The organism is Micromonospora sp. NPDC050795, from assembly GCF_044456785.1.
Classification (GTDB): Bacteria; Actinomycetota; Actinomycetes; order Mycobacteriales; family Micromonosporaceae; genus Micromonospora.
In genome coordinates, this window is the sequence record NZ_JBITGE010000011.1 from 1 (window position 1) to 113,421 (window position 113,421).

107 protein-coding genes, 3 tRNA genes and 2 pseudogenes (1 of these 112 only partly in view) are annotated in these 113,421 nt (G+C 71.8%); 38 read left to right on the forward strand and 74 right to left on the reverse strand.

Translation table 11 applies throughout. From position 1 onward, the window contains the following. Positions 1-176 precede the first annotated feature (176 nt). Positions 177-971 (reverse strand): annotated as a pseudogene (gene istB, locus ACIBEF_RS11935) (IS21-like element helper ATPase IstB). Then, positions 972-1,514: a Mu transposase domain-containing protein gene (locus tag ACIBEF_RS11940; protein ID WP_396793406.1), complete on the reverse strand. Its 543-nt coding sequence runs from the start codon at positions 1,512-1,514 to the stop codon at positions 972-974. Positions 1,515-1,856: 342 nt separating this feature from the next. Between ACIBEF_RS11940 and ACIBEF_RS11945 the strand changes: the two genes are divergently transcribed. Further along, positions 1,857-2,678, forward strand: a complete 822-nt coding sequence (locus ACIBEF_RS11945; protein ID WP_396793407.1) for a hypothetical protein — start codon at positions 1,857-1,859, stop codon at positions 2,676-2,678. 114 nt (positions 2,679-2,792) lie between these two features. Here the strand turns inward: ACIBEF_RS11945 and ACIBEF_RS11950 are convergent, their stop codons facing one another. Next, positions 2,793-2,969, reverse strand: a complete 177-nt coding sequence (locus tag ACIBEF_RS11950) for a hypothetical protein (RefSeq protein WP_396793408.1) — start codon at positions 2,967-2,969, stop codon at positions 2,793-2,795. An 18-nt stretch (positions 2,970-2,987) separates the two neighbouring features. Next, positions 2,988-3,293 carry a hypothetical protein gene (locus ACIBEF_RS11955; RefSeq protein WP_396793409.1) on the reverse strand — a complete coding sequence of 102 codons (306 nt, stop codon included), beginning with the start codon at positions 3,291-3,293 and terminating at the stop codon, positions 2,988-2,990. A 467-nt stretch (positions 3,294-3,760) separates the two neighbouring features. Here ACIBEF_RS11955 and ACIBEF_RS11960 point away from each other — a divergent pair, with 467 nt between their 5' ends. Then, on the forward strand, positions 3,761-4,747 hold the full coding sequence (locus ACIBEF_RS11960; protein ID WP_396793410.1) for a tyrosine recombinase XerC: 987 nt from the start codon (positions 3,761-3,763) through the stop codon (positions 4,745-4,747). 75 nt (positions 4,748-4,822) lie between these two features. After that, positions 4,823-6,004, forward strand: a complete 1,182-nt coding sequence (locus ACIBEF_RS11965; protein WP_396793411.1) for an aminotransferase class V-fold PLP-dependent enzyme — start codon at positions 4,823-4,825, stop codon at positions 6,002-6,004. On the opposite strand, the gene ACIBEF_RS11970 is transcribed toward ACIBEF_RS11965, so the two are convergent. Next, the gene (locus tag ACIBEF_RS11970) at positions 5,925-6,626 is read right to left on the reverse strand and encodes a murein hydrolase activator EnvC family protein (protein ID WP_396793412.1); all 702 of its coding nucleotides are present in this window, start codon (positions 6,624-6,626) and stop codon (positions 5,925-5,927) included. The two genes, ACIBEF_RS11965 and ACIBEF_RS11970, sit on opposite strands and share 80 nt — an antisense overlap. A gap of 244 nt (positions 6,627-6,870) precedes the next feature. On the opposite strand from ACIBEF_RS11970, the gene ACIBEF_RS11975 reads away from it, so the two are divergent. Continuing rightward, positions 6,871-8,013, forward strand: a complete 1,143-nt coding sequence (locus ACIBEF_RS11975) for a sulfite oxidase (protein WP_396793414.1) — start codon at positions 6,871-6,873, stop codon at positions 8,011-8,013. A gap of 63 nt (positions 8,014-8,076) precedes the next feature. On the opposite strand, the gene ACIBEF_RS11980 is transcribed toward ACIBEF_RS11975, so the two are convergent. The 12 genes from ACIBEF_RS11980 to proS form a co-directional block, all read right to left on the reverse strand. After that, a complete protein-coding gene (locus ACIBEF_RS11980; RefSeq protein ID WP_007075222.1) occupies positions 8,077-8,400 on the reverse strand; it encodes a DUF2469 domain-containing protein in 324 nt (107 codons plus the stop codon). Beyond that, positions 8,397-9,209 (reverse strand): ribonuclease HII, encoded by an 813-nt coding sequence (locus tag ACIBEF_RS11985; protein ID WP_357205579.1) that lies wholly within the window; start codon positions 9,207-9,209, stop codon positions 8,397-8,399. Before ACIBEF_RS11985 ends, ACIBEF_RS11980 begins: the two co-directional genes overlap by 4 nt. Then, entirely contained in the window at positions 9,203-9,688 is a 486-nt protein-coding gene (locus ACIBEF_RS11990; RefSeq protein WP_396793416.1) for an NUDIX hydrolase, read from the reverse strand. Before ACIBEF_RS11990 ends, ACIBEF_RS11985 begins: the two co-directional genes overlap by 7 nt. 47 nt (positions 9,689-9,735) lie before the next feature. Beyond that, a complete protein-coding gene (gene lepB / locus ACIBEF_RS11995) occupies positions 9,736-10,371 on the reverse strand; it encodes a signal peptidase I (RefSeq protein WP_366608254.1) in 636 nt (211 codons plus the stop codon). A 10-nt stretch (positions 10,372-10,381) separates the two neighbouring features. Continuing rightward, entirely contained in the window at positions 10,382-11,251 is an 870-nt protein-coding gene (gene lepB / locus ACIBEF_RS12000; RefSeq protein WP_396793419.1) for a signal peptidase I, read from the reverse strand. Between the two features lie 183 nt (positions 11,252-11,434). Next, entirely contained in the window at positions 11,435-11,791 is a 357-nt protein-coding gene (gene rplS / locus ACIBEF_RS12005; RefSeq protein WP_030335223.1) for a 50S ribosomal protein L19, read from the reverse strand. Between the two features lie 143 nt (positions 11,792-11,934). Further along, entirely contained in the window at positions 11,935-12,708 is a 774-nt protein-coding gene (gene trmD, locus ACIBEF_RS12010) for a tRNA (guanosine(37)-N1)-methyltransferase TrmD (protein ID WP_396793421.1), read from the reverse strand. Between the two features lie 11 nt (positions 12,709-12,719). Further along, a complete protein-coding gene (gene rimM / locus ACIBEF_RS12015) occupies positions 12,720-13,388 on the reverse strand; it encodes a ribosome maturation factor RimM (RefSeq protein WP_396793423.1) in 669 nt (222 codons plus the stop codon). Then, positions 13,388-13,648 (reverse strand): RNA-binding protein, encoded by a 261-nt coding sequence (locus ACIBEF_RS12020; RefSeq protein ID WP_186718042.1) that lies wholly within the window; start codon positions 13,646-13,648, stop codon positions 13,388-13,390. The genes rimM and ACIBEF_RS12020 overlap by 1 nt, the downstream gene beginning before the upstream one ends. Then, positions 13,623-14,135, reverse strand: coding sequence for a 30S ribosomal protein S16 (gene rpsP, locus ACIBEF_RS12025; protein WP_396793425.1), 513 nt, complete (start codon positions 14,133-14,135; stop codon positions 13,623-13,625). The genes ACIBEF_RS12020 and rpsP overlap by 26 nt, the downstream gene beginning before the upstream one ends. 228 nt (positions 14,136-14,363) lie before the next feature. Further along, positions 14,364-14,984: a DUF402 domain-containing protein gene (locus ACIBEF_RS12030; protein WP_396793427.1), complete on the reverse strand. Its 621-nt coding sequence runs from the start codon at positions 14,982-14,984 to the stop codon at positions 14,364-14,366. Between the two features lie 49 nt (positions 14,985-15,033). After that, a complete protein-coding gene (gene proS / locus ACIBEF_RS12035) occupies positions 15,034-16,440 on the reverse strand; it encodes a proline--tRNA ligase (RefSeq protein WP_355005246.1) in 1,407 nt (468 codons plus the stop codon). A gap of 243 nt (positions 16,441-16,683) precedes the next feature. Between proS and ACIBEF_RS12040 the strand changes: the two genes are divergently transcribed. Beyond that, the gene (locus ACIBEF_RS12040; RefSeq protein ID WP_396793429.1) at positions 16,684-17,280 is read left to right on the forward strand and encodes a TetR family transcriptional regulator; all 597 of its coding nucleotides are present in this window, start codon (positions 16,684-16,686) and stop codon (positions 17,278-17,280) included. Between the two features lie 361 nt (positions 17,281-17,641). Here ACIBEF_RS12040 and ACIBEF_RS12045 read toward each other — a convergent pair whose 3' ends face one another. From ACIBEF_RS12045 to ftsY, 9 genes are all read right to left on the reverse strand, one after another. Next, positions 17,642-18,721 carry an amidohydrolase family protein gene (locus ACIBEF_RS12045; RefSeq protein WP_357261456.1) on the reverse strand — a complete coding sequence of 360 codons (1,080 nt, stop codon included), beginning with the start codon at positions 18,719-18,721 and terminating at the stop codon, positions 17,642-17,644. 153 nt (positions 18,722-18,874) lie between these two features. Next, positions 18,875-20,434 carry a signal recognition particle protein gene (gene ffh / locus ACIBEF_RS12050; RefSeq protein ID WP_393372927.1) on the reverse strand — a complete coding sequence of 520 codons (1,560 nt, stop codon included), beginning with the start codon at positions 20,432-20,434 and terminating at the stop codon, positions 18,875-18,877. A gap of 114 nt (positions 20,435-20,548) precedes the next feature. Beyond that, positions 20,549-21,205 carry a response regulator gene (locus ACIBEF_RS12055; RefSeq protein WP_396793432.1) on the reverse strand — a complete coding sequence of 219 codons (657 nt, stop codon included), beginning with the start codon at positions 21,203-21,205 and terminating at the stop codon, positions 20,549-20,551. Next, on the reverse strand, positions 21,202-22,365 hold the full coding sequence (locus ACIBEF_RS12060) for a sensor histidine kinase (protein WP_396793434.1): 1,164 nt from the start codon (positions 22,363-22,365) through the stop codon (positions 21,202-21,204). The genes ACIBEF_RS12055 and ACIBEF_RS12060 overlap by 4 nt, the downstream gene beginning before the upstream one ends. A 308-nt stretch (positions 22,366-22,673) precedes the next feature. Continuing rightward, positions 22,674-25,004, reverse strand: a complete 2,331-nt coding sequence (locus tag ACIBEF_RS12065) for a [protein-PII] uridylyltransferase (protein ID WP_396793435.1) — start codon at positions 25,002-25,004, stop codon at positions 22,674-22,676. Between the two features lie 16 nt (positions 25,005-25,020). Further along, a complete protein-coding gene (locus ACIBEF_RS12070; RefSeq protein WP_172862163.1) occupies positions 25,021-25,359 on the reverse strand; it encodes a P-II family nitrogen regulator in 339 nt (112 codons plus the stop codon). Between the two features lie 25 nt (positions 25,360-25,384). Next, complete coding sequence (locus ACIBEF_RS12075) at positions 25,385-26,797, reverse strand: ammonium transporter (RefSeq protein WP_396793437.1); 1,413 nt, start codon at positions 26,795-26,797, stop codon at positions 25,385-25,387. A gap of 274 nt (positions 26,798-27,071) precedes the next feature. Beyond that, positions 27,072-27,935, reverse strand: coding sequence for a phosphotransferase (locus tag ACIBEF_RS12080; RefSeq protein WP_396793439.1), 864 nt, complete (start codon positions 27,933-27,935; stop codon positions 27,072-27,074). A gap of 6 nt (positions 27,936-27,941) precedes the next feature. Next, positions 27,942-29,123 carry a signal recognition particle-docking protein FtsY gene (gene ftsY / locus ACIBEF_RS12085; RefSeq protein ID WP_396793440.1) on the reverse strand — a complete coding sequence of 394 codons (1,182 nt, stop codon included), beginning with the start codon at positions 29,121-29,123 and terminating at the stop codon, positions 27,942-27,944. 149 nt (positions 29,124-29,272) lie between these two features. Between ftsY and ACIBEF_RS12090 the strand changes: the two genes are divergently transcribed. From ACIBEF_RS12090 to ACIBEF_RS12110, 5 genes are all read left to right on the forward strand, one after another. After that, the gene (locus tag ACIBEF_RS12090) at positions 29,273-31,000 is read left to right on the forward strand and encodes an alkaline phosphatase D family protein (RefSeq protein WP_396793442.1); all 1,728 of its coding nucleotides are present in this window, start codon (positions 29,273-29,275) and stop codon (positions 30,998-31,000) included. Positions 31,001-31,010: 10 nt separating this feature from the next. Next, positions 31,011-31,451 (forward strand): MarR family winged helix-turn-helix transcriptional regulator, encoded by a 441-nt coding sequence (locus ACIBEF_RS12095; RefSeq protein WP_396793444.1) that lies wholly within the window; start codon positions 31,011-31,013, stop codon positions 31,449-31,451. Between the two features lie 146 nt (positions 31,452-31,597). Further along, entirely contained in the window at positions 31,598-33,217 is a 1,620-nt protein-coding gene (locus ACIBEF_RS12100) for an MDR family MFS transporter (protein ID WP_396793446.1), read from the forward strand. A gap of 9 nt (positions 33,218-33,226) precedes the next feature. Further along, complete coding sequence (locus tag ACIBEF_RS12105; RefSeq protein ID WP_357232881.1) at positions 33,227-33,721, forward strand: universal stress protein; 495 nt, start codon at positions 33,227-33,229, stop codon at positions 33,719-33,721. A gap of 44 nt (positions 33,722-33,765) precedes the next feature. Further along, positions 33,766-34,287 carry a DinB family protein gene (locus ACIBEF_RS12110; RefSeq protein ID WP_396793448.1) on the forward strand — a complete coding sequence of 174 codons (522 nt, stop codon included), beginning with the start codon at positions 33,766-33,768 and terminating at the stop codon, positions 34,285-34,287. A gap of 7 nt (positions 34,288-34,294) precedes the next feature. On the opposite strand, the gene ACIBEF_RS12115 is transcribed toward ACIBEF_RS12110, so the two are convergent. From ACIBEF_RS12115 to ACIBEF_RS12125, 3 genes are all read right to left on the reverse strand, one after another. Continuing rightward, positions 34,295-34,915 (reverse strand): HAD-IA family hydrolase, encoded by a 621-nt coding sequence (locus ACIBEF_RS12115; protein WP_355005260.1) that lies wholly within the window; start codon positions 34,913-34,915, stop codon positions 34,295-34,297. Continuing rightward, complete coding sequence (gene smc, locus ACIBEF_RS12120; RefSeq protein ID WP_396793450.1) at positions 34,915-38,529, reverse strand: chromosome segregation protein SMC; 3,615 nt, start codon at positions 38,527-38,529, stop codon at positions 34,915-34,917. The genes ACIBEF_RS12115 and smc overlap by 1 nt, the downstream gene beginning before the upstream one ends. A 348-nt stretch (positions 38,530-38,877) precedes the next feature. Beyond that, positions 38,878-39,072 (reverse strand): hypothetical protein, encoded by a 195-nt coding sequence (locus ACIBEF_RS12125; protein ID WP_396793452.1) that lies wholly within the window; start codon positions 39,070-39,072, stop codon positions 38,878-38,880. 371 nt (positions 39,073-39,443) lie between these two features. Between ACIBEF_RS12125 and ACIBEF_RS12130 the strand changes: the two genes are divergently transcribed. Both ACIBEF_RS12130 and ACIBEF_RS12135 read left to right on the forward strand, forming a co-directional pair. Continuing rightward, on the forward strand, positions 39,444-40,607 hold the full coding sequence (locus tag ACIBEF_RS12130; RefSeq protein ID WP_396793454.1) for a CAP domain-containing protein: 1,164 nt from the start codon (positions 39,444-39,446) through the stop codon (positions 40,605-40,607). Positions 40,608-40,723: 116 nt separating this feature from the next. After that, complete coding sequence (locus ACIBEF_RS12135) at positions 40,724-41,566, forward strand: endo alpha-1,4 polygalactosaminidase (protein WP_396793456.1); 843 nt, start codon at positions 40,724-40,726, stop codon at positions 41,564-41,566. A gap of 265 nt (positions 41,567-41,831) precedes the next feature. Here the strand turns inward: ACIBEF_RS12135 and ACIBEF_RS12140 are convergent, their stop codons facing one another. The 9 genes and pseudogenes from ACIBEF_RS12140 to rsmD form a co-directional block, all read right to left on the reverse strand. After that, positions 41,832-44,051 carry an MMPL family transporter gene (locus tag ACIBEF_RS12140; RefSeq protein WP_396793458.1) on the reverse strand — a complete coding sequence of 740 codons (2,220 nt, stop codon included), beginning with the start codon at positions 44,049-44,051 and terminating at the stop codon, positions 41,832-41,834. Between the two features lie 220 nt (positions 44,052-44,271). After that, positions 44,272-45,129 carry a bifunctional DNA-formamidopyrimidine glycosylase/DNA-(apurinic or apyrimidinic site) lyase gene (mutM, locus tag ACIBEF_RS12145; protein WP_112582008.1) on the reverse strand — a complete coding sequence of 286 codons (858 nt, stop codon included), beginning with the start codon at positions 45,127-45,129 and terminating at the stop codon, positions 44,272-44,274. A gap of 202 nt (positions 45,130-45,331) precedes the next feature. Continuing rightward, a pseudogene (gene rnc / locus ACIBEF_RS12150) lies at positions 45,332-46,072 on the reverse strand (ribonuclease III); the annotation flags it as partial. After that, a complete protein-coding gene (locus ACIBEF_RS12155; protein ID WP_357362722.1) occupies positions 46,069-47,052 on the reverse strand; it encodes a phosphate acyltransferase PlsX in 984 nt (327 codons plus the stop codon). The pseudogene rnc and the gene ACIBEF_RS12155, both read right to left, overlap by 4 nt. Before the next feature lie 114 nt (positions 47,053-47,166). Continuing rightward, on the reverse strand, positions 47,167-47,340 hold the full coding sequence (gene rpmF / locus ACIBEF_RS12160) for a 50S ribosomal protein L32 (RefSeq protein ID WP_030335284.1): 174 nt from the start codon (positions 47,338-47,340) through the stop codon (positions 47,167-47,169). Positions 47,341-47,345: 5 nt separating this feature from the next. After that, entirely contained in the window at positions 47,346-47,909 is a 564-nt protein-coding gene (locus ACIBEF_RS12165; protein ID WP_110562455.1) for a DUF177 domain-containing protein, read from the reverse strand. A gap of 109 nt (positions 47,910-48,018) precedes the next feature. Further along, positions 48,019-48,516, reverse strand: a complete 498-nt coding sequence (locus ACIBEF_RS12170; RefSeq protein WP_355005267.1) for a hypothetical protein — start codon at positions 48,514-48,516, stop codon at positions 48,019-48,021. A 251-nt stretch (positions 48,517-48,767) separates the two neighbouring features. Then, entirely contained in the window at positions 48,768-49,250 is a 483-nt protein-coding gene (gene coaD / locus ACIBEF_RS12175; RefSeq protein WP_030335289.1) for a pantetheine-phosphate adenylyltransferase, read from the reverse strand. Beyond that, positions 49,247-49,810 carry a 16S rRNA (guanine(966)-N(2))-methyltransferase RsmD gene (gene rsmD, locus ACIBEF_RS12180; RefSeq protein ID WP_396793461.1) on the reverse strand — a complete coding sequence of 188 codons (564 nt, stop codon included), beginning with the start codon at positions 49,808-49,810 and terminating at the stop codon, positions 49,247-49,249. Before rsmD ends, coaD begins: the two co-directional genes overlap by 4 nt. 397 nt (positions 49,811-50,207) lie before the next feature. Here rsmD and ACIBEF_RS12185 point away from each other — a divergent pair, with 397 nt between their 5' ends. Continuing rightward, on the forward strand, positions 50,208-51,170 hold the full coding sequence (locus tag ACIBEF_RS12185) for an LPXTG cell wall anchor domain-containing protein (RefSeq protein WP_396793463.1): 963 nt from the start codon (positions 50,208-50,210) through the stop codon (positions 51,168-51,170). Positions 51,171-51,246: 76 nt separating this feature from the next. Here the strand turns inward: ACIBEF_RS12185 and recG are convergent, their stop codons facing one another. Both recG and ACIBEF_RS12195 read right to left on the reverse strand, forming a co-directional pair. Beyond that, on the reverse strand, positions 51,247-53,445 hold the full coding sequence (recG, locus tag ACIBEF_RS12190) for an ATP-dependent DNA helicase RecG (RefSeq protein ID WP_396793465.1): 2,199 nt from the start codon (positions 53,443-53,445) through the stop codon (positions 51,247-51,249). Further along, the gene (locus tag ACIBEF_RS12195; protein ID WP_396793467.1) at positions 53,442-55,055 is read right to left on the reverse strand and encodes a DAK2 domain-containing protein; all 1,614 of its coding nucleotides are present in this window, start codon (positions 55,053-55,055) and stop codon (positions 53,442-53,444) included. Before ACIBEF_RS12195 ends, recG begins: the two co-directional genes overlap by 4 nt. A gap of 386 nt (positions 55,056-55,441) precedes the next feature. Between ACIBEF_RS12195 and rpmB the strand changes: the two genes are divergently transcribed. After that, positions 55,442-55,633: a 50S ribosomal protein L28 gene (gene rpmB / locus ACIBEF_RS12200; RefSeq protein WP_011905179.1), complete on the forward strand. Its 192-nt coding sequence runs from the start codon at positions 55,442-55,444 to the stop codon at positions 55,631-55,633. Positions 55,634-55,749: 116 nt separating this feature from the next. On the opposite strand, the gene ACIBEF_RS12205 is transcribed toward rpmB, so the two are convergent. Together ACIBEF_RS12205 and ACIBEF_RS12210 are read right to left on the reverse strand one after the other, a co-directional pair. Continuing rightward, on the reverse strand, positions 55,750-56,211 hold the full coding sequence (locus ACIBEF_RS12205; RefSeq protein WP_396793469.1) for a GNAT family N-acetyltransferase: 462 nt from the start codon (positions 56,209-56,211) through the stop codon (positions 55,750-55,752). Between the two features lie 29 nt (positions 56,212-56,240). Next, on the reverse strand, positions 56,241-57,230 hold the full coding sequence (locus tag ACIBEF_RS12210) for a thiamine-phosphate kinase (RefSeq protein WP_396793471.1): 990 nt from the start codon (positions 57,228-57,230) through the stop codon (positions 56,241-56,243). A 96-nt stretch (positions 57,231-57,326) separates the two neighbouring features. Here ACIBEF_RS12210 and ACIBEF_RS12215 point away from each other — a divergent pair, with 96 nt between their 5' ends. Together ACIBEF_RS12215 and ACIBEF_RS12220 are read left to right on the forward strand one after the other, a co-directional pair. After that, positions 57,327-57,560, forward strand: a complete 234-nt coding sequence (locus tag ACIBEF_RS12215) for an Lrp/AsnC ligand binding domain-containing protein (RefSeq protein WP_396793473.1) — start codon at positions 57,327-57,329, stop codon at positions 57,558-57,560. 9 nt (positions 57,561-57,569) lie between these two features. After that, a complete protein-coding gene (locus tag ACIBEF_RS12220) occupies positions 57,570-58,253 on the forward strand; it encodes a DUF3515 family protein (RefSeq protein ID WP_396793474.1) in 684 nt (227 codons plus the stop codon). Positions 58,254-58,308: 55 nt separating this feature from the next. On the opposite strand, the gene ACIBEF_RS12225 is transcribed toward ACIBEF_RS12220, so the two are convergent. Continuing rightward, on the reverse strand, positions 58,309-59,409 hold the full coding sequence (locus ACIBEF_RS12225; RefSeq protein WP_396793475.1) for a D-alanine--D-alanine ligase family protein: 1,101 nt from the start codon (positions 59,407-59,409) through the stop codon (positions 58,309-58,311). 195 nt (positions 59,410-59,604) lie between these two features. Beyond that, positions 59,605-59,823, reverse strand: a complete 219-nt coding sequence (locus tag ACIBEF_RS12230) for a hypothetical protein (RefSeq protein WP_030335309.1) — start codon at positions 59,821-59,823, stop codon at positions 59,605-59,607. A gap of 279 nt (positions 59,824-60,102) precedes the next feature. Between ACIBEF_RS12230 and ACIBEF_RS12235 the strand changes: the two genes are divergently transcribed. Together ACIBEF_RS12235 and ACIBEF_RS12240 are read left to right on the forward strand one after the other, a co-directional pair. After that, positions 60,103-60,948 (forward strand): helix-turn-helix transcriptional regulator, encoded by an 846-nt coding sequence (locus tag ACIBEF_RS12235; protein ID WP_091393087.1) that lies wholly within the window; start codon positions 60,103-60,105, stop codon positions 60,946-60,948. Between the two features lie 5 nt (positions 60,949-60,953). Next, complete coding sequence (locus tag ACIBEF_RS12240) at positions 60,954-61,154, forward strand: DUF397 domain-containing protein (RefSeq protein ID WP_355005274.1); 201 nt, start codon at positions 60,954-60,956, stop codon at positions 61,152-61,154. Positions 61,155-61,245: 91 nt separating this feature from the next. Here ACIBEF_RS12240 and ACIBEF_RS12245 read toward each other — a convergent pair whose 3' ends face one another. The 5 genes from ACIBEF_RS12245 to ACIBEF_RS12265 form a co-directional block, all read right to left on the reverse strand. Further along, the gene (locus tag ACIBEF_RS12245; protein WP_396793476.1) at positions 61,246-62,295 is read right to left on the reverse strand and encodes an ROK family protein; all 1,050 of its coding nucleotides are present in this window, start codon (positions 62,293-62,295) and stop codon (positions 61,246-61,248) included. Between the two features lie 237 nt (positions 62,296-62,532). Continuing rightward, complete coding sequence (locus ACIBEF_RS12250) at positions 62,533-63,285, reverse strand: putative protein N(5)-glutamine methyltransferase (RefSeq protein ID WP_396793477.1); 753 nt, start codon at positions 63,283-63,285, stop codon at positions 62,533-62,535. Between the two features lie 32 nt (positions 63,286-63,317). After that, complete coding sequence (locus tag ACIBEF_RS12255; protein WP_396793478.1) at positions 63,318-64,436, reverse strand: cystathionine gamma-lyase; 1,119 nt, start codon at positions 64,434-64,436, stop codon at positions 63,318-63,320. Between the two features lie 8 nt (positions 64,437-64,444). After that, positions 64,445-65,452: an NAD(P)H-dependent glycerol-3-phosphate dehydrogenase gene (locus tag ACIBEF_RS12260; RefSeq protein WP_112731871.1), complete on the reverse strand. Its 1,008-nt coding sequence runs from the start codon at positions 65,450-65,452 to the stop codon at positions 64,445-64,447. A 64-nt stretch (positions 65,453-65,516) separates the two neighbouring features. Continuing rightward, positions 65,517-66,254 carry a lysophospholipid acyltransferase family protein gene (locus tag ACIBEF_RS12265; RefSeq protein ID WP_396793479.1) on the reverse strand — a complete coding sequence of 246 codons (738 nt, stop codon included), beginning with the start codon at positions 66,252-66,254 and terminating at the stop codon, positions 65,517-65,519. Between the two features lie 127 nt (positions 66,255-66,381). Here ACIBEF_RS12265 and cofC point away from each other — a divergent pair, with 127 nt between their 5' ends. Genes cofC through ACIBEF_RS12290 form a run of 5 tightly spaced genes read left to right on the forward strand, consistent with a single transcriptional unit; the run spans position 66,382 to position 72,114 of the window. Then, positions 66,382-67,029 carry a 2-phospho-L-lactate guanylyltransferase gene (gene cofC, locus ACIBEF_RS12270; RefSeq protein WP_396793480.1) on the forward strand — a complete coding sequence of 216 codons (648 nt, stop codon included), beginning with the start codon at positions 66,382-66,384 and terminating at the stop codon, positions 67,027-67,029. A 58-nt stretch (positions 67,030-67,087) separates the two neighbouring features. Further along, on the forward strand, positions 67,088-67,285 hold the full coding sequence (locus ACIBEF_RS12275) for a cold-shock protein (protein WP_396793481.1): 198 nt from the start codon (positions 67,088-67,090) through the stop codon (positions 67,283-67,285). Between the two features lie 54 nt (positions 67,286-67,339). Beyond that, a complete protein-coding gene (locus ACIBEF_RS12280) occupies positions 67,340-69,703 on the forward strand; it encodes an RNA degradosome polyphosphate kinase (RefSeq protein ID WP_396793482.1) in 2,364 nt (787 codons plus the stop codon). A gap of 24 nt (positions 69,704-69,727) precedes the next feature. After that, complete coding sequence (locus ACIBEF_RS12285; RefSeq protein ID WP_396793483.1) at positions 69,728-71,248, forward strand: CHAD domain-containing protein; 1,521 nt, start codon at positions 69,728-69,730, stop codon at positions 71,246-71,248. Further along, positions 71,236-72,114, forward strand: coding sequence for an NUDIX domain-containing protein (locus ACIBEF_RS12290; RefSeq protein ID WP_396793484.1), 879 nt, complete (start codon positions 71,236-71,238; stop codon positions 72,112-72,114). The genes ACIBEF_RS12285 and ACIBEF_RS12290 overlap by 13 nt, the downstream gene beginning before the upstream one ends. A gap of 12 nt (positions 72,115-72,126) precedes the next feature. Here ACIBEF_RS12290 and ACIBEF_RS12295 read toward each other — a convergent pair whose 3' ends face one another. The 4 genes from ACIBEF_RS12295 to leuC all read right to left on the reverse strand — a co-directional run bounded on the left by ACIBEF_RS12295 (position 72,127) and on the right by leuC (position 77,146). Then, a complete protein-coding gene (locus ACIBEF_RS12295) occupies positions 72,127-74,079 on the reverse strand; it encodes an endonuclease/exonuclease/phosphatase family protein (protein WP_396793485.1) in 1,953 nt (650 codons plus the stop codon). A 163-nt stretch (positions 74,080-74,242) separates the two neighbouring features. Beyond that, a complete protein-coding gene (locus ACIBEF_RS12300) occupies positions 74,243-74,926 on the reverse strand; it encodes an HU family DNA-binding protein (RefSeq protein ID WP_396793486.1) in 684 nt (227 codons plus the stop codon). Positions 74,927-75,098: 172 nt separating this feature from the next. After that, on the reverse strand, positions 75,099-75,686 hold the full coding sequence (leuD, locus tag ACIBEF_RS12305; protein WP_091393128.1) for a 3-isopropylmalate dehydratase small subunit: 588 nt from the start codon (positions 75,684-75,686) through the stop codon (positions 75,099-75,101). A 14-nt stretch (positions 75,687-75,700) separates the two neighbouring features. After that, entirely contained in the window at positions 75,701-77,146 is a 1,446-nt protein-coding gene (leuC, locus tag ACIBEF_RS12310; protein WP_396793487.1) for a 3-isopropylmalate dehydratase large subunit, read from the reverse strand. Positions 77,147-77,195: 49 nt separating this feature from the next. Here leuC and ACIBEF_RS12315 point away from each other — a divergent pair, with 49 nt between their 5' ends. Next, entirely contained in the window at positions 77,196-77,882 is a 687-nt protein-coding gene (locus tag ACIBEF_RS12315) for an IclR family transcriptional regulator (protein ID WP_007456408.1), read from the forward strand. Positions 77,883-78,049: 167 nt separating this feature from the next. Here ACIBEF_RS12315 and ACIBEF_RS12320 read toward each other — a convergent pair. The 4 genes from ACIBEF_RS12320 to ACIBEF_RS12335 form a co-directional block, all read right to left on the reverse strand. Then, positions 78,050-78,122, reverse strand: a tRNA-Glu gene (locus tag ACIBEF_RS12320). 176 nt (positions 78,123-78,298) lie between these two features. Next, positions 78,299-78,371, reverse strand: a tRNA-Glu gene (locus ACIBEF_RS12325). 134 nt (positions 78,372-78,505) lie between these two features. Continuing rightward, a tRNA-Gln gene (locus tag ACIBEF_RS12330) sits at positions 78,506-78,577 on the reverse strand. A gap of 108 nt (positions 78,578-78,685) precedes the next feature. Next, entirely contained in the window at positions 78,686-79,489 is an 804-nt protein-coding gene (locus ACIBEF_RS12335) for a fumarylacetoacetate hydrolase family protein (RefSeq protein ID WP_396793488.1), read from the reverse strand. Positions 79,490-79,663: 174 nt separating this feature from the next. Here ACIBEF_RS12335 and ACIBEF_RS12340 point away from each other — a divergent pair, with 174 nt between their 5' ends. Together ACIBEF_RS12340 and ACIBEF_RS12345 are read left to right on the forward strand one after the other, a co-directional pair. Then, complete coding sequence (locus tag ACIBEF_RS12340) at positions 79,664-81,121, forward strand: hypothetical protein (RefSeq protein WP_396793489.1); 1,458 nt, start codon at positions 79,664-79,666, stop codon at positions 81,119-81,121. 34 nt (positions 81,122-81,155) lie between these two features. Further along, positions 81,156-82,022 carry a 3-methyladenine DNA glycosylase gene (locus ACIBEF_RS12345; RefSeq protein WP_396793490.1) on the forward strand — a complete coding sequence of 289 codons (867 nt, stop codon included), beginning with the start codon at positions 81,156-81,158 and terminating at the stop codon, positions 82,020-82,022. A gap of 43 nt (positions 82,023-82,065) precedes the next feature. On the opposite strand, the gene arfB is transcribed toward ACIBEF_RS12345, so the two are convergent. From arfB to ACIBEF_RS12380, 7 genes are all read right to left on the reverse strand, one after another. Continuing rightward, positions 82,066-82,491, reverse strand: a complete 426-nt coding sequence (gene arfB / locus ACIBEF_RS12350) for an alternative ribosome rescue aminoacyl-tRNA hydrolase ArfB (RefSeq protein WP_210786405.1) — start codon at positions 82,489-82,491, stop codon at positions 82,066-82,068. 34 nt (positions 82,492-82,525) lie between these two features. Beyond that, complete coding sequence (locus ACIBEF_RS12355; RefSeq protein WP_210786404.1) at positions 82,526-82,822, reverse strand: hypothetical protein; 297 nt, start codon at positions 82,820-82,822, stop codon at positions 82,526-82,528. An 86-nt stretch (positions 82,823-82,908) separates the two neighbouring features. After that, positions 82,909-83,763 (reverse strand): S1C family serine protease, encoded by an 855-nt coding sequence (locus ACIBEF_RS12360; protein ID WP_396793491.1) that lies wholly within the window; start codon positions 83,761-83,763, stop codon positions 82,909-82,911. Positions 83,764-83,801: 38 nt separating this feature from the next. After that, complete coding sequence (locus tag ACIBEF_RS12365) at positions 83,802-84,761, reverse strand: VWA domain-containing protein (protein ID WP_355005293.1); 960 nt, start codon at positions 84,759-84,761, stop codon at positions 83,802-83,804. Beyond that, a complete protein-coding gene (locus tag ACIBEF_RS12370) occupies positions 84,758-85,771 on the reverse strand; it encodes a DUF58 domain-containing protein (protein WP_396793492.1) in 1,014 nt (337 codons plus the stop codon). Before ACIBEF_RS12370 ends, ACIBEF_RS12365 begins: the two co-directional genes overlap by 4 nt. Next, positions 85,768-86,817 (reverse strand): AAA family ATPase, encoded by a 1,050-nt coding sequence (locus ACIBEF_RS12375; RefSeq protein WP_396793493.1) that lies wholly within the window; start codon positions 86,815-86,817, stop codon positions 85,768-85,770. The genes ACIBEF_RS12370 and ACIBEF_RS12375 overlap by 4 nt, the downstream gene beginning before the upstream one ends. A gap of 400 nt (positions 86,818-87,217) precedes the next feature. After that, entirely contained in the window at positions 87,218-87,724 is a 507-nt protein-coding gene (locus ACIBEF_RS12380) for a hypothetical protein (RefSeq protein WP_396793494.1), read from the reverse strand. A gap of 341 nt (positions 87,725-88,065) precedes the next feature. On the opposite strand from ACIBEF_RS12380, the gene ACIBEF_RS12385 reads away from it, so the two are divergent. Continuing rightward, positions 88,066-89,052, forward strand: coding sequence for an endonuclease/exonuclease/phosphatase family protein (locus ACIBEF_RS12385; protein WP_396793567.1), 987 nt, complete (start codon positions 88,066-88,068; stop codon positions 89,050-89,052). Between the two features lie 181 nt (positions 89,053-89,233). On the opposite strand, the gene cimA is transcribed toward ACIBEF_RS12385, so the two are convergent. Then, entirely contained in the window at positions 89,234-90,817 is a 1,584-nt protein-coding gene (gene cimA / locus ACIBEF_RS12390) for a citramalate synthase (RefSeq protein ID WP_396793495.1), read from the reverse strand. 317 nt (positions 90,818-91,134) lie between these two features. On the opposite strand from cimA, the gene ACIBEF_RS12395 reads away from it, so the two are divergent. From ACIBEF_RS12395 to ACIBEF_RS12410, 4 genes are all read left to right on the forward strand, one after another. Then, positions 91,135-91,329, forward strand: coding sequence for a hypothetical protein (locus ACIBEF_RS12395; protein WP_396793496.1), 195 nt, complete (start codon positions 91,135-91,137; stop codon positions 91,327-91,329). A 2-nt stretch (positions 91,330-91,331) separates the two neighbouring features. Next, positions 91,332-91,862: a carboxymuconolactone decarboxylase family protein gene (locus tag ACIBEF_RS12400; RefSeq protein ID WP_396793497.1), complete on the forward strand. Its 531-nt coding sequence runs from the start codon at positions 91,332-91,334 to the stop codon at positions 91,860-91,862. A 182-nt stretch (positions 91,863-92,044) separates the two neighbouring features. Then, on the forward strand, positions 92,045-92,503 hold the full coding sequence (locus ACIBEF_RS12405; protein ID WP_355005300.1) for a PRC-barrel domain containing protein: 459 nt from the start codon (positions 92,045-92,047) through the stop codon (positions 92,501-92,503). A 19-nt stretch (positions 92,504-92,522) separates the two neighbouring features. Then, positions 92,523-93,329 (forward strand): tyrosine-protein phosphatase, encoded by an 807-nt coding sequence (locus tag ACIBEF_RS12410; protein WP_396793498.1) that lies wholly within the window; start codon positions 92,523-92,525, stop codon positions 93,327-93,329. Positions 93,330-93,380: 51 nt separating this feature from the next. Here ACIBEF_RS12410 and ACIBEF_RS12415 read toward each other — a convergent pair whose 3' ends face one another. Together ACIBEF_RS12415 and ACIBEF_RS12420 are read right to left on the reverse strand one after the other, a co-directional pair. Then, positions 93,381-94,478, reverse strand: a complete 1,098-nt coding sequence (locus ACIBEF_RS12415; protein ID WP_355005302.1) for a branched-chain amino acid aminotransferase — start codon at positions 94,476-94,478, stop codon at positions 93,381-93,383. Positions 94,479-94,620: 142 nt separating this feature from the next. Beyond that, a complete protein-coding gene (locus ACIBEF_RS12420; RefSeq protein ID WP_396793499.1) occupies positions 94,621-95,652 on the reverse strand; it encodes a 3-isopropylmalate dehydrogenase in 1,032 nt (343 codons plus the stop codon). Positions 95,653-95,878: 226 nt separating this feature from the next. On the opposite strand from ACIBEF_RS12420, the gene ACIBEF_RS12425 reads away from it, so the two are divergent. Then, complete coding sequence (locus ACIBEF_RS12425; RefSeq protein WP_396793500.1) at positions 95,879-96,721, forward strand: FAD:protein FMN transferase; 843 nt, start codon at positions 95,879-95,881, stop codon at positions 96,719-96,721. 309 nt (positions 96,722-97,030) lie between these two features. Beyond that, complete coding sequence (locus tag ACIBEF_RS12430) at positions 97,031-97,387, forward strand: hypothetical protein (protein ID WP_091393184.1); 357 nt, start codon at positions 97,031-97,033, stop codon at positions 97,385-97,387. 75 nt (positions 97,388-97,462) lie between these two features. On the opposite strand, the gene serA is transcribed toward ACIBEF_RS12430, so the two are convergent. The 5 genes from serA to ACIBEF_RS12455 form a co-directional block, all read right to left on the reverse strand. Further along, positions 97,463-99,061: a phosphoglycerate dehydrogenase gene (gene serA, locus ACIBEF_RS12435; RefSeq protein WP_396793501.1), complete on the reverse strand. Its 1,599-nt coding sequence runs from the start codon at positions 99,059-99,061 to the stop codon at positions 97,463-97,465. 391 nt (positions 99,062-99,452) lie between these two features. Next, positions 99,453-100,466 (reverse strand): ketol-acid reductoisomerase, encoded by a 1,014-nt coding sequence (gene ilvC / locus ACIBEF_RS12440; protein WP_357200833.1) that lies wholly within the window; start codon positions 100,464-100,466, stop codon positions 99,453-99,455. A 95-nt stretch (positions 100,467-100,561) separates the two neighbouring features. Continuing rightward, on the reverse strand, positions 100,562-101,077 hold the full coding sequence (ilvN, locus tag ACIBEF_RS12445) for an acetolactate synthase small subunit (RefSeq protein ID WP_088991111.1): 516 nt from the start codon (positions 101,075-101,077) through the stop codon (positions 100,562-100,564). Between the two features lie 79 nt (positions 101,078-101,156). Next, a complete protein-coding gene (locus ACIBEF_RS12450; protein WP_396793502.1) occupies positions 101,157-103,037 on the reverse strand; it encodes an acetolactate synthase large subunit in 1,881 nt (626 codons plus the stop codon). A gap of 188 nt (positions 103,038-103,225) precedes the next feature. After that, the gene (locus ACIBEF_RS12455) at positions 103,226-105,580 is read right to left on the reverse strand and encodes a putative bifunctional diguanylate cyclase/phosphodiesterase (protein ID WP_396793568.1); all 2,355 of its coding nucleotides are present in this window, start codon (positions 105,578-105,580) and stop codon (positions 103,226-103,228) included. 128 nt (positions 105,581-105,708) lie between these two features. Between ACIBEF_RS12455 and ilvD the strand changes: the two genes are divergently transcribed. Continuing rightward, positions 105,709-107,556, forward strand: coding sequence for a dihydroxy-acid dehydratase (ilvD, locus tag ACIBEF_RS12460; protein WP_396793503.1), 1,848 nt, complete (start codon positions 105,709-105,711; stop codon positions 107,554-107,556). Positions 107,557-107,939: 383 nt separating this feature from the next. Here the strand turns inward: ilvD and ACIBEF_RS12465 are convergent, their stop codons facing one another. Continuing rightward, positions 107,940-108,767: a DUF3152 domain-containing protein gene (locus ACIBEF_RS12465; protein WP_396793504.1), complete on the reverse strand. Its 828-nt coding sequence runs from the start codon at positions 108,765-108,767 to the stop codon at positions 107,940-107,942. A 176-nt stretch (positions 108,768-108,943) separates the two neighbouring features. Continuing rightward, entirely contained in the window at positions 108,944-110,119 is a 1,176-nt protein-coding gene (locus ACIBEF_RS12470) for an ROK family transcriptional regulator (RefSeq protein WP_396793505.1), read from the reverse strand. Positions 110,120-110,282: 163 nt separating this feature from the next. Here ACIBEF_RS12470 and ACIBEF_RS12475 point away from each other — a divergent pair, with 163 nt between their 5' ends. The 4 genes in view from ACIBEF_RS12475 to ACIBEF_RS12490 are tightly spaced (at most 19 nt apart) and all read left to right on the forward strand, a layout consistent with a single transcriptional unit that may run on beyond the window. Then, entirely contained in the window at positions 110,283-111,011 is a 729-nt protein-coding gene (locus tag ACIBEF_RS12475) for an amino acid ABC transporter ATP-binding protein (RefSeq protein ID WP_396793506.1), read from the forward strand. Between the two features lie 19 nt (positions 111,012-111,030). After that, positions 111,031-111,999 carry a glutamate ABC transporter substrate-binding protein gene (locus ACIBEF_RS12480; RefSeq protein WP_396793507.1) on the forward strand — a complete coding sequence of 323 codons (969 nt, stop codon included), beginning with the start codon at positions 111,031-111,033 and terminating at the stop codon, positions 111,997-111,999. 16 nt (positions 112,000-112,015) lie between these two features. Beyond that, positions 112,016-112,660, forward strand: coding sequence for an amino acid ABC transporter permease (locus ACIBEF_RS12485; protein WP_396793508.1), 645 nt, complete (start codon positions 112,016-112,018; stop codon positions 112,658-112,660). After that, positions 112,657-113,421, forward strand: partial view of an amino acid ABC transporter permease gene (locus tag ACIBEF_RS12490; RefSeq protein ID WP_396793509.1) — the 5' portion only. The gene runs 105 nt beyond the window's last position; 765 of the gene's 870 nt are visible here — the first part of the coding sequence; it begins with the start codon at positions 112,657-112,659; its stop codon lies off the right edge, out of view. Before ACIBEF_RS12485 ends, ACIBEF_RS12490 begins: the two co-directional genes overlap by 4 nt.

Below are 113,421 nucleotides of genomic sequence, written 5' to 3' on the forward strand. Positions count from 1 at the left end.
GGACAGGTGCCAGATGAGGCAGGACCGCAACAAGATCAGCCGATCGCACGACGCACCCTACACAGTGGACTTGGTACCCCGAGCCGGGTCAGTCCCGATCACGGAAAGTGGGCCAGATCCCTGAAACTGACCCCGTAGCGACGGATTGGGATTGCCCCCCGAAGGCTCGTTTCGTCCTACTTGTCGCGGTCCTTCGCGAGGAGTTCTCGGCGGGCTTTGGTGCGGTAGGACTCGCCTGCGAGGGTGAGGACCTCGGCGTGGTGCACGAGGCGGTCGATCATCGCGGCGGCGACGACTTCGTCGCCGAAGACCTCGCCCCACCGCCCGAACGGCAGGTTCGAGGTGACGAGGATGGAGCCGGTCTCGTAGCGAGATGCAACGAGTTGGAAGAACAGGTTCGCCGCGTCGGTGTCGAAGGGGATGTAGCCGACTTCGTCGACGATGATGAGCTTGTAGCGGCGAATCTTCTTCAGCTCGGCTTCCAGCGCGCCGGTGTGGTGGGCTCGGGCGAGTCGGTCGATCCAGTTCGTCGCGGTGTCGAACAGGACCGAGTAGCCGGACTGGGTGGCCTTGATCCCGAGCCCGATCGCCAGGTGGGTCTTGCCCAGGCCGGGCGGGCCGAGCAGGATCACGTTCTCCGTCTTCGGGATGAACGTCGCCGTGGCCAGGTGCGCGAGCACGTCCTTCCTGAGGCTCGGCAGGTGGTCGAGGTTGAAGTCTTCCAGGGTCTTGATCGCCGCGAAGTGCGCGGTGCGGATCCGCATCGTCGTGCCGGCGGACTCCCGGTCGGCGACTTGCCGTTCCAACACGGCGGCGAGGTACTCCTCGTGCGATCAGTTCGCCTCCCTGGCCTGGTCGGCCAAGATCTCCCAGGTCCGCCCGATCGTGGGCGTCTTGAGGACTCTGGTGAGGTAGGTGAGCTTTGATCCCAGCCCGTCCGGCGTCGGTCTGCTCTTCGTTGTCGTGGTCATTTACTTCCCTTCGATTGCGTTTTCCTGGACCGCCTCGAGGTCGGGGCGGGGGTCGAAGTCCACGCCGAACAGGGCGTCGTAGTCCGGCAAGGCGCGGATCGCCACGACGTGTCCATCAGCGTGCGAACGAGTCGAGGCCTGCCGCCGGCGGGCGGCCAAGTCCTGGCGCAGCAGCCGGGCGGTGGCCTGATGCTCGGGATCGGTGATCGTGCGGGCGTGGCCCCAGTCGCGGTCGTGATCAGCCACGACCTGTCCGGCGCACGAGGCGACCATCCGGGTCGGGGTGGCGAGCACGTCGACGAACCTGCCGATGCACCGAGGGTCCACGGAGTAGTCGTTGCTGTCGATACGCACGTAGTAGTCCCGCCCGAGCCGCACCCGATGAGTGAGCCCGATCGCCGGCGCCACCGGCGGCAGAGCCACCATCGCTGCCCGGTCCACCGCCCACCTGGCCGTGGGCGTCGCCGAGCCGATCGCGCGCAGGACGCGCGTGTTCGCGCGCTGCACGAGCCAGTCGCCGATCTGGACGTTGAATCGGAACACCCTCGGCCCGATGCAGCCGACGAATCTCAGCCCAGTCTTCCAATGCGATCACCCCTCCAGCCTCGGAGGGGTCAGTCCCAATCCGCCGCTAGAGGGTCAGTCTCAGCGCGTCGTCGACACGCCCTGCAAGATCAGAGAGCAAAGCCCCGGGAACTGTTGAACGCGCGACTGCCTTCGCTCGTTGAGGGGCCAGTACCGAAGGATGAGGAGATCCAGATGGCACCTAGGCATTCCGATCCTGTCTATGCGCAGGCGTTGAACACCCTACCGATGGGCACCCGCCTCGGGCGGGACACCACAGTGACGCTGCCCGGTCATCCCGACCCTGTTCACATTGGCCAAATGATTGACGAATTGTGGCAGAACGTCCGCAGCGCGGGGCGGGCGGGGGCGGCGCCGGATCCGGCGTTGGTCGCCGCGTTGTCCGCGCACGGCCTGCGCCAGCGCCCGACCACGCCCTCCGACCAAAGATGGCGGCTGGACCCCTACAGCGCCGCAAGAGCCTGGCCCGCTCAGGACCTTGCGCAGGCGTTGAACAGCCTGCCGGCAGGCACCCGCATCACGCAAGACACCATAGCGACGCTGCCCGGTAATCCCGTCCCTGTTCCCATCGGCCAAGTGGTGAGGTCATTGCTGGACACCTCAGCCCGCGGGGGGCTGACGGCGGCGCCGGATCCGGCGATCGTCGCCGCGTTGGCCGCGCACGGCCTGCACCACAATCCGACCGCGCCCGACGGCAGATGGCGGGTGCAACCCGCAGCAGCCGTCCCTGCCGGGCCCGTCCCCGCAGGGAACACCGCCACCACCGCCCTGACCGGTCCCACCGCCCTGACCGGCCCCGCCCCCGGCCCCGGGCGTGTACCGAGCATCGCCGAGCTTCTCAACCCTCCAGGGCAGCCCCCACACCTCGCTGAAAACCCGCCATCGCCACGACCGGCGCCCACCACTGTCACCAAGACTGACAGAATCGCCCAGTGGCTCCTCGCCATCCCAACCGTGCCACCGGCGGGCACCCCAACCGTGCCATCGGCGGGCATCGCCGCCGCGGCGCGGCTGTCGACCGCTACTGCCCCAGCACAGCCGAGAGCCGCCAACCGCGAGGACCGCGGCTATTTCCCCACCCCCACCCGTTCCCGGTCAGCCTCCCCGGAGCCGTCTCGCTAACGGCACCGTCAACCCCCGGGTAGCAGAGAGGTCTCCCTGTAGACATCCATAGGTTCGCAGAAAGGGCGCCCCGTCTTGGTGACAGGGCGCCCTTCGAGTTGATGCAAGGGGTTTTCAGCGGCGGTCGCGGCGGTGGTCCCGGATGCTCTCGGCGGTGGTCAGGATCTGCCGGGCGGTCAGGCTGTTGTCGGCCGGGTTGATCTGAGTCGCTGCGGCGAGCACCTGGTCCTCGGCCTCGCGGCGGCTCTGAGCGGACTCTTGCTGGAGCTGCTGGAATCGGGCGCGGCTCATGCTGGTGTTTCCCTTCGGTCAGCTGGTGATGAGGATGGCGGCGACCAGCAACCAGGCGTAGTGCCAGGACTGGTCCAGGGCGTACGCACCGGTGCCCAAGCTCTGGTTGTCGTCGCGGTCGGCGCGCGGGGTGCCGAGCTGCCAGAACCGGCCGGACCCGGTCCGGTCGGCCAGCCAGCGCAGCGGCGCGCGTCGGTCAGCGATGAAGTGCGTGACCAGGTTGACCGCCATGCCGACGGCGAGCCCGGCCGGCGAGATGGTCAGCTCCGTAACCAGCGCGACCAGCGCGAGCACGACCAGCTGGGTCGCGCCGTAGGTGGCCACGTGCTTGGCGCAGTACCAGCGGGACCGCCAGCTCGAGCAGTGCTCGTGTCGACCGCCGCCGTGGTCGGAGTCGCAGCCTTTGTTTTCGGCCTGTGGCTGGGTCCGGATGAACCCTTTACCGCTGGGACACCAGGCCCACCACCCGCCGACTCAAGTGACACCTATTGCCGGTCGCTCTAAGGCCTGTTTCATAAGAACTGGCCGGCCTGCGGCGGGTCCGGACGACGACCGGCGGCGTTGCGGTTGCGTCCGGATACAACACCGGTATCCGGACGCAACCGCGCCTTGCCGGATCGCCGCCCGGACACCGCCTCGGCTCGACCGCCCTGATGAAACAGGCCTAAGGCCTGGACGCCGGCAGCGTCGTGTCCGGTGGTGGCCGCTGACCGGCCGTAGGCTGGTGTCGTGTCAGCCGTCAGTGAGGGTGCCGGGGCCGAGGAACCGGCCGGTACGTCGGCGCGGCCGCGATGAGCCGACCGGACCGGGGCACCCGGGCCATGCACCAGGCACTCCCGCCAGCGTTGCGCGACGCTGTCGACGACTTCGCCGAGCACCTGTCCCGGGTTCGTAACCGCTCGGCGCACACCGTCCGCGCGTACGTCACCGATCTGGTCTCGCTGCTCGACCACGCCGTCCGGATGGGCTGCGTCGACCTCGCCGAGCTGGACCTGTCGGTGCTGCGCAGTTGGCTGGCACGGCAGCGCACCACTGGTGCGGCCCGCACGTCGTTGGCCCGGCGGGCCGCCTCGGCGCGGGCGTTCAGCGCCTGGGCGCACCGGGCCGGCCTGCTCCCCGCCGACGTGGGCGCCGCGCTGGCCAGCCCTCGCGCGCACCGGGAGCTGCCCAGCGTGCTGCGCGCCGATCAGGCCGCCGCTCTGGTCGAGGCGCCGTCCCGGCAGGCACCTCCCCCGAACCCGCCAACGGAGTCGGGCCCGAGCGAAGCCGTCGAGGCGGTTCCGCTCCGGGACCGGGTGCTGTTGGAACTGCTCTACGCCACCGGCGTACGGGTCAGCGAGGCCTGCGGGTTGGACGTCGGGGACGTCGACCACGGCCGACGGGTGATCCGGGTGTTCGGCAAGGGCGGGCGGGAGCGCTCGGTGCCGTACGGGGTGCCCGCCCAGCGGGCGTTGGACGACTGGCTGCGCCGGGGCCGCCCGCTGATGGTGGGCGCCCGCTCCGGCGACGCGCTGCTGCTGGGGGCCCGGGGTGGTCGGCTCAACCCGACGACCGCCCGTCAGGTTGTCGGTGCGTACGCCGAGGCCGCCGGGCTGCCCCGGACCAGCCCGCACGATCTGCGTCACTCCGCGGCCACCCACCTCCTGGAGGGTGGCGCGGACCTGCGCGCCGTGCAGGAGCTGCTCGGCCACTCGTCGCTGGCGAGCACGCAGATCTACACCCACGTCTCGGTCGAGCGGCTGCGTACCGCCTACCGGCAGGCGCACCCGCGCGCCTGATCAAGGGCCGGAGAGCGCGCACGCCCGCCTGATCAAGGGCCGCGGGCGCGCGAGCGTGGCGGTTACGATCATCAGGTGAGCGTCCCGAATCCTCCTGAGCCGATCCCGGGCGCCCGTCTGCTCTTCTCCCTGGACCCGGCGGTCAGCCACCTCAACCATGGCTCGTTCGGCGCGGTGCCGATCACCGTGCAGCGTGCCCAGCAGCGGCTGCGCGACGAGATGGAGGCGAACCCGCTGCGCTTCTTCACCCAGGGGCTGGTGGACCGGATCGCGCACACCCGCCGGCACCTCGCCGGGTTCCTGGGCGCCGACCCGGACGGCAGCGCTCTGGTGGGCAACACCACCACCGGCGTCGCAGTGGTGCTCCAGTCGATTGGTCTCAAGGCCGGCGACGAGGTGCTGAGCACCGACCACGAGTACGGGGCGGTGAGCCTGGCGATCCAGCGCGAGTGCCGCCGCACCGGCGCGGTCAGCCGAGTCCTGCCGATCCCCCTGGCCGCCACCGACGAGCAGATCGTGCAGATCATCCGCGCCGGCCTGCGCCCGGGGCGAACCCGGTTGCTCGTCGTCGACCAGCTCACCTCGGCCACCGCGAAGCTCTTTCCGACCGCCGCGGTCGTCGGGGTGGCCCGCGAACACGGCGTGCCGGTCCTGGTGGACGCCGCGCACGCCCCGGGCATGCTGCCCATTTCGGTGGCCGGCATCGGCGCGGACTTCTGGGTGGGCAACCTGCACAAGTGGGCGTTCGCACCACGTGGGACCGCCCTGCTGGCCGTGGCACCGCAGTGGCGGGACCGGATCGAGCCGCTGGTGGTGTCCTGGGAGCAGGAGTCGGGTTTCCCGGCCCGGCTCGAGTGGCAGGCCACGCTCGACTACACGTCCTGGCTGGCCGCCCCGGCGGGCCTGTTCACGATGCGCAGCCTCGGCGTCGACCGGGTGCGGGCGCACAACGCGGCGCTCGCCGCGTACGGCCAGCGGGTGGTGGGGGACGCCCTGGGGGTGGCCCCCGCCGATCTGCCCGACCCCGGCGGGCCGGGGGTGGCTCTGCGCCTCATCCCGCTGCCGGCCGGCACGGGCACCACGATCGACGCGGCGCGGGCGTTGCAGGCGCGGATCGGTGAGCGGCTCGCCGCCGAGGTGGCGGTGATGAGCTGGAACGGCCGGGGGTGGCTGCGGCTCACCGGCCAGGTCTACAACGCTTCCGACGAGTACGAACGGCTGGCCGCACGGCTGCCGGCACTGCTCGCCCAGCGCTGACCGGGCGGCCGGGAGCGGACACCGCGGCCGGACCGACGGGGAGCAGGCGCACCGGGCCGAGGCCGAGCAGGGCCAGCGGGTCGAGATAGTCCTCGCCCCGGCGCAGGCCCCAGTGCAGGCACGCCTCGGCCGGGCACCCCGGATGCCCGGGCAGCAGCTCGCCCAGCGGCGCGCCGGCGGTGACCGGCTGGCCGGGGCGTACGCCGGGTCGGACCGGCTCGTGGGTGGTCCGCAGCCCGTCGGCGTGCCCCACGGTGACCACCGGTCGACCGGCCACCAGACCGGCGAAGAGCACGGTGCCCGGCCCGGCGCTGCGGACCACCGCTGCGGCGGGAGCGGCCAGGTCGACGCCGCGATGGCCGGGCAGCCACGGTCGCGGCGGCGGGTCGAACCGGCGCACCGGGCGGGGCGGCCCGTCGAGCGGCCACCGGAACCGCCCGGCGGGCGCCGGGTCGACGATCGGCTCCCCCAGGGCCGCGACCGGCACGGTCGGGGTCGGGGGTTGGCCGGGCACCGCCGCCACCAGCACCGCCAGCCCGCAGAGCTGGACGGTCAGCGCGAGCGGGAGCGCGGCGCAGAGCAGCACGGTGCGGCGGATCGAACGGACGGATGGCTGTCGCATGACGGCAGCCTCGGGCCGACGCGGGGCCGTCCGCCAGCCCGGCCGACGAGGCTGTGGACAACCGGAGGCGCTGTGGACGACCACCCGACGCCCTCGATGATCTGCTATGCCCGAGACGGCGGAACGGTGGCCACGGCCCGCCGCGAGAACGCGGCCGCAGCTCCGGTGTCGTTCTCGGGTCGCCACGCAGGGCCTAGGCTGGGCCGCGTACGGCGGGTGCCGCCGTCGGTGCCGGGGAGGCCGCATGACCACTCTCGATGACCGGACGTCGTCCCTCACCGGGCCCACGGTGGCCGACGTGAGCGGCCCGTCCCGGCTCGCGGAGCCGGACGAGACGATCAGCGCCGAGGAGCTGCGACTCGCGGCCCGCAACCACGGCATCCCGTTGGAGGCGCTGCGCTACGACGTCACCCCGGCCGGGTTGCACTACCTGCTGATCCACTACGACATCCCGGAGCTCGACCCGGAGACGCACACACTGACCATCGGCGGCGCGGTCGACAGTCAGGTGACTGTCACCCTCGCCGACCTGCGCGAGCGGCCCCGCGTCACCCGGCAGGTGACCCTGGAGTGCGCCGGCAACGGGCGAGCCCTGCTGCATCCGCGACCGGTCAGCCAGCCCTGGCTGGTCGAGGCGGTCGGCAACGCGGAGTGGACCGGCACCCCCCTCGCTCCGCTGCTGCGGGAGGCGGGCGTCGACCCGGACGCGATGGACGTGGTCTTCACCGGCGCCGATCACGGTGTGGAGCGTGGGATCGAGCAGGACTACCAGCGGGCGCTTCCGGTTGCCGATGCGCTGCGCGAGGAGGTGCTGCTGGCGTACGAGATGAACGGTGCTCCCCTGCTGCCGCAGCATGGCGCGCCGCTGCGGCTGATCGTGCCGGGCTGGTACGGGATGGCCCACGTGAAGTGGCTCCACTCGATCGAGCTGCGGACCGAGCCGTTCGAGGGGTACCAGAACGCGGTGGCCTACCGCGTACGCCGCGACGCGGACGACCCAGGCGTGCCGGTCACCCGGATCGAGCCACGGGCGCTGGTCCGTCCGCCCGGCTTCCCCGACTTCATGTCCCGTCGTCGGGTGCTGCGACCGGGCCCGTGCACCCTGGATGGTCGGGCCTGGTCGGGGCACGCCCCGGTGGTCGCCGTGGAGGTGACCACCGACGGCGGGCGGAGCTGGGCGCCAGCCGAGCTGGACCCGGCGGACGCGGGGGACTTCGCCTGGCGGCGCTGGCGGCACGAGTGGGTCGCCACCCCCGGCCGGTACGTGCTCGGCGCGCGGGCGACCGACGCGTCCGGGCGGACCCAGCCGGTCGAGCAGCAGTGGAACCGTGGCGGCTTCGCCAACAACATGGTGCAGCGGGTCGAGGTCGTGGTGCCGACCGAATGATCGGCGGCGGGTGTCACGCCACGGGTGGGGGCCCCGTGGCACGGCCCGGCGGCTCGGGTGCGCTCAGCCGCCGAAGCCAGAGTCGGCGGGCAGTGAGATGTCGGGCTTCTCCAGCTCCTCGACGTTGACGTCCTTGAAGGTCATCACCCGGACGTTCTTCACGAAGCGGGCAGGACGGTACATGTCCCATACCCAGGCGTCGTGCATCTCGACCTCGAAGTAGACCTCGCCGTCGGAGTTGCGCACGTGCAGGTCGACCTGGTTGGCCAGGTAGAACCGACGCTCCGTCTCCACCACGTAGGAGAATTGGCGGACAATGTCGCGGTACTCCCGGTAGAGCTGCAGCTCCATCTCGGTCTCGTACTTCTCGAGATCTTCCGCGCTCATCGCACTCCGCCTTCCATGGCCACATCTTCCCCCACCGGCGTCTGAGGCCGAGGCTGCTCGCCCAACGCCACGCCGACGGTACCCCCTGACGCCCACGAGCGCTCCATCGGCTCGTCCGGGCCGTGGCCGCCGGGCCGTCGGGCGCGCGGCGGCCGGCCGTCGCGGCCGGAGACCGCGGCGACATTGACGTACGAGAACCGGTGCTCCCGGCACGGCCCGTGCTCCCGCAGCGCCGCCGAGTGCTCCGGGGTGATGTAGCCCTTGTGCTCGGCGAAGCCGTACGCCGGGAACACCCCGTCCAACTCCACCATGAGCCGGTCCCGGGTGACCTTGGCCAGCACACTGGCCGCCGCCACACATGCGGCCACCCGGTCGCCCTTCCACACCGCCAAACCGGGTACGCCCAGGCCGTCCACGCCGAACCCGTCGGTCAGCACGTACTCCGGGCGGGTGGTGAGCGAGGCGAGGGCCCGACGCATCGCGGCCAGGTTGCACACGTGCAGACCCCGGGCGTCGACCTCCTCGGCCGGGATGACCACCACGGCGTACGCGAGCGCGCGGTCCACCACCTCCGCGTACACCCGTTCCCGGCTGGCCGGGGTGAGCAGCTTCGAGTCGGCCAGCCCTTCGATCTCGCCGCGCCTCCCCTCGGGCAGCACCGCCGCGGCGGCGACCAGCGGGCCGGCACACGCTCCCCGGCCCGCCTCGTCGGCGCCGGCGACGTGCCGGAAGCCACGCCGCTGCAACGCCCGCTCCAGGGCGTACAGGCCGGCCTCGCGGCGCACCACGGTGCGCGGCGGGGTCAGCACGACGCTCCGCCCGGGCCGGCGGCGGTCGACTGCCCCAGTCGGGTCAGCAGGGCGGGCAGTTCGGGCGGGTAGAACCGGTCACCGCTGGCCACCAGCTCGTCCGGAACCCACCAGCGGTGGTCGGCGATGCTGCGGCGCTCGATGTCGTTGAAGCCGGTGGTGTCCACCTGCCAGGAGTCCACCCGGAAGAGGAAGAAATCCTGCTCCTGGCGGTACCAGGTGCCGTCGAAGGAGAACTCGGTCGCGTCGGCCCAGACCGGCTCGCCCAACTGGGCCGGGTCGAGCCGCAGGCCGGTCTCCTCGGCCAGCTCCCGGGCCGCGCCCGCCGCCGGCGACTCCAACGGATCGAGCCCGCCGCCGGGAGTGAACCAGTATCGGTGCCCGGGTCGGGCCGGGTCGTAGCCCTCGAACAGCAGGACCCTGCCGGCCGCGTCGACGAGCAGCACGCGAGCCGCGCGTCGAGGGGTGTAGACGGTCACCGCACCAGCCTGCCAGACCGACGGCGGATCGCCCACGCCCCGTCGGCCTACGGCTTGGGAATGCCGTCGAACCCGTCGGGCACTGTCAGCCAGGTGGCCCGGTTGACCGGCCAGAAGACGGTGAACGCCCGCCCGACCACGTCTTCCTCGGGGATGGTGGCCTCGGTGATGTCCTGCTGGGACTGCTGCCAGTGCTCCAGTGAGTCGCCGGAGGCGGAGCGGTGGTCGCCCATCACCCACAGCCGGCCCTTCGGCACGGTGATGTCGAACTCCTGGTCGGCGGCCTTGTCGCGAATCCCGTCCATGGAGAAGATGTACGGCTCGTCCAGCGACTTGCCGTTGATCATCAGCCGTTCCTCGGGGTCGCAGCAGACCACGTGGTCACCGGGGATGCCGATCACCCGCTTGATGAAGTCCTCACCGTCGGGGTTACCGCTCCACGCGGTCGGTGCCTTGAACACGATCACCTCGCCGCGGTGCGGTGACCGGAAGTCGTAGACCAGCTTGTTGACCAGCACCCGGTCATCGATCTTGAGAGTGTTTTCCATGGACGGGGAGGGGATGAAGAAGGTCTGCAGCACGAAGGCGCGGACCAGCACCGCGACCAGGATCGCCACACCCAGCAGGATCGGCAGCTCCTTCCAGAAGGAGCTGCGCGGCTTGTCGGTCTGCTCGTCAATCACGCCAAGGAGCCTACGTTGCCCGGCTGGACGGCACCGTCCGGAACGCGCGGGAACCACGTAGCGCGGCTGCCAACGGAAGCATCAGCAGCACACCGCCCTGCGGAGTCGGTCTCGCCGGAGTCGCACCGGGGGACGCCGTGGCCGGCCCGGAGACGTCCTCGAACGTGGACGGCACCGACAGCGCGCTCCACCGCGACGACGGCCAGACCACCATGAAGGCTCGGCCCACCACGTTGTCGATCGGCACCGGCCCCTGGCAACGCGCGTCCTGGGAGACCTCACGGTGGTCACCCATCACGAAGATCTGACCGGGTGGCACGACGATCTCGTCGAAGCGCCGGGAGCGACATTCCGACGGGTTGGGTGGCAGGTCCAGGGGTGAGTCCCGCAGGACGTACGACTCGTTGAGCGGGACGCCGTTGACGGTCACCCGGCCCTGACTGTCGCAGCACTTGACCCGGTCACCGGGCAGACCGATCACCCGCTTGATGAAGTCCTTCTCACCGGGGCGGCTCACCCCGACCAGATCGCCGACGGTGCGGGCGAGCCGGCCGCCGACGCCGGGCTTCGGCTGCTCGTCGACCTGCGGCGCCCAGCGGTCGGTGCCCCGGAAGACCACCACCTCGCCGCGCAGCGGGTCACGAACGTCGTAGACGACCTTGTTGACCAGCACCCGGTCACCGACGAGGAGGGTGTCCTCCATCGAGCCGGACGGAATGAAGAACGCCTGGAGCAGGAAGGTGCGGATCAGCACCGCGAGGCAGAACGCGACCACCAGCAGCAGCGGCAACTCCTGCCAGAGCGGCATCTGCCGGCGGGTGCGGCGAGCCCGTCGGCGCCACGGATCGACGGTGCCGTCCTCGTCAAGCGTCTGCACCACGCCACTCCCCGGTCCGCAGAAAACACCACCGCCCGGGAGCCTCGTCGAGGCTCCACGGGCGGTAGTGGACAACTACCCGCCACCTGGGCGGGACCGCCGCCTCGCTGCGCCCGTACCGACCAGGGTAGTGCGCTCTGGTCGGTACGGCATACGCGCAGCTCGGGCGGCGTGGCGAGCGGGAAGTCAGCTGGGCTGCTTCTCCCGCTTCTCCTTGATCTTGGCCTTCTTGCCGCGCAGCTCGCGCAGGTAGTAGAGCTTGGCGCGACGCACGTCACCGCGGGTCACGACCTCGATCCGGTCGATGCCCGGGCCGTTGAGCGGGTAGGTCCGCTCGACGCCGACACCGAAGCTGACCTTGCGGACCGAGAAGGTCTCGCGCAGACCGTCACCCTGGCGGCGGATCACGACGCCCTGGAAGATCTGGACACGGGACCGGTTGCCCTCGACGACGCGGGCGTGCACCTTGACGGTGTCACCGGCCCGGAAGTCGGGAAGGTCGGTCCGCTTCGACTGGGCGTCAAGGGCGTCCAGGATGTTCATCGCTGCGTCCTCGTAAGGCTCACGGCGCACCGTCACTCGGTGCGCGGGTGGGTGATTCTGATTCCCGGGTGGTGATCGGCGGACCGACCCCGGTCGGGGATCCTCGCAGCCGACCGCGGGCGCGGACGGATGCGGCAACCCCCCTACTTTGCCACATCCCCCGGTGGAGGTTGAAATCCGGCCTGGTCCAGGGCCGCGATGTCCCGTTTGTCGAGCCGATCGGCCGGCAGCGCGGCCAGCAGATCCGGCCGGCGGGCGGCCGTGCGCAGCAGGCCCTCCTCGCGCCGCCAGCGGGCGATCCTGCCGTGGTCACCGGAGCGGAGCACGTCCGGCACGTCGTGCCCACGCCAACTCGGCGGCTTGGTGTAGATCGGCGCCTCTAGCAGCCCGTGCGCGTGCGACTCCTCGTCCAACGAGCCCGCGTTGCCCAGCACCCCGGGCAGCAGCCGGGTGATTGCTTCCAGCATCACCAGGACCGCGACCTCGCCGCCGAAGAGCACGTAGTCACCGAGCGAGACCTCGGTGACCGGCATCCGGGTGGCGGCGTGTGCCAGGACCCGCTGGTCGATTCCCTCGTAGCGGCCGCAGGCGAAGAGCAGATGGGACTCGGCCGCCAACTCGTACGCCATGGCCTGGGTGAAGGGGGCACCGGCCGGCGACGGCACCAGCAGCCGTGGCGGCGGGGCGTCGAGCGGCGCGAGGGCGTCCAGTGCCTCACCCCACGGCTCGGGGCGCATCACCATTCCCGGCCCGCCACCGTAGGGGGTGTCGTCGACGGTGCGGTGCACGTCGTGGGTCCAGGTCCGCAGGTCGTGCACGGCGAGCTGGAGTACGCCGTTGGCCCGCGCCCGTCCGATCAGCGACAGGTCCAGCGGGGCGAAGTACTCCGGAAAGATCGACACGACGTCGACGCGCATGCGGGCTGGTCCTAAAGGTCGAGCAGTCCGGCTGGCGGGTCGACGATCACACGTCCGCCGGCCAGGTCGACCTCCGGAACGATCGCCCGGACGAACGGGATCAACGCGGTACGCCCCTCGGGGCGCCGCAGCACCAGCAGGTCGGACGAGGGCGCGTGGTCGATGCGGGCGACCTCGCCCAGGCGTTCGCCGGCCGGAGTCACCACGGCCAACCCGACCAACTGGTGGTCGTGGAACTCCTCCGGGTCGTCCGGTGGGGTCACGTCGGCGCTGTCCACCACGAGCAGCGTCCCCCGCAGCGCCTCGGCGGTGTTGCGGTCCAGGATGCCCTCGAAGGCGATCAGCACCCGCCCCTGGTGGAAGCGGGCTTCCTCGATGGTCAGCTCCGCGGGAACCCGGAACGGCACTCCGGGCTCATCGCTGGCCGGCGGGGGTGTCGCCCCCGGCTCAGTGCGCAGCACACCGCTGCTGCGCGGGGACGCAGTCGGGGGCGTCGCCCCCGGCTCAGTGCGCAGCACACCGCTGCTGCGCGGGGACGCAGTCGGGGGCGTCGCCCCCGGCTCAGTGCGCAGCACTGTGCCGGGGGCGAACCGTGCCTCGGGCTCGTCGGTCCGCACCTCCACGGTGACCTCACCGCGGACACCGTGCGGCTTGCCGATCCTGCCGACGACGAGCTGCATCAGTACGAGTCGACGATGTCGACGCGAACCCCGCGCCCGCCGATGGAGCCGATCACCTGGCGCAGCGCCTTGGCGGTCCGGCCGGACCGCCCGATCACAGTGCCGAGGTCCTCGGGGTGCACGCGGACTTCGAGCCGCTTACCCCGACGGGAATCGACCAACCGCACCCGGACGTCGTCCGGGTGGTCGACGATGCCCTTGACCAGGTGCTCCAACGCCGGACGCAGTGGCATGTCAGGCCTGCTCACCGGCGTCGGCAGCGGCCGGCGCCTCGGCCTTCGGCGCCTCGGCGGCCGGAGCCTCAGCCTCGGTCTTCGGCGCCTCGGCAGCCGGAGCCTCGGTCTTCGGGGCCTCGGCAGCCTTGGCGGCCTTCTTGGCCGGCTTGGCCGGGGTCTCCGGGGCGAGCCCGGCGGCGGCCTTCGCCTCAGCCTCGTACGCCGCCTTGCGGTCGGCCCGCTCGGGGGCGACCAGGAGCGGCGGCGGGGCCGGCAGGCCCTTGTACTTCTGCCAGTCACCGGTCAGCTCCAGCAGACGCTGCACCGCCTCGCTCGGCTGAGCGCCGACGGACAGCCAGTACTGGACCCGCTCCGACTTGACCTCGATGATCGAGGGGTCTTCCTTGGGCTGGTAAACCCCGACGAACTCGATCGCCCGACCGTCACGCTTGGTGCGCGAGTCGGCGATGACGATGCGGTACTGCGGGTTGCGGATCTTGCCCATCCGCAGGAGCCGGATCTTTACGGCCACAGTTGTTTCGCTCCTGTTGCGATCTCACCGGCCCAGGCGGGCGGTGTGCATGGGTGAGCGCCGACCGGACCCGTGGGGTTGGGCCGGAGACTACTCGGTGGACTGGCGACGTGCCCGGGTTAGAGGGCGCCGGACGCGCGCCGGATACCAGCGACCTATTCTGCCAGATCCGATGCCGATCTTCCGCATCGGACCCGTACACCGCGTTGCCGGTGACCTCGACACCGCTCAGCGCACCGGCGGACGATCCCATCCCGGTGGCAGTTTGTCCGGTATGCCCCACTGTGGTGGGGGTGTGAAATCACACCAGGTGCCGTCGAACGGGAACTCGCCAGCCTCGGCGACCGCGATCACCCGCTCCCCCTCGGCGCGGACGGCCTTCTCGTCGGTCACCCAGTAGTCGGCGCCGAAGGCGAGCCGCTCGACGAACTCACCCTCGTCCTTCCACTCCCAGCTGCGATCCGGCCACACCACCACGTCCAGGTCCTGGTCCACCACGTCGACGCCGGCCACCGGGCCGTCGTCCCAGCGGACACCGGGCTCCTCAAGGTTGACGTACCAGTGGGCGAACCGGCCCTGGGCGTCGGAGAACCACCAGACGGAGTGCGCCGCCCCCGTGGGCAGGAACTTCAACAGCGGCGGGCCGTTCCAACGCCCCTCCGCCAACCGGTACGTCGACGAGATCCACTCGGCGAACGGCATGGCCCGCATCCCCAGCCCGGCCTCGGTCACCTCGTGGGCCACCGGCGAGTCCCGGGCGATCCAGACCAGCAACCCTCGATCATCGTCGCTGACCACGCGGGCCGGCCGGACCCACCCGATCCGGCCGTGCCGCACGTTCCGATGCATGATCAGCCGACCCGGCTCGAACCGGTCGACGGGGTTGCCCGGCCGCACCTCAGTAGGCGCGGGCGAGGATGGCGACCAGATCCGGCTCGTCCTCCGAGTCCGGTACCGAACCGTCGGCGCGCAGCAGGCAGCGCACCGTGACGCCCTGACCGTTCGCCTCCGCCTCACCAGCCACACCGACTGCCGACCACGGCACCCGCGCCCAGCCGGTCGCGGCGGCCTCGATCGCCTCGGCCAGGGTGGCCACCTCGACGGTGCGCGACTCGCGGTTGGCCAACGCCTGGTCGTGCAGCACCTGCTGGTCGGTCTCCAGGGCGGCCAGCACCGCGGTGACCACGTCCGCCACCGGCGTCGGGGTCTTCGAACCGTCGGTCCGACGCACCACCGTCGCGTTGCCCACGGCCAGGTCACGGGGGCCGACTTCGACGCGTACCGGATAGCCACGCAGCTCGGCGTCGACGGCCCGGCGGCCGAACGGGGTGTCGGTCCGGTCGTCGAGCGCGACCCGGACACCGGCGTCGCGCAGGCCGTCGCGCAGCTTGGCCGCCGCCTCGCCGACGCCGTCGCCATCCTTGACGATCATGACGTACGCCTGGATCGGCGCGAGCCTCGGCGGCACGCGCAGGCCGTTGTCGTCGCCGTGCGCCATGATCAGGCCACCGAGCATCCGGGTGGACGTGCCCCAGGAGGTGGTCCAGGCGTGCTCCCGGCCGCCCTCCTTGGAGGAGTAGCTGATGTCGAACGCCTTGGCGAAGTTCTGGCCCAGCTCGTGGCTGGTGCCCAGCTGCAACGCCTTGCCGTCGCCCATCATGCCTTCGCAGGTGTACGTGGCCGTCGCCCCGGCGAAGCGCTCACGCTTCGTCTTCAGACCGACCACCACCGGAATGCCGATCACGTTGACCATCAGGTCCTCGTACGCCTCGTGCAGGATCCGCCGCGCGTACGCCCGGGCGTCCTCACGGGTGGCGTGCGCGGTGTGCCCCTCCTGCCAGAGGAACTCGCTGGTACGCAGGAAGATCCGCGGACGGAGCTCCCACCGGACCACGTTCGCCCACTGGTTGAGCAACAGCGGCAGGTCCCGGTACGAGTCGATCCACTTGGCCATGAACTCGCCGATGACCGTCTCGCTGGTCGGACGCACCACCACCGGCTCGGCCAGCGGCTTGCCACCACCGTGGGTGACGACCGCCAGCTCGGGCGAGAAGCCCTCGACGTGCTCCGCCTCGCGCTTGAGGTAGCTCTCGGGGATGAACAACGGGAAGTACGCGTTCTCCGCACCCGCCGCCTTGATCCGAGCGTCCATCTCAGCCTGCATACGCTCCCAGATGGCGTAGCCGGCCGGTCGGATGACCATGGTGCCGCGAACCGGGCCGTTGTCGGCCAGCTTCGCCTTGGCGATCAGGTCCTGGTACCAGCGGGGAAAATCCTCCGCACGGGGAGTGAGCACGCGTGCCATGACCGCACATCCTATGCGCCGCTCGTCAGGGCGGTGCGCTCGGGCGCGGCATCGTCGGCCCCCGCCGCCATGCCCTTCCTCCGTCCGCACCCCCGGGCAGCCGCGCCCACCCCCGGGCCCGAGGCCCCCAGATCCGGCACACCTGGCCGCGAACCGGGTGCGCCGACTGGCCCGGCACCGGCAGCTGACCCGGCCCGATCGTCGACCGGTCCGGCCGACACGCCGGCCTACACTTCGACCACCATGATTGAGCAGAGGGACCCCACCCCGGTACGGACCGGCATCGTCGACGCCGCCCGCGCGCTGACCGTCGCGACCGGATGGGACGGCGTCCGGATGGGTGCCGTCGCCAACACCGCAGGGGTGAGCCGACAGACCGTCTACAACGAGTTCGGCAGCAAGGCAGGGCTGGCCGAGGCGCTCGCCCGCGCCGAGGTGGACCGGTTCGTCGGCGCCGTCCGGGCCGCTCTGCTCGCCCACGACACCGACGTACGGGCCGGCGCGTACGCGGCCATCGCGCACACCCTCACCACGGCTGCGGAAAACCCGCTGATCAAGGCGATCCTGACCAGCGCCCGGGGCGGCTCGGATGAACTGCTGCCGTACCTCACCACCCGGGCCGAAGTGGTGCTCACCGAGGCGTCCGGCGCCCTGGTCGACTGGGCCGGCGACCACCTGCCCGGAGCGGACCAGGCCGCGCTGACCTTCGCCGCCGACAGCATCGTCCGCCTGGTGGTCAGCCACATCGTGCTCCCCCGCGAACCGATCGAGCAGACCGCCACGGCCCTCGCCGACCTCGCCGTACACCTCTTCAGCGCCGCCGCCCGCCCACTCCCCTGACCCCCCACCCTCATGCAACCCCCGCCGACCCGCGCCCGGTCACCCGCGCCCCCTTGGCCATGCCCGCTTGCCCACGCCCCGCACCCCCACCGGGTCCGCACCCGCGCCCGCGCAACTTCCTGGATGTTGCGGCCTCAGGTGCGCAGGAGGCAGCAACATCCCCGATGTTGCGGGGATCTTTCTCCTCGGGGCCTGCCTGATCTCGCCACCAGGGTCAAGATCGCGCTCGATCATGGATGTAGTGGCATCCTCCGACGCGGAGGCCACTACATCCTGGTTCGAGCGCGATCTTGCGACGTAGCCGGCAGGACCGGGCCTGGAAGACACGGCACGCTCGGGCGGTGTGGCGCTCGTGGGGGGGTCAGCGGATGACGCGGCCGCGAAGGATCGTGCGGGACGGGGCGCGGACGACGCGCAGGTCACTGCGGGGGTCTTCGGGGTAGACGGTCAGGTCGGCGAGGCCGCCTTCGACCAGGCCGGCGAAGCCGAGCCACGCGCGGGCGCCCCAGGAGGCGGCGGCGAGTACGTCGACGGGTGCCATGCCGGCCCGTTCGTGCAGCAGCAGCATCTCCTCGGCGGCGAGCCCGTGATCGATGCCACCGCCGGCGTCGGTGCCCACGTAGATGGGCACCCCAGCCTCGTACGCGGCACGCACCACCTCGGGGAAGCCGTCGCGCAACGCGAGCATGTGGTCGGCGTACCCGGGAAACTTGCCCCGCGCCTGCTCGGCGATGCCCCCGAAGGTGGCAATGTTGATCATCGTGGGGACCAGGGCGGTGCCCTGGCGGGCCATCTCGTCGATGAGGTCGAGGCTGAGCCCGGTGCCGTGCTCCACCGAGTCCACCCCGGCCCGCACCATGATCTCGACGGCCGACTCGGAGAAGGTGTGCACTGCGGCGCGTACCCCGGCGTCGTGCGCCGCCCGCACGGCGGCGGTGAGGGTGTCCGCGTCCCAGGCCGGCGCCAGGTCACCGACGCCACGGTCGATCCAGTCGCCAACCAGCTTGACCCAGCCGTTGCCGGCCCGTGCCTGCGCGGCAACAGTGGCGGCCACCTCGGTCGCGTCGACCTCCACGCCGATGTCGCGCAGGTAGCGCTTCGGCGGGGCGACATGCTGGCCCGCGCGGGCCAGTCGCGGCAGGTCCGGCTCGTCGTCGAGTTCGGGGTACGGGTACGGCGAGCCGGCGTCCCGGATCGCCAGCACCCCGGCGTCCCGGTCGACGTGGGCCAACGCGCGGGCCTGGTCGAGTGAGGTGATCGGGGCGCCACCTCGGGCGATGCCGATGTGGCAGTGAGCGTCGACCAGCCCCGGCAACACGAAGCCGCCGTCGACGACGGTCTGGGCATCGGGTACGGGGGTGAAGGTCACCCGGTCGCCGACCAGCCAGAGATCCCGCACCTCGTCGTCGGGGAGCAGCACGCCGCGCACATGAAGAGCCATGCGCACAGTCCTACCCGATCACTCCCCGGCGGGGGCAAGCAGGTCGTTCTTCCGAGCGGTCAGGGCGTCCTCCACCGGGACGGGCGACCTTCCGGCGTGCCTGCGGCGGATGACCACCACGTCGGATCAGTCGCCCGCCGTCACCGACACACGTCAGCGCGGGCCCTTGTCGCCGCCCTTGCCGAGCTTGTTGAAGTCGATCTTCGGAAGCTTGAAGCCGGGCGGCAGGCCCTGACCGCCAGCGAGGTCGTTCGGGTCCATCCCCGGCGGGAGCTGCGGCATGCCGCCCGGGAAACCGGCGGGCATCCCGGCACCGGCGCCGGTACGCGGACGACCGCCACCCTTGGTGCCCTTGCGCTTGTTCTTCGGCGACTTGGTCGCCTTGCGGCGGCCACCGCCGGGCAGGCCCATCATGCCGCCCATCTGCTTCATCATCTTCTGCGCGTCGGCAAAGCGGTTGAGCAGCTGGTTGACGTCCATCACGGTGACCCCGGAGCCGTTGGCGATGCGCGCCCGGCGGGAACCGTTGATGATCTTCGGGTTGGTCCGCTCACCCGGGGTCATCGACCGGATGATCGCGGTGACCCGGTCGAAGTGGCTGTCGTCCAGCTCGGCGAGCTGGTCCTTCATCTGCCCCATGCCCGGCATCATGGCCAGCACGTTGGCGATCGGGCCCATCCGCCGCACCGCGATGAGCTGGTCGAGGAAGTCGTCGAGGGTGAACTGCTCACCGCCCATCAGCTTGGCGGTCATCTTCTCCTTCTGATCGGAGTCGAAGGCCTGCTCGGCCTGCTCGATCAGAGTGAGGACGTCGCCCATGCCGAGGATCCGGCTGGCCATCCGGTCGGGGTGGAAGACGTCGAAGTCCTCCAGTTTCTCACCGGTGGAGGCGAACAGGATCGGCTGCCCGGTGACCTCGCGGACCGACAGCGCGGCACCACCACGGGCGTCGCCGTCGAGCTTGGAGAGCACCACACCGGTGATGCCGACGCCGTCGCGGAACGCCTCGGCGGTGCGGACGGCGTCCTGACCCACCATCGCGTCGATGACGAAGATGACCTCGTCCGGCGAGACGGCGTCGCGGATGTCGGCGGCCTGCTGCATCATCTCGGCGTCGATGCCGAGGCGGCCGGCGGTGTCGACGATGACGATGTCGCGGGCGGCGCGCTTCGCGTGCTCGATCGACGCGCGGGCCACCTGCACCGGGTCACCGGTGCCGTTGCCGGGCTCCGGGGCGTACACCTCGACACCGGCCCGGCCACCGAGCACCTGGAGCTGCCCGACGGCGTTGGGGCGCTGGAGGTCGGCGGCGACGAGCAGCGGCTGATGCCCCTGGGCCTTCAGCCAGCGGGCCAGCTTGCCGGCGAGGGTGGTCTTACCGGAGCCCTGGAGACCGGCCAGCATGATCACGGTCGGCGGCTGCTTGGCGAACTGGAGCCGCCGGCCCTCGCCGCCGAGAACGGTGATCAGCTCTTCGTTGACGATCTTGATGATCTGCTGGGCCGGGTTCAGCGCCTGGGAGACCTCGGAGCTGCGGGCCCGCTCCTTGACGGCCGCGATGAAGCCCTTGACCACCGGCAGCGCGACGTCCGCCTCCAGCAGCGCGAGGCGGATCTCGCGCGCGGTGGCGTCGATGTCGGCGTCGGTGAGCCGCCCCTTGCCGCGGAGCTTGGTGAAGATCCCGGACAGGCGGTCACTCAAGGTGTCAAACACGCGAACATCCCGTTTGTCAGTGTTCCGGCGGGCACAACACGGCCGGCACTGCGGAGTCCGGCCACCGCTAGGGTAACCGCCCGGCCGTAGGGCCGCTGTCGCCCGGCCCGGGCCTCACCCCGACACCAACCCCGACTGGTACGCGAACACGACGAGCTGGGCCCGATCCCGGGCTCCCAGCTTGCCCATCGCCCGGCTGACGTGGGTCCGCGCGGTCGCCGGGCTGACCACCAACCGTGCGGCGATCTCCTCGTTGTTCAGGCCCTCACCGACCAGACCGACGACCTGACGCTCCCGATCGGTCAGCGCCTCCAGTCGCGGGTGCGGACGGAGCACCCGGGACGGCCGGGTGGCGAACTCCCGCACCACCCGCCGGGTCACCGACGGCGACAGCAGCGCCTCCCCCTCGGCGACGAGCCGGATCGCGCGCAGCAGCTCAGTCGGTCTGGTGTCCTTGGTGAGGAACCCGCTCGCACCGTGCCGCAGCGCGTCGAAGACGTACTCGTCCAGCTCGAAGGTGGTGAGCACCACCACCCGCGTTCCGGTCAGCTCGGGATCGGCGACGATACGGCGGGTCGCCTCGATGCCGTCGATGCCGGGCATCCGGATGTCCATCAGCACCACGTCCGGCCGTTCCCGACGGGCCAACTCGACCGCCCGCAGCCCGTCGGACGCCTCGCCGGCCAGCGCCAGGTCGTCCTCGCTCTCCACCAGCGCGCGCAGCCCGAGCCGGACCAGATCCTGGTCGTCGGCGATCAGCACCCGGATCACGTGGTCGGCTCCACGGGCAGCCCGGCGTACACCCGGAATCCGCCCCCGGCGAGCGGCCCGGTGGTCAACCGCCCGCCCAGCGCCGCGACCCGCTCGCGCATCCCGGCCAGACCGTGGCCGCCCTCGCCGTCGGCCGGAGCCGTCCCGGCGCGGTCGGCACCTGCCCCCCGGTCAGTGACCTCGACGGTCACCTCGTCGACGCGGTAGTCCACTGTCACCTCCGCGCTCGCCACTCCCGCATGACGCAGCACGTTTGTCAACGCCTCCTGCACCACCCGGTACGCGGCCAGGTCGACCGCGGCCGGCACCTCCCGGGGCTCCCCGACCACGCGCACCTCGACGGCCAGCCCCGCCCCGGCCAGCCGGTCGCGCAGCGCTGGAAGCCGGGCCAGGCCGGGTACCGGCTCGCGCTCGGCGCCCCGCCGCACCGCACCCAGGGTGACCCGCAGCTCGTCCAGCGCCTCCCGGCTGGTCCGGCTGATCGCGGTCAGGGCCACCTCCGCCTGCTCCGGCCGCTTCGGCAGCAGGTGAAGAGCGATCTCCGCCTGCATGCTGATCGCGGCCAAACCGTGCCCCACCACGTCGTGCACCTCCTGCGCGATGCGCAGCCGCTCCTCGTCGGCCTGCCGTCGCGCCTGCTCGACTCGGCTGCGGGCCTCTTCGGCACGGGTACGCGCGGTCGCCTCACGGCTCACCCGCACCACCACCCCCACCGCGAACGGTACGACCACCCAGGCCGACGCGGGCAGCACTCCCGTCCAACCCGGCGCGGGCCCCCGCCCGAAGAAGACGTGCGCCAACAACAGAACGAACGCGCCACCGGTGGCGAGCGCCGCCGGTCGCAGCGGCAGCCACACGGCCACGGTGTAGACCGCGACCAGGAACGTGACCAGGATCGGCCCGTACGGGTAGCCGATCAGCAGGTACGCCGAGGTGGCCACTGTGACCACGGCGAGGACGGCGACCGGAGCACGCCGCCGCACCAGCAGGGCGAGCGCCGCGACGGCGATCAGCAGCCGACTCACGGCGTCCACCGGCCTCGACCCCGGCTGGTTGTTCCCGGCCAGACCGGTGGCGAGCAATCCGAACCCGAGCAGCACCAGGGCGAGCACGGCATCCGCCGCCACCTCCGGCCACCGCCACTGCCCGCCTCGCCGCATGGCCGTCATTCTGCCCGCGCAGACACCGCTCGACGTGCGTCCACGAGCGGCACCGCCCCTACGCCCCCCGACGTACCCCCACCCTGACCCCCCGCCCTCCCGCCCTCCCGCCCCCGCCCCCGCTCCCGCGATCTTGCACTTTGTGTCGTCATGACGCGGCTTTTGTGTGATATGCCAGGACACAAAGTGCAAGATCGACGCGGGAGTCGCGACGCGGAGTCGCGACGCGGGAGTCGCGACGCGGGAGTCGCGACGCGGGAGTCGCGGGGCGGGAGTCGCGGGGCGGGAGGGCGGGGCGGGCGGGGCGGTTAGACGGCGGCTAGGACGGCGGCTTCCAGGCGGGCCCGGGTGGCGTCGTCCGGCCAACCGCCCACCAGGTAGAACGCGTCGACCACGTCGGCACCGAGGGTGGAGATGCGGGCCGCCCGTACCAGGGCGCCGGCCTCGTCGAGCGCGCAGGCGACTCGGTAGAGCAGCCCGGCGGCGTCGGCGGCGCGCAGTTCCAGCAGTACGGCGTCAGTCGCCGCCTCGCGGTGCCAGACCACTCGTGGAGCCGCGCCGCCGCCACGGCTGGCGAGCGCACGGCCCCGCAGCCGTTGGTTGACCGACACGTCGCCGGCGACCGCCCGGCGCAGGTCGGCGCGGAGCGGGACCGGGTCCGGCGGAAGGCCGTAGCGGGGCTGCACCCGGCACTCGACCAGGGCCCGGCCGTCGACGGCGGAGGCGTCCGCGGAGATCACCTCCAGCCGGTGCAGGGCCAGGCAGCCGGCCACAGTGGCGAGCAGACCCCGTCGGTCGGCCGCCGCTACCGACACCCGGTCGCCGGTCAGGTGGACGACCGGCAGGGGCCCGGCCAGCAACTCCGGGTCCGGGGCGGGTGGCTCGGGGAGTACGCCGGTGTCCAGCGCGGTGCGGACCCGGGCGACCAACTCGGCGACGAGTCGGCCCTTCCAGTCGGACCAGGCCGCCGGCCCGGTCGCCGCCGCGTCGGCGCGGACCAACGCGTGCAGCACGTCGAGGGTGCCGGTGTCGCCGACCGCCTCGGCCACCGAGGCGATGGTGACCGGGTCGCTCAGGTCCCGGCGGGTGGCCACGTCGGGCAGCAGCAGGTGCAGCCGGACCAGCTTGCCGATCAGCTCGACCTCGGCGGTGGGCAGACCGACCCTGGTGGCCACCGCCTGGGCGACCGGCACGCCGACGGTGCTGTGGTCGCCGGGGAGGCCCTTGCCGATGTCGTGCAGGAGAGCGCCGAGGAGCAGCAGGTCCGGGCGTTCCACCTCGCGGGCGTGCCGGCTGGCCTCGTGCGCGGTCTGTACGAGGTGCCGGTCGAGGGTGAAGCGGTGCACCGGGTTGTGCTGGGGAAGGCTGCGCAGCCGGGTCCACTCGGGCAGCCAGCCGTCGACCAGCCCGTACCGGTCGCAGGTCTCCCAGGCCGGCACCAGGCCGGGACCGGCGCCCAGCAGGGTGATCAGCGCGGCCCGGGCCTCGGCCGGCCAGGGGGCCGGCAGGGGCGGACAGTACGCCGCCAGCCACTCGCAGGTGGCCCGCGCGATGGGGATTCGGGTCGTGGCCGACGCGGCGGCCACCCGCAGCGAGAGGCTCGGGTCGGGGCGTGCCCCGATCGCCGTGCGGGCGAGCACCAGCTCGCCGTCGTGTTCGACCACGTCGCGGGCGACCGGGCGGCGGGCCGGACGGCCGTTGCCGCCGCGGGAGCGGCCGGAGCGCAGCCGGTCGGCGGCCCGGAAGGCGTCGTCCAGGGCGTGGCTGACCGTGCGGGCGTCACCGGCGACCCGACGCAGCAGCGCGTCACCGTCGTGCACCACGGCTCCGGGCCGCCCCTCGGCGTCGGACGCGCCGGGCTGGAGTTGTCGCAGGCCGAGCAGGTTGGCCACTCCGTCGCGCTCCTGGGCGACCAGTCGGTCGACCCGCCGGCCGACCTGCTGGTGCAGCGCGTCGCGGGTGTCCAACAGGCGCAGGTGAGCGGCGCGTACGGCAGGACGCAGCGCGTCGGTGATGCCGGCGGCGGAGATCGCCCGCAGCAGCCCCACGTCGCGCAGACCACCGGCGGCCTCCTTGAGGTCGCCCTCCAGCAGGAACGCCAGCTCGCCGTGGGCCTGCCAACGGGCCTCGGTGACCTCGCGCAGGCCGGCAAGGTGCCGGACGGCGGTACGCCGCCAGTGATCGGCGGCGGTGCGGATCAGCGCGTCGGCCAGCGCCTGGTCCCCCACGATCAACCGGGCGTCGAGCAGCCCGAGGGCTACCTTGACGTCGTCCTGGGCCACCGAGAGCGCCTCGGCGACGGTGCGTACGGAGTGGTCGAGCCGCAGGCCCGCGTCCCAGATCGGATACCAGACCGAGGCGGCCAGCTCGTCCGTGCCGGGCACCCCGGCGTGCACCAGCACCAGGTCGAGGTCGCTGCACGGAGCACACTGCCGCCGACCCAGACCCCCGACGGCCAGCAGTGCCACCCCGTCCCGCGCCGGCAGCAACCCCCGCAGGAACGAGTCGTAGGCCGCGGCCCGCCCCCGCCGGGCCGCTTCCCCGATCCCCCCGGGAACGCCGACGACCTCGTTGATCAAGAGGTTCGCGTCGCCGCCATCGGCGGGTCCTGACGCGTTCTTCTTGATCAACGAGGTCATGTCAGTCGTGGCCGCGTCAGAGTGCGTCGAGGCCGCGTTCGCCGGTACGTACCCGGACGACCTCTTCGACACCGGTGACCCAGACCTTGCCGTCACCGATCTTGCCCGTGCGGGCCGCTCCGACGATGGCGTCCACCACCTTGTCGACGTCGATCTCGTCGGTGAGCACCTCGACCCGGATCTTGGGCAGGAACTCGACCGTGTACTCGGCACCCCGGTAGACCTCGGTGTGCCCCTTCTGCCGCCCGTACCCCTGAACCTCGCTGACGGTCAGCCCGGCCACCCCGAGGGCGTGCAGGGCCTCCTTAACCGCGTCCAGTTGGTACGGCTTGATGACTGCGGTCACCAGCTTCATGTCCAACCCCTCCATCCCAGGAACGTTAACCGGCGACCTTTTCGCTGACCGGCTCGGCGGGCTCCGCCTCCGGCTTGGCACCACTCGTCGTGCCGCCACCGGGGGTGCCGATGCCAGCCATCGCGAATGCGCCACCCGTGCCGCCACCGGCCGGGGACAGGTCGTAGCTGCTCTCGGCGTGCTCGGCGATGTCGATGCCCTCGACCTCCGCCTCACCCTTGACCCGGAAGCCGATCGTCTTCTCGATGACGAAGGCGAGCACCCAGGCGATGCCGAACGACCAGGCGGTGACGATCAGGCCGGCGAGGGCCTGCCGCCCGAGCTGGGTCGCGCCGCCGCCGTAGAAGAGACCGTCGGAGGCACCCACCACGTCGCTGATCGCCGCGTTCACCGAGTTGGTGGCGAAGAGGCCGAGCCAGAGCGAACCGATCCAACCACCGACGAAGTGCACGCCGACCACGTCGAGCGAGTCGTCGTAGCCGAGCTTGTACTTGAGGCTGACGGCGAGCGCGCACACCGCGCCGGCGACGATGCCGAGCAGGACGGACGCCCACGGGGCGATGAAGCCACAGGCCGGGGTGATGGCGACCAGACCGGCGACGGCGCCGGACGAGGCACCGACCATCGTCGGCTTCCGGGTCTTGACCCACTCGACAGCGATCCAGCCGAGCACCGCAGCCGCCGTGGCGAGCTGGGTGTTGATGAAGGCGAGGCCGGCGACCGAGTCGACGGTCAGCTCCGAGCCGGCGTTGAACCCGAACCAGCCGAACCACAGCAGACCCGCGCCGAGCGCGACCAGCGGGATGTTGTGCGGCTTCATGCCCTCCCGCGGCCAACCGAGCCGCTTGCCGAGGACCAGGGCAACGGCCAGGGCCGCCGCACCGGCGTTGATGTGCACCGCGGTGCCACCGGCGAAGTCCAACGCGTGGATGTCAGCGCCGATGATGCCGCCGCCCCACACCCAGTGGGCAACCGGGAAGTAGACCAGGGTGGCCCAGCCGAAGGCGAACAGCAGCCAGCCGGCGAACTTGGCCCGGTCGGCGATGGCACCGCTGATCAGCGCGACGGTGATAACCGCGAAGACCATCTGGAAGGCCATGAACACGTAGAGCGGGACGCCGATGCCGCTGGGGTTCTCCGCCGTAGCACCCCACAGGTCGGTTTCGGCGAGGAAGGTCTTGGTGCCGAGGTACGCGCCCGGGTCGCCCCAGAAGCCGTTCACGTCGGTCCCGAAGGCGACGCTGAATCCGTAGAACCACCACAGAATAGAGATGAGCCCGATAGCCGAGAAGCTCATCATCATCATGTTGAGTACGCCCTTGGCCCGGTTGAGGCCGCCGTAGAACAGCGCCAGTCCGGGGGTCATGAGCAGCACGAGCGCGGTCGAAACCAGCAGCCACGTGGTATTGGCGCCGTCGATCGTCGGTGCTTCAGGCACGCTGGCCTCCTAAAGGTGAAGTCCTCCTTCGCGGCTTTCCGGGGCAGCGTCGCCCGTAGGCCGGTTGCGCGGAAGCTTCGCGGCCGGCTGTTTCACTTTGGGTCCCGTGCGGGTTTCCGTTTCGTGACGGGTTGTTTCGTACGTGTCACGAACTCCGCACAGTCGTCAGCATGGACGATTGTGGATCGACCGGACGGCGATCGTCGATGGCTGACCGGTCAACGGCATCGACCGGTGCGCGTGACGCCCCGGCCGAGCATCGCCGGACCGGCGCTCAGCGGAGGGCGTTCTCCAGGGTGTGCCGCTCGTAGTCGAGCAGTCGCAGGTCGCGCATCGGTCGACGCAGGTGGCCCTTGTGCACGATCCGGACGAACGCCGGCTCACCCGCGGCGGCCATCCGGCGGATCCCCTCCACGTGGTCCACGATCCGTTTACGGATGGTCCGGATCAGCCGGTGCCGGTCCCGGGGGATCAGCCCGTACGCGTCGGCGAAGAGCCGGAGGCGGCGAGGGCGGTCCGGGTTCTTCCAGCCCAGCGTGATCGAGTCGCGGTCCGCGAAGATCGGCACCCAGGTCCAGGCCGCGTACGCCACGTCGTAGATCCGCGCTCCGGGCGAGGCGAGGTCGAAGTCGATCAGCCCGAGGGTGCCGTCCGGACGCCAGATCACGTTGTGCGGCGCGGCGTCGTGGTGGCAGATCACCTCGGTGTCCGGAGGTGGGGGCCCGAACGAGCGCCAGACCGCCGCCTGCGGAGGAGTGAAGCCGTACTGCGCGTCGTGGAACATGCGCAGCATGGTGGCGACGGTGACCAGGGCCTCGTCGGTCACCCAGTGCGGGGCGAGCGGATATTCGCCGCACTCCCCCTCCAGGTACGACAGCACCTCACGGTTGCGCTCGTCCATCCCGAGCGCCCGGGGGGCTCCGGTGAACCCCACGTACTCCAGGTGGCGCAGCAGCGCGTGCACGGACGGGGTCCAGGGCCCGGCGTTGCGCCGGACCGTGTCACCCACGCGGACAACGGTGCTCACGTTGCCGCCGTGCAGCGGGATCTCCTGCGAAGTCACGTACGGTCTCCCGAGGCGCTGCGAAGCATGGCCAGGGTCACGCCAGCCCGCGTACGCGCGATCGTCAGTGGTCACCCGAGACTACGCGTCCCGGCCGGTGGCCTCGGTCCCCAGCAACGCGTCGACGAACTGCGCCGGGTCGAACGGGGCCAGGTCGTCCTTGCCTTCGCCGAGGCCGACCAGCTTCACGGGGATACCGAGCTTGCGTTGCACGGCGATCACGATGCCGCCCTTGGCGGTGCCGTCGAGCTTGGTCAGCACCACGCCGGTCACGTTGACCACCTCGGTGAAGACCCGGGCCTGCTCCAGGCCGTTCTGCCCGGTGGTGGCGTCCAGGATGAGCAGTGTCTCGTCGATCGGGCCCTGCTTCTCCACCACGCGCTTGACCTTGCCCAGCTCGTCCATCAGGCCGATCTTGTTCTGCAGGCGACCGGCGGTGTCGATGAGCACGGTGTCCACGCCGGTGTCGATGCCGCGCTTGACGGCGTCGAACGCGACGCTGGCCGGGTCGGCTGCCTCGGGCCCCCGCACGGTCTCCGCTCCGACGCGCGAGCCCCAGGTCTCCAGTTGGTCGGCCGCGGCGGCCCGGAAGGTGTCCGCCGCGCCGAGCAGCACGCTGCGACCGTCGGCCACCAGCACCCGGGCGATCTTGCCGCAGGTTGTGGTCTTGCCGGCGCCATTGACGCCGACGACGAGGAGCACCGCCGGCACGCCGTCCTTGGGGGCGGTCCGCAACGAGCGGTCCAGGCTCGGGTCGAGCGCGTTGACCAACTCGGCGGCGAGCAGTGCCCGCAGCTCGGAGGCCGAGCGGGTGCCGAGCACCCGGGTGCGCTCGCGAAGCCGGTCGACGATGTCGCGGGTGGCGTCGACACCGACGTCGGCGGTGATCAGGCTGTCCTCGATCTCCTCCCAGACGTCCTCGTCGAGGTGGTCACGGGCGAGCAGGCCGAGCAGGCTCTTGCCGAACACGTTCTGTGAGCGGGACAGCCGCGAGCGGAGCCGGACCAGCCGTCCGGCGGTCGGCTCGGGCACCTCGACCTGCGGTTCGAGCACCGGCGGCGGCTCGACCAGGACGCCGGTGGACAGATCGGACTCCGGTGCCTCGACCGGCGGGCCGGCGAGATCCTCCTCAGCCCTGGTGTCGACCTCCGTGCGTGGCAACGGGGGCTCGGGTCGTCGCCGCAGGCGCGGCACGACCAGCCCGACTGTGCCGGCGATCAGCACACCGAGCAGGACCAGAGCGAGGACGAGATATTCGGCCATGCCGGAATCCTGTCAGATGCCGGCGGCGGCGTCCCAGCCACCGCACCCCGAGCCGTGCACGGAGTCTCGGCCACCGCCCCCTGGGCGGTGCCCAGCATCTCAGCCACCGCCCGCAGCCGGTGCCCGGAATCCGGCGGTAGGCTCGCGCCATGTCCGCCGCACACCTCCTCATCGGCCCACTCCTGCGGCGAGTCGTGGACACCCGGGCCACCATCTGGGTAGAGACCGCCGGGCCCGCCGTGGTCACCGTCCGTACCGCCGACGGCGCCACCGGCACCGCGCCCACCTTCTCGGCGTACGACCATCACTACGCCCTCGTGGTCGTGGAGGGGCTCACCCCGGACAGCGAGACCACCTACGAGGTGCTCGTCGACGACGAGCTCGTCTGGCCGGTGCCGAGCAGCGGGTTCCCGCCGAGCGTGATCCGCACCCGGGCCGCCGACGACCGGGACCAGCCGGTCAATCTGATCTTCGGCTCGTGCCGGGAGACCACCCAGCACGCCACCACCCGCAAGCTGCCACCTGACGCGCTGGACGCGTACGCCCGGCGGTTGATGGCGGACCCGGAGTCGAACCCGTTGCCGGACCTGTTGGTGCTGCTCGGTGACCAGGTCTACGCCGACGTCACCTCGCCCACTGTGCGCCGGCTGCTGCGTCGACGGAGGCGGCGGCCGAAGGGCGCTCCCGCCGACCAGGTGGTGAGCTTCGACGAGTACACCAAGCTCTATCTGGAGTCCTGGCGTGATCCGGAGATCCGCTGGCTGCTCTCCACGGTGCCCAGCGTGATGATCTTCGACGATCACGAGATCATCGACGACTGGAACACCTCGGCGGCGTGGCGGGCCGAGGTACGCGAGCAGCCGTGGTGGGCGGAGCGGATCGGCAGTGGGCTCGCCTCGTACTGGGTCTACCAGCACCTGGGCAATCTCTCCCCCGACGAGATCGTCGCCGATCCGGTCTTCGCGAAGGTCGCCGCCGCCGAGGACGCCACCGGCGTGCTGCGCGAGTTCGGCAACCGGGTCGACCAGGAGTCCGACCTGGCGCACGACACCGAGCGCTGGCGCGCGGTGCAGTATCAGTGGAGCTACGCGCTGGATCTGGGCCGGACCCGGCTGGTCATGCTGGACAACCGGTGCAGCCGGGTGCTCGAGCCCAACAGCCGGGCGATGCTGCCGCCCGGCGAGTGGGCCTGGTTCCTCGACCAGGCGCACGGGGTCTACGACCACCTGGTGGTGGGCGCCTCGCTGCCCTGGTTGCTGCCGCAGGGCATCCACCACATCGAGGCGTGGAACGAGAAACTGGCGGACTCACGCCGACCGTGGGTGGCGCGCGGGGCGGAGAAGCTGCGGCGTGCGCTGGACCTGGAGCACTGGGCGGCGTTCCGGCGGTCCTTCGAGGCGCTCGCGGAGACGTTCGCCCGGATCGGCACCGGCACGCCGCGGCAGTCCGGCGCGCGGGTCGGGGCCGGCCCGGCGTACGCCCCACCGGCGTCGATCAGCGTGCTCTCCGGTGACGTGCACCATTCGTACGTGGCGCGGGCCCGGTTCGCGGACCCGGCGGTGGTCACCCCGGTGCACCAGCTCACCTGTTCGCCGATCCACAACCAGGTGCCGGCGGGCATTCGTCCGCTGATGAAACTGGGCTGGTCGCCGGGTCCGGCCGGGGCCACCCGGGCGCTGGCCCGTTCGGCGGGCGTACGCCGGCCGGGAGTGCGCTGGCGCAAGCTGGCCGGCCCGTACTTCGGTAACGCGGTCGCCACTCTGACCCATCAGGGGCGCGGGGCGGACGTGGTCATCGAGGGCACCACGAAGGACGGGCACCTACGCCCGGTGATGCGGCGTCGACTCTCCGGCGACGGCGAGCCGGCCGCGCCGTAGTCTCTACGGCGTGGACGAGCACCTGCCGGAGCCGATCCGGGCGGTCGAGCACGAGTTGACCGCTCTGTTGCGCCGTGGGCGGGCGGTCTCCTGGGAGATCGCCCGGGAGGTGCACCCGAATCTGGAGCCGAACACCTACGGGTTGTTGCTGTGGTTGCGGCGTAGCGGGTCGATCCGGTTGACCGAGTTGGCGGCGCGGCTGGGCGTGGGCAAGGGCACGCTGAGCCGGCAGATCAACGCGTTGGAGGTCCTCGGCCTGGTCCACCGAGACCCCGATCCGAGTGATCGGCGGGCCGCGCAGATCAGCATGACCGAGGAGGGGCAGCGCCGGTTCGACGTTGCCCGGTCGGCGCGAACGGGCGAGTTCCTGCGTGCCCTGGAGGGTTGGCCGGAGCGGGACGTCGAGGAGTTCGCCCGGCTGCTCGGCCGGTTCAACGACTCCTGGCAGTAGGCATCGCGACGGGGAATAGCGCGTCGGCCCGACAGGTTGTTGCTTCAGGCAACCAAGGCATACGGTTGCCTCAGGCAATTCTCAGGCGGCCCACGCGTACCAGCCCGCCGCCGTTCCACCTCGACTCCGCTCGGAGGCAACACACGATGAGCCAGGCCACAGTCCCCACGCGGGCGGCCGCCGTCGACATGACCCACCGGCAGATCCTGGAAGCACTCTCCGGCCTGCTGCTGGGTCTGTTCGTCGCGATCCTCTCCTCCACGGTCATCTCGAACGCGCTGCCACGGATCATCACCGAACTGCACGGCGGCCAGTCCGCGTACACCTGGGTGGTGACCTCGGCCCTGCTCGCGACCACCGCGACCACCCCAATCTGGGGCAAGATGGCCGATCTGACCAACAAGAAGACACTCGTCCAGCTCGCGCTGGGGATCTACGTGCTGGGCTCGGTGCTGGCCGGCCTCGCCCAGGGCACCGGTGAGCTGATCGCCTGCCGGGTGCTCCAGGGCGTCGGCGCAGGCGGCCTCACCGCACTGGCCCAGGTGATCATGGCCACGATGATCGCGCCGCGCGAGCGGGGCCGCTACAGCGGCTACCTCGGCGCGGTGATGGCCGTCGGCACCATCGGCGGCCCGCTGATCGGCGGCGTGATCGTGGACACCTCCTGGCTCGGCTGGCGCTGGTGCTTCTACGTCGGGGTTCCGTTCGCCATCATTGCGCTGATCGTGCTCCAGAAGACCCTGCACCTGCCCGTGGTCAAGCGGAAGGCGCAGATCGACTGGTGGGGCGCCACGCTGATCACCGCGGCCGTCTCGCTGCTGCTGATCTGGGTCTCGCTCGCCGGCGACCAGTTCGCCTGGGCGTCCTGGCAGACCGCCGCGATGGTCGTCGGTGCCGTGCTCCTCGGTGCGCTGGCGATCCGGGTCGAGACCCGGGCCGCCGAGCCGGTGATCCCGCCGCGGCTGTTCCGCAACCGCACGATCACCCTCGCCGTGGTCGCCAGCGTCGCGGTTGGTGTGGCTCTGTTCGGCGCGTCGATCTTCCTCGGTCAGTACTTCCAGATCAGCCGTGGCCAGAGCCCGACCATGTCCGGCCTGATGACCCTGCCGATGATTCTCGGCCTGCTGGTCGCCTCCACGGTGATCGGGCGGGTCATCTCCAAGACCGGCCGGTGGAAGCGGTACCTGGTGATCGGCACTGCGCTGCTCACCATCGGCTTCGCCCTGATGGGCACGCTCCGCGCGGACACCAGCTTCACCCTGCTCAGCGTGTACATGGCGCTGATCGGCCTCGGCCTGGGCATGACCATGCAGAACCTGGTCCTCGCCGTGCAGAACACCGTCAGCGTCCACGAGCTCGGCGCGGCCAGCTCGGTGGTGGCGTTCTTCCGCAGCCTCGGTGGCGCGATCGGCGTCTCCGCCCTCGGCGCGGTGCTGGCCCACAAGGTCAAGGACTACACCGCCGACGGGCTGGCGCAGCTCGGCATCCCCGCCTCCAGCTCCGGCAGCGGCGGCACCCTGCCCGACGTGCACACCCTGCCCGGCCCGCTGCGGGCTGTCGTCGAGAGCGCGTACGGCCACGGTGCCGGTGACATCTTCCTGGTGGCCGCCCCGTTCGCGTTGATCGCGTTCATCGCGGTGCTCTGCATCAAGGAGGTGCCGCTGCGTCAGCACAACGACAGCCCGGTTTCCGCCGAGGTCGAGCGGGAATCGACAGTCGCCGCCGGTGCCGGCGCGGCCGTCATCCGTACCGGCGAGCAGAGGTGAGGTAGAGCCATGGGCGTGGGAGCACCGGACCGCGAGGAGTACGGCCCCCGGACCCGACCGCTGCCCTTCGAGCGCGGCACGGACGGCCCTCGGGTGATCATGGCGGGTGTCGACGGCACCCGCACCTCCGAGCGGGCCGGTGCCTACGCCGCCGGCCTGGCCCGTCGGCAGAGCGCCGCGCTGGTGGTGGTCTTCGTCAGCTCACCGAGCGGGCTGACCGCCCTGGTTCCCGGCATGGACGCCGGCGCGATCCAACGCACGCACGACGAGCTGGCCGACGAGCTGCGCCGGGAGTGCCGGCGTGGGGCCGAGCAGTGGGGCATTCCGGTGACCCTGCTGGTGCGGCGCGGCGACGCGTACGGCGAGCTGTGCGCGGCGGCCGACGAGTTCCAGGCCGACATGCTCGTGGTCGGCGCCTCCGAGCAGGCCGGACACCGGCTGGTCGGCTCGGTCGCCACCCGGCTGGTCCGTGCCGGCCGCTGGCCGGTCGTCGTGGTGCCCTGATAACCCGTCGCGGCATGTCCGGGGTGCCGGGCAGGATGCGCGGCATGACCTGGACCGCACCGGAGATCACCCGGACCCCCGAACCGTACGTCGGCGACGAGCGCACCATGCTCGACGGCTGGCTCGACTACCACCGACAGACACTGCTGCTCAAGTGTGCCGGGCTGACCGAGGAGCAGTTGCGCACGCCCAGCGTGGAACCGTCCGGGCTGACCCTGCTCGGCCTGGTCCGGCACCTGGCCGAGGTGGAGGCCTGGTGGTTCCGGGAGAACTTCGCCGGTGAGCCTGTCGACTACCCGTACTTCACCCCGGAGCACCCGGACGCCGACCACGACGTCAGCGCCGCCGACGCCGAGGCCGACTTCGCCATCTTCCACCGCGAGGTGGCGCTGGCCCGCGAGGCCGCCGCCGGCCACTCGCTCGACGAGACGTTCACCGAGGTCAGCGCGAAGAAGCGCACCTTCAACCTGCGCTGGGTGTACGTGCACATGATCGAGGAGTACGCCCGGCACAACGGTCACGCCGACCTGATCCGGGAACGCATCGACGGCGTCACCGGCGAGTGACAGGCGCTCAGTAGTCCAGGGCCGCCCGCAGGTATCGCAGATCGGCGTGGCCGCCCCAGCGGTGCGCCGACAACCCGGCGGACCGGGCACCCCGCACGGCCCAGTCCTCGTCGTCGACGCAGAGGACCCGGGCCGGCGGGGTGGCCAGGGCCACGCAGGCGGCCTTGAAGTATTCCGGGGCGGGCTTGTGTACGCCGATCACCGAGGAGTTGACCACCACGTCCAGCTCGCCGACCAGGCCGAGGGCGGCCAGGTCGGAGTCGAGCAGGTCGGTGGCGTTGGTGCCCAGCCCTACCCGGACGCCCGCCGCACGGACCTCCCGAACGAACGCCAGCACCTCCTGGTCGACCTCTCCGCGGTAGCTCTGCCACTGCTCCACAGCGGCACGGGCGCGTTCCGGGCTGCCCACCGATTCGGCCAGGGCGTCCGCCACGCTGTCCATCCACTCAGCGTGGTTGACCTGGCCGGTGAGCACCGGCTGGAGCCGCCCCCACTGCATCGCGATCTCACCGAGCACCCCCTCGGAGAGGCCGTACTCCCGCTCGACAACGGCGGCCACCGCCGGGTCCCACCGGCGCAGTACGCCGTCGAAGTCCAGCAGGAGCGCCGTCGCGCGTTCCCGAGCCACTACCCGTTCTCCTCGCCGCGGCCGTGCCGCTGGTCGTCCTCGTCGGCCCGGTTGAGCCGTTGGCTGATCACCTGGGTGACCCCACTGCGCATGGTCACGCCGTAGAGCGCGTCGGCGATCTCCATCGTCCGCTTCTGGTGCGTGATGACGATCAGCTGACTCTTCTCGCGCAACTGTGCCATCAAGGTGATCAACCGGCCCAGGTTGACGTCGTCCAGGGCGGCCTCCACCTCGTCCATGATGTAGAACGGGCTGGGCCGGGCGCGGAAGATCGCTACCAGCATGGCCACCGCGGTCAGCGACCGCTCACCACCGGAGAGCAGCGACAGACGCTTGATCTTCTTGCCCGGCGGGCGGGCCTCCACCTCGACGCCGGTGGTGAGCACATCGTCGGGTTCGGTGAGGATCAGCCGTCCCTCGCCGCCGGGGAAGAGCACCGTGAACACCTGCTCGAACTCCCGGGCGGTGTCCTCGAAGGCGCTGGCGAAGACCTCCAGGATCCGCTCGTCCACGTCCTTCACCACGGTGAGCAGGTCCCGACGGGTGGCCTTGAGGTCCTCCAACTGCTCGGAGAGGAACTTGAAACGCTCCTCCAGCGCGGCGAACTCCTCCAGCGCGAGTGGGTTGACCTTGCCGAGCAGGGCGAGTTCGCGTTCCGCCTTCGCGGCCCGCTTCTCCTGCACCGGCCGCTCGTAGCGCACCGGCTCGGGCACCGGCAGACCGTCACGTTCGGCCGTCGCGACGTCCACCGGGGTCGGCGGAACGGGCTGAGCCGGACCGTACTCGGCGACCAGCGTCTCCACGTCCAGCCCGAAATCCTCGGCGGCCTTCGCCTCCAACTGCTCGATACGCAGCCGCTGCTCCGCCCGGGCCACCTCGTCGCGGTGCACCTGGCTGGTCAGTCGCTCCAACTCCGCGCCGAGCCGCTTGGCGGCACCGCGTACCTCCTGAAGCTCTGCCTCCCGCGCGGCGCGCTCCAGGGCGACCGCGTCGCGGTGCTCCTCCGCCGTGGCGATCGAGGTGGTCAGTCGGGTCAGCGCCTCCCGGGCGCCACCGGCGACGGACCGGGCGATGCCCGCACCCCGGGCGCGGGCGGCCCGCCGGGCCGCCGCGCGTTCCCGGGCAGCCCGTTCCGCGGTGGCCTGCCGCGCGAGCGAGTCGGCCCGGCCGGCGATCGAGGAGACCCGCTCCTCGGCGGTACGCACGGCGAGCCGGACCTCCATCTCGTTCTGCCGGGCCTGCGGCACCATGGCCGCCAGTTGATCCCGTTCCTCGGTGGAGGGCTCGGCGTCGACCGGGGTCTCCTCGGCCAGCCGTAGCCGCTCCTCCAGCTCGGCGAGCGCGGTGAGGTCCCGTTGCCGGGCGGCCTCGGCGCGGGAGCGGGAGTCGCCGAGCCGGTCCGTCTCGGCCTTCGCGGAGCGGGCCGCCGCGCCCAGCTCGGCCAGCCGGCGAGCGGCGGCGTTGCGGTGGCTCTCCGCCTCACGCTTCTCGGCGGCGGCGTGCTGCACGGCCTCCCTGGCGGTCGCCACCTCGGCGCGCGCCTCGACCAACTGATCACGCAGCTCCAGGCCGGCGCGTTCGGCGGTGACCCGGTTGGCGCGGGCCTCCTCGACTGCGGCCTGCACCTCGATGTAGCTGGGTGCCTTGGCCGACCCGCCCGCCGCCGCGTACGCCCCGACCACGTCACCGTCCGGGGTGACCGCCCGCAGCTCGGGGTTGCTGGCGACCAGCTCGGCGGCGGCGGCGAGATCGTCGACGAGCGCCACGTCCCGCAGGGCCCGGTGCACCGCCGGACGCAGCTCGGCGCTGCACTCCACCAGGTCGGGCGCCCACCGGGCGTCGTCCGGCAACTTCGGGCGCAGAGCGTCGGCGGAGCCGGTCATGCCGGGCCCCGCCGGGCTGCCGACCAGCAGTCCGGCCCGGCCGGCATCGGAGATCTTCAACAGCCGCATCGCCTCGACGGCCTCGTCCACCCCACTGACGGCGACGGCGTCGGCGAGGCCGCCGAGCGCGGCGGCCAGTGCGGCCTCGTGACCGGGCGCGACGGTGAGCAACCCGGCGAGGCTGCCGAGCAGGCCGGGCACGTCACCGGCGCGGGCGAGCAGCGCCCCGGCGCCGTCCTTGCGCCGCAGCCCCAGGGCGAGCGCCTCCTCGCGGGCCTTCCAGGAGGCGGCGTCCTTCTCCGCGGCCCGCTCGGCGTCGGACAGCGATCGGACGGTGGCCTGGGCACGTTCCTGTACGGCGACCGCCTCGGCGTGCCGGGCGTCCAGGTCCGCGTTGTCCCGGTCGGCCTCGGTGGACTGGGCGGCGACCGCGTCCAGGTCGGCCTGCGCCTGCTCGGCGCGGCCCAGCGCGTCGGCGTGCGCGATCGCGAGGCGTTCGATCTCCTCGCCGGCGCTGGTGGTCCGGGCCCGGGCGGAGTTGACCTGGCCGGTGAGCCGGGCCATCCCCTCGCGCCGGTCGGCGATGGCCTTGGCCGCGGCGACCAGCTCACGCTCGGCGGCGGCCAGTTGCCGTTCCAACTCCTGGCGGTGCTCGACCGCCTCGGCCAGTCGGATCTGGTCGTCGGTGAGCGCGCCGCGCAGCTCCTCCTCCTGCTCGCGGACGCGTTCCGCCTCGGCTTCCAGCTGGTCCGGGTCGCGGCCGGGCCGCTCGTCGTCGCCGGTGGCGCTGAGGTGCCGCAGCCGCTCCCGGGCCAACTGCTCGATCGAACGGAAGCGTTCCTGGAGGGCGGAGAGCTTGTACCAGGTGTCCTGGGCGGCGGCGAGCAGCGGCGCGTCCTCCGCGAGGGCGGCCTCCAACTCGCCGAGCCGACCCTGCACCTCGGTGTGCTCACCCTCGATCTGCTCGCGTCGCTCGCGCAGCGCGGTCTCGTCGGCGATCTCCCGGTCGAGGGTGGTCCGCAGGGTGGCAAGGTCGTCGGCGAGCAGCCGCAACCGGGCGTCGCGCAGGTTGGCCTGGATGGCGGCGGCGCGCCGGGCCACCTCGGCCTGCCGGCCCAGTGGCTTGAGCTGACGACGCAGCTCCGCCGTGAGGTCGGTCAGGCGATTGAGATTCACCTGCATCGCGTCGAGCTTGCGAAGCGCCTTTTCCTTGCGCTTGCGGTGCTTGAGGACGCCGGCCGCCTCCTCGATGAACGCGCGGCGGTCCTCCGGCTTGGCGTGCAGCATGCCGTCGAGGCGGCCCTGCCCGACGATGATGTGCATCTCCCGGCCGATGCCGGAGTCGGACAGCAGCTCCTGGATGTCGAGCAACCGGCAGGAGTTGCCGTTGATCTCGTACTCGCTCTCGCCGGAACGGAACATCCGGCGGGTGATGGAGACCTCGGTGTACTCGATCGGCAGCGCGCCGTCGGTGTTGTCGATGGTGAGGGTGACCTCGGCGCGACCCAGCGGAGCCCGGCCGGCGGTGCCGGCGAAGATGACGTCCTCCATCTTGCCGCCACGGAGGGCCTTGGCGCCCTGCTCGCCGAGGACCCAGGCGATGGCGTCGACGACGTTGGACTTGCCCGAGCCGTTCGGGCCCACCACACAGGTGATCCCGGGCTCCAGCTTCAACGTCGTGGCGGAGGCGAAGGACTTGAAGCCCTTCACCGTCAGGCTCTTGAGATACACCTACTCGATCCTCGTCCGGTGGCCGCCGTACCGTCGCCGGCTGTGGGGACCTGGGTGAACCCGCAGACTAACCCGGCGGTGGGAGCGGGCCGGCACGGGACCCGCCCCGCGTCGCGTCGGCAGTGGGCGCGCTGTTGTTCGGTCGACCGCGAGAAAGACAAGCGCCTTTCATGATCGGCTTATCCGCCGACACGCTATTCGGTAACTGTGCGGCGCGCTTCCCGCACGATCGGCTGCAAGATCATGAATCGTCGGCGCCGAAAAGGTGCCGGACAGTGTTGCGCGCCGGCACTGAGGTGTCGGCGCGCATTTTTGCGGTGGTGCGATTCAGTTTTTGCGACGTGAAGATCAGGTCAACGCCGGCTCGGCCAGACGGAGAAGATCGTCCGCCTCCGCCGCAGCCGCCGCGAACCGATCATTGTCGGCACGCAGACGCGTGATCTCGAACTCCAGCGCCTGAACCCTGGAACGCAGTCGGGTGACCTCGTCGAGCAGACGCCGGTCGGGCGCTGCACCTACGTGGCCGTAGAGGGCCTTCGCCATGCTGACTCCTTGATATGCGCTGCCGGAAAGGCCGGCCAAACGCGCGCCCATTTGTACGCGGCTGTCATTCCAGGCTGCATCTGGGCATGACCGGGCGCGACTGGCGACACCTATATATTGAGCCGCAAACCCCCCTTCGTCAAGTTCTCGCAGGCCGTAGATCATCTCCACGTCGACCTGTCCACTTGCCGGGGGGCTGCCGCAAGGCACGGACACTCTCTGTCCGGACACCTTTACTGTACGCCCGGATCCGCGGAAGTCAGCACCCTCGTGTCCCACTTCCCCTTAACTCTTTCTTAGCCACGTTGCCGCAGCTCGTAGGCGCGCCGTAGCGTCAGCCCGGCCCGCAACCGACCCGTGGAGGCATAGGCGTGTACGGCTGGACCGATCCGATGGACCCCAACGGCGCCCCCCGGCGCGCCGGAGGGCCGACCGACGAGCCGGCCTGGCTGCACGACCGCCCGGAACCCCGCTCGGCCTATCTCTTCGGCGACGAACCCGGCCAGCCGGGCGACGAGTGGCACCGGGAGCAGCCCGCCGACGGCCGGCGACCGGACCCGGCGATCCCCGCCGAGGAGGCCGACGCCCGCACCGCCGCCTGGGGGGCCCACCAGCCGGACGGCGAGACCCACGGTTGGGGCGACAGCCGCCCGGCCCAGGACACCACCGGCGGACGGCGCGCCGAGGCGCCCGGCGGCTGGCACACCGACACCGACCCGGAGACCACCGACGGCTGGCACGGCACCGCCGAGACCAGCCGGCCCGGCGAGGGACGGCACCGCTCCCCCCGCCGCTGGCGCCGGCCACTGATGATCGGAGGGGCCGCCGCGGCCGCCACCCTCGTGGTGAGCTTCGGCGTCGGCGCGCTCACCCTGCCCGGCGGTGACGACGGGGCCGCTCAGCCGACGGCCGTCGACGACTCCTTCGCCACGTCGGCCGCGCCCACCGAAGAGCCGGCGCTGGACACCCTCGCCGCACCCTCTCCGTCGACCATCCCCACCCCGGCTTCTCCGAGCCCGTCACCAACCAAGGTCGTCAAGCCCACGCCGGCGTCGTCGCGGAGCACCGCCGCGTCGCGCCGCAGCGTCCAGCGCAGCACCGCACCGAGCAACACCGGCAGCTCCACCGGCTCCAACGGCACCAGCGGCACCGTCAGCGCCCAGGCCCGCGAGGTGGTGGACCTGGTCAACGCCGAGCGGGCCAAGGCCGGCTGCAAGGCGCTGAGCATCAACACCAAGCTGATGACGGCCGCCCAGCGGCACAGCCAGGACCAGGCCGACAACAAGAACATGTCGCACACCGGCAGCGACGGCAGCAACGCCGGCACCCGGCTGGACCGGGTCGGCTACACCTGGCGTACGTACGGCGAGAACGTGGCCTGGAACCAGCAGACCCCGGCCGCGGTGATGGACGCGTGGATGAACAGCTCCGGTCACAAGGCCAACATCCTGAACTGCGCGTTCACCGAGATCGGCGTCGGCATCGCCAACAGCAACGGGCCGTACTGGACGCAGGTCTTCGCGGCGCCGCGCTGACCGCGCGTCGTTCCCGCCCCCGCGCTCGTTGACCCGGTGAGGTACGTCGGGCCGGAGCGTGGGGGCCGCGTACCGGTGCGGGCGGCGACCGGCCGCCCGGGACCCGGGAGCTGCCGATGCGGATCCGGCCGCGGCGACGCGTCGCCGTACGCCCAGTGCGCCGCGTCCTGTCCGCCAGCGTCGCACTCGTGCTGGTCGTGCCGGCGTACGGGTGCCGGCCCGCGCTGACCCCGCCCGGGGCTCCCACCGCGTGGCCGGCGGCGCAGGCCCGGCACTGGCAGTGGCAGTGGCAGCTCAGCGGCCCGCTCGACCCGGCCGTGGACGCCCACGTCTTCCTGCTCGACCCGGTGGCCACCACCACCGCGCAGACCGCCGACCTGCGCTCCCGGGACCGCCGGCTGATCTGCCAGGTGAACGTGGGATCGGTCCGCTCCGACGACCCGGACGCCAGCCGGTTTCCCGAGGTCGTCCGGGGTGCGGCCGGGCGTCGACCCGACAGCCGGTGGCTGGACGTCCGGAGTTGGGACGCACTCCGTCCGGTGCTGACCGACCGCTTCCGGCTCTGCCGGGGCAAGGGCTTCGGCGCGGTGGCGCTCTTCGACGCCGACGGGTACGCGGCGCGCTCCGGCTTTGCGCTCGACTTCGACGACCAACTGCTGTTCAACCGCCGGCTGGCCGAGCTGGCCCGCTCGCTGAGCCTCTCCCCGGGGCTGGTCAACGACGTGCCACAGCTCGCCGCGCTGGCCCCGGACTTCGACTTCGCTGTCAACGAGGAGTGTGTCCGGCTGGCCCAGTGCGCCAAACTGCTGCCGTTCAGCGACGCCGGCAAGCCGGTCTTCCACGTCGAGTACACCGGCTCGACCGACGACTTCTGTGTCACCACCGTCGGCTACGGCTTCGCGTCCATCCGAAAGGACCGCACCCTCGACGCATCCCGCGAACCCTGCCCCCTCCCCTAACCCGTCCCCACCCCCCACCCCACCCCGCGCCCCGCGCCCGCCCCCGCCCCCGCCCCCGCCCCCGCCCCCGCCCCCGCGATCTTGCACTTTCTGTTGCCGATTTGCCGGGTTGGCCCCGCTTCGCCGCGACAGAAACTGCAAGATCGACGGGCTGAAGGGCGGGGGCGGCGCGGGGCGAGGGCGAGGGGCGGGGGCGCGGGGCGGGGCGGGGCGGCGCGGGGCGGGGGCGAGGGGCGGGGGCGGGGGCGCGGGGCGGGGCGGGGGGTTAGGGCACTGGGACCAGCTTCGGGGCGGAGGACGGCGGGTCGGTGGGGGCGGGTGTCGGGCGGGGGCGCAGGAACCGCGGGGCCCACCAGTTGGCGTCGCCGAGCATGGTCATCAACGCCGGCAGCACCACGCCCCGGATGATGGTGGCGTCCAGCAGGATGGCCGCCGCCAGACCGATGCCGAGCTGTTTCATGTCGATCGTGCTCAGCGTCGCGAAGATCGAGAAGACTCCGACCATCACGATCGCCGCGCTGGTCACCACCCCGGCCGACGAGGTGATCCCGTACGACACGGCGTCGCGGTTGGGCAGGCCGGACCGGACGCCCTCGCGGATCCGACTGACCACGAAGACGTGGTAGTCCATCGAGAGGCCGAAGAGCACCACGAACAGGAACAGCGGCAGCCAGGACACGATCGCGCCCATCGAGGTGAAGCCGAGCAGTCCCTGCGCCCACTCGCCCTGGAAGATCAGCACCAGCAGGCCGTACGCGGCACCGGCGGACAGCAGGTTCAGCGCGATCGAGCTTGCCGCGATCACCACCGACCGGAAGGTAAACGTCATGACCAGGAAGGTCAGCACCAGCACGAAGCCCATGACCAGCGGCAACTTGTCCCGGACGTGCTGGGCGTAGTCCTCGCTGTCGGCGACGCTCCCGCCCACCGCGTACTCGATGCCGGGGATGCCCCGCAGTTCGGCCGGGACCAGGTCCCCGCGCAGCTTCTCCAACGACTGCACCGAGCGATCGTCCCGACTGGCGTACGGGGTGGGGACGTCCAGCACCGAGACCCGCCGGTCGGCCGACACCTCGATCTTCGGGCCGTCCGCCTCGGCGGGGGCGAACAGCGGGTCACCGGCCGCCCGGGTGGACAGGCCGGTGAGGGCGGCGCGTACCCGATCGGCCTGGTCGGCGGGCGCCCGGACGGCCACCACGTGATTGGTGCCGGCGCTCGGGAAGGCGGCGGTGAGCCGGTCGTACGCCTGCATTGCCGGAGTCGTGCGCGGCAGGTCCTCCATGCCGGGGAACTTCAGCTTCATTCCGAGCGCCGGCGCGGCCAGCGCGAGCAGCAGCCCGACCGAGATGATGAGCGTCGCCACCGGCGCGCGCAGCGCGGGCCGGAGCACCGCCGGCCACAGCCGGGGCGCGCGGGGCTCGCCGTGCCGACCGGTACGCGGCGCGGTCAGTCGCCAGAGCAGCGGCACCCGGGGCCGGTCCACCCAACGGCCGAGTCGGGCCAGCAGAGCGGGCAGGACGGTCAGTGAACCGGTCACCGCGACGGCCACCACGAGGATCGAGCCGATGGCGAGGGACGAGAAGACGACGTCGCCGGCGAGCAGCAGCCCGGCCATCGAGATGATGACCGCGAAGCCGGAGACCACGACGGCGTGCCCGGAGGTCTCCGCGGCGATCTCCACCGCGTCCAGACCGGACCGACCCTTGGCGCGTTCCTCCCGCTCTCGACGGATGTAGAACAGCGAGTAGTCGACGCCGACCGCCATGCCGATCAGCAGGATCACCGGCGCCGTGGTGTCGGTGGCCGGCACCAGGTGCGAGGCGAGAGTGGACAGACCCATCGCGGCGGCGACCGAGGAGAGGGCCAGCAGCACCGGCACGCTCGCCGCGATCAGCGCGCCGAACGCGATGATCAGGATCGCCAGGGTGACCGGCAGGCTGAGCAGCTCGGCGCGCTTGAAGTCCTTGCCCAGGGTGTCGTCGAGGGCCTGACCGATCGACGGTCCGCCGACCTGCTCGACGCGAAGCCCGGGGTGCGCGGCCTGCACGGAGGCGGTGGCGTCCCGCAACGGCTGCACCCGCTCCGAGGCCGTCTCCGGGTCACTCGACATGGTGATCGGCAGCAGCAGCGCCGAGCCGTCCCGCGCGGTGACCGGCTGGCCCACCCCGGCAACCCCGGTGACCGTACGCAGCCGGGCCGCCGCGTCGTCGGCCGCCGACTTCGCCGCCGCCGGGTCCAACGCGCCATCCCGGGAGGTGATCAGGACGTTGTCCACGGCCGGGTCGTCGAAGTCAGCGGCGTCGATGATCAGGCCGGCCCGCCCCGCCTCGCCGATCGCCTGGTCACCGCTGGTGGCCTCGTTGAGTCCGGCGGCGTTGCCGCCGACGAAGCACACCGCCACGAACACGGCCCACAGTGCGATCGCCCGCCACGGGTGCTCGGCGCTCCACCGCGCCAGCCGCACCGTCACCGGTCTTCTGCCCATCTCGGGTCCCCCTGTCACGTCAACCCCCTGTCAACGGTGCTGACGCTAGGTGCGTGACGAGGCGGTCACATCGGGGATCGACCTGGGCCCACCCTGGAACCAGCGGACCGGGCGCGGGGGTACGTTCGCCGGACATCGGCCCGCGATTCGGACGTACACCGGGGGCCTGCCCCGAGCGACAGGCCGCGACCCGCCGGCATCGCCCCGAGCCGGCTCCGGGTCATCCCCGAAGGGAACCCCGGGGCCGTGGCTGACAGTGCGGGCAACTGTACGAGGACCGGTTCATGAACGCCTCGCGGCGGATCGGGGCGCCACACCGACGGCACGGCTCGCCCTCGCGGCCGTAGGCGTTGAGGGCCCGGTCGAAGTAGCCACTCTCACCGTTGACGTTGACGTAGAGGGCATCGAAGCTGGTGCCGCCCTCGCTGATCGCCTCGGCCAGTACGTCGCGGACGTGGCCGAGCAGACGCTGCGCGGCCGGGCCGGTCAACGCGTCGGTGGGTCGGCCGCCGTGCAGCTTGGCGCGCCAGAGTGCCTCGTCGGCGTAGATGTTGCCCACCCCGGAGATCAGGGTCTGGTCGAGCAGCGCGCGCTTCACCTCGGTGTGCCGCCGGCGCAGCGCCGCGACGAACGCCTCGTCGGAGAACTCCGGGTCCATCGGGTCCCGGGCGATGTGCGCGATCTCGTCGGGCAACTCGGCGCCGCCCTCGCTCACCGAGAGCCCGCCGAACGTGCGCTGGTCGACGAAGCGCAGCTCCGGGCCGTCGTCGCTGAACCGGAACCGGACCCGAAGGTGGGTCTCGTCCGTCGTTCCGGGTGGCTGGAGCAGCAGCTGACCCGACATGCCGAGGTGCCCGACGATCGCGTCACCGCTGTCCAGTGGCAGCCACAGGTACTTGCCGCGACGGCGGGCGTCCAGCACCGTCCGGCCGGCGAGCACATCGGCGAAGTGCACGTCGCCGGGAGCGTGCCGGCGGACCGCACGCGGATGGCGAACCTCGACCGAGGCGATCCGGCGGCCGACGACCCACTGGGCCACCCCCTGCCGGACGGTCTCCACCTCGGGCAGCTCAGGCACGCGGGCGACCCGTCTCGTGGCCGTCGGCGCCCCCGGCCGGCAGCGCCTGCGCCAGGTGGTCGGCCTGCTCGGCCTGCGCCGCCCGCTCGGCGCTCTCCAGCGGCCCGAACGGCTCGGCCCGGTCGGCCGAGTCGTCCCGGTCGACCGGCTGGTCCTGACGATCGTCGCCGTTCTGACCACCCTGACCGCCGTCGCGGTTCTGGCCGTTCTGGCCGCCGTCGCCGTTCTGGCCGTTCTGCTCGGCGAGCGTCCGCCAGGCGGCCTCGGCGGCCCGCTGCTCGGCCTCCTTCTTGCTGCGCCCCTCCGCGCCGCCGTACCGGTTGCCGGCAACCACCACCCAGGCGGTGAACGTCTTGAGGTGGTCCGGACCGGTGCCCTCGATCCGGTACTCCGGTACGCCGAGACCGAGCGCCGCCGTCAGCTCCTGAAGACTGGTCTTCCAGTCCAGTGCGGCCCCACGACCGGCCGACTCGGCCATCAGCGGGTCGAAGAGCCGGTGGATGACGATCCCCGTGGTGTCCAGGCCGTACTGGAGGTAGATCGCGCCGAGCAGCGCCTCCAGCGTGTCGGCGAGGATGCTCGCCTTGTCCCGGCCACCGGTCGTCTCCTCACCCTTGCCGAGCAGCAGGTACGCGCCGAGCCCGTCCGGGCCCAGACCACGGGCCACGTCGGCGAGCGCCCGCATGTTGACCACGCTGGCCCGCAGCTTGGCGAGCTGCCCCTCGGGCAGGTCCGGGTGGTTGTGGAACAGCGCCGTGGTGATCACCACGCCGAGCACCGAGTCGCCGAGGAACTCCAGCCGCTCGTTGGTCGGCAGCCCGCCGTTCTCGTACGCGTACGACCGGTGGGTCAACGCGCGCTGGAGCAGCTCGGGTTCCAGGCTCACTCCGAAGGCGGCTTCCAGGTGACCGACGGACGCCCGCCGCCGCTTGTCGTTGCTCATGTGCGTACCTCGGTGTCGGTGGAGCGGTCGGTGCGACCGGTCGCGGCGTCGCGGTCGAGCAACGCGGTGACCAGATCGGTGGCGCGCCGCCGCCACAGGTGGGCGGCGAGAGCTATGCCGGAGGCGACGTCGTCGGCGCGGGCGGACCCGTGACACACGACCACCGTCCCCGCGACGCCCAGCAGGGCCGCCGCGCGGGGCGCGCCGCCCTGGGCAGGTGGGCCGCCGGCCATCGCGTACGCGCCCTCAATGGCCTTGAGCAGCACGTTACCGGTGAAGCCGTCGGTGACGACCACATCGGCGCGCGCGCCGAGGGCCACGTCGTACCCCTCGACCAGGCCGACGTAGCGCGCCCCGCCGGGCAGCGGTTCGACGGCGAGCAGGGGGTCGGTGGCGCGGCGGACCCGGTCGCCCTTGCCGGCCTCGGTGCCGACCGAGAGCAGTCCGACCCGGGGCGCGGCAATCGAGTGGGCCACCGCCGCGTAGGCGGCGCCGAGCACGGCGTGGCGGGCGAGGGTGGCCGGGCGGGGTTCCAGGGAGCCGCCGACGTCGAGCAACACGACCGGCCCCGCCACGGCGGGCAGGGTGGCGGCCAGCGCGGGTTGGCGGATCTCCGGCGAACGGCCGAGGCCGAGTACGGCCGCGGTGACGGTGGCGCCGGTGGCGCCGGCGGAGACCAGGGCGTCGGCGGTCCCGTCCCGGACGGCGGTGACCGCGGCCCGGACGGTGCTCTCGGAGCGGGCGGCGCTGGGATGGTCGGCCATGCCGACGACATCGCGAACGGGCCGCACCGTGATCCGGGCGCGTTGCGCGGGATCGAGGGCAGCGATCAGCTCGTCGGCGACCTCGGTCGGACCGACGAGAAGCAGATGCAGGTCGGGGTCGGCGCGCATGGCCCGCAGAGCGCCGTCAACCACGACGGCGGGAGCGTCGTCCCCGCCGAGGAGGTCAACGGCGATCCGCGCGGCGCCCGGCTCCACCGGAACGCCGGCCGGACTGGGCCGGCCGGCGTCGGAGGGAGCCGGGGCACCGGGCGAATGCCAGGATGCGCGCGCCGCCCGACCTGGGGTCGGGGGCGTCACTCGGCGTCCAGGTCAGACCTCGAGAACCTGGCGGCCGTTGTAGGTGCCGCAGACGGAGCAGGCGGCGTGCGGCAGCTTCGGGGACTTGCACTGCGGGCACGCGACGGTCGCGACCACTGTCGCCTTCCAGTTCGCCCGGCGGGACCGGGTGTTGCTGCGCGACATCTTGCGCTTCGGGACGGCCACGGTTCTTACTCCTCTGTAACGGTCAGTTGCGACAGGCCCGCCCAACGCGGGTCGATCTGCTGGTGACTGTGGTCGGCCGGCAGATCGTCCCAGTGCGCCCCGCATTCGGGGCACAGTCCTGGGCAGTCCTCCCGGCAGAGCGGGTTGGTCGGCAGCGTGAGCACCAACGCGTCCCGCAGCGCCGGCTCCAGGTCGATCAGATCGCCCTGCATCCGGCCCACCTCGTCCTCGTCGGTCGTGGCGTCCGTGGTGCTGTCCTCGTACGCGTACAGCTCCTGGATCGTCACGCCCATCGAGTCGTTGATCTCGCGCAGGCAACGGCCGCACTCACCCCGGACGGGACCGGTGATGGTCCCGGAGACGAGCACGCCCTCGGACACCGACTGCAACCTCAGATCGAGGTCGAGGTCCGCGCCCTCCGGCACGCCGATCAACTCCACACCGAGGTCCGCCGGTGCCGGCACGACCCGCTGGACCTCACGCAACGCGCCAGGGCGACGCGGCAGGTCCCTCGTGTCGAGGACCAGCGGCGACCTGGGGTTGAGTGTCGATGGCGAGTGCTTGGGCATAGTTAGACTCCGGCCGGTGAGAGGCCGACAAAAAAGGTTACCTGGACGACCGCCCGACCGTCGAACCGGGGGCGACGCCCGCCTGAGAAGTCGGCTGGTGAGGTGCCGCTCAGAAGGGTAGCGGGCGTTCCGCCTCATCCCCAGCGAAGGTGCCGATCTCCCGCAGCGCGTGCATCTTGTCCCGGCCGCGCTCTATCGAGGCCAGCGCCCGGGTGAGGAACTGCTCGAAGTTGGCCAGCGCGGTGTCGACGTAGTCGTCGACCTCCTCACGCAGGCGTTGCGCCTCGGCGCGGGCCTCGCCGATGATCCGGGCGCCCTCGTGCTCGGCCGACACGGTGATTTCGTTCACCGAGACCAGGCGGGCGTGTTCTGCCTCACCCTCGCTGATGATCCGGTCCGCCTCGCGCTTGCCGGCGTCCATGATCTTGTCCCGCTCCTCCAGGAGCGCGGCGGCGCGACGCAGGTCGGCGGGGAGATCGGCACGCATCTCATCGAGGGCAGCGATCATCTCACCCCGGTCGACCATGCAGTTGTTGCGCGACATCGGGACGGAGCGGGCCTGCTCCAGGATGGCGATCAGTTCTTCGATGCGATCGAGCGGGTCCACCGGCTACCTCACTCCTGTCGTTCGTCGGCCGACCTCCATGATGCGGGCTACGGCCGTTCCCCGCGCCACCAATCATGTCGTGCCGGCCCCACCACCGCCCCACTCACCCCAACCCGGCGAGTCGCGACATAGTCACCCGCGGCTGCCACCGCGTCGATCGTGCACTTGCCGTCCCGTCAAACCATGCCGAAAGGAGCGATACGGGCACCGTGAGTGCACGGTCGCGAAGGTGGAAGGGAGCCAGGGTCCGTTCAGCGGCGGGGGCCCAGGCGGGCCTGAAGAGCTTCGCGGACCGGGTCGGGGACGTGGGCGGAGATGTCGCCACCCCACTTGGCCACGTCCTTCACCAGGCTCGACGAGAGGAACGAGTAGAGCGGGTTGGTCGGCATGAAAAGCGTCTCGACGCCGGCCAGACCGATGTTCATCTGGGCCATCTGCAACTCGTAGTCGAAGTCGCTGACCGCCCGCAGGCCCTTGATCAGCACACTGGCCTGCTGCGCCCGGCAGAAGTCCACCAGCAGCCCTCGGAACGACTCGACCCGCACGTTGCCGTACGACGAGGTCACCTCGCGGAGCATCTCGATGCGCTCCTCGACGGTGAACAGGCCACTCTTCGACTGATTCACCAGCACACCGACGATCACCTCGTCGAAGAGCCGACTGGCCCGCCCGATGATGTCGAGGTGTCCGTTGGTGACCGGATCGAACGAACCGGGGCACACCGCACGTCTCATGATCGGCGACCGTACCAAAGGGTGGTCTCGCCGTAACGGCGACTGCGCTCGGCGGTGATCCCCTCCACCCAGTCGAACTCCCTGGTGCGGCGGGACCGCTCCACCACCACCAACGCGTCGGGCGCCAGCCAGCCGCCGTCGACCAGCGCGGCCAACAGCGCGGTGATCTCGTCGTCCGGCACTGCGTACGGCGGGTCGGCGAAGACCACGTCGTACGGCCCGTCGTCCGGCCCGGCGGCCAGCACCGTCGCCACCTTGCCGGTGACCAGACGGGCCGCCGGACCCGCCCGGAGGGCCGTCACGTTCTCTCGGATCACCCGGGCCGCCCGCGGATCGGACTCGACCAGCAACACGTGCCGGGCACCTCGGGAGAGCGCCTCCAGCCCGACCGCGCCGGAGCCGGCGTACAGGTCCGCGAAGCGGGCGCCATCGAGATCGACAGCGGCCTGGACGGCACTGAACAGCGCCTCCCGAACCCGGTCCGAGGTGGGTCGGGTGCCGGCTCCGGGTGGCGCGGCGATACGCCGACCACCGAGCGTCCCAGCCACGATCCGGGTCACCGTTTCCTCCTGCTCATGCCCGCGACGCTACGCGATGCGGCGCGGACCCGGTCAGCACGGCACGGATCCGGAAAGCGGGCCGGCCGGCGACGACGAGGGGCACCTGAGCAGCCCCGACGGCACGGGATCCACCGTGGAGCCCGGGCGGGGCGGACCGTCCCCAGTGATCGGACCGACACCTTCGGTATATCAAAGATCACGAATCAACTACATTGCCGGATGGCAATGATCTGAACTCCCCTCATTAACCACCCATCAGTACAGTCTCCCCCTGTCCCCGCTTTCGCCGCGGGAACACCACCGCGTCGCGCGACGCCCCGGTGAGCAGTGACTCCCCGGTCACGATGCCTCCCGGCCTTCCGCCACGCGATCCGTACCCCCCTCACCAGGAGCAGGCGTGAACCCTCCCAAGTCTCCGTTCCGGCGCGTCGCGGCCATCGCCGCGGGCGCGTTGATCGGCATCGCCGGCGTCGGCGTCCTCGCGAGCCCCGCGAGTGCCCACCACCCCGAGCCCTCCGGCACCTACTGCCTGACCTCCGACGGCCAGGTCAAGGTGACCTGGACGGTCGGCAACAGCGAGAACATCAGCGCGAAGATCACCACGCTGAAGTCGACCGTTCCGGCCGACTTCACCGGCGGCCTGGCGCAGGACGCCACTCTGCCGGCGAAGGGCGAGGGTTTCCTGACCGGCACCCAGGCCCACCGCTTCGACCAGAAGCGGCCGACGATCGAGCTGACCGTCGAGGCCCGTTGGGTGCGCGCCGACCGGATCGTGAGCGAGTCGCGGACCGTGGCCGCCGAGCCGAAGGGCACCTGCGCGGCAGAGGCCACGCCGTCGCCCAGCAGCCCGACGCCGACCGCCACTCCGTCGGCGACCCCCAGCCCGACCCCCACTGTCGCCTCGCCGTCGCCGAGCCAGCCTCCGACCCAGAGCCCGACCCCGACTGCCACCCCGGCTCCGGCGGAGCCGGTGGGCTCGGTCGAGTCGACCTGCGACAAGCTGACCTTCACGATCGAGAACCCCGCCGACGGTGAGACCGTCACGCTCACCCTGACCCCGAACAAGGGCGAGGTGAAGACGCTGGTCGTCAAGCCGGGCGAGACCGGTTCCGTCTCCTTCGACGCGACCGAGGGTCTCGTCGTCACTCCGGCGGCCGAGGGCCTCGACGACACCGAGCCGATCGCCTGGGAGAAGCCGGCCGACTGCGCCCCGGGTCAGGGCGGCGGCAAGGACGAGCCGGCTCTGCCGCTGACCGGTGCCGCCACCGGCGGCATCATCGCCGGCGCCGTGGTGCTGCTGGCCGCCGGTGCCGCCCTGTTCGTGGTGGCCCGTCGTCGTCGGGTTCGCTTCACCGCCTGAAACAACCCGCTCTGACAGTTGAGGGCGCGTCGACCACCCGGTCGGCGCGCCCTCAGCCATGTGATGGCCTGCGTGGTCAGCCCTTCTCCAGGTACTCCGCGCGGTCCTCGTCCACCAGTGCGGCCACCGACGCGGCCAGTGCCGGGCTGCGGGCCAGCTCCGGGTCGTCCTCGATCAGGGTGATCGCCTCGGCGCGGGCGTCGCGGATCAGGTCGGCGTCGCGCCGCAGGGACAGCAACCGCAGGTGCGAGCGGTGCCCGGACTGGGTGGCACCCAGCACATCGCCCTCACGGCGTTGCTCCAGATCCAGTTCGGCGAGCTTGAAACCGTCGCTCGTGGACGCCACCGCGTCCAACCGTTCCCGCGCCGACGAACCCTCGGCCGCCTCGCTGACCAGCAGACACAGCCCGGCGGCGGCGCCCCGGCCGACCCGACCCCGCAACTGGTGCAGTTGGGAGACACCGAACCGGTCCGCGTCCAGCACGATCATCACTGTCGCGTTCGGCACGTCCACGCCGACCTCGATCACTGTCGTCGCCACCAGCACGTCCAGGTCACCGGCCGCGAAGGTACGCATCACCGCGTCCTTCTCGTCGGCCGGCAGGCGACCGTGCAACACCCCGATCCGCAGGCCTTGCAGCGGGCCCTCGGCCAGCAGCGGGGCCACTTCGGTCACCGCCAGCGGCGGCCGACGGCCGTTGTCGTCCTCGGCTGGCGGCTCCTCGTCGGACACCGGCCCGTCACCGATTCGTGGGCACACCACGTACGCCTGGTGGCCGGCGGCCACCTCCTCGCGCAGCCGACGCCAGGCCCGATCCAGGTAGGCGGGCTTCTCGGCGGCCGGCACCACGTGCGAGGCAATCGGTGACCGCCCCCGGGGCAGTTGGGAGAGCGTGGAGACCTCCAGGTCGCCGTAGACGGTCATCGCCACGGTGCGCGGGATCGGGGTGGCCGTCATCACCAGCACGTGCGGCGGCTGGTCGGCCTTGGCGCGCAGGGCGTCGCGTTGCTCCACGCCGAAGCGGTGCTGCTCGTCGACCACCACCAGGCCGAGGTCGGCGAAGTCGACCCCCTCGTAGAGCAGGGCGTGGGTGCCGAGCACGATGCCGGCGGCACCGCTGGCCACCTCGCCGAGCGCCCGGCGGCGGGCCGCCGCGCCGAGCGACCCGGTGACCAGCTCGACCCGGGTGGCGTGCTCGGCGGAGCCCAGCTCACCGGCCCGCCCGAGCGGCCCGAGCAGGTCGAGCATGCCGCGGTGGTGCTGGGCGGCCAGCACCTCGGTGGGCGCCAGCAGCGCGGCCTGCCCACCCGCGTCGACCACCTGGAGCATCGCCCGTAGCGCCACCACCGTCTTGCCCGAGCCCACCTCGCCCTGCAACAGGCGGTGCATGGGATGCGGAGTGGCCAGGTCAGCCGCGATCTCCACACCGACCTCCCGCTGACCGGCAGTCAGCTCGTACGGGAGTCGGGCGTCGAAGGCCTCCAAAAGCCCGTCCGGGCGCGCCGGGCGGGGCCGGGCCGGCCAGTCGGCAGCCCGGTGCTTGCGCTGCACCAGGGTCACCTGGACGGCGAAAGCCTCGTCCCACTTGAGGCGCCGCCGCGCCTGGTGCAGCGCCTCCTTGGTGGACGGCCGGTGGATCTCGGTCAGCGCGACGCCCAGCCCGACCAGCTTGCGGCTGGCCCGCACGGCGCTCGGCAGTGGATCGTCCGGCGGGGTGAACGTGTCCAGTACGACGCGCACGCAGCGCGCGATCACCCAGGTCGGCACGGCCGCGGCGGCCGGGTAGACCGGGATCAGCGCCCCGGCGAACTCCTCGATGTCGTCGCTGAGCGCCGCCTCGCCGTCGCCACCCTCACCGAGCAGGACGTACTCCGGGCCGTTGAGCTGCCGTTTGCTGCGGAACTCGGTGACCTTGCCGGCGAACAGACCCCACCGGCCCGGGCGCAGCTCGCGCTCGCGCCACGCCTGGTTGCCGAAGAAGGTCAACGTCAGCACCCCGCCGGAGCCGTCGCCGACGGTCACCTCCAGCAGGTTGCCCCGTCGCTGACGCATCGGGCGCACAGTGGTGCGCTGCACCTGGGCCATGACGGTGACCTGCTCACCGACGTCCAGTGAGCGGATGTCGGTGTGTTCACCGCGCTCGTCGTAGCGACGCGGGAAGTGGTAGACCAGGTCACCCGCTGTGTGCAGGTCGAGGTGCGAGGCCAGCGCCTTCGCTGTCTTGTCCCCGACCAGCTTCTTCAGCGGAGTGTCCACGGTGGCTGGTTCGCTCATTCGATCCCTACCAGGAGCGGATAAAACGGCTGGCCGCCCGGGTACGCGTGCACCTCGACGAACGGCCAGCGTCGCGCGACGTGCGCGCGGACGGCGTCGGTGAGCCCGGCCGGAGCGTCCACCCCGGCCAGCAGGGTGACCATCTCACCGCCACCACCGAGCATCCGGTCGACCACCGCCGCGCAGGTGTCGGTGAGGTCGGTGCCGATCAGGTGCACCTCCCCCTCCACCAGCGCCAGCACGTCACCGGGACGGCACGGGCCGGCGACGGTCAGCGCCTCCCGGCTGGCATGGCAGACCTCGGCGTACCGGCAGGCCCCGGCCGCCTCGGCCATCGCGATGACGTCGTCCTCGAAACGGCGGTCACCGTCGCGGACCGCGAGCGCCGCCAGGGCCTGCACCGGCGAGCGGGTCGGCACCACGCTCACCTTGATGCCGTACCGATGGGCCTCGCGGGCGGCGGCGCTCGCCACCGCCTCGGTGTTGGCGTCGTTGGGCAGCACCACCACCCGGGCCGCGCCGGTGCTGCGGACGGCGTCCAACAACTCACCGGTGGACGGGTTGCCCGGCACGACGGTCGCGCCCTCCGCGGCGAACAGGTCGGCGATGCCGCCACCGGTGGCCACCACCACCGCGGCCCGGCCGGCCACCACCGGACCGGAGGGCGACTCCGGCTGGTCGGCGAAACGGGTGACCGAGATGCGGTACGGCCGGCCGGCGGCGACACCCGCCTCCACCGCCGCGCCCACGTCGTTGACGTGCACGTGCACGTTCCAGGTGCCTTCCGGCTCACGCCCGTCGCCGACGACGACCAGCGAGTCTCCCAGGGCGTCGAGGGCCCGCCGCAACCCGTCGACCGCCTCGGCGCGGGCATCGAGCAGGAACTGCACCTCGTACGCGTACTCGTCCGAACCGGTCTCGCGGGCGACGGTGGCCGCCGGGCGGGCGGAGCGCGGTGCCGGTGCGGGCCGGGCGGCGCTCTCCCCGGTCAGCACCTCGACCAGGGCGTCGAGCAGCACGCAGAGCCCTCGGCCACCGGCGTCGACCACACCCGCGCGGGCCAACGCCGGCAACTGCTCCGGGGTGCGGGCGAGCGCCTCGGCCGCCGCCCGGGCCGCGACGCCGGCCACCGCCGGCAGGTCGTCGCTGTCCGCGCCTTCGGCCGCGGCGGCGGCGGCCGAGATCACGGTGAGCAGGGTGCCCTCGACCGGCCGGGAGACCGCTGTGTACGCGGCGGTGGTGCCGGAGCGCAGCGCGGCGGCGAACTCCCGGCCACGCACCGCCGGCACCCCGGCGACCTGGTCGGCGAGACCACGCAGGATCTGCGAGAGGATCACCCCGGAGTTGCCCCGCGCGCCGAGCAGGGCGCCCTGGGCCATCAGCCGCAGCGCGTGCCCGTGCGCTGTCGGCCCGCTGTGCGGGAGAGTGTCCAGATCCATGGCGAGGGCCTGCTGCGCCGAGGTGAGGGTGAGCACCAGGTTGGTGCCGGTGTCACCGTCGGGCACCGGATAGACGTTGAGCTGGTCGATCTCGCCCTGGTGGCGCTTCAGTGCGGCCAGCCCGCTCGCGCACCAGCGGCGGACCGCGGCGGCGTCGAGGGTGTCCAGCACGGGCAGAAGCCTACTGGCGCGCACCGACACCCGTCGGACTCGTCCGGCGTGTCCTCGCCGGGCCCGGCCGGCGCGGGCCGCAGTCTTTCGCGGGCCCTGGGCGGCGTAGGCCGCGGGCTCTCGCGGGCCTTGGGCGGTGCGGGCCGCGGGCTCTCGCGGGCCCTGTGCGGCGCTGGCCGCAGCGGTGAGGAGCACCTCCGGTACCCTTGCCGCCGGGCCGGCCCACCGCAGGGCGGACGGGCCCACGACCAGGCGTGAGCCGGGGCACGGGCGAGCGCCGGACCGGGCCGGTTGGCCGGGTCGGCGAGTCATCGGGTAACCTGACCAGGTTGCCCGGGCAGCACCTGCCGGCGACCTCATGAACGTATCAATCCCAGGAGTATCCCGTGGCTAGCGTGTGCGACGTCTGTGGCAAGGGACCGGGCTTCGGCCACAACGTGTCCCACTCGCACCGGCGGACCAACCGCCGCTGGAACCCGAACATCCAGTCGGTGCGTACCCCGGCCGGTGGCGGCAACACCAAGAAGTTGAAGGTCTGCACCTCGTGCATCAAGGCCGGCAAGGTCACCCGCGCCTGACGCGGTAGCACCCACCTTTCGTTCGGCTCAGCCGGCGGACCCCAAGGGTCCGCCGGCTCTGTCGTGTCCCCGGGGGACGACGCCGCACACCGCCCCGCCGAGGCCCGGCGCGCAGGTCAGAGGGTACGGCCGAAGGAGACGCAGCCCTCCGCGTCCTTGTAGAAGCCGAAGTTCGGGATCCGTTCGTACCCGGCGGAGCCGTACATGGCGATCGCCTCGGGCTGCTTGTCGCCGCACTCCAGGACCACCTGCTTGCGGCCCTGCTCGCGCGCGGAGCGCTCGACGGCCGCCAGCACCGCGCGGGCCACGCCCTGCCCCCGTGCCGCCGGAGCCGTGTACATCCGCTTCAGCTCCGCGCTGTCCGCGCCGTGGCTGCGCCAGCCACCGCAGCCGACCGGCTCACCGGCCAGGTAGGCCACCAGGAACGCGCCATCGGGCGGCTCGAACTCGGCCGCGTCCACCGGGGTGTCGTCGCCGGTGCCGCCGTAACGGGCACCGAGGTCGGCCAGTGCGGCATGGATCAGGTGCTGTGCCACCGGTGCGTCGAACCGCACCGCCCGGATCTCGATCTCACTCACGGTGTCCAGGGTACGGCGGCGCGCGGGCCTCACCGGAAGTGGTCCCAGCCGGCCGGGCCGTCGTAGGCGACGCCGTCGACCGTCACGCCGGCACCGTCGGTGACCAGGCCGATCGGCCGCCAGCCCGGCGGCAGCGCCACCGCCGGGGGGAAGGTCGCGGCCAGCGCGTGATCGTCGCCACCGGCGAGGATCCAGGTGTACGGGTCGACGCCGAGCGCCTGCGCCGCGTCGGCCATCTGCCGGGGCACCTCGAACCCGTCGCGGCGCACGTCGATCGCCACCCCGCTGGCCGCCGACACGTGCCCGAGGTCGGCGAGGAGCCCGTCCGACACGTCGATCATGGAGGTGGCGCCGAGCTGGGCGGCTTGCGGGCCGGCCTGGTAGGGCACCTGCGGCCGCCGGTACGCCTCGACCAGCAGCCGGGGCGTACGGAAGCCCCGGGTCAGCACGGTCAGCCCGGCCGCCGCGTACCCGGTGCGCCCGGCCAGAGCGAGCACGTCCCCCGGTCGGGCGCCCGAGCGCAGCACGGGCGGACGGCCCGCCAGGTCGCCCAGCGCGGTGACCGCGACGGTCAGAGTGGGACTGGCCGACATGTCCCCGCCGACGACGCTCGCGCCGACCGTTGCCGCCTCCGCGGAGAGCCCGTCGGCCAACTCCTCCGCCCAGGCGGTGTCCAGGTCCGCCGGCATGCAGAGAGCGACCAGCAGGGCGGTCGGCGTGGCACCCATCGCCGCGATGTCCGCCAGGTTGGCGGCTGCCGCCCGGTGCCCGACGTCACGGGCCGAGGACCAGTCCCGTCGGAAGTGCCGCCCGTCGACCAGCACGTCGGTGGAGGCCGCCACCCGGCCGTCCGGCGCGGCCACCACCGCCGCGTCGTCGCCCGGGCCGAGCAGGGTCGTCGGCCCGTACGACAGCCGGGCGGTGATCTTGCCGATCAACCCGAACTCCCCGATTCCGGACACCCCGAGGCCACCGCCCGCGTTCCGCCCGTGCTGTCCGGCCCCGCCGTGCTCGCTCACCGCTGCTCCTTGACCACCGATAGGGATCGGACCTGGTCCGTAAGGTAGTTTCACCCTTCGGGCCGCTCCCGGGCGGCGACGGACGGAGGTCGAGTCGTGGTACAGGCGTACATCCTCATCCAGACCGAGGTCGGCCGCGCACGTGACGTGGCGGGTCTCATCGCGGACATCCAAGGCGTGGTACGCGTCGACGCCGTCACCGGGCCGTACGACGTGGTCGTCCTCACCGAGGCGAACACCGTCGACGAGCTCGGCAAACTCATCGTCAGCAAGGTGCAGATGGTGCCCGGCATCACCCGCACCCTCACGTGTTCGGTGGTGCGGCTGTAAGTGGACGAGATGACGACCTCCTCCTCGGCTCTGGACGACGGCGGGGCGCACGACGCGGCCGACGGGACGTCCGAGCCGGCTGACGGTAACCGCGAGTCGACCGATCCTGCCGCCGCCGCGCCGGCCGGCCGTGATCGGACCATGCGTGGCGCGGCCCTGCTGGCCACGTTGATCGCGCTGCCGATCACGCTGCTGGTGGCCGTGCTGGCCTTCAGCAAGCTCAGCCCGGACGCGCCGGCCGCCGCGCCGACGCCCTCCGCGACCACCGCCCGGGTGCAGTCCACCACCCCGGTGGAGATGGCCGCACCGGCCCTGGCCGCCCGCCCGGCCACCGTCTGCCGGGCCCTGCTCTCGCAGCTTCCGGCGAGCATCCGCGACCTGGCCCAGCGGCCGGTCACCGCCGGCCCGGAGCAGAACGCCGCCTACGGCGACCCCGCGCTCACCGTGGCCTGTGGCGGCACCGAGCCGACCTTTCCCAGCACCGACGAGGTCTGGACGGTCAACCGGGTCTGTTGGCACCTGGCCGATCAGGCCGACGCGGCGGTCCTCTCCACTGTCGACCGGGAGACGCTGATCACCGTGCGCGTCCCGCGCTCGTACGAGCAGCCGTTGCAGTGGTTGCCGACGATCTCCAGCACGATCGTGGCGAGCGTGCCCTCCGGCGGCGCGATCCCGTCCGGCTGCCAGCGCTGAACCCGAACCGACTCCGCCCGCGCCGGTCAGCCGGCGCGGGCGGGTTTCGGACGGCTCAGTGCAGGCCGACTCCGCGCCGCTGGGCGGTACGGATCAGCCGGTTGACCAGCTTCGGGTACTCCAGGCCGGAGGCCGCCCACATCCGGGGGAACATCGACGTCGGGGTGAAGCCGGGCATCGTGTTGATCTCGTTGAGGTAGACGTCCAGCTCGGGAGTGACGAAGAAGTCGGCCCGGGCGAGACCGGCGCAGTCCAGCGCGGTGAACGCGCGGACCGCGTACTCCTGCACCTGGCGGGTCACCTTCTCCGGCAGGGTGGCCGGGATGTCGTACTCGCAGGAGTCGTCGAGGTACTTCGCCTCGAAGTCGTAGAAGTCGTGGTCGGCGACGACCCGCACCTCGGCCAGCACGGACGCCTCGGGCGTGCCACCGGCCTCGCCCTCCAGCACACCGCACTCGATCTCGCGGCCGACGATCGCGGCCTCGATGATGACCTTCGGGTCGAACTGCCGGGCGGCGGCGACCGCCGCATCGAGCTCGGCCCAGTCGCTGACCTTGCTGACGCCGAACGACGAACCGGCCCGGGACGGCTTGACGAAGACCGGCAGGCCGAGCCGCTCCTTGTCCTGCTCGCTGAGCGTCATGCCGTTGCGCAGCACGGCGTACGTGCCGACCGGGATGCCCTCGACGGCGCAGAGCTTCTTGGTGAACTCCTTGTCCATGGCGGCCGCGGAGGCGAACACGTTCGCCCCGACGTAGGGGATGCCGGCCATTTCCAGCATTCCCTGGATCGTGCCGTCCTCGCCGTAGGTGCCGTGCAGCACCGGGAAGACCACGTCCACGTCGGCCAGCACCCGGGGGCCCTCGGTCGGGTCGAGCACCATCAGTCCGTTACCGGTGGGGTCGGCGCGCAGCACGATGTCGTCACCCGAGTCGGCGGTGATCTCCGGCAGCTGACGGGCGTTGATCGCGAGCTGGGCGGGGTCTCCGTTGGTCAGCACCCACTGGCCGGCCCGGGTGATGCCCACCGGCACCACCTCGAACTCGTCCGGGTCGAGTGCGCCGAAAACGCTACCGGCGCTGACGCAGGAGATGCCGTGTTCCGGGCTGCGTCCGCCGAAGACGATCGCCACGCGGGTCTTGCCTGGGGTGGTCACTCCGGTCACCTCTTCGTACGCGACTGCGGCTGGTCGTGCTCGCCGGTGGCGCTCACCCGGTTGACCTTACTGTGCGTGGCCGCGAGGCGAGGCGATACCCGGCGAGCCACAGGACGACACGGCAAACAGTCAAGAGAGGATATACGGTGCGTAATCGGATGGTAGCAGTGTCACGGACCGCCGACCTGGGGCTGCTCAGTCCCGGGAGTGCCGACGGCCGACCGCTATCACCTTCACCCGTTGCCGGCCGGCCCGCACCATGCCCAGCGCCATGAACGCTCCGGCGATGCGGTCGGCGGCCTCCCGGCTGCTGGCTCCGACGACCTGCCGGCGCCGTTCCGGCGCGACCCGCTCGTTGCGGTTGACGCCCTCGACGGGACGCACGTCGGTGAGCACCACGAGGAAGCGGGTCATCGCACTCCGCCCGAGGGTACGGCGGGGGGCTCCGGGCGGGTTCGCACGTCGTCTCCTTCCGGCGGGCCGGGGGTGGAGGGGCGGCACGCGACGATCGGGTACGGGGGAGAAACCCGATCGCCGCGCGCCCCATCCCCTCCGGTCGCTCACCACCACCGTCGCCACGACAACCGGCGGTGAGGACGCCATAACAGATTGACACGTGTATAGGCGTGAATGCAACTCCCATAGACGTTCTCTCATGCAGACGTTCCCGCAAATGTATGCGACCATCGATGCATGGCTCCCAAGACCGCCCGCGCCCGCCGGCTCGGCATCGCCCTGCGCCACCACCGGGAAGCCGCCGGGCTGACGTTGGAGACCGCGGCGGATGAGATCAACAGCACCCGCAGCACCCTCTCCCGCTACGAGAACGCCCAGACCCTGATCAGCCCCGCCACCGTGCGCGCCCTGCTCACGTCGTACGGGGTCAGTGCCGAGGAGGTGGCCGCGGCGGTGCAGCTCGCCAAGGACGCCCGTAAGCCCGGCTGGTGGGTGTCGTACTCCTACCTGCTGGATCCGCGCACCATCGACTTCATCGCACTGGAGGCCGAGGCGACCGCCATCGCCAACTTCGAACCCTCGGTGGTGCCCGGCCTGTTGCAGACCGCTGACTACATCCGTGGCGTCATGCGCGGCGGGCCGCACACCCTCGGCGACGACCTGGTGGAGCAGCGGGTCAAGATCCGGCTCGACCGACAACAGCGGCTCACCGCCGACCAGCCGCCCATCCTCGACGCGATCATCGACGAGGGCGCGCTGCTACGGCCGGTCGGTGACCAGTCGGTGATGAACGGGCAATTACGGCACCTGGTCAAGATGGCCGAGTTGCCGAACATCAGCGTCCAGGTGATCCCGCTCTCCGCCGGCTACCACCGGGGCACCCGGGGTTCCCTGCACATCCTCGAGTTCGCCGACCCGGAGGACCCGATCATCGCGTCGGTGGAGACCGTCGCGGGTCAGATGATCCTCGACCGCGCCGGCGAGACGCGTACCTGCACCAAGATCATGGAGCATCTCCGAAGCGTGGCGCTCAGCCCGGCGGACAGCCGCGAGATGCTCCTGTCAGTCCTGAAGGGACGGTAGGACCGATGACCCCGATGATCACAGCGGCCTTGGCCGCGGCGCGCTGGCGCAAGAGCAGCCGCAGCGGCGACGAAGGTGCCTGCGTGGAGGTGGCCGCGATCCCGCGGCTCATTGCCGTGCGCGACTCCAAGGACCCGGCCGGCCCGGCCCTGCTGTTCCCAACGGCGGCCTGGGCCGCCTTCGCCCAGGCGCCACCGCAGCGATGACCAGAGGTGCCGCCTGGGCCGCGTTCGCCCGGGCGGCACCGCAGCGCTGACCTGAGGTGCCGAGCCGGTGCGGGCCGAGGCCCGCGCCGCCTCAGGCAACCAGCGGGCGGGGCTCCGGAGCGGCGCGTAGCGCCTCCAGCGCGGCGATCGCGACGCCTCGGGCACCGGCCATGTCCCGGTCCGGCACCAGGGCGAAGGTGGCCACCGCCGCCTGCTCCTCGCGGAGCACCGTGTGCTCGCGGACCGTCGCCAGGAACCAGTCGCGGAACTCCGGTGCCGCCTCCACCACTCCGCCGCCGACGAAGTACGCGTGTGGGTCGCTGAAGTTCGCGGCAACGGTGAACAGCCGCCCCAGCGCCATCGCCTGTTGGGTGAAGAGGTCCCGCGCGAGGGTGTCCCCGCGCTCGCCGTACCCCCGGACCAGCTTTGCCGCCCGGGCCACCGGCTCGGCGGCGAGCGGGTGGTCGGGGTACCGGGTCAGCCAGTACGGCAGCAGGTTGCGTTCGATGCCGGTCAGCGAGGCGATGCTCTCGACATCTCCGGTGAAACCGCAGGCGCAGGTGGGCTCCGGCTGACCCGGGCCGAGCAACCCGCTCAGCGGGATGTGCACGTGGCCCAGCTCCCCCGCCATCCCGGCCGCACCGGCGATCACCCGGCCGCTCTCGACCACACCGCCGCCCAGGCCGGTGCCGACGATCGCGGAGACCGACGAGCGGCTCATCGCGTCGGCGCCGAAGTAGACGTGGTGGGCGTAGAGCGCTGCCGCGTTGCCGTCGTTGTGATAGATCACCGGCAGCCCGAGCCGTCGCTCCAGCGCCCCTCGCACGTCGAAGCCTCGCCAGGCCGGCTGCGAGAAGTTGGTGGAGCCCCGCGACGAGATGACGCCGTCGGCGCTGGCCGGGCCGGGAGTGTCCAGCCCGACCGCCTGGACCAGGTCACGCGGCACGCCGGTCTGCGCCAGGGCGCCGTCCAACGCCTGGGCCAACGCCTCGATCGCTGCCTCCGGCCCGGCCCGCACCTCGCTGGGGATCTCCAACAGCCCGTCCACCAGGAAACGGCCGTCCACCGTCAGCACTGTGGCGTTGTTGCTGGTGCCGCCGTTGTCCAGCCCGACGACCACCGGCACCCCTGCGCTGCCCACCGAAACCGCCTCCCGCCGTCATGAGTGTGAGCCGAGGCTAGTGCCAACCCCTCTCCCCCGCCACGCCCGGGCGGCCCCGCAGCCTGACCCTGGCCATAAACCGGACAGCCCGCCCGGGTCGATCAAGGAGTTGTGCTGGGGGACAAATAACGCAGAGTGGAACCAACCAGGCACCACAACTCCATGATCGACGCGGGCCAGGGGCTCGGGTCAGGGGTCGGGTTCGGGGGTTGCGGGTCAGGCGGGGCGTCGGGCGGTCAGGGCGGTGGCGTCCAGGTCCTCGTCGTGGTGGACGGTGGGGATGAGGCCGGCTTCGCCGAACGCGTCGCAGAGGGCTTCGATCTGGGTGGTGCCGGCTTCCACCACCAGGTGGCCGCCAGGGGCGAGCCAACCGGCCGCGTCGACACCTACCCGGCGCAACACGGAGAGCCCGTCCGGGCCGCCGTCGAGCGCCACCGGGGCCTCGTGCAGCCGCGCCTCCGGCGGCATCAGCGCGACCGCGTCGGTCGGCACGTACGGGGCGTTCGCGACCACCAGGTCCAGCCGACCCCGCCACCGCTCGGGCAGCGGCGCGAACAGGTCACCCTCGTACACCTCGACGTCCAACCCGGCGACGTTGCGACGCGCACACGCCACGGCCGCCGGGTCGATGTCGGCGGCGGCCAGCCAGCGCGGCGCGAGCCGGTGCGCCAGCGCGACGGTGGTGGCCCCGGAGCCGCAGCACAGGTCGACCACTGCCGGTGCCGCGCCGGTCAACTCGGCAGCCATCTCGACCAGCAGCGCGGTCCGGGCCCGGGGCACGAAGACGCCCTCGTCGACGGCTATCCGCAGGCCACAGAACTCCGCCCAGCCGAGCAGGTACTCCAACGGCTCGCCCGCCACCCGACGGTCGGTCAGGTCGGCCAACGCCGCCGGGCTGGGCGCGGCGGCCAGCAGCAACTCGGCCTCGTCCTCGGCGTAGACGCAGCCGGCGGCCCGCAACCGACTCACGAGAGCGGCCCGCTCGGTGGGGGAAGGTGACGTCAAACCGGTCCGGCCACATCGAGCGCGGCGGCGATGTCCGCCACCAGGTCCGCGGTGTCCTCCGCGCCGCAGGAGAGCCGGACGAAGCCGGGAGCGGTGTCGTCGCCCCACTGCGCCCGCCGGTCCGCCGTGGTGTGCAGGCCACCGAAGGAGGTCGCCGCCGCCACCAGCCGGGCGGCCTCGACGAAACGGCCCACCCGGTCGGCGTCGCCCAGGTCGAACGAGAGCACCCCCGGTATCCGGCGCATCTGCGCCGAGGCCACCGGGTACGCCGGGTCGTCCGGCCGCCCCGGCCACCGCAGGCCGCTCACGTCCGACCGGTTGGCGAGCAGGTCGACGACCGCGGCGGCGTTCGCGCTCTGCCGCGCCAACCGCAGGTCGAGGGTGGCCAGTGACCGGTGGGCCAGCCAGGAGTCGAACGCGCCCGGAACCGCCCCGGTGGTGGTACGCCAGGTCGTCACCGCGTCGATCAGCTCGGTGGACCGGCTGGCCAGATAGCCCAGCAGCAGGTCGGAGTGGCCGGTGAGCGCCTTCGTGCCGGAGGCGACCACCAGGTCGGCACCGAGATCCAGCGGGCGTTGTCCGAGCGGGGTGGCGGTGGTGTTGTCCACCGCGAGCAGCGCGCCGGCGGCGTGCGCCCGCTCGGCCAGGGCCGCCACGTCGACCACGTCGAGGCCCGGGTTGGCGGGCGTCTCCACCAGCACCAGCCGGACGCCCTCGAACGACGGGTACGGCCCGACGGTGGGCGCGAACAGCACCCGGACGCCGATCGCCTCCAGCACACCGGTGGCGAACGCCCGGACCGGGAAGTATCCGTCGGTGGGAAGCACCACCGTGTCCCCCGGCCGCAGCAGGGTGAGCAGCAGGCCGGTGATGGCCGCCTGACCGGTCGCGAAGACCCGGCAGTCACCGCCCTCCAGCTCGCCCACCGCCACCTCCAACAGCCGGCGGGTCGGGTTGTCGGGGCGGCCGTAGCCGTTCGGTGACGTGCCCTGACCCTCGAACGGGTCGAGGTGGTACGGCGCGGCGAAGACCGGCCCGGGTAGGAACGGGTCCCCCGGCGCCGGCTCGGGCAGCCCAGCGCGTACGCAGCGGGTGCCGTCCCCCCACTCGCTCATCGGGTCCCTCACTCGTACGACTCGGGTTTGGCGGTGCGGCTCATCAGGGTCTCCACGGCGAGCCGCGGGTCCATCCCCTCGTGGCAGATCCGCTCGACATGCTCGGTGATCGGCATCTCCACGCCGTGCGCGCGGGCCAGGTCGCGGATCGCCAGGCAGCTCTTCACGCCCTCGGCGGTCTGCCGGGTGGCGGCCTGGGCCTGCTCCAACGTCTCGCCCCGGCCCAGATGCTCGCCGAAGGTGCGGTTGCGGGCCAGCGGGGACGAGCAGGACGCGACCAGGTCACCCATACCGGCGAGGCCGGCGAAGGTGATCGGGTCCGCGCCGAGCGCCACGCCCAGTCGGGCCGTCTCGGCCAACCCACGGGTCATCAGCATGGCCCGGGTGTTGTCGCCGAAACCCATCGCGGTGGCGATGCCGTAGGACAGGGCGATCACGTTCTTGACCGCCCCGCCCAGCTCACAGCCGATCACGTCGTCGTTCGTGTAGGGGCGCAGGTACGGCGTCCGGATCGACGACTGCACGAGCGTGGCGCGGGCGCTGTTCGTTCCGGCGACCACTGTCGCGGCGGGCTGCTCGGCAGCGATCTCCGGGGCCAGGTTCGGGCCGGACACGACGACCACCCGGTCCGCGGCGACCCCGGCGGTCTCCACGATGACCTCGCTCATCCGCTTGGTGGTGCCCAGCTCGATGCCCTTCATCAGCGACACCAGGGTGGAATCCGGGTGCAGGTACCCGGCCCATTCGGCGAGGTTGCCGCGCAGGGTCTGCGACGGCACCGCCAGCACCACCACCTCGGCCCCGGTGATCGCCTCGGCGGCGTCGGCGGTGGCCGTGACACGGGCCGGGAGCAGCAGGTCGGGCAGGTACTCCGGATTACGGCGCTCGGTCCGGATGCTCTCGGCAACGGGCGCCCGGCGGGCCCACACCGTCACGTCCCGCCCCGCGTCCGCGAGGATCTTGGCGAACGCGGTGCCCCAGGAACCGGCACCGAGCACCGCGACGTGACCGCTCATGCCACCGCTCCGCTTCGCTGCGCGGCGGCCTGAACGGCACCGCGGAGCCCGATGATTCGCTCGCTCATGCCGCGTCGTCCCGCTGCTCGTGGCCGACGGACGGTCGGGCCGGTCGCTCCCACAGTGGCGGCGGGGTACCGCCACGGATCTCGGCGAGCATGTCCCGCAGCCGCAACATGATGGTGTCCGTCATCTCCTCGAGGGTGGCCCGGGTCGGCTGGGCGTCCACCCATCGGCTCAGGTCGATCGGCTCCCCGGCGGCAACGGTCACCGGGATCCGGGGGCGCAGGCTGACACGGGTCGTCCGCGGGTCGAAGATCCGTTCCGGCCCCCACATCACCACCGGTACGACCGGGGCGCCGGTGGCCAGGGCCAGACGGGCCGCACCGGTCTTGGCCTTCATCGGCCAGAGCTCCGGCTGTCGCGTGGTGGTGCCCTCAGGGTAGATCACGACCGCGCCGCCCTCGTCGAGCGCGGCGACCAGTGCGTCCAGCGAGCGGACGGCGTCCACGCTGCCCCGCTCGACCGGGATCTGCCGGCACCGGTGCAGGATCCAGCCGACCACCGGCACCCGGAACACGCTGGCCTTGCCCAGGTACTGCGGCCAGCGCCCGGAGTCGTAGATGAAGTGCGCGGACACCAGCGGGTCGGCGTGGGAGATGTGGTTCGCCACGATGATCATGCCGCCGTCGCCGTGGAGATGTTCCTGACCACGCCAGGTACGCCGGGTCCAGACGGTCATCACCGGCTTCACCAGCCACACGGCGAACCGTTGCCAGAACCCCAGGCTCCGCCGTGCCACTGTGCCTCCTCGTCGCGCCCCAACCCGCCGCGAAATCCCGCCCGCGACGCCCGCAGCGGAAATCATGCCTGCTCGCCCCCGGTACGGCCAGCGAGGGGCCCGCCGTACGGCTGGCAGGATTGCGGACGTGACTCAGCCGAGGTGGGCCGTGGTGGTGCCGGTGAAGCGGCTGGCCGTGGCCAAGAGCCGGCTGCGGGGCGCCCTGCCCGGCGTACCGCACGAGGAGTTGGCGCTGGCCCTGGCGGCCGACACGCTCCGCGCGGTGCTGGCCTGCCCGGCGGTCGCCGAGGCTCTGGTGGTGACCGACGACGCCCGGGTGGCGGCGGCGGCGCGGGCCGCCGGCGCGGGGGTGCTGCCGGACGAGCCGGACGCCGGCCTGAACGCCGCGTTCCGGCACGGGGCGGCCACTGCCGCCGCCGGGTGGGTGGCCGGGATCACCGCGGACGTGCCGGCGCTGCGCCCGGCCGAGTTGGCCGGCGCGCTGCTCGCGGCGCAGAACGGCCGACAGGGGGTACGCCGGTTCCTGCCGGACACGCCCGGCGGGGGCACGGTGCTGCTCACCGCCGGGCCGGGTGTGGCGCTGGATCCGCGTTTCGGAGTGGGCTCGGCGGTCGCGCACGCGGCGAGCGGGGCGCTGCCGCTCGACGGCGACTGGCCCAGCCTGCGCCGGGACGTGGACACCGCCGCGGACCTGGCCGCCGCCGCCCGGCTCGGGCTGGGGCCGCGCACGGCCGCGCTGGTGGCCGCCGGTCGCCCGGCCCGCGCCGCGGGCTGAACCGCTCTCTGGGCTGAGCCCGCGCCACCGGCCAAACCGCCCGGTGTACGGTGCCAGCATGCAGGGCACGGTGGCCAGCTACGACGCGGCGACGCGCAGCGGTGTCCTGCTGCTCGACGACGGCACCGAGATGCGTTTCCCCGCCCGGGCCTTCGACGCCTCCGGGCTGCGGCTTCTCCGGCTCGGGCAGCGCGTCAGCATCGACACCGATCCCGACGGCGAGGTCGTCCGGGTGACATTGCCGACGATGATCTGAGCCGGCGAGCCCAAGTTCATTTTGCGTTTACCGTAATCGGGTGATTATGAGCGGGTGAGCACCCCTCGCGAGCAACCGGCCCGCCCGCCCGCCACCGACCTCCGCAACGGCTCCCGCACGCGCGGCACCGATGGGCGCTTCCGCCCGTCCCGCGCCGAACGTGCCGGTGCCGCCCGCGCCGACACGCTCGCCGACGATCCCGGAGCCGCCTCCTCCGGGCTGGACGAGGTCATCGACCCCGCCCCGAAGATCGAAGCGGACGGCCCCACCGCCGGTGGCGTCCACCAGGTCCTGCCCGACGACCTCCCGACCCGTACCGCGCCCGAGGACGACGACGAGGCCGCAGCGCCCCCACCGCTGCCCGAGGACCGGTTCCTCAACCGGGAGCTGTCCTGGCTCGACTTCAACGCCCGGGTACTCACCCTGGCCGAGGACCAGCGCACCCCGCTGCTGGAGCGGGCCAAGTTCCTGGCCATCTTCGCCAGCAATCTCGACGAGTTCTACATGGTGCGCATCGCTGGTCTGAAGCGGCGGCTCTCCGCCGGCCTACCGGTGCGCGGCGGGGACCGGCTGCCCCTGCGTACGCAGTTGGAGCTGATCGCCGAGCGGACCGCCGCGCTGGGCGCCCGGCACGCCGCCTGCTTCGTCGACGACGTGCTGCCCAAGCTGGCCGACGAGGGCATCCGCATCCTGCGCTGGGGCGATCTGGGCGACGGCGAGCGGGAGCGGCTGCGCACCTACTTCCGGGAGCACATCTTTCCGGTACTGACCCCGCTCGCGGTGGACCCGGCGCACCCGTTCCCGTACATCTCGGGGCGGTCGCTGAACCTGGCGGTGGCGGTCCGTGACCCCGACGGCGGTTCGGAGCTGTTCGCCCGGGTGAAGGTGCCCAACAACGTCCCCCGTTTCGTCCGGGTGGACCGGGACCAGCCGGGCGTCCGGATGTTGCCGGTGGAGGACCTCATCTCGGTGCACCTGGGGCAGCTGTTCAGCGGCATGCAGGTGGTCGAGTGCCACCTGTTCCGGGTCACCCGCAACGCCGAGGTGGAGGTCGACGAGGACCGCGACGAGGATCTGCTCCAGGCCCTGGAGCGGGAGCTGGCCCGACGGCGGTTCGGTCCCCCGGTCCGGCTGGAGGTCGCCGCGTCCATCTCCGACCACATGTTGGAGCTGCTCGTCCGCGAGTTGGACATGGACGACCAGGACGTGCTCCGGGTGCCCGGCCTGCTGGACCTGTCGGCGCTGTGGCAGGTCTACGGGGAGGCGGACCGGCCGGACCTGAAGGACCCGCCGTTCGTGCCGGCAACCCATCCCCGGCTCGCCGAGGGCGAGGTGCCGCGCAGCGTCTTCTCCACCCTGCGCGACGGGGACATCCTGGTGCACCACCCGTACCACTCGTTCGCCACCAGCGTGCAGCGCTTCATCGAGCAGGCCGCCGCCGACCCGAACGTGCTGGCCATCAAGCAGACCCTCTACCGGACCAGCGGGGACTCGCCGATCGTCGACGCGCTCGTCGACGCGGCCGCCGCCGGCAAGCAGGTGGTGGTGCTGGTGGAGGTGAAGGCCCGCTTCGACGAGGTGGCGAACATCGGCTGGGCCCGCACGCTGGAACGCGCCGGCTGCCACGTCGTCTACGGCCTGGTCGGCTTGAAGACGCACTGCAAGACCGCGCTGGTGGTCCGGCAGGAGGGCAACCAGATCCGGCGCTACTGCCACATCGGCACCGGCAACTACCACCCGAAGACGGCCCGACTGTACGAGGACTTCGGCATGCTCACCGCCGACCCGGAGATCGGCGCCGACCTCACCGACCTGTTCAACGTGCTCACCGGGTACAGCCGGCAGACCGCCTACCGGCGGTTGCTGGTGGCACCGCAGGGCATCCGCAGCGGCCTCATCGAGCGGATCGAGCGGGAGATCTCGCACGTCCGCCTGGGCATGCCCGGCCTGGTCCAGTTCAAGGTCAACTCCCTGGTCGACGAGGGGATCACCGACGCGCTGTACCGCGCCTCCCAGGCCGGCGTCCACGTCGACCTGCTCATCCGGGGCATGTGCACGCTGCGCCCCGGGGTGCCCGGGCTGTCGGAGAACATCCGGGTCCGCTCGATCCTCGGCCGGTTCCTGGAACACTCCCGGGTCTTCCGGTTCGGCAACAACGGTGAGGCCGAGTTCTGGATGGGCTCGGCCGACCTCATGCACCGCAACCTGGACCGGCGGGTGGAGGCGCTGGTGCAGGTGAGCGACCCGATCGCCCGCGCCGAACTGGACCACGTGCTGACCGCCGCGATGAGCCCCGACGTGGACGCGTTCGAGCTGGCCGGCGACGGCACCTGGACCCGGCGTACCGGCGATGACAACGCGGCCCGGGCCCATCTGCAGGAACTGCTGCTGCGCCGCGTCGGTGGCACGGCCAGCTGACCGCGCAGCGCATAGGCTGAGCTGATGGTCGAGGAAGAGCAGAAGTACGAGGTGGACGACGCCTACGTGCTGCCGGACCTGGCCGGCACGGCCCCGGCGGGCGGCCGGGTCCGGGCGCTGCCACCGGTGACGCTTGTCGCCCGCTACCTCGACACCGTCGACCTGCGGCTGGCCCGGGCCGGTGCCTCGCTGCGCCACCGCAAGGGTGACGAGCTGCCCTGGACGGTGAAACTGCCGACCGGGACCCCGGGCGTCCGGCACGAGATCTCCCGCCCCGGGGCGAAGGGGCAGCCGCCGCCGGAGCTGGTGGAGTTGGTCACCGTCCTGCACCGGGGTGCGCCGCTGGCCCCGGTAACGGTGGTCCGCACGGTGCGGCACGCGTACGAGGTGTGTGACCGGGACGGCACCGTCCTCGTCGAGGTGGTGGACGACCGGGTGACAGTGCTCGACGACTCCGGCACCACCACCGACACCTTCCGCGAGGTGGAGGTGGAGCTGAAGGCCGGCGACCGGAAGCTGCTCGACCGGGTCGGCGGGGTGCTGCGCGAGGCCGGCGCCCGGGGCGGGTCGTTCACGCCGAAGCACGTGCGGGCGCTGGGCGCGACGGCGCAGGCCGATCCGGATCTGGTCGCGCCGGCCGGGCTGACCGTCGAGCCGAACGCCGGTGACGTGGTGACCGAGTCGCTCCGCAAGGAGATCCGTCGGCTGTTGGCGCACGACCCGCTGGTCCGGCTGCGTGCCCCGGCCGCCGGTGGCGACACCGCTGTGCATCAGATGCGGGTGGCCTGCCGACGCCTGCGCAGTGACCTGCGCACCTTCAAACCGTTGCTGCGAAAGACCTGGTCCCGCCCGCTGCGCACCGAGCTGCGCTGGCTGGCCGAGGTGCTCGGCGCGGCCCGCGACGCCGAGGTGCTGCGGGCGCGGCTGCGCCGTACCGCCGACGCCGACCCGCTGAGCCCGCTGGACCGGGGCGCTGTGGACCGGCTCGACGAGGTGCTCGCCGAACGGCAGCGGCAGGCGCTCACCGCCATCGACGAGATGCTGCGTTCCGCGCGCTACCTGGCCCTGGTGGACTCACTGGTGCTGGCCGCCCGCGCGCCCCGGTTCACCCGAGGGGCGGCAGCGCCCGCCGCGCAGGCGCTACCCGCGCTGGTGGCCCGTCCCTGGCGGCGCTTGACCGGGCCGGACGGCGTCGGCGGGCTCGACGCGCGGTCGCCGGACGACCGCTGGCACGCCGTCCGCAAGGAGGGCAAGCAGACCCGGTACGCGGTCAACGCGGTGGCCTCGACGGTCGGCAAGGGCGCACGGCGGCTGTCCCGCGCACTCGCCCAGGTGCAGGACGTGCTCGGCGAGCACCAGGACGCGGCGGTGGCGGCGGACACCTGGTTGGAGATCGCCGCCGAGCGACCGGGCGACCACGAGCTGGCCGTCACCGCCGGGCGGCTGGCCGAGCGGGAACGCCAGTCGGTACGCCGGACGCGGGGTCTTCTCCCGGCTGCCTGGCACCGGGCCACCCGGCGACGGCGCACCAGTTGGCTGCCGTGACGGGCATCCGGGCAGCGGGCGGGGTGGCCTGGCGGCCGACCGACGACGGCGTACGCGTCTGCGTGGTGCACCGTCCCCGTTACGGCGACTGGACGCTGCCGAAGGGCAAGCTGGAGCCGGGCGAGCACGCGATGGCCGCGGCGGTCCGTGAGGTGGCCGAGGAGGCCGACGTGCGGGGCGTGCCGCAGGTGCGGCTGCCGTCGGTGCGCTACCGCAGCGAGGGGCAACCCAAGCTCGTCGACTACTGGTCGATGCTCGCGGTGGCCAGCGGCGGTTTCCAACCCGACACCGAGGTGGACGACATCCGCTGGCTCGCGGTGGACGACGCGATCCGGTTGGTCAGCTACCCGCACGACGCCGAGGTGTTGGCGGCGTTCGCCGCGCTGCCGTCGGTGACAGCGACTGTCGCGCTGGTCCGGCACGCGCACGCCGGTAAACGGGCCACCTGGTCCGGTCCGGACGTCGGGCGACCCCTGGATGCCGAGGGGTGGGCCCAGGCGAGCACGCTGGCCGGGCTGATCGCCCTGATCCGGCCGGCCCGGCTGGTGTCGGCGTCGCCGCGGCGGTGCGTGCAGACACTCGATCCGGTCGCCGCGTTGCTCGATCTGCCGATCGAGGTCTGTGGCGACCTGGACGAGCCGCAACCCGGCCAGCTGGGCGACGAGCAGGTCCTGCACACCGCCGCCCGGCTGCTGGAGTTGGCCGGCACCGGTGGGCAGTCGGCGGTGTGCAGTCAGGGCAAGGTGCTGCCGGGCGCCCTGGAGCGACTGACCGGCCGCACCGATGAGGACTTCACCACGCCGAAGGGCGGCGGTTGGCTGCTCGCCTTCGCCGCCGACCGGCTGTTGGCCGCCGATCGCCTGTAGGGCCAGCCTTCCTCAGCGGGGCGGCAGGGTCAGGGTCACCGCGACCGGCAGGTGGTCGCTGGCGGTGCTGCGCGGCGCGACCGGATCACCGGGAGTCAGGCCGGGCGAGACGAAGATGTGGTCGATCTGCTGGCGCGGGTCGTCCGCCGGGCTGGTCGCCAGTGGTCGGGCGGCGGCCAACGCGTCGACCAGGCCGGCCTTGGTGAACTCCACGAACGCCTCGTCGCCCGGTTCGGTGTTCAGGTCACCGGCCACCACCAACGGCCGACCGGCCGCGTACCGGGTGGCGAAGTCGGCGACCGCGCGGGCCTGGACCACCGGGCCCTTGCCGGGCGGCGGTTGCAGGTGGGTGCTGACAACGGCGGTACGGACACCGTCGCTGAGGTCGAGCGTGACGGCGAGGGCCTGCGCGCCGGTGGGCGCGCCGACGGCGGCCAGTGGCAGGGTCCGCGGATCGTCCACCGGCCAACGGCTGAGCACCGCGTCGCCCCAGACCGGGTCGGCGGCCGGCCCGAAGACGTACGGCATGCCGAGCCGGTCGGCCAGCAGGTCCAGGGTGTCGTGCCCGCCGTTGAGCAGCCACGCCCGGTCCACCTCGCTGAGCAGCACCACGTCGGGCCGTTGCCGCTCGACCACCTCGGCGAGACCGGCCAGGTCGAACCGGCCGTCCAGCCCGAACCCCATCCGGATGTTGTACGCCACCACGGTCAACCGTTCCGGTGGGCCGTCCCGGTTGCTGGCCACCGGCACCTCGTCGGCGAGCACCGGTGCCAGCAGGGCCAGCGCGGTGACCGCGGCGGCGGCCCGGAGCGGCGGGAACGGCCCGGGCAGCCGGTCGACGACGGGGCGGGCGGTGAACGCCACCGCGGCGATCAGCACAGCCACCACCACCGGCACCGCCGCGTTCGGGTAGCCGAGGTCGTAGGCCGAGTAGTAACCGACCGCCCCCAGCGCGAAGACGAGCATCCCGGTGGCGACCGCGTACCCCCGCCGGGCGGCGCTGGTGCCAGCGCTCGCGGTGTCGGCGGCGGGCTGCCCGGTGTCGTCGGTCAGCGCGAGGCAGGCACCGAGGCCGACCGCGGCGAGGAGGACGGCCGGCAGGAGCAGGTCGCCCCGGCCGAGGGCGAACAGCACCGCGCCGCCGAGCAGCGCCACCGGGCCGTACGCGCGGCCCCACCCACTCGGCGGCCGGGTCAACGCGGCGCAGAGGAACGCGGCGACCGCCACCGGCACCGGCGCCAGGCCGAACAGCGGCGAACGAGCCACCCCGTCTCCAGCGACCAGGTACGACATTCCGGTTCGGGCCAGCGCCGGGGAGAGCGCCACCATCCCGGCCAGCAGAAGCGCCGGCCCGGCCACCAGCCAGGCCCGGCCACCACCAGGGCCCGCAGCGGCGTCAGCGGGGCCGACAGGGGTGTCAACGGGGCCGGTGAGGGCGTTACCCGCACCGCCGCGCTGGCCGGGTTGCGCCGCGCCGACCAGGAACACCGCCACCGCGACGGCACTGAGCAGCCAGGCCACCCAGTCACCCCGCCAGACCAGGTCGACGGTGTCCAGCACCGCGTGCAGGGCCGCGTTGACAGCGAACCCCAACGCCAGCCCCGGGACCGGGCGGTCGGTGTCGGCCGCGACGCCGACCAGCCAGACCAACCCGGCGACCAGACCGGCGGTGGCCAACCAAAGTTGCGTACGCCCGCCAGGAGCGGCGGTGAGCGCGAGCCGGGCGACGGCGAGCGCGACGGCGGCGACGACAGTGACCGGGCGGGCTCCGACCCGGCGGACCACGGCGGGTGCGCCCATCGCTAGCACGAACCAGCCGAGGGCGAACGCCCCCATCAGCTCGGCCGGGGTGGACGCCGCCTGACCGAAGATGGTGATGATGCCGGGCAGCCAGACCCGCAGCACGTCGATGAGGAGGAGCACGCCCAGCGCGAGCGTGCCGGTGGTGAGCTGTCGGTAGCGCACCGGCGCCCCATTTCCCGTCGACGGGCCGGCCCAGGGGTGGCCGGCACGGCGATTCTGCGCGAGCGAGCCAACCCGGTCAACGGTCCCCGTACGCCGAAAAAGTCGTCCTGGTACGCCGAAAGGGCGCCCACCCACTGGTGGACGCCCTCGCGGTACCTGTCGGTCAGCGCTTGCTGGCCGCCTTCTTGGCCGGAGCCTTCTTCGCCGGCGCCTTCTTGGCCGCCGTGCTCTTGCTCGCCGCCGCGGTGGTCTTCTTCGCCGCGGTCGACCGGGTCGCGGCGGTGGTCTTCTTCGCCGCGGTGGTCTTCTTGCTGGCGGCCGTCTTGGTCGCCGTGGTGGTCTTGCTCGCCTTGGCCGGGGCGGTCTTCTTGCTGGCGACCGTCTTGGTCGCCGTGGCGGTCTTGGTCGCCTTGGCCGGGGCGGTCTTCTTGCTGGCCGCCTTCGCCGTGGTCGCCTTGGTGCCCGCCGCCTTGGCGGTGGCCGCCTTGGTGGCGGTCGCCTTCGTGCCCGCCGCCTTGGCCGTGGCGGTGCTGGTGGCGGTCTTCTTCGTCGCCGCCGCGGCCTTCGGCACCTTGCCGCTGGCCACCATCTCCTTGAACCCGGCGCCGGGGCGGAAGGTCGGGACTGACGTCTTCTTGACCTTCACCGCCTCGCCGGTACGCGGGTTGCGCGCTGTTCGCGCGCCACGCACACGCTTTTCGAATGCTCCGAATCCGGTGATCGCCACCTTCTCGCCCTTGGTGACCGCCGCCTGGACCTCGGTGAGGACCGCGTCGAGCGCGGCCGTCGCCATCTTCCGGTCCCCCAGGCGAACGGCGAGCGCCTCGATGAGCTCGGCCTTGTTCACGACTTCCTCCCGATTGTGCAACTGACTCGTCGCGAGCCATTCTGCGCGCACGGTATGCCCTGTGCTGCCGGGACACAAACATTCGGTAGAAAAAAGCCCTTGTGTCGTAACGGATTCACCCCCACCGGATGGACCGATGGGGGCGAAATCCGCTGCGCGGGCGGCCTAACGGCTATGCCACGGAGGGCAGGAAGGGCAGTCGGCGCGCCTCGTAGGAGTCGATGTCGGCGGCGTGGCGAAGGGTGAGTCCAATGTCGTCGAGGCCCTCCAGGAGGCGCCAACGGCTGAAGTCGTCGAGCGGGAACGACCAGCTGGCGTCCCCCGCCCGGAGCTGGCGGGCGGTCAGGTCGACCGTCACCGCAGTGGTGGGATCCGCTTCGACCAGGTCCCACAACTCTTCGACGGCTTTCAATTCCAACTCGACCGGCAACAGCCCTTCCTTGAGGGCGTTGCCGCGGAAGATGTCACCGAAGCGCGGGGCCACCACGGCACGGAAGCCCCAGTCCCGTAGCGCCCAGACGGCGTGTTCCCGGGAGGACCCCGTGCCGAACTCCGGACCGGCGATGAGGATCGACGCCCCGGAATAGTTTTCATCGTTGAGCACGAATGCCGGATCTTCCCGCCAGGCGCTGAACAGCCCGTCGGCGAAGCCCGTCCGGGTCACCCGCTTGAGGTACACGGCGGGGATGATCTGATCCGTGTCCACGTTGGACCGGCGCAGCGGCACGGCGGTGCCGGTGTGGGTGGTGAACTTGTCCATCTCGTCGGTCCCTTCTACAGGTCGGCGGGGGCGGCCAGCCGGCCGACCACGGCGGTGGCGGCGGCCACCGGCGGGGAGACCAGGTGGGTGCGCCCGCCCCGGCCCTGACGGCCCTCGAAGTTGCGGTTCGAGGTGGAGGCGGAGCGCTCGCCCGGCTTCAGCGTGTCGGGGTTCATCCCCAGACACATGGAGCAGCCGGCGAACCGCCACTCCGCCCCGGCGTCGGCGAAGACCTTGTCCAGGCCCTCGGCCTCGGCGGCCTCGCGCACCGCGGCGGAGCCGGGCACCACGAGCATCCGGACGCCGTCGGCGACCCGGTGGCCACGCAGCACGTCGGCGGCGGCCCGTAGGTCCTCCAGGCGACCGTTGGTGCAGGACCCCACGAACACCACGTCGATCGGCAGCTCCCGAAGCGGGGTGCCGGGGCGCAGGTCCATGTATTCCAGGGCGCGGCGTGCGGCGGCACGCTCCGAGTCGGTGACGAACTCCTCCGGGTCCGGCACCGGCGCGCTCAGCGGCGCGCCCTGCCCCGGGTTGGTGCCCCAGGTGACGAACGGGGTGATCTGGCTGGCGTCCAGGGTCACTTCGGCGTCGAAGCGCGCGCCCTCGTCGGTGGGCAGCGTCCGCCACCACGCCACCGCCGCGTCCCAGTCCGCACCCTGTGGCGCGTTCGGTCGACCCTTGAGGTACGCGAAGGTGGTCTCGTCCGGCGCGATCATGCCGGCCTTGGCGCCCCACTCGATGGACATGTTGGCGATGGTCATTCGCCCCTCCATGGAGAGGGCGCGGATCGCCTCGCCGCGGTACTCGACGATGTGCCCGCGACCTCCACCGGTGCCGACCTGCGTGATCAGCGCGAGCACCAGGTCCTTGGCGGTCACGCCTGGCGCGAGCCGGCCGGTCACGTTCACGGCCATCGTCTTCGGCCGGCTCTGCGGCAGCGTCTGGGTGGCCAGCACGTGCTCCACCTCGCTGGTGCCGATGCCGAAGGCGAGCGCTCCGAAGGCGCCGTGGGTGGCGGTGTGCGAATCGCCACAGACGATCGTCATGCCCGGCTGGGTGACACCGAGCTGCGGGCCGATCACGTGCACGATGCCCTGGTTGTCGTCGCCGAGCGGGTGCAGCCGCACCCCGAACTCGGCGCAGTTGCGGCGCAACGTCTCGATCTGCGTACGCGACGTGGGGTCCGCGATGGTGAGCAGGTCACCACGGCGGAGGCGGAACGCCGGGTCGTCGTACCCGGTCGGGGTGTTGTGGTCCTCGGTCGCGAGGGTCAGGTCGGTACGACGCACCCGGCGCCCGGCGAGCCGCAGCCCGTCGAAGGCCTGCGGGCTGGTCACCTCGTGCAGCAGGTGCAGGTCGATGAAGAGCAGGTCCGGCTCACCAGCGGCGGACCGTACGACGTGCGTGTCCCAGACCTTCTCGGCCAGGGTCCTCGGCTCAGGAGTGACTCCCACCATCTGGACATCCTAAATTCTGGGAGGTAAGTTTCGGCTTGTGGGACACAGTATGAGCGGTGTCGGCGTTCTCGACAAGGCGGTGGTCATCCTGGCCGCCTGCGTGGACGGCGCCAGCCTGGCCGAACTCGTCGAACGCACCAAGCTGCCCCGGGCCACAGCACATCGCCTGGCCCAGGCCCTGGAGATCCACCGAATGCTGGTGCGTGACACCCAGGGCAGATGGCGGCCCGGCCCCCGCCTGGGCGAGCTGGCAAACGCCGCACCGGACGTTCTGCTGACCGCCGCCGAGCCGCTGCTGGCCGCGCTGCGCGACGCCACCGGGGAGAGCGCGCAGCTCTACCTGCGCCGCGCCGACGAGCGGATCTGCGTGGCGGCGGCGGAACGCGCCAGCGGTCTACGGGACACGGTTCCGGTCGGCTCGGTGCTGCCGATGACGGCCGGCTCAGCGGCCCAGATCCTGCTCGCTTGGGAGCCGCCGGAGGCGGTCATGCCGCTGCTGCCGCGCAGCAAGTTCACCGGCCGCACCCTCGCCGAGGTACGCCGTCGCGGCTGGGCGCAGAGCGTCGCCGAGCGGGAGGCCGGTGTGGCGAGCGTGTCCGCCCCGATCCGCGACCGCACCGGCCGGGTCATCGCCTCGGTCAGCATCTCCGGCCCGATCGAGCGCCTGGGCCGCCGCCCCGGCGAACGCCACGCCATGGCAGTGGTGAGAGCCGGCCAACGCCTATCCGGCCTCTAACCCCCACCCCCCACCCCCGCCCCCGGTCCCCGGTGATCATGAGGTTGGCCTCGACCGCTCGGCGTGTCCGCCCCGCTAACCCCATGATCAACGGGAGCGGGGTGGGGTGGGGGTGGGGGTGGGACGGGGAAAGGCTCATCTCGCTGGGCGAGATGAGCCTTTGGTTGTAGCCCCGACCGGATTCGAACCGGCGCTACCGCCTTGAGAGGGCGGCGTCCTGGGCCACTAGACGACGGGGCCAGAACTTTTCCGTTCACCACCCTCGCGGGCGGTGCGAATGTAGTCTAGCGGCACCGTACCCGGGCGCGAGCGCGGGGTGCGCCGTCACCCGAAGGCCCGGTGGCGCGCCGGACGGGGCACCGGCTGGCGGACACGAAACAGCCCGCCTCACGAGGTGAGACGGGCTGTGCACGCTGTAGCCCCGACCGGATTCGAACCGGCGCTACCGCCTTGAGAGGGCGGCGTCCTGGGCCGCTAGACGACGGGGCCAGAACAACTTTTGCTCCCCCACCGTAGCGGCGGAGGAGCTGCACTCTACCGAAGACCACCCTCCGCCCCCGAAGGGGCGGAGTCGAACTCCGTCAGAATCCAGCGTCTGGAGATTCTCGCGAATTCCAGCAGCGCTGGGGTACCAGGACTCGAACCTAGACTAACTGAACCAGAATCAGTCGGGCTGCCAATTACCCCATACCCCATTGGCCCCTTGCGGCGCCGGGAGTGAACTTTACCCTCCCGGTGCCGGCAGGCCAAATCCGATCCCCCCGAACCACCCGTGAGCTGCGGAAACAGGGGCATCAGACGGATCAGGCGACGGGAACCACCGGGTTGGTGAGCTCGCCGATGCCGTCGATCCGCACGGTGACCGTATCCCCCTCGACAAGCGGGCTAACCCCGGCTGGAGTGCCGGTGAGAACGACGTCGCCAGGCAGCAGAGTCATGACGTGCGAGATGTACGACACCAGGCCGGGCACGTCGAAGACCATGTCCTTCGTCCGGCCGAGTTGGCGTACCTCCATCTCCTTCGGGTTGCGACCGACCTCACACCGGATCTCCAGGTCGGACACGTCCAGCCCGGTGGTGATCCACGGACCGATCGGGCAGAACGAGTCGAAGCCCTTGGCCCGGGTCCACTGCCCGTCCGACCGCTGGAGGTCCCGAGCGGTGACGTCGTTGGCGCAGGTGTAGCCGAAGATGGCGCGTTCGGCGGCGGCGCGGTCGGCGCGGCGCGCGCCCGGCGCCCCGATCACGACGGCCAGCTCCGCCTCGTGCTCGACCTGCTTGGAGAAGATCGGCAGCCGGATGGCGTCCCGGGGGCCGATCACCGAGGTGGACGGCTTGAGGAAGAGCAGCGGCTCCTTGGGCACCTCGTTGCCGAGCTCGGCGGCGTGGTCGGCGTAGTTGCGGCCGACACAGACCACCTTGCTGGGCAGGATCGGCGAGAGCAGCCGAACGTCGGAGAGGGCCCAGCGGGCCCCACTGAAGGAGAGATTGCCGAACGGGTGGCCCTCGATCTCGGCGATGGTCAGGCCCTGCGGCCCGGCCTCCGCTTCGCCTTCGACGGCACCGAACGACATTCCCTTGGCATGGGCGAAACGAGCGATACGCACCCGGCCAATCTAGCGCCGCCGGCACCCCGAACGGCCAGGACAGGCGGTCGGGTGTGCTCAACCCGTCAGCGCGCGGCACCCTACCGGAGCGGGAGGTGACCGGGGCGGACTTCTCGACTTCGTACCCGCACGGAGGCGGCTGGCCCCTAGCGTCGGCTCCGGAGGTTCGTTCGTATGCCTGCATCGACACGACACCACAGAGCCCTCGCAGTGTTCGTGCACTGCCTCGGCATCCTCGCCGCCGTGCCGGCCCTGCCGACGGCGGCCCCGGAGGCGGCGGCCACGCCACGACCACCGGCGGCCACGCCACAACCAACGGCGGCCACGCCACAACCAACGGCCGTCGCACCACCGGCCGCCACACCACCACCAACGGCCGCCACACCAGCACCAGTGGGAACCCGGCCGCCGGTCGCGATGGTCGCGCGGGTGACCGAGCCCACCCCGCCCTCGGCGCCACCGGCGATGGCACCACCGACCCGGGCACCGGCTTCGGCACCCCCGCAACAGGTCACCGTGGCGGTCGCGACGGAGAGCAGCCCGGCACCGAGGTACCGGATCCAGGTGCGCAACGTGAGCAACTCTCCGCTGGAGACCACTGTGCGTCAGGAACTGCCGCCCGGCTCGTCGACGACCGCGATCAGCGGTGGTGGCCGATCCAGCTCGGCCGGCGGATCGGCCACCGAGGTGACCTGGCGGCTTCGGCTGCCCGCGCACAGCACCACCACCCTGGGCACCGCGCTCGCGGCGACCGCGCCGGGCCGGCCGCTGACCGCGCCGACCTGCGCGTTCACCAGTGACGGCAGCCGGCCGTACGACTGCGCCACGGCCACCTGGCAGGCGGCAGCGGCACCGGCGGCCGAGGTGAGCGAGGCACCACCGTGGCGCCGCTACCCGGTGCTGCTCGCCGGACTGGCGGTCCTGCTGCTGATCAGCGCCGCCCTGGTCTGGGTGTGGCGACGTCGGCGCGGGCGTCGGGTGACGGCTGCCGCGCTCTCCACCGGTGGCGGCGCCGAGGGTGGCCGCGGGACGGTCTATCCCCGGCCGGCGGCCCCGAGTCCGGTGCGACGTCGGCGTACCCCGCCGGTCTGGATGTTGGTGGGTGCCGCCGTGGTGGTGCTCGCCGGCGTGGTCGGCACCGCGGGCTGGACGGCGACCCGGCAGGTCGCGGCGATCGACACGCAGAAGCAGCCCACCAGCGGTGCGTGGGTGGGCACCGGGGTCGCCGGGGCCATGGGAGTGCCGCTGCGTGAGTCGGCGTTCGAGTTCACCGTGTACCGGATGACCTGCGGCGCGCCCGGCACCGCCGGGAAGACCGACGGCGGCGGTGCCGCACCGGCCAACGGGCGACGCTGCGAGGCCACCGTCGGAGTGCGCAACGTCACCGGCGACCACCAGCCCTGGCACAGCGAGCTGCAACGGGCGTACCTGCCCGGTGGGCGCTGGGTGAGCACCGACGAGTCGGCGACCCGGACGGCGAACCTGGGTCGGGACGTCTTCGCCGACCCGATGGCGGCAGGCACCCGGATGGTGCTCCCGCTGGTCTTCACCGTCGACGGGCAGGACCCTCCCCAGCAGCTGGAGCTGCGCAGCGGGGTGTTCTCCGCAGGCGTCCGGGTGCAGATGCCCTGACCGGTGCGCGGGCGGCGGTCGTACCCTGGGGTGCGTGACCGCCGCCCTCGCCCCCGCCGTGCTCGACGCGGCCCAGTGGCAGGCCCGCCGACGGGCCCACGAGGAGCGGGTGGACGTCTGGCTGACTCCGCACCTGGCCCGGCGACGACGCGGTGAGCGGCATCCGGTGGCCGACTTCCTGTTCACCTACTACTCGCACCGCCCGGCCCAGCTACGGCGCTGGCATCCGGGGCCCGGGGTCGAGCTGCGGGACGCCGACCCGGCCGAGTTCGGCCGCGACTACCGCGCCGGCACCGCCGGGGTGACCCTCGACACCGAGGGGGTACGCGCGCGGCGCGGCGAGTCGATCGCCTGGATCCGCTCCCTGCTGGAGGCGACGCGGGAACGGGCGCCGCACTTCGGCTGCTTCGGGATGCACGAGTGGGCGATGGTCTACCGGCAGACCCGGGAGGAGTTGCGGCACAACGCCTGGCCGCTGCGGCTCAGCGCGGAACGCACCGCCGAGGTCGTCGAGGAGCGGGGCGTGCGGTGCAGCCACTTCGACGCGTTCCGGTTCTTCACCCCGCCGGCCCGTCCGCTGAACCTGCTCACCCCCACCCGGGAGACACAGCACGCGCACGAGCAGCCGGGCTGCCTGCACGCCAACATGGATCTGTACAAGTGGGCGTACAAGTTGTCGCCGTTGGTCACCTCGGAGCTGGTGGCTGACGCGTTCGACCTGGCCCGGGACATCCGCACGCTGGACATGCGGGCCAGCCCGTACGACCTGGCGGCCCTCGGCTACCCGCCGGTGCGGGTGGAGACTCCGGACGGCCGGGCGGAGTACGCGGCGGCGCAGCGCGGCTTCGCCGAGCGTGCCGCGGTACTGCGCGACCGGCTGCTCGCCGCCGTCCCGGCCTAGTCGTCGGCAGCGCGGCGCTGTCACGGTTGCGCTGGGACCCGGCCTAGTCGTCGTCGGCGCGGCGGTCCCGTTTGCGTTGGGACTGGCGCTTCTTCTCGGCCAGTCGGCGTTCCTTGGCCCCACGGGACGGCCGGGTGGCTCGGCGGGTCGGCGGTGGGGGCGCGGCGGCCTCCCGCAGCAGAGCTGTCATCCGGGCCCGGGCCGCCTCCCGGTTGGCCAGCTGGGCCCGGTGCTCGCTGGCGGCGATCGTCAGCACCCCGTCGACGAGGCGGTTGGCCAGCCGGGCCAGCGCCCGCGGCCGCAGCCACTCGGGCACAGCCGGCGAGTTGGCCACGTCGTAGCTCAGCTCGACCCGGGAGTCCGCGGTGTTCACGCCCTGCCCGCCCGGCCCCGACGAGCGGGAGAAGCGCTCCCGCAGCTCCCCGGCGGGGACGACCCACCGGTCGGTCACCCGCAGTCCGTCGTCCACGCCCCGAGGCTAACCCGCGACGACCTGTCGGGGGTCATCGGTGCGGAGGCTCACTCTGCGTCGGGGACTGGCTGGGCGCCGGCCCGGCGGTCTCCTCGTCGGAGCCGACGGCCGCGTACGCCACCGCGCCGAAGAGCAGCACCCCGATGACCGCGGCCTTGACGACGACGCCGCGGATCAGTGACCAGGCGCCGCGGCGGGCGCCTGGCACCGATTTCTTGACGGTCTGGTAATCGTTCCACCCGCGCCGCGCCCGGGCGTACGCCGACCCCACTGCACATCCGATGACCAGGCCCACCAGCAGGAGGACCGTGAGAAGAGGACGCTCCACCTCAGCCAGTATCCATACCTTCCATTGTCCGATGCCGTCCGGCCGGATATCCGACAGTGCTGGCACCGTCAGGGTGTTCGCGCAGCTCAGCCGCCCTTGCCGATGATCGTGTCGGCGGTCTGCTGCACCTGGTCGATCGGAATCGCGAACCCGATACCGATCGAGCCGTTTCCATCGATGGTGGCGATCGCGGTGTTCACCCCGACCACTTCCCCGCGCGCGTTGACCAGTGGCCCACCGGAGTTGCCGGGGTTGATCGACGCGTCGGTCTGCACCGCGGTGTGCCGGTTGTTGCCGAGCCGCACCTCCCGGTCGAGCGCGCTGACGATGCCCGCGGTGACCGTCCCCGCCAGACCGAGCGGTGAACCGACCGCGAGCACCGGCTCACCGACCCGGGTCGCGCCGGGCTTGGCCAGGGGCAGCGGAGTGAGACCGGCCGATGCCGGCACCTTCAGCACCGCCAGGTCGCTGCGCGGCTCCCGTCCAACCACCTGGGCGGCGAACCGGCGGCCGTCGGGCAGCTCGACGGTCACCGGTCCGCCACCCCCCTTGGCCAGGATGTGGTCGTTGGTGATCAGGTGCTGCTGGTCGTCCACGGCGAAGCCGGAGCCGGTCGCGGATCCGCTGGTCGCGCCGCCGGCCAGCACCGACACCACCCCGGGTACGGTCCGCTCGGCCGCGGTGACCAGCTCGGCCGGCACCGGGGCGGCGGACGCCGCAGCCGGGCCACCAGCACCGTCCCGACTGGCCACCACGCCGCCGGCGAGAGCACCGGAGACGGCCGAGACCGCCACCACGGCCAACACGGTGAACAGCCGCCCGGGCCGTCGCCCGCCCGGGTCGCGCTCGGGCGCGTCCCACCACCCGCGCCCGTCCGGGTCGAGTTCCGGTGAGATGAACCAGGGACCGCGCGGTTCGCCCAGTCCGGTCTGCACTGCCATGCGCACTCCTCACTGTCGACGTCGGTTGTGCGTGCGGGTCAGGGCAGCCGGGAGAACCAGCGCATCGAGCCGGCGGCAGCGCCCATCGCGAACACCAGTCCGAGGCCGATGAAGCGGGCCGAGATGTCCTGCCGCTCCGTGCGGTAGCCGACCGAACTGCCGATGTCGTCGTAGACGGCACGCAGCTCGTCGGTGGTGCTGGCCTCGTGGAACATGCCGCCGGTCTCCTCGGCGACCGCCTTGAGGGTCTGTCCGTCCACCGGCACCTGGATGGGCCGTCCACCTCGGTCGACGAACCCGGACGGGGTGCCGAACGAGATGGAGTGCACCGGCACCTCCGCCTTCACCGCCTCCGCCGCCGCCTCCATGGGGTCCATCCCGGAGGTGTTGGCGCCGTCGGAGAGCAGGATGACCCGGGCGGGTGGGGTCTCCTTCGCAGCCTCGCTGTCGAGGCTCTTGACCGCGCCGAGTGAGGTGTTGATGGCCTCGCCGATCGCGGTGCCCTGAACGCCGGTGATGCCCTCGGCGAGCCGGTCGATCCCCTCGTCGAGGGCGTCCCGGTCGGTGCTCGGGGGCACCAGCACGGCGGCACTGCCGGCGAACGCGACGAGACCGACGTTGAACTCGTCGGGCAGGCCATCGACGAATCGCCGGGCGGCTTCCTTCGCCGCGGCCAGCCGGTCCGGTTCGACGTCGGTGGCGAGCATCGACGTGGAGACGTCCACCGCCACCATCACGGTGGCCCGTTCCCGGGGCACCCGGACCTCGGCGCTCGGGCGGGCGAAGCCGACCACGAGCAGCGCGAGCATGGCCAGGAAGAGCCCGGCCGGTACGTGCCGACGCCAGGCGGGCCGCTGCGGCGCAACCCGGTCCAGCAGCCGCAGGTTGGTGAAGCGGACCGCGTACCGGCTGCGTCGCCGCTGTAGCACCAGGTACGCGACGACCAGGGCGAGCACGCCGAGCAGCAGCCAGAGGCGCAGCGGCGACTGCCAGATCACGCGGCACCTCCCCGGGGCCGCCCGACCGGCGCGGCGGCCAGCCGACGCTGGGCGTGCACGTGCCGGACGATGTCGGCGCTCCAGTCGCCGTCGGTGCGCAGCGACAGGTGAGTGGCCCCGCTGCGGCGCAGCGCCTGGTGGACCTGTTCGCGCTGGGCGGCGGCGGCCTCGGCGTACCGCTCGCGCAGCCCACGGTCCGATGTGCACACCTCACGGTGCCGACCGGTCTCCGGGTCGACGAGCGTGATCAGGCCGACGTCCGGTAGTTCGAGCTCACGCGGGTCGGTCACCTCGATCGCCAGCACCTGGTGCCGGACGGCCAGTCTTCGCATGGTCCGCTCCCAGGGCGCTGTCTCGCCCGGGTCGTCGGGCAGGCCGTCGAGGAAGTCGGAGACCACCACGACCAGCCCACGCCGGTTGGCGATCCGGTGCAGCGCGTCGAGGCCGTCCGCCAGGTCGGGCGGTCGGGTCGCCGACCCACGCCCCGGCCGGTCGGTGGGCGCGGTGGCCCGGGGGGCGGCGAGCAGCGCGCGGAGCAGGGAAAGCAGATGGGTACGCCCGCTGCGGGCCGGGAAGCGGCGTACCCCGTCGGCGCGCAGCACCTGTGCGCCGAGGCGGTTGCCGACGCCCGCGGTCAGGAGACCGACCGCAGCGACGGCAGCTACCGCCAGTTCCCGCTTGTCCAGTTCGGCGGTGCCGAACTCCATGCTGGCGCTGCCGTCGACGAGCAGCCAGGTGGTCAGCTCCCGGTCGGCGTCGACCTGCCGGACGTGCGGCACGGCGGTCCGGGCGGTCACCGCCCAGTCCATCCGGCGCACCTCGTCCTCGCCCGGCCGGTATTCGCGACTGCCGGAGGGTTCACTGCCGGGACCGGGCAGCAGACCACGGTACTGGCCGTGCAACAGGCCGTTGAGCCGTCGCGTGACGGTCAGCTCCAGGCGACGCAGGCGCTGGTCCGGGGCCAGCTCGGCCAGGCCGGGGTCGGCTGGCGCGACGGTGGCGCGTCTCATGCCGCCGCCAGATCCGGTGCCTGCAGCGGGTGTCCGGTGGCCAGCCGGGGCGGCGGTACCGCCTCGATGAGCCGTCGCACCACGCTCTCGGCCGTCACCCCGTCGGCCACCGCGTCGAAGGAGAGCACCAGTCGGTGGGCGAGGACGTCGACGGCCAGCTCGCGGATGTCCTCGGGCAGCACGTACTCCCGCCCGCGCAGCAGGGCCTGCGCCCGGGCCGCCGCGACCAGGCCCAGGGTTGCCCGAGGGCTGGCCCCGTACGCCAACAGCGGGGCGATCTCCGGTAGCCCGAACCGGCCCGGGTCGCGGGTGGCGAGGATCAGCCGCACCACGTACTCGGCCAACGCGTGGTGGACGAAGACCCGCTCGGCGTGGATCTGGAGGTCCCGCAGGCGTTGGGCGTCGAGCACCTGGCGCGGGGTCGGCCGGTCGGTGCTCATCCGGTAGAGAATGGCCAGCTCGTCGGCGTCGCTGGGGTAGTCGACAACCACCTTCATCAGGAACCGGTCACGCTGCGCCTCCGGGAGCTGGTAGACCCCCTCGGACTCGATCGGGTTCTGGGTGGCCAACACCAGGAACGGCTCCGGCACCGGCCAGCTGCGCCCGCCGATGGAGACCTGCCGTTCGGCCATCGCCTCCAGCAGCGCCGACTGGACCTTGGCCGGAGCCCGGTTGATCTCGTCGGCCAGCACCAGGTTGGCCATGATCGGGCCCAGCTCGATGTCGAAGGTCTCCTTCGACGCCCGGTAGATCCGGGTGCCGACGATGTCGGAGGGCACCAGGTCCGGGGTGAACTGGATCCGGGAGAAGGTGCCGCCGACCACCGTCGCGAGGGTCTGCGCGGCCAGTGTCTTGGCCACGCCGGGTACCCCCTCCAGGAGGCAGTGTCCGTTGGCGACCAGGGCGGTGAGCAGGCGTTCGACGAGGCGATCCTGCCCGACGATCACGCGTTTGACCTCGAAGAGGGTCTGTTCCAGCTCGATGCCGGTCGGCTCCGGATCGACCGGGCTGGGCATGCTGGCCAGGGTGTCCGAGATGTCCGTCACGGTGCTTGCTTCCCGGGCACACGCCCGGCAAACGTGGGATTGTGCGGGCCGGACCGGCCCGGAGTGGCCGGAATGGGGATGAGCCGCGCGTAAGGGTGACGACCGTCGCGAGCCTGCCGAGGGGCGCCCAACCGGCAGGCGACCGACCGCCGGGTGCCCGACCGGGGACGAACCGGTCGAGGACGGCCCTCGCCGACCGCCGATCTCGCGGCGGCGGCGTCGAGCGCGCTGATCCGCTCTGGTTCAGGGACGTCGGGGCGTCGGCATACTCAGGACACCCCGACTTGGGCGAAAGTCGAGCGGATCGGGTTGTCCGAGGTAGCGGCCGACGGGCCGGCACGCTGAGCGGACAGGGTCCGGCCCCCGCGCCGGATGCGACGGGGGCCGGGTGTCGGTTCGGTCAGGGTGTGTGGGTGAGCAGGGTGAAGCCCAGGTTGGCCGGTGTCCCGGCCGAGTTGCGGGTCTGCACGAAGACCGCGTTGGGCGTCAGCAACCGCGGGGCGACCGAGACCTCGCCGCCGGGCGGAATGCAGCAGGAGCCGGACAGCGACAGGGTGGCCAGGAAGGCACCGGCCGAGACGTTGTAGCCGAAAATCACCTCGTACTCCCCGACGCCGTACTTGACCACGGTGCCGGTGCCGCGCGCCTTGGTGCCGTTGGAGTTGACGACGGTGAAGACGTTGGTGGCCACCAGTGGGGTGGCCGCGCTCGCCTTCAGCGCGGCTTTCGCGATACGCGCCGACTCGGCGCTGACCGGCGGCTGGGAGTTCGTGCCGCGTGCCGGCTGGACCGCCTCCTGCGGCGCCAACGCCTGCGGCTGGGCGATAGCGATGCCCCCGCCGGCGAGACTGAGCCCCAGGACAGCGAACGTGACCGCCGCCACCTTACGTCGGAAGGATGTGCTCATGACAGGTCCCCCTTGTGTGAGCGTGCGAATTCGGCCGACCCGCAAGGCGGGACGGATGACTGCCAACAAATAGGCGTACGACGACAGTTGGGCGGGGGAAAGCTGCCTTGCTCACACCCTCCGAGATTGATTTCTCGGTAATCTGCATCCCCTCTGAGCTGCTGTTACTACTCAGAGTTGCGTCGTTTAAGCCAGATGGAACGTAGCACCGGAAAAAGCTGCCAGTCAATAGTTGATCTCGCTTTTCCGGGGTGTCAACCAACCGTCAGACAATAGTGAAATGTGAGCGCATCACCATTCATGAAATGGGCATGTCGGGCCCGACTACGATCATCTTCGTGATCGTCGACGCTCAACCCGCGCACCGGAGCGCCCGGCTCGGCACTGTGCTCTGCTGGCTTGCCGTCGTACCCACCGCCCTCTGGGCGGGGGTCCGACTGCTCAGCCTGGACCGGGGGCCGTTGGTGCAGGCGCTCGCGTTCACGCCGTACGTCGCGGGAGTCAGCGTGCTGGTCCTGGCCCTCGCGCTCGCCCTGCGGCGCTGGTGGCCGGCGGCGGTCGCGGCCCTGGCGGCGGTGGCGTTGCTCGGTACCGTCGCACCTCGGGCGCTGGCCAACCCGCAGCCGGCAGCGGCCGGGCCGACCGTGCGGCTGCTCACCGCCAATCTGCTCGCCGGCGCGGGCGACGCGCGGACACTGGTGGAGCTGGTCCGGCGACACCAGGTGGACGTGCTCACCGTGCAGGAGTTCACGCCGGACGCGCAGGCCGCCCTGGATCAACTCGGCCTCGCCACGCTGCTGCCGCACCGGCAGCTCAACCCCGAGATCGGCACGCCCGGCTCCGGGCTCTACTCGCGGTGGCCCCTCACCGACGGTGGCGTCCGACGCAACCTCGAGGGCTGGGGCTTCAGCCAGGCGTACGCGACGGTGTCCGTCCCCGGCGGGCCCCCGGTTAGCGTCGAGTCGGCCCACCCCTCGGCGCCGTACGCGCTGGACCAGGTGGGTGCCTGGCGGGCCGACCTGACCGCCCAACCACCGGCCACCCCGGACGGTGGCCTGCGGATCCTCGCCGGAGACTTCAACGCGACCCTCGACCACGGTCCACTGCGGGCACTGCTGCGCAGCGGTTACGTCGACGCCGCCGACGCCACCGGGGCGGGCCTGACCGGCACCTGGGGTCCCTACGACGGTGACCTCATCCCACCCGTCACCATCGACCACGTCCTGGTCGACCACCGGATAGCGGTCCGCTCAGTCGAGGTGTTCACCCTCCCCGGCAGCGACCACCGCCCCGTCCAAGCCACCCTCACCCTCCCCCTAACCCGTTAACCCCCCCGGCCCCGCACCCCACCCCCGCTCTCGTCGATCTTGCACTTACTGTCCCGACATCAGCGACAGAAGCCGCAGACCATCAACACAAAGTGCAAGATCGGCGAGGGCGAGGGCGAGGGTGGGGGCGAGGGTGGGGGTGGGGGTGGGGTGGGGTGGGACGGGAGGGGCGGGGTGGGGGTTAGACGGAGGTGGGGGCTAGGCCGTAGGTCAGGGCGTCTACCAGGGCGTGCCAGCTGGCCTCGACCACGTTGGGGTGGACGCCGACAGTGGTCCAGTCCCGGCCGCCGCCGTCGGAGGTTTCCAGCAGGACCCGGGTGACCGCGCCGGTGCCGTGACTCCCCTCCAGAATCCGCACCTTGTAGTCGGCCAACTCGAAGTCGCGCAGTTGTGGATAGTGCCGCGCCAGCCCCACCCGCAGCGCCTCGTCGAGGGCGTTGACCGGGCCGTTGCCCTCGGCGGTGGCGATCACCCGCTCACCGCGAACCCGGATCTTGACGGTCGCCTCGGAGACCACAGCGCCGTCCTCACGGTGCTCGACCAACACCCGGTACGACTCCAGGGTGAACGGTCGGGCCGGGCTGCCCTCCGGCATCTCGGAGCGGACCAGCAGCTCGAACGAGGCGTCGGCCGCCTCGAACGACCAGCCACCCGCCTCCAGCTCCTTGACCCGCTTGGTGACCCGGTTCAGGGCGTCCGGGCTGGCGGCCAGGTCCAGGCCGAGCTCACGACTCTTGAGCTCGACGCTGGCCCGACCGGCCATCTCCGTGATGAGGATCCGCATGTCGTTGCCCACCACCGACGGGTCCACGTGGTTGTAGAGCAACGGGTCGACCTTGATCGCGCTCGCGTGCAGCCCCGCCTTGTGGGCGAAGGCAGCGGCCCCGGCGTACGCCTGGTGGGTGTCGGGGGCGATGTTGGCGATCTCGGCGATGGCGTGCGAGACCCGCACCATCTGCGCCAGGCAGCCCTCCGGTAGGACGGGCATGCCGAGCTTGAGTTGAAGGTTGGCGACGACCGCGAAGATGTCGGCGTTGCCTGGGCGCTCGCCGTACCCGTTGGCGGTGCCCTGCACGTGGCGGACGCCCGCCTCGACGGCGGCGATGGTGTTGGCCACCGCGCAGGAGGTGTCGTTCTGGGCGTGCATACCGAGCAGCCCGGCGTCGATCCCCAGCCGGTTCGTCAGGTCCTGGATCACGGCGGTCACCTGGGACGGCAGCATGCCGCCGTTGGTGTCGCAGAGCACCATCCGCTCGGCGCCGGCGGCGAGCGCGGTCTGCACCACGGCGGCGCCGTACGCGGGGTCGTGCCGGTAGCCGTCGAAGAAGTGTTCGCCGTCGACGAAGACCCGTCGGCCCTCGCGGACGAGGTGGTTGACGGTGTCGTGGATCATCGCGAGGTTCTCCGCGCCGGTGGTGCGCAGCGCGCGCTCGACGTGCCGGGTGTCGGCCTTGGCGACCAGGGCCACGGCCGGGGTCTGCGCGTCCAGCAGGGCGCGTACCTGGGGGTCGTCCGCGACCGCGACGCCGGCCTTACGGGTGGCGCCGAACGCGACGAGTACGGCGTGCCGCAGGTCCAGTTCTGTGCGGGCACGGCGGAAGAACTCGGTGTCCTTGGGCACCGCGCCCGGCCAGCCGCCTTCGATGAAGCCGACGCCGAACTCGTCGAGCAGCCGGGCCACGGCCAGCTTGTCGACCACCGAGTAGGTGAGCCCCTCGCGCTGAGCGCCGTCGCGCAACGTGGTGTCGAAGACCTGGAACGTCATCAGGATCCTTTCTCGGAGCAACAAAAAGACCTCCCGCGGATGCGGGAGGTCTGCGCGCTCGGCAGAGGGGAGAGCCGGCGCGCTAGGTCGCAATAATCAGGGCGGTGCTGGTCACGATGGCCACTCTGCCACCCCTCTCCCGAATGTGGGAGGAACAATCCATATAGCGGGATGGTGACGGAGGGTTGGTACGCCCCGAACCGCCGCTCGTGATCGGCTTCACAAGCCACCTGGGCCACTCATCGGGGGAACCAGCCATGCGAGAGCATCGGGAACGGATCCGATGATGGCCACCGTGCCGTCAGCAAGGAGGACCTGTGCTCACCGTCAGTGACCGATTACCTGAGCACGGCCTCGCCGCCTGCGTATCGCTGGGCGCCAACAACGCGTCCACGGCGGTCAACCACACGTCCCACGAGGGCACGTGGTGTGTGGTCTTCGTCGGGCCGATGGGTTTCACCACCATCAGCCCGACGGGGATCGCCGACGAGACCTCCGCCGCCGGGTTCTGACCATGGGCCTGGACGCGATCAAGGCAGCTCTGCCGGAGTACGCCAACGACATCAGGCTCAACCTGGGCGCCACAATCGGTTCCTCGGCGTTGACCCCGCCACAGACCTGGGGCGTCGCGCTGGCCTGCGCGGTGACCGCTCGCAGCCCGGTGGTGTTGCGGGAGTTCGCGGCCGAGGCGCTCGGGCACCTCGGGCCGGAAGGCGTCGAGGCGGCCAAGGGTGCTGCGGCGATCATGGCGATGAACAACATCTACTACCGGGCCAAGCACCTGATCGGCGACGAGCTGTACGCCTCGATGCCGGCCCGACTGCGGATGCGGATCATCGCGAGGCCGGGGGTGGACAAGGGCGACTTCGAACTCTGGTGCTTCGCCGTGTCGGCCATCAACGGGTGTGAAGTGTGCCTGGAGCTGCACGAGAAGAAGCTGCGCGGCAGCGGCTTCACCCGGGAGCAACTGCACGAGGCCCTGCGGATCTCCGCCGTGGTGCACGCCGCGGCGGTCACCCTGGACGCCGAGACCGCCCTGGCCTGAACACGGCCGCCCGAAACGGGCCGACGCCGCACTTCGCGGCCCCTCGCCGTACAGCGGCCCGTCGCCGTACAGCGGCCGTGCCACGGCCTGATCGCCGTTTCCGGCCCCCGACGGCCGGGTAGCTCCTGCGGGGACGCACCCACCTTCGGCGAGACGATCGGCGACAGTCAGGAGTGAACGGCATGGACAGGATCGATCCGCACGCCACCCACGCGGGGCCGGACCCGCTGCGCGGCGGCGACCAGGGCGCGGTGCCCGGCGGTGCGCCGGCCGGCACGTTCGACCCCTGGCGCTACCGGGACCAGGCCGGCGTGGCCGACGTCGACCTGGTCGGCTACAAGGTCGAGGCCACCGACGGGGGAATTGGCAAGATCGACAGCGCCAGTCACGAGGTGGGCGGCAGCTACCTGGTCGTGGACACCGGACCCTGGATCTTCGGCAAGAAGGTGATGTTGCCGGCCGGCACCGTCAACCAGGTCGACCACGACCAGCGCACCGTCTCCGTCGACCGGACCCAGGACCAGATCAAGGCCGCCCCGGAGTACGACGAGACCAGCCACAGCGACCCGAGCTACCGGGATCAGCTCGGCGGCTACTACGACGAGACGTACGGCGCGCTCCCGCCCGGCACCGCACGCTGACTGTTCGACCCGACGGCCGGTGGGGCACCGCCCCACCGGCCGTTACCGTGTGAACGTGGACGTCACCGAGAACAACCCCCAGCTCTCGCTCCCCGCCACCTTCAACTTCCGCGACGTCGGTGGCCACCTCGGCCACGACGACCGGCCGGTACGCCGAGGTCGGCTCTACCGCTCCGACTCGCTGCACCGCCTCACCGAGCAGGACCGCGACGCGTTCGCCGCGATCGGGATCCGCACCGTCATCGACCTGCGCCGCCCCACCGAGGTGGAGCGCGACGGCCGGGTGCCGGAGTACCAGGGACTGACCTACCGGAACATCCACCCGGAGCACGCCGACTGGGCGGGTACGCCGCACGAGGAGGGCGCCAGCCTGGCCCGGTACCTCGCGGACCGGTACGCCGACCTGGCCCAGACCGGCACCGCCGGGCTGGCCGAGGCGGTGGGCCTGATCGCCGACTCCGCCAACGCCCCGGTGGTGGTGCACTGCGTCGCCGGCAAGGACCGCACCGGCATCGTGTGCGCGTTGACCCTCGCCGTGCTCGGCGTCGACGACGCGGACATCACCGCGGACTACGCGTTGAGCAGTGTGGCGTCGGCCCGGTACAGCGCCTGGCTGGCTTCGGTCACCCCGGGGGGCGTGAACGTGCCGGCACCGTTCCTGAGCTCACCCGCGGAGGCGATGCAGATCTTCCTCGACGAGTTGCGCGCCGGGCACGGCTCGGTCGAGGCGTACCTGCGCCACGCCGGGGTGACCGAGGAACAGCTCGCCGCGCTCCGCGACCACCTGCTCGACGAGCCCACTGAGGCGCAGCCCAACGACGCGTAGCGCCGACTGTGCCGGCCCGTCCGGGTGGACGGGCCGGCGCGGCGACGGAGATCAGAAGACCCGCTGCACCCAGCCGTGCGGGTCGGCCGCCTTGCCCCGCTGGATGTCGACCAACTGCTGACGCAGGGCCATGGTGACCTGACCGGGCTCGCCACCACCGATCAGGAACTCGCCGTCCGGGAAGCGGACCCCACCGATCGGGGTGACCACCGCGGCGGTGCCGCAGGCGAACACCTCCTTCAGGCGTCCGCTGGCGGCGTCGGCCTGCCAGTCGGCGAAGCTGACCGGCCGCTCCTCGACCTGGTGTCCGGCCCCGGCGGCCAGCGCGAGGACGGCGTCGCGGGTGATGCCCGGCAGGATCGTGCCGGTCAACGGTGGGGTGACCACTGTGCCGTCGTCGTAGACGAAGAAGACGTTCATCCCGCCCAGCTCGTCGACGAACCGGCGCTCCACCGCGTCCAGGAAGACGACCTGGTCGCAGCCGGCCTCGATGGCCTCCGCCTGGGCGGCGAGCGACGCGGCGTAGTTGCCGCCGCACTTGGCCGCGCCGGTGCCACCGGGCGCGGCCCGCGTGTAGTCCGGGGAGACCCAGACGGTGACCGGCTTGACGCCACCGGTGAAGTACGCCCCGACCGGTGAGGCGATCACCATGTAGAGGTACTCGTTGGCCGGCCGGACGCCGAGGAAGACCTCGCTGGCGAACATGAACGGCCGCAGGTAGAGGCTGCCGTCCTCGCCGGTCGGGATCCACTCCCGGTCGATCTCGATGAGCTTGTGCAGCGAGTCGACGAACACGTCCGGCGGCAGCACCGGCATCGCCATCCGCTGTGCGGAGGTGGCGAAGCGGGCCGCGTTGGCGTCCGGCCGGAACATCGTCACGCCACCGTCGGCAGTGCGGTACGCCTTGAGCCCTTCGAAGATCTCCTGCGCGTAGTGCAGCACCGCGCTGGCCGGGTCCATCGGGATCGGGGCTCGGGCCTCCACCCGGGCGTCGTACCAGCCCTTGCCGTCGGCGTAGCGGACGGTGACCATGTGGTCGGTGAACACCCGGCCGAACCCGGGGTTGGTCAACAGTGCGGCCCGATCGGCGACGGATACCGGCGCGAGATTCGGACGGATCTCGAAGTCGAGCTTGTCACCACCGCTCATCGCGCTGACCTCCCTGCGGGACAACGGCATGCGGGACCGCACACCGACATGGCTGTGCCAGAAACTTACCCCGAACGCTCGTTCAGCGGGTAACGCCGGTCGGCTGCCTGTGGCAGACCGGTCGCCACGCGGGCCGGGGTGATCAGGCTACGGCGTGGGCGGCGAGCCGGTCGCCGACCTCTTCGGTACGCAGCGTCACGCCCGGCACGCGGCTGGCCAGCTCGGCGGCGACCGCCGCGTTGACCCGAGCGGCCGACTCGCTGTGCCCGAGCTGCTCCAGCAGCAACGCGGCGGAGAGCACCGCGGCGACCGGGTCGGCGATGCCCTGCCCGGCGATGTCCGGCGCCGAGCCGTGCACCGGCTCGAACATCGAGGGGTACGCCCCCTCGGGGTTGATGCAACCGCTGGCGGCCAGCCCGATGCCGCCGGTGACGGCCGCGGCGATGTCGGTGAGGATGTCGCCGAAGAGGTTGTCGGTGACCACCACGTCGTAGCGCTGCGGCTGGGTGACCAGGAACATGGCCGCCGCGTCGACGTGCTGGTACTCGGTCTCGATGTCCGGGTGCTCGGCGGCGACCGCGTCGAACGTACGCGCCCAGAGCGACCCGGCGTGGGTGAGCACGTTGGTCTTGTGCACGAGGGTGACCTTGCGCCGTTCCCGGCGGCCGGCGCGGGCGAACGCGTCGCGGATCACGCGCTCCACGCCGTGCCGGGTGTTCAGGCTCTCCTCGGTGGCGACCTCGGCCGGGGTGTCCCGGTGCAGGGAACCACCGGCACCGGCGTAGAGCCCCTCGGTGCCCTCGCGCACCACCACGAGGTCGACCTCGCCCGGCTTCACGTTGCCCAGCGGGCCGGCGACCCCGGGCCAGAGCCGGGACGGGCGCAGGTTGACGTACTGGTCGAAGGCGAAACGGAGCTTGAGCAGCAGCCCACGCTCCAGCACGCCCGGCGGGACCGTCGGGTCACCGACCGCGCCGAGCAGGATCGCGTCGTGTCCGGCCAGCTCGGTCAGCACCGAGTCGGGGAGCACCTCTCCGGTACGGTGCCAGCGGGCGGCGCCGAGGTCGTACTCAGTGGCCTGCACGCCGGGCAGCACCGCGTCGAGGACCTTGCGGGCCTGCGCGACCACCTCGGGCCCGATGCCATCTCCGGCCACCACCGCGATCCGCGCCACGACCGCACTCCTCTGCTCAACGGTTGTTCGGGCAACGGTACGTCGCCGTCCCGCCTCCCGGTACGCGGCGTCCACAATTTGGGATTCCCGGATGCACAGCACCCTCTCAGCTGGGACTCATGAGGCGGTCATCTCCGCTGCCTACGGTAGTACTCAGTGGGTCGCGGGGGCCTGCTGACCAACGGGGTCGCGGTGACGCGGCACCAAGTGCGAGGGGGCAGATGCGATGCGCATCGACGAGCAGCCGCGGACCCGCTGGCCGGACACGTCCGCGTTCCGCAACCGCCGGCCGGACCTTCGACTCGGCAGCCGCCGTCACCGGATCGACCCGGCCGCCGCCACCGAGGGCCGGATCGCGGTGCAGCACACCGTACGCACCGCGACCGCCGAGTACACCCTGCTGCTCAACGCCCCCGAGTGGCTCGGCCGTCGGGGCGTGGGCGAGGCGTTGCGGGACAGCGTCGCCGAGTTGCGCGCCATCGACCTCACCTACGGGCCCAACCGGCCGGAGAGCCTGGTCTCCCGGCTGCGTCGGGGCGAGATCAGCCCGGAGTCGTACCCGCCGCTCGCCGATCTGGTGGACCGCTGCGCCGCGATGCGCGCGGCCACCGACGGGTGGTTCGACGCCTGGGCGGTGCCCGGCGGCTTCGACCCGGGCGGCCTGCTCGGCGGTTGGGCTGTGGAACGGGCCGCCGAGCGACTGCGCAACGCCGGCATCCACGACTACGCCGTACTCACCGGCGCTGACCTCGTCGTCCGGGGCCGCGCACCGCACGGCGGTCCCTGGCGGGTCGCGGTGCACCACCCGACCGCACCCGAGCGCGCGCCGCTGGTGCTGGAGATGACCGCCGGCGCGGTCGGCACCTCCGGGGTGAGCGGGCGGCAGGGGCACGTGGTGGACCCGCACACCGGCGAGCCGGCCGATCACCTCGTCGCCGCCACGGTGGTGGGCCCGGACCTGACGATCGCCGACGCCTACGCCACAGCGCTCTACGCCGCCGGCCCCACCGGCCTGGCGTGGTTCCGGGGCAACTCCGACTATCGCGCGCTCTTCGCCCACCGTCGCTGAGCGGAACGCAGTAGCGATCGGCCCCCACGGTCTCGGCAACGACAGTGGGGGCCGGTCAGCGACGAGTGCGCGTGGCTCGCACAACCGAGGGGTGCGGACCGGTCGGGCCGGACGTCGACCGCGCCACCCGAAGACGGGCCGGCGCCTCGAACTCGGCCAGTGACCGCAGTGCGTACGCTAGCGAATCGACGCAACTCGACGCAAGAGTCTCCACACCGGACCGTCGCTACCGGAGACTGTGGTAATCGGTGGTTGACCGGCGGCGAGGCAGTTTCGACATGATGAACGACGGATGGCACGCTATCCGCCGTGAGTTTCGATCTGAGCGTGTGGGCCCTGGAGGACGGGGCGACGCCCGAGGACGTGCGGACAGCGGTCAACGGTTGCCGGCAGGGGCGGCACGTGGACCGCTACCCCGATCCGCGGGTGGTCAGCTTCTACCGGGCGATCACCGCCTCCTATCCGGACCGTCACCCCGGCCCGAACAGCCCGTGGGCGGTGGCACCACTGCACGCGGCCCACGACCACGTCGAGCTGAACCTGCACCCGACCTGCGCGGACCAGGTGCTGCTGGACATCGAGCGGCTGGCCGGCGAGCACGGGCTGATGCTCTTCGACCCGCAGGACGGCTCGGTCTACCCGCCGCCGGCGCGGCTGCCCGGCTGACCTGACCGGCGGCACGGACGGGAAATGACGAGGGGCCCGGCGAATCGCCAGGCCCCCCACGGTGTTTGTCGTCTACTACTCGTCGCGCAGGTCGGCGGCGCTGGCCGAGGTGGCGCCGATCGAATCGGCGGCCGACGTGAGCAGGTCGGCACCGAGCGCCTGGTCGACGGTGAGCGTCATCAGCGTCTCACCGCCCGCCTCCCGACGAGCCACCTGCATGGCGGCGATGTTGATGCCCGACTCGCCGAGCAGGGTACCGACCGTGCCGACCACACCGGGCCGGTCCGCGTAGCGCAGGAAGAGCAGGATGCCCTCCGCGCCGATCTCCACGTCGAAGCCGTCCACCTCGGTCAGCTTCAGCACGTCCCGAGCGCCCGAGTGGGTGACAGTGCCGGAGACACTGACCGTCCGGCCGTCCGGCAGCGCGCCGCGCACCGTGACCAGGGTCGGCTGCTCGGCCGTCTCGGCCAGCGTGGCCAGGGTGACCTCGACGCCACGCTCGGCGGCCAGGTGCGGGGCGTTGACGTAGGTGACCTGCTCCTCGACCACGGAGCTGAACAGGCCCTTGGTCGCGGCGAGCTTGAGCACCGACACGTCGTGGCTGACGATCTCACCGCGGACCTCGACCGTGACGCTGGCGGCGACCGCACCGGCGACAGCGGTGAACGCGCGGCCGAGCTTCTCCGCCAGCGGCAGCAGCGGCCGAACGTCCTCGGCGACCACACCGCCGGCCTGCACGTTCACCGCGTCCGGAACGAACTCGCCCTGCAACGCCAGCTTGACGCTCTTGGCCACGGCGAGACCGGCCTTGTCCTGCGCCTCGTGGGTGGAGGCGCCCAGGTGCGGGGTGGCCACCACGTTGTCGAAGGCGAACAGCGGCGACGAGGTGCACGGCTCCTTGCTGTACACGTCGACACCGGCACCGGCGACCCGACCCTCGGCGATCGCGTCCGCGAGCGCCTGCTCGTCGACCAGCCCGCCACGGGCGGCGTTGATGATTCGAACGCCGGGCTTGACGAGGGCCAGCTCCTTCTCACCGATCAGCCCCACCGTCTCCGGCGTCTTCGGCAGGTGGATGGAGATGAAGTCGCTCTCCCGCAGCAGCTCCTCCAGGCCGACCAGGCGGACGCCGAGCTGCGCCGCGCGGGCCGGCTGGATGTACGGGTCGTACGCGATCAGCCGGGTGCCGAACGCGGCGATGCGAGACGCGAAGAGCACCCCGATACGACCGAGCCCGACCACGCCCACGGTCTTGCCCTGCACCTCGACGCCGGTGTACTTCGACCGCTTCCACTCCCCCGCCTTGAGCGCGGAACTGGCGCTCGCGGTGTTACGGGCGACGGCAAGCAGCAGCGCGACGGCCTGCTCGGCGGCGGAGACGATGTTGGAGGTGGGCGCGTTGACGACCATGACGCCCCGCGCGGTGGCGGCCGGCACCTCGACGTTGTCCAGCCCGACGCCCGCCCGGGCGACCACCTTTAGTCGCGGCGCGGCGGCGACCGCCTCGGCGTCGATCTGGGTCGCGCTGCGCACGATGACGGCGTCGGCCTCGGAGAGCGCCGAGAGCAGGGCCGGACGGTCGGTGCCGTCGACGTGACGGACGTCGAAGTCGTGGGCGAGCACCTCGATGGCGGCGGGGGCGAGTTCTTCGGCGATCAGTACGACAGGATTCATCGGTCCTCGTAGAGGTCGTGTATGCGATCGGCCCGGGCGGCGGGGCGCCGCACTGCGCCCTGCGCTGATCCGTGCCGTGGCCGTCAGGTGCCGGCTGCTGCACCTACAGGCGATCGTAGGGGCCCCGCTGGTCGGCGTGTTCCGGTCTTCGGGGTGAGTGCCCTCACACGCCCGGTCGGGCGACGGACATCGGCCGTTCACCGAACCGACATGGTTGCTCCGGCCGCGCCGAGCACCGGCGGCGCTGGTCAGCCGGTCACTGCGGAAGAGTCGTGGCGCACGAGCACTGCCGCCCGACGTATCGACGGGCGGCAGCATGCCGTGCAGCCCCGGGGCGGCGCTGGGGAGAGCGCCGGCCCAGGGGCTGTCGGTGGATCGTCGGTCGGACGGGTCAGGCGGTCTCGGTGATCGGACGGTCGACCCAGCTCATCATGCCGCGCAGCTTCTTGCCGGTCTCCTCGATCGGGTGCGCCGCACCCTCGGCCTGCCACTTGGTGAAGTTGGGCCGGCCGGCCTCGTCCTCGGCGACCCACTCGCGGGCGAACTCGCCGGACTGGATCTCACCCAGGATCTTGCGCATCTCGTCCTTGACCCGGGAGTCGATGATGCGCGAGCCGCGGGAGAGGTCGCCGTACTCGGCGGTGTCGGAGATGCTGTAACGCATCTTCGCGATGCCGCCCTCGTACATGAGGTCGACGATCAGCTTCAGCTCGTGCAGGCACTCGAAGTAGGCGACCTCCGGGGCGTAGCCCGCCTCGGTGAGCACCTCGAAACCGGTCTGCACCAGCGCCGAGGCGCCGCCGCAGAGCACCGCCTGCTCGCCGAAGAGGTCGGTCTCGGTCTCCTCGGTGAAGGTGGTCTTGATCGCGCCGGCGCGGGTGCCGCCGATTCCCTTGGCGTACGCGAGAGCGAGCGCGAGCGCGTTGCCGCTGGCGTCCTGCTCGACGGCGACGAGACAGGGCACGCCCTTGCCGTCGCTGTACTGGCGGCGGACCAGGTGGCCGGGGCCCTTGGGGGCGACCATCGCCACGTCCACCTCGGCCGGCGGCTTGATCAGGCCGTACCGGATGTTGAAGCCGTGGCCGAAGAAGATCGCCTTGCCGGGGGCCAGGTGCGGCTCGATCGACTCGGCATAGATCTTGCGCTGGGCGGTGTCCGGTGCGAGCACCATGATCACGTCGGCCTCGGCCGAGGCCTCGGCCGGCGTGAGCACCCGAAGGCCCTGCTCCTCAGCCTTGGGACGGCTCTTCGAGCCCTCCGGCAGACCGATCACCACGTCGACGCCGGAGTCGCGCAGCGACAGCGCGTGGGCGTGGCCCTGGCTGCCGTAGCCGATCACCGCGACCTTCTTGGCCTGGATCAGGCCGAGGTCGGCATCGTCGTCGTAGTACACCTCAACGCTCATGAGAACTTCCCTTTCGTACGACGGCCGGGGCGGCCCGTCGTGGTCTGTGCGGATGAATTCGCCGGACGGCCGGCCGAGGGCCGACCGGTGGCGGGTCAGGCGGCCCGCAGCGCGGGGCCGGCGGTGATCGAACGCGAGCCGCGCCCGATGGCCACCAGCCCGGACTGGACCATCTCCTTGATGCCGAAGGCCTCGAGGTCGCGCAGGAGCGCGTCGAGCTTGTCCGGGGTGCCGGTGGCCTCGATGGTCAGTGTGTCCGGTGCGACGTCGACCACCCGGGCGCGGAACAGGTTGACCGTCTCCAGCACCTGCGAGCGCGCGGCCCGGTCGGCGCGCACCTTCACCAGCAGCAACTCCCGGGCGACCGAGACCTGGGGATCCAGCTCAACGATCTTGAGCACGTTGACGAGCTTGTTCAGCTGCTTGGTGACCTGCTCCAGCGGGGACGACTCCGCGTTGACCACGATGGTGATCCGGGAGACGTCCGGGTTCTCGGTCTCGCCGACCGCCAGGCTGTCGATGTTGAAGCCGCGCCGGGAGAACAGGCCGGAGACCCGGGCGAGCACGCCCGGCTTGTTCTCCACCAGCACGGACAGGGTGTGCATGGTCATGCCACGGCCTCGCTTCGCTCGGTCATGGCATGACCATGCGCATCACTGAGCTTGATGATTCGTTCGCTTCGCTCACTCATTAAATGTCATCCTCGTCGAAGACCGGGCGGACGCCACGGGCGAACATGATCTCGTCGTTGCTGGTGCCGGCGGCGACCATCGGCCAGACCATCGCGTCCTTGCCGACCACGAAGTCGATCACCACGGGGGCGTCGTTGATCTCCATGGCGGCGGCGATGGTCTTGTCCACGTCATCCGCGCTCTCGCACCGCAGCCCGACGCAGCCCAGAGCCTCGGCGAGCTTGACGAAGTCGGGGATGCGGTGCTTGTGGGTGCCGAGCTCGGTGTTGGAGTAACGCTCGTTGTAGAACAGCGTCTGCCACTGCCGGACCATGCCGAGGTTGCCGTTGTTGATGACGGCGATCTTGACCGGGATGCCCTCCAACGCGCAGGTGGCCAACTCCTGGTTGGTCATCTGGAAGCAGCCGTCCCCGTCCACCGCCCAGACCACAGTGTCCGGCTTGCCGACCTTGGCGCCCATCGCCGCCGGCACCGCGTAACCCATCGTGCCGAGACCGCCGGAATTCAACCAGGTGTACGGCTTCTCGTAGGAGATGAACTGCGACGCCCACATCTGGTGCTGGCCCACCCCGGCCACGAAGATCGCGTCCGGGCCGACGATCTCGCCCAGCCGCTTGATCACGTACTGCGGGGACAGGGTCCCGTCGACCGGCTCGTCGTAGCCCAGCGGATAACGGTCGCGCAGGTCGTTCAGCTGCGTCCACCAGTCACCGAGGTCGGCGGTGCGCCCCGCCGACCGCTCGGCGGTGACGGCGGCGATCAGCTCGTCGATGACGTGCTTGGCGTCGCCGACGATCGGCACGTCCACGTGCCGGTTCTTGCCGATCTCGGCGGGGTCGATGTCCGCGTGCACCACCGCCGCGTCCGGGGCGAACGAGTCCAGTTTGCCGGTGACCCGGTCGTCGAAGCGTGCGCCGAGCGCGACGATCAGATCCGCCTTCTGCAGGCCGTAGACCGCGGCGACGGTGCCGTGCATGCCGGGCATTCCCAGGTGCTGCTGATGCGAGTCGGGGAACGCGCCGAGCGCCATCAGCGTGGTGACGACCGGGATGCCGGTCAGCTCGGCCAGCCGCCGCAGCCCGTCGGTGGCACCGGCCTTGAGGACCCCGCCGCCGACGTAGAGCACCGGCCGTCGGGCCGCGGCCATCAGCCGCGCCGCCTCCCGGATCTGCTTGCCGTGCGGGTGCAGGGTGGGCCGGTAGCCGGGCAGGTCCAGGGTGGGCGGCCAGGAGAAGGTGGTCTGCGCCTGGAGCACGTCCTTGGGGATGTCGACCAGCACCGGGCCGGGTCGCCCGCTGCTGGCCAGGTGGAACGCCTCGGCCAGCACCCGGGGGATCTCCTCGGCGTTCTGCACGAGGAAGTTGTGCTTGGTGATCGGCAGGGTGATGCCCTGGATGTCCGCTTCCTGGAAGCCGTCGGTGCCGATCAACGGGCTGGCCACCTGCCCGGTGATGGCCACCATCGCCACCGAGTCCATGTACGCGTCCGCGATCGGGGTGACCAGGTTCGTCGCGCCCGGGCCGGAGGTGGCGATACAGACCCCGACCTTGCCGGTGGCCTGCGCGTAGCCGGTCGCCGCATGCCCCGCGCCCTGCTCGTGCCGCACCAGGATGTGCCGGACCGTCGAGTCGTAGAGCGGGTCGTACGCCGGCAGGATCGCGCCGCCCGGAATGCCGAAGACGACGTCGACCTCGAGCGCCTCGAGGGACCGCACGAGCGAGCTGGCCCCGGAGATCGGGGTCGCGGCGGCGGGCCGTACCGCCGGGGCGGCCGGGTTGGCCGTGCGCGTGGCGGCCTGGTCGACGTCGACGGTCGGGTCGACGGCCGCGCGGGCCCGGCGGGCGGTGTGGGCGAGGGTCTCGGGCGTGGGTCTCGTCATGGCGGTTCTGGCCTTCGGCTGGAGTGGCTGGTGGCTAGTCAAGCGATGCGACGCGGGCGGGGCCCGCCTCGCCAGGTTCCGATGGCAATAAAAACGGCCCTCGTGCAGATGCACGGGGCCAGCGCACTCTCGGTGAGGGAGAGTGCGCTCAGGTAAGTACTCGCAGCGACCGGTACGACGACATGCGGCTAAGCCTGACGCATCTCACGCGATGAGTCAACTGATCCCACATGTTGGTTAACGGAGGTCGGCGCGTCGACCGGCGACGCGCCATCGGCGGGCGGGGTGAGCTGCCCGGACATGCCCGGAGGGCGGCGTGGCGCGGGCACCGGAGCGGGACGCGCACCCGGTGACGTGGCCGCCTCCAGCATCGCCTCCAGGTGCTCGGCCGGCACCCCCCAGCCGAAGAGCGCGCCCTGGCCGAAGCGACAACCGGCCGCCACCACCGCGGCCAACTCGGTCGGGGTGGTCACCCCCTCGGCGATCACCTCCAGCCCCAACTGGTGACCCAGGCGCATGACGATGTCGACCATCGGGGCGAACGCCGGACCGTCCTGACCGACCGGGCGGACCGGCTCGTGCTCGGCGACCAGGCTGTGATCGATCTTGAGGATGTCGATCGGCAACCGGCGCAGCTGCCCCAGCGACGAGTAGCCGGCCCCGAAGTCGTCCAGCGCGATCCGGACACCGGTCAACCGCAGCGCGGTCAGCCGCCGGATCAGCTCGTCCAGGTCGGTGGCGACCGCGTGCTCGGTGACCTCCAGCACCAGCCGCTGCGGCGGCACGTGGTGGGCGCGCAGCGCCTCGGCGACCTGGACCACGTACTCGGGGGCGTGCAGCTCGCGCGGGGAGACGTTGACCGACACCCAGACGTCGTGCCCGTCGGCCAGCCACCGGGAGAGCTGGTAGCAGGCCTGATGCAGCACCCAGGCACCGAGCGGGGCGATCATGCCGCACTCCTCGGCGAGCGGGATGAACTCGTCCGGACGCACGTTGCCAAGCTCAGGATGGTGCCAGCGGAGCAGCGCCTCGGCGCCGACCGGCCGCACCGACGGCAGCGACGCCACCGGCTGGAACGCCAACCGCAGCTCGTCGCGGTCGATCGCGCCGCGCAGCTCGTGCTCCACCGTCGTACGCCGGCGCAGCAGTTGGTCGTACGCGGCGTCGTACCGCTCGATCCGGTTCTTGCCACGCTGCTTGGCGTAGCGCAACGCCAGGTCGGCGTGGCGCAGCAGCAACTCCACGTCGGGCTCATCGGCCCAGTCGGCCACCCCGATGCTCACCGACAGGAAGACCGGCCCCTCAGGCTGGTCGTAGGGGCGGTTGATCACCCCGAGGAGCCGTTCGGCGACCCGGTCCGCCTCGACCGGCCGGCCCTGCATGAGTACGGCGAACTCGTCGCCGCCCAGCCGGGCGGCCACGTCGCCGGGGCGCAGGTTGCCGCGCAGCCGCCGGCCCACCTCGGCCAGCACGGCGTCGCCCACGTCGTGGCCCCGCATGTCGTTGACGTTCTTGAAGCCGTCCAGGTCCAGGCCGAGCAGCACACACGGGTTGTGGTCGGCGGCGTTGCGGTGCAGCGCCCGGAGCAGTCCGCGTCGGTTGGCCAGCGACGTCAGCGGATCGGTGTGCGCCAGCTCACGGAAGTGCGCCTCCCGCTCGGCCAGGCGGCTCGCGTACCCCCGGACGTCGCGAAGCGTGAGGTACTGCCGTGCCACCAGGGCGAAGCCCTCCACGCTGCCGGCCACGATGCCCGCCGCGGTGAACCGGCCGTCCTGGGCGAGGTGGTACATGGCCGAGGCGGCCATCGCCAGCATCGGGGCTATCGCGTACTCGCCGTCGCTACCGACCAGGTCAAGGTCGATCTGCCCCGGTCGGTCGGCCCGGTAGACAGTGAGCGCCACGGCCAGCAGGCCGGCGGCGAGCACCACCGCACCGGTCAGCGCCATTGTCGGCCCGGCCTGGCAGAGCCCGGCGCTCAGACCCAGCCCACCGCAGGTCACCGCGCTGATGCCGGCGCCCAGCGCGGCGAGCCGGCGACGTGGGGCGGCGGCCCGGAAGACGACGATCACGACGAGCCCGGCGCTGAGCGCGGCGCTCACAGTGGCCAGCAGGATCGCCGGGCAGGCCATCGGGGTGGCGGCACCGAGCAACCGGGTGGGCTCGGAGAAGAGCACCCAACCGACGAACCACAGCGCCGAGGCCATGACCAGGCCGTCCAGGGCGAGCCGGGCCGTTCCGGCCGCGGTGGCGGCCACCCCGGGCAGCCGCAGCAGACCAGCCGCGAAGGCCAGCCCGCTCACCGCCGTGCCGATCGCCACCATCGTCGCCCAACCGGTGCGCTGCCCCTGCTCGTGGGCCCAGTGGTCGTTCGCGCTGAGCGCGGCGACCACCCCGGCCAGGAGGCTGAGCAGGGCAACTGCGGCGGCGCCTGCGAGCAGCACGTGTGCCGGCCGACGCGGCACCGCCCGCCGCCGGGCGACGACGGTCAGCAGCACGGCGGCCACCGCGGCGACGAGCCCGCTGAGCGCCGCGACAGCGACCATGCCCGGTGGAATATGCACGCCTCCAAGAGTGCCGGATGGGCGCACCTCATGGGGGGCTGGGTGTGCATCTGTTGGGACACGGCAGATCGGGGGCGGGCCGGTGCGTCGACGGTGTCATGCTGGTATGCATGCCTGAGCTGCGGTCGAGGACTTCCACACACGGTCGGACGATGGCCGGCGCCCGGGCCCTCTGGCGGGCCACCGGGATGACCGACGACGATTTCGGCAAGCCGATCGTCGCCATCGCCAACAGTTTCACCCAGTTCGTGCCTGGTCACGTACACCTCAAGGACATGGGTGGCCTGGTCGCCGACGCGGTCGCCGAGGCCGGTGGGGTGGGCCGGGAGTTCAACACCATCGCTGTCGACGACGGCATCGCGATGGGCCACGGCGGCATGCTCTACTCGCTGCCCAGCCGTGAGCTGATCGCCGACGCGGTCGAATACATGGTCAACGCGCACTGCGCGGACGCCCTGGTCTGCATCTCCAACTGCGACAAGATCACTCCCGGGATGCTGCTGGCCGCGTTGCGGCTCAACATCCCGACCGTCTTCGTCTCCGGCGGCCCGATGGAGGCCGGCAAGACGATGGCGATCGAGGGCGTCGTGCACAGCAAGATCGACCTGATCGACGCGATGATCGCCTCCTCCAACGAGGCGGTCACCGACGAGCAGCTCGGTGAGATCGAACGCTCCGCCTGCCCGACCTGCGGTTCCTGCTCCGGCATGTTCACCGCCAACTCGATGAACTGCCTCACCGAGGCGATCGGACTGGCGCTGCCCGGCAACGGTTCGACGCTTGCCACCCACGCCGCCCGCCGGTCACTGTTCGTCGAGGCCGGCCGGACCGTCGTGGAGATCTCCAAGCGGTGGTACGACGGCGACGACGACTCGGTGCTGCCGCGTACGGTCGCCTCCAAGGCCGCCTTCGAGAACGCTGTCGCCCTGGACGTGGCGATGGGCGGCTCCACCAACACGGTGCTGCACCTGCTGGCCGCCGCCCGCGAGGCGGAGATGGACTTCGGCGTCAGCGACATCGACGCGATCTCCCGCCGGGTGCCGTGCCTGGCCAAGGTCGCCCCGAACTCGCCGAACTACCACATGGAGGACGTCCACCGGGCCGGCGGCATCCCGGCGATCCTCGGCGAACTGGACCGGGCCGGGCAGCTCAACCGGAACGTGCACGCCGTGCACTCCCCCTCGCTCGCGCAGTGGCTGACCGACTGGGACGTGCGCGGCGGCTCCCCCACCCCGACGGCTGTCGAACTGTTCCACGCCGCGCCGGGCGGAGTGCGTACCGTCGAGCCGTTCTCCACCACCAACCGGTGGTCGTCGCTGGACACCGACGCGGCCGGCGGCTGCATCCGGGACCGCGAGCACGCCTACTCGGCCGACGGTGGGCTGGCCATCCTGCACGGCAACCTGGCACCCGAAGGCAGCGTGGTGAAGACCGCCGGGGTGCCCGACGACTGCCTGACCTTCCGCGGCCCGGCGAAGGTCTACGAGTCGCAGGACGACGCGGTGACCGCGATCCTCGCCAAGCAGGTGGTCGCCGGCGACGTGGTGGTGATCCGGTACGAGGGGCCCAAGGGCGGCCCCGGCATGCAGGAAATGCTGTACCCCACCTCGTTCCTCAAGGGCCGTGGGCTCGGCCGCTCCTGTGCGCTGCTCACCGACGGTCGCTTCTCCGGTGGCACCTCCGGGCTCTCCATCGGGCACGTCTCACCCGAGGCGGCCTCCGGCGGGCTGATCGCCCTGGTCCGCGACGGCGACGAGGTCGTCATCGACATCCCGGCCCGGTCGATCGAGCTGAACGTGCCGGCCGAGGAGTTGGAGGCCCGCCGGGTGGCCGAGGAGAAGCGCGACAAGCCGTACACCCCGACCGATCGGCAGCGGCCGGTGTCGGCGGCGTTGCGGGCGTACGCCTCGATGGCCACCTCGGCCAGCGACGGCGCCTACCGCCGCGTCCCGGAGTAACCATCGGGACGTCACGCCGCGGTCGTGCCGGCGCACTGTGTCAGCCGGCGGGGCTGAAGCGCATGGTGACCGCCTGCCCGGCGTGCCGGGTCGCCAGGCGCAACAGGTGCTGCTCGGGGTCGGCGACATCACGCGGCCCCGAGCAGGGCTCCGGCGCGGCTGAATGCGGCCCGCCCCGTCAATCCGTCGAGATCTTGGACAGTTTCCGTCAGCGCGGAACGGAAACTGTCCAAGATCTCGAAAAAGCCGTCGGCGGTCTCCGCAGGCACCGTCTTGCCGTGGTCGGTGTGTCAGGCCGGGCCCGCCCGGCCCGTTCCGGTACTGCCGGGTTTCCGTGGCGACCTGCCCGACCGGGGCAGTGATCGCGGGGAGGGATCACCGGGTCAGGATGGCGCCCACGGTCCGCTGACGAACTGGCCGTTGCCGACGAACGGGCTGACGTTGGGCACGCACCCGCCCAGACCCATCGTCTGCGTCATCATGACCGGGGCCGGTCTGCCGCGACCGCCACACTTCATGTGGGCGAAGCCGAGGAAGTGGCCGAACTCGTGATTGATCACGCCGGCGTGGTACTCGTCGATGCTGACCGGGTATCCCGGTGACCCCTGGAGCCACCGCCGCAGGTTGATCATGATGGTCTTGCCGTACTTGCAGGAGTAAACGCCTTCGGTGTCGACGCCGCTCGCGCCGCAGAGTCTGTCCACTGTCCTCGGTGTCGCGAGCCGCACGTCGACGTCGACAGTCGAGCCGCCGACCCGCTGGAACGACCACGACGCCCGGGTCAGGTTCACCGCCGCGTTGGTGACCGGGTGCTGAGCCGACGTGGCCCACCCGTTCGGTGCGGCCAGCACCTGCTCGATGCTCGCGGCGAACCGGGCCGGCTTCCAGGCGGGGATGTCACCCCAGGCGATGCCCTTCTCCACCGAGACGCTGTAGCGCACCCGCTTCTTGCCCTTGCCGATCACGCGACCGTTGCCGGTGGCTTTGGTGAAGGTGCCGGCGGCCCTGGTGGGGATCTGCGCGTCGGTGGGGATGTCCGGGGTCGGGCTGGAGGTCGGCGTGTCGTCGGGGCTCGGAGCTGAGCTCTGCGCACTCGGGCCGGAACGTGGGACGTCGGCCTGCCCGGCCGCCGGTGCCGACAGGCCACAGGCGGTGGTCGCCAGCACCACCGCCAACGAGATCGGCGCAAGCAGCCGTCCGTTGATCCGCACGTCGGAACCTCCAGGAGCAGTCACGGGTGAGTGAGGAACACCGGAAGGCTACGTGACTGCCTGTAAGGAAAATGTCAGGATGATCAGTGCCGAGGCATGCGCAAAAGCAGATAAATCTGGCATTAAACACTGATGCGGATCGCTCTGGGTGATCAGTGCGGTCGCTGTGAGCGAGGTCAGGCGGCCGCTACGACGTGGTCGATCACGAGGTGGGCGGCACCGGTGATGCCGACGTCCTGGCCCGCGGCGACCCGTTCGATGAGGAGGGTCTGGGTGGCCAGCGGGAGGCATCGCTCGTAGAGGGTGGCCCGCATGCTGGCCAGCAGCGGCTCACAGTCGGCGAGCCGACCACCGATGGCCACCACCTGCGGGTTGAAGAAGTTGACCACCACGGCCAGGATCTCGCCGACGGCGCGGCCGGCCTGCCGGGCGAGAGCGGTGGCCTGTCGGTCACCGTCGTCGATCAGCCGGATCACACCGGTCAGGTCGGAGACCGGCACGCCCTGCTCCCGGAGCGCGGTGACCAGCGCGGCACCACTGGCCACGGCTTCCAGGCAGCCGGCGTTTCCACAGGTGCACGGTGGCGCGGGATCGGCCACCACCCGGCAGTGGCTGATGTCCCCGGCCGATCCCTGCGCGCCCCGGTGCAACCGTCCACTGGAGATCACACCGGAGCCGATTCCGGTGCCAGCCTTGATGTAGACGGCGTGGTCCAACTCGGAATGCGCGGTGCGGTGCGCGCCGAGTGCCATCAGGTTGGCGTCGTTGTCCACGACGACCGGCACGTCGACGCGACCGGCGCAGAACGCGGCGACGTCGAAGCCGTTCCAGCCGGGCATCCGCGACGGGCTGACGATCCGCCCGGTGGAGTGCTGCACCGGACCGGGGATCCCGATGCCGATGCCGCGGAGCGCACCTGGCGCCGAGCCGCCGCTGGCCGCCGGATCGCTGCCGACCAGCGTGGCGACCTCGGCGAGTAGCGCACCGAGCACCGCCTCCGGGCCGTCCTCGATGCGGACCGACAGGGTGCGGGCCTGGACCACCCGCCCGGAGAGATCCAGTGCGCCGACGCGGGCGTGATGCGCGCCGAGGTCGATGGCGCCGACCACCGCGCCGCCGGTGGGTACGGCGAGTTGACGGGGCCGCCGTCCACCCCGGGACCGCCCGGCACCAGCCTCCTCCAGCAGCCCCTGGCTGATCAACGCCTCGACCCGCTGGGAGACCGTCGACGGGGAGAGCCCGGAGAGGCGGGAGAGGTCGGCCCGACTGACGGCCGCACCGGTGGCCACCCAGCGCAGTAGCTCCCGGGGGCCGCCCCGGAGGGCATCGCGTGGCGCGTCGTCAATCGTCACGTCAGCTTCTTAGCACCCGCAGTTTGTTCAAGCAACCGGTTGACTTAGTTTCCTGGCTACCTTTAGATGGCGCTGTTGGTTCGATATGAAGCTGACTTAGTTTTGTAGTCGAAGGAAGTGAGGCCGCCTGGTGGCACCGGAGACGACGGGTGCGGACCGACCGATGGTGTCGGTGCGCGGCCTGAACAAGTGGTTCGGTCCGCTGCACGTGCTCAAGGACATCGACCTCACGGTGGCCGCTGGCGAGGTGGTCGTCGTGGTGGGGCCCTCCGGCTCCGGCAAGTCGACCCTGTGCCGCTGCCTCAACCGGTTGGAGACCGTCGGGCAGGGCAGCGTCGAGATCGACGGTGAGCCCCTGCCCGCCGAGGGCCGCGCGCTGGCCCGGCTGCGCGCCGATGTCGGCATGGTCTTCCAGTCGTTCAACCTCTTCGGCCACAAGACGGTGCTGGACAACATCACCCTCGGCCCCACCCGGGTCCGCCGGATCCCTCGACCCGAGGCGCGGCAGCAGGCGTTGGCCCTGCTGGAGCGCGTCGGCATCGCCGACAAGGCAGACCACCACCCGGCCCAACTCTCCGGCGGGCAGCAGCAGCGGGCCGCGATCGCCCGAGCCCTGGCGATGCAACCGAAGGTGCTGCTCTTCGACGAGCCGACCTCGGCCCTCGACCCGGAAATGGTCAACGAGGTGCTCGACGTGATGGTCTCCCTCGCCGCCGAAGGGATGACCATGATCGTGGTGACCCACGAGATGGGCTTCGCCCGTCGCGCCGCCGACCGGGTGGTCTTCATGGACGACGGCCGGATCGTCGAATCCGGGGAACCCGATGACTTCTTCGCAGCTCCGCGCACCGAGCGGGCCCGCGACTTCCTATCCAAGATCCTCCAGCAATAGCCCCCAACGGGAGGGTGTCATGTCAATCCTCAAGATGAGCTTCACCGGGCGGCGGTCCCTCGCCCTCACCGCCACCGCGGTGGCGGTGGCCCTCGCCGCCGCCGGCTGCGGCGGCGACAGTGGCGGCAGCGCTCCGACGCTGCCCGGCAACCCCGGTCTGGGCGGCGACGGCGTGATCGCCCAGTCGGTGTACGACGCGGCTCCGGTGGCCACCGACGCGGACATCCCCGCCGGTTCCACGATGGAGGCGATCCGCAAGCGCGGCTACCTGAACATCGGCGGATCCCTGGACGCGCCGCTGCTCGCCCAGCAGAACCCGGTCAGCGGCACCATCGAGGGCTTCGACGCCGACATGGCGAAGTTGCTGGCGAAGTACATCATCGGCAAGCCCGAGGTGAAGACGACGACCATCGGCACCCAGACCCGGGAGGCCATGCTCCAGGCCAAGTCGGTGGACGCCGTCTTCCAGACGTACACGATCACCCCGCAGCGGGCCACCCAGGTCGCCTTCGCCGGGCCGTACCTCACCTCCGGCCTCGCGGTCGGGGTCCGCAAGGACGACACCTCGATCAAGAGCGTCAAGGACCTCGCCGGCAAGACCGTGATCGTCGGGGCGAACACTCCCGCCGTCACCGCGCTGCCCACCGCCGCGCCCGGCTCGAAGCAGATCGCCTTCGGCACCGACCCGCAGGCGATGCAGGCGCTGCTACAGAAGCGCGGCGACGCGTACGTGCAGGACTTCACGCTGCTCGCCTCGGGCGCCAAGGCGAACCCGGGGATGAAGGTGGTGGGCGAACCGTTCACCACCGAGGCCTACGGCATCGGCCTCAACAAGGAGGACGCGCAGTTCAAGGAGTTCGTCAACACCTGGCTGAAGAAGATCCAGGCCGACGGCACGTGGGCGAAGGTCTGGGAAGGCACCCTCGGCTCGGTGGTGGAGGGTGGGGCGCCCACCCCGCCCGCCCTCGGTTCCGCCGACGGCTCCTGAGCAGCCTCTCGTACCGATGGAAGCCCTCACCGCCCACCTGAGCGAGCTTGGCCACGGCCTGGTCACGACGGTCGAACTGACCGTCGTGACCACCGTCGGCGCGATGCTGCTGGGCATCGTCGTAGCCACTCTGCGGATCGCCCCCGTCCCGCTGCTGCGCGCCATCGGCACCGCGTACGTGGAGGTGTTCCAGAACCTGCCGCTGCTGGCGCTACTGGTGCTCTTCGTGTTCGCGCTGCCGACGATCGGCATCACGTTCCCGCTGTTCACCTCCGCCGCGATCGTCATCGCGGTGTACGAGGGGGCGTACCTGGCCGAGGCGATCCGCGCCGGGATCAACACTGTCGGTGTGGGCCAGGCTGAGGCGGCCCGAGCCATCGGGCTCACCTTCGGCCAGTCCCTGCGGTACGTGATCCTGCCGCAGGGGCTCCGGGCGGTGATCCAGCCGATCGGCAACATCTGCATCGCGCTGCTGATGAACACCTCGCTGGCCGCCGCCGTCGGCGTGGTCGAACTGACCCAGGCGGCCAACAACGTGAACCTGGTCGAGGCTCAACCGATCGCTGTCTTCACCGGTGCCGGCCTCGCCTACATGCTGCTGGCGCTGATCATCGGTCAGGTCACCGGCCTGCTCGAACGAAGGCTGGCGATCGTCCGATGAACAAGACGCAACAGATCCTCTTCGACGAACCCGGCCCCCGCGCCCAACGACGGATCCGGATCGCCACAGTGCTGGGCGCCGTCGTCCTGGCCGGTGCCCTGGTCGCGGCGGTCCACCAGTTCGCCAGCCACGGCGAGTTGGCCGCCGCCCGGTGGGAACCGTTCACCACCTGGCCCATCTGGCGGTACCTGCTCAACGGCCTGTGGGCCACGCTGCGCGCCGCCGCCGCGACCGCCGTGCTGAGCGCCGCGCTCGGGCTGTTGCTGGCGCTCGGCCGACTGTCGACACATCGACCGCTGCGCTGGCTGGCCGGCGCGTACGTGGAGATCTTCCGGACCGTCCCCACCCTGCTGCTGATCTACGTGACGCTGTTCGCGCTGCCGCAGTACGGGCTGAACTTCCCGCTGTTCTGGAAGCTCGTGGTGCCGCTGGTGGTCTCCAACTCGGCGGCGTTCGCGGAGATCTTCCGCTCCGGCATCCTGGCGCTGGACCGGGGGCAGACCGAGGCCGGCCTCGCGGTCGGGCTGCGCCGTGGGCAGGTGATGGCGCTGGTGGTCCTGCCGCAGGCGCTGATCCAACTTGCCCCGTCCCTGGTCAGCCAGCTGGTCGGGCTGCTCAAGGACACCTCGCTCGGCTTCGTGGTCAGCTACACCGAGCTGCTCTACAGCGGGCAGGTGCTCTCCTCGTACACCCATCTGCTGATCCAGACGTTCCTGGTGGTGGCGCTGACCTACCTGGTCGTCAACGCCTCGCTGTCGAAG

What these genes read in the sequence shown, in the direction of transcription:
- ACIBEF_RS11945 (WP_396793407.1), top strand. Translation starts at nt 1,857, where the DNA reads ATGATTGACGAATTGTGGCAGAACGTCCGCAGCGCGGGGCGGGCGGGG.
- ACIBEF_RS11950 (WP_396793408.1), bottom strand. Translation starts at nt 2,969, where the DNA reads ATGAGCCGCGCCCGATTCCAGCAGCTCCAGCAAGAGTCCGCTCAGAGC.
- ACIBEF_RS11960 (WP_396793410.1), top strand. Translation starts at nt 3,761, where the DNA reads ATGAGCCGACCGGACCGGGGCACCCGGGCCATGCACCAGGCACTCCCG.
- ACIBEF_RS11970 (WP_396793412.1), bottom strand. Translation starts at nt 6,626, where the DNA reads ATGCGACAGCCATCCGTCCGTTCGATCCGCCGCACCGTGCTGCTCTGC.
- ACIBEF_RS11975 (WP_396793414.1), top strand. Translation starts at nt 6,871, where the DNA reads ATGACCACTCTCGATGACCGGACGTCGTCCCTCACCGGGCCCACGGTG.
- ACIBEF_RS11980 (WP_007075222.1), bottom strand. Translation starts at nt 8,400, where the DNA reads ATGAGCGCGGAAGATCTCGAGAAGTACGAGACCGAGATGGAGCTGCAG.
- rplS (WP_030335223.1), bottom strand. Translation starts at nt 11,791, where the DNA reads ATGAACATCCTGGACGCCCTTGACGCCCAGTCGAAGCGGACCGACCTT.
- trmD (WP_396793421.1), bottom strand. Translation starts at nt 12,708, where the DNA reads ATGCGCGTCGACGTCGTGTCGATCTTTCCGGAGTACTTCGCCCCGCTG.
- rimM (WP_396793423.1), bottom strand. Translation starts at nt 13,388, where the DNA reads ATGCAGCTCGTCGTCGGCAGGATCGGCAAGCCGCACGGTGTCCGCGGT.
- ACIBEF_RS12030 (WP_396793427.1), bottom strand. Translation starts at nt 14,984, where the DNA reads ATGCATCGGAACGTGCGGCACGGCCGGATCGGGTGGGTCCGGCCGGCC.
- proS (WP_355005246.1), bottom strand. Translation starts at nt 16,440, where the DNA reads ATGGCACGCGTGCTCACTCCCCGTGCGGAGGATTTTCCCCGCTGGTAC.
- ACIBEF_RS12040 (WP_396793429.1), top strand. Translation starts at nt 16,684, where the DNA reads ATGATTGAGCAGAGGGACCCCACCCCGGTACGGACCGGCATCGTCGAC.
- ACIBEF_RS12045 (WP_357261456.1), bottom strand. Translation starts at nt 18,721, where the DNA reads ATGGCTCTTCATGTGCGCGGCGTGCTGCTCCCCGACGACGAGGTGCGG.
- ACIBEF_RS12060 (WP_396793434.1), bottom strand. Translation starts at nt 22,365, where the DNA reads ATGCGGCGAGGCGGGCAGTGGCGGTGGCCGGAGGTGGCGGCGGATGCC.
- ACIBEF_RS12065 (WP_396793435.1), bottom strand. Translation starts at nt 25,004, where the DNA reads ATGACCTCGTTGATCAAGAAGAACGCGTCAGGACCCGCCGATGGCGGC.
- ACIBEF_RS12070 (WP_172862163.1), bottom strand. Translation starts at nt 25,359, where the DNA reads ATGAAGCTGGTGACCGCAGTCATCAAGCCGTACCAACTGGACGCGGTT.
- ftsY (WP_396793440.1), bottom strand. Translation starts at nt 29,123, where the DNA reads ATGGCCGAATATCTCGTCCTCGCTCTGGTCCTGCTCGGTGTGCTGATC.
- ACIBEF_RS12090 (WP_396793442.1), top strand. Translation starts at nt 29,273, where the DNA reads ATGTCCGCCGCACACCTCCTCATCGGCCCACTCCTGCGGCGAGTCGTG.
- ACIBEF_RS12100 (WP_396793446.1), top strand. Translation starts at nt 31,598, where the DNA reads ATGAGCCAGGCCACAGTCCCCACGCGGGCGGCCGCCGTCGACATGACC.
- ACIBEF_RS12105 (WP_357232881.1), top strand. Translation starts at nt 33,227, where the DNA reads ATGGGCGTGGGAGCACCGGACCGCGAGGAGTACGGCCCCCGGACCCGA.
- ACIBEF_RS12110 (WP_396793448.1), top strand. Translation starts at nt 33,766, where the DNA reads ATGACCTGGACCGCACCGGAGATCACCCGGACCCCCGAACCGTACGTC.
- ACIBEF_RS12125 (WP_396793452.1), bottom strand. Translation starts at nt 39,072, where the DNA reads ATGGCGAAGGCCCTCTACGGCCACGTAGGTGCAGCGCCCGACCGGCGT.
- ACIBEF_RS12135 (WP_396793456.1), top strand. Translation starts at nt 40,724, where the DNA reads ATGCGGATCCGGCCGCGGCGACGCGTCGCCGTACGCCCAGTGCGCCGC.
- ACIBEF_RS12140 (WP_396793458.1), bottom strand. Translation starts at nt 44,051, where the DNA reads ATGGGCAGAAGACCGGTGACGGTGCGGCTGGCGCGGTGGAGCGCCGAG.
- ACIBEF_RS12165 (WP_110562455.1), bottom strand. Translation starts at nt 47,909, where the DNA reads ATGCCCAAGCACTCGCCATCGACACTCAACCCCAGGTCGCCGCTGGTC.
- coaD (WP_030335289.1), bottom strand. Translation starts at nt 49,250, where the DNA reads ATGAGACGTGCGGTGTGCCCCGGTTCGTTCGATCCGGTCACCAACGGA.
- recG (WP_396793465.1), bottom strand. Translation starts at nt 53,445, where the DNA reads ATGAGCGAACCAGCCACCGTGGACACTCCGCTGAAGAAGCTGGTCGGG.
- ACIBEF_RS12220 (WP_396793474.1), top strand. Translation starts at nt 57,570, where the DNA reads ATGACGACCTCCTCCTCGGCTCTGGACGACGGCGGGGCGCACGACGCG.
- ACIBEF_RS12230 (WP_030335309.1), bottom strand. Translation starts at nt 59,823, where the DNA reads ATGACCCGCTTCCTCGTGGTGCTCACCGACGTGCGTCCCGTCGAGGGC.
- ACIBEF_RS12235 (WP_091393087.1), top strand. Translation starts at nt 60,103, where the DNA reads ATGGCTCCCAAGACCGCCCGCGCCCGCCGGCTCGGCATCGCCCTGCGC.
- ACIBEF_RS12240 (WP_355005274.1), top strand. Translation starts at nt 60,954, where the DNA reads ATGACCCCGATGATCACAGCGGCCTTGGCCGCGGCGCGCTGGCGCAAG.
- ACIBEF_RS12255 (WP_396793478.1), bottom strand. Translation starts at nt 64,436, where the DNA reads ATGAGCGAGTGGGGGGACGGCACCCGCTGCGTACGCGCTGGGCTGCCC.
- ACIBEF_RS12260 (WP_112731871.1), bottom strand. Translation starts at nt 65,452, where the DNA reads ATGAGCGGTCACGTCGCGGTGCTCGGTGCCGGTTCCTGGGGCACCGCG.
- ACIBEF_RS12275 (WP_396793481.1), top strand. Translation starts at nt 67,088, where the DNA reads ATGCAGGGCACGGTGGCCAGCTACGACGCGGCGACGCGCAGCGGTGTC.
- ACIBEF_RS12285 (WP_396793483.1), top strand. Translation starts at nt 69,728, where the DNA reads ATGGTCGAGGAAGAGCAGAAGTACGAGGTGGACGACGCCTACGTGCTG.
- leuD (WP_091393128.1), bottom strand. Translation starts at nt 75,686, where the DNA reads ATGGACAAGTTCACCACCCACACCGGCACCGCCGTGCCGCTGCGCCGG.
- leuC (WP_396793487.1), bottom strand. Translation starts at nt 77,146, where the DNA reads ATGGTGGGAGTCACTCCTGAGCCGAGGACCCTGGCCGAGAAGGTCTGG.
- ACIBEF_RS12315 (WP_007456408.1), top strand. Translation starts at nt 77,196, where the DNA reads ATGAGCGGTGTCGGCGTTCTCGACAAGGCGGTGGTCATCCTGGCCGCC.
- ACIBEF_RS12340 (WP_396793489.1), top strand. Translation starts at nt 79,664, where the DNA reads ATGCCTGCATCGACACGACACCACAGAGCCCTCGCAGTGTTCGTGCAC.
- ACIBEF_RS12360 (WP_396793491.1), bottom strand. Translation starts at nt 83,763, where the DNA reads ATGGCAGTGCAGACCGGACTGGGCGAACCGCGCGGTCCCTGGTTCATC.
- ACIBEF_RS12370 (WP_396793492.1), bottom strand. Translation starts at nt 85,771, where the DNA reads ATGAGACGCGCCACCGTCGCGCCAGCCGACCCCGGCCTGGCCGAGCTG.
- ACIBEF_RS12380 (WP_396793494.1), bottom strand. Translation starts at nt 87,724, where the DNA reads ATGAGCACATCCTTCCGACGTAAGGTGGCGGCGGTCACGTTCGCTGTC.
- cimA (WP_396793495.1), bottom strand. Translation starts at nt 90,817, where the DNA reads ATGACGTTCCAGGTCTTCGACACCACGTTGCGCGACGGCGCTCAGCGC.
- ACIBEF_RS12400 (WP_396793497.1), top strand. Translation starts at nt 91,332, where the DNA reads ATGGGCCTGGACGCGATCAAGGCAGCTCTGCCGGAGTACGCCAACGAC.
- ACIBEF_RS12405 (WP_355005300.1), top strand. Translation starts at nt 92,045, where the DNA reads ATGGACAGGATCGATCCGCACGCCACCCACGCGGGGCCGGACCCGCTG.
- ACIBEF_RS12415 (WP_355005302.1), bottom strand. Translation starts at nt 94,478, where the DNA reads ATGAGCGGTGGTGACAAGCTCGACTTCGAGATCCGTCCGAATCTCGCG.
- ACIBEF_RS12425 (WP_396793500.1), top strand. Translation starts at nt 95,879, where the DNA reads ATGCGCATCGACGAGCAGCCGCGGACCCGCTGGCCGGACACGTCCGCG.
- serA (WP_396793501.1), bottom strand. Translation starts at nt 99,061, where the DNA reads ATGAATCCTGTCGTACTGATCGCCGAAGAACTCGCCCCCGCCGCCATC.
- ilvC (WP_357200833.1), bottom strand. Translation starts at nt 100,466, where the DNA reads ATGAGCGTTGAGGTGTACTACGACGACGATGCCGACCTCGGCCTGATC.
- ilvN (WP_088991111.1), bottom strand. Translation starts at nt 101,077, where the DNA reads ATGACCATGCACACCCTGTCCGTGCTGGTGGAGAACAAGCCGGGCGTG.
- ACIBEF_RS12450 (WP_396793502.1), bottom strand. Translation starts at nt 103,037, where the DNA reads ATGACGAGACCCACGCCCGAGACCCTCGCCCACACCGCCCGCCGGGCC.
- ACIBEF_RS12455 (WP_396793568.1), bottom strand. Translation starts at nt 105,580, where the DNA reads ATGGTCGCTGTCGCGGCGCTCAGCGGGCTCGTCGCCGCGGTGGCCGCC.
- ilvD (WP_396793503.1), top strand. Translation starts at nt 105,709, where the DNA reads ATGCCTGAGCTGCGGTCGAGGACTTCCACACACGGTCGGACGATGGCC.
- ACIBEF_RS12475 (WP_396793506.1), top strand. Translation starts at nt 110,283, where the DNA reads ATGGTGTCGGTGCGCGGCCTGAACAAGTGGTTCGGTCCGCTGCACGTG.
- ACIBEF_RS12480 (WP_396793507.1), top strand. Translation starts at nt 111,031, where the DNA reads ATGTCAATCCTCAAGATGAGCTTCACCGGGCGGCGGTCCCTCGCCCTC.
- ACIBEF_RS12485 (WP_396793508.1), top strand. Translation starts at nt 112,016, where the DNA reads ATGGAAGCCCTCACCGCCCACCTGAGCGAGCTTGGCCACGGCCTGGTC.